This is a genomic window from Mucilaginibacter sp. OK098, from assembly GCF_900142915.1.
Lineage (GTDB): Bacteria > Bacteroidota > Bacteroidia > Sphingobacteriales > Sphingobacteriaceae > Mucilaginibacter.
The window spans coordinates 173,015-288,357 of record NZ_FRCM01000009.1 but is presented as its reverse complement, the minus strand read 5'-3'; the positions used below and the strand labels follow the sequence as shown (position 1 = coordinate 288,357).

The window sequence follows — 115,343 nt, the reverse complement described above, 5'->3', positions numbered from 1 at the left end:
TAAGTAAAATCTGATTTGAAGTTTGATTGGTTGATGTTGAACCCAAGGTCATACGCATTTACAGGGTTTGCACTGCTTGATACGTCATACTGATACCTGTCAATCCCGGCGGATATTAAGCTGTATAATTTGTTGTTAAAATTGTGTTTCCATTTAATGTTGATATTTTTGTTGCTGTATGAATAGGCGGTATCGCTATTCAATTTAAATTTATCCTTACTAAGATATCCGCTTAAATAAAGATTATTTTTCTCGTTCACCTGGTGGCTTATACCCAAATTAAAATCATAAAACGATGCCTGGCTGTGTTTGTATGATTCGGGCAGCAGCTTTAGCAGCCAGTCAGAATAAGTGGTACGGCCGCCAAATATAAATGATGTTTTATCCTTAATAAGCGGGCCTTCAACATTTAGCCTGCTGGTTAACAAACCTATACCGGCCGATCCGGTAAAGATCTTTTTATTCCCTTCCCGGTTGGTAATATCCAATACAGATGATAAACGCCCGCCAAACTTTTCGGGGATGCTGCTTTTATAAAGTTCAATATCCTTAACAATATCAGGGTTAAAAGCAGCAAAAAAGCCAAAAAAGTGAGCAGGATTATAAATGGTATTACCATCAAGTAAAATCAAATTCTGGTCGGCCGCACCGCCGCGAACGTTAAAACCGGTGGTAGCTTCACCTACTGATGTAACACCGGGCAATGTTAATACAACTTTTAAAACGTCAGCCTCGCCGAATGCGGTGGGGATCTGCTTTATATTTTTAATATCCAGGCGGGTTACTCCTAAATCCGTACTCCTTACATTTGCTACCTTATCAGCAGAGATCTTAACTTCTTTTAAGCTATTTATTTGTTCCTGCATCTCAATATTCAGCTTCCCGTCAGAGTATAGGATGATCTGGCGCCGGGTATCGCGCATGCCCAGCCCTCTAACCAGTAATGTTTCCCTGCCGCGCTGCAGGGTTATTGAGAAATAGCCAAACTGGTCTGTAGCGGCCCCTGTTTTTGTATTTGCAACGTAAATGCTTGCTCCGGTAACCGCCTCTCCTGATTTAATATCACGGATATACCCACTCAATATTGCCTTTCCTGCTTTTATGTTATTGGTTTTGACACCTATTTCGTACAGTTTATTTTCTGTTGTTGCCTCAGTCACCTTTTTTTCGGCTTCGGCAGTGTAATCAGCGGTGGGGGCCGTTTGCACAACCGGGGCATTTGAATGCACCTGCGAATAGCCTGTGGCCAATTCAGTTTTTATTTGCCGCCCCTTTGTTAAAAACACTTGCCGCTGCTGGTTAATTGCATAAACAAAAGCTGTTTTTTTAAAAGCGAGGTCTAATATTGTTTCAAGCGGCTTATCTGTTACCTGCAGGGTAACCCTTAAACTATCAAACTGCATGGGATCATAGTAAAAATGATAGTTGCTTTTTGATTCAATCTCGTTTACAAATTGTGAGATAGTTGCCTGCTGAAAATTTGCGGTAAATAACTTTGTGCTATTTTGCTGCGCCGAAACCGCTTGTAAGAAAACCAGAAAGCAAAAACATGCAAGGTATAATGTTCTCATATTAGTTTGATAAATGGTCATACCATGCTGTGATTTTGACCATGGCTTCTTCGGGATTGTCTTTGTATACTATGTTGTTAGTTTTAATGTATTTCTTTAATTCCTTCTTTTTATCTTTTAAAATATCAAGAAGCGATCCCTTGCTGCTAAAGCTTTGGTAAACGTTATTTTTCTTTAAATAATAAATTTTTGAATAATCGAAATAATTTTCCAAACCGCTTAGTGTGCTTGTAGTTGTTTGGATACTTTTTGAATATTTACCCAGTATTTCACACTTACCCTTGTAAAGCTGGTTGTAATAACCTGAGCTGAGGGGGGTATTAACCATTGTATCAGCATTGATATTTATAAAATGGTTTCCCAAAAAGTCGAAAGTTTTTACACGCTCTTTAAGTAAAGAAAACTTTGAAATGTGGCTGGGCAGCAATACCACTACCTGGTCAAGGTTGAGGTCATACAACATAGCTATATTGTTATATGCTATGCCATCATAATAAACTGATCCTTTTGTAAAACCGTTCACTTCATTAAAATAAGCATTGCCTTTAATGTGCGGATCATAAAAATAATATTCAGGCCCTGTATAAATGGGCACCTGGTTACCTAATGATGTATTATATAAGCTTACCGCGTTATTTAGAGCATTTTGTTGCGAACTACTGTCGCTTAGTGCTGCTTGTGCAAAAGCATTTTGGCAAAAAAATGCGCAAAGCAAAAGCACTGTTGAAAACAGGTAAATATATTTGTTCATGAATTTAGGCTAAATCTGTTTTAAGGTTAAAAATGGAATTTACGGTAGATTATGCTAATAACCAAGTGAGTATAAGCATTTTTTAAAAAAACTGCCTTTTTAGTTTTAAATTAAGTATTGTCTTATTTAAAATACCCTCAATTGTTTTAATAATGTTACAAACTGCCATTCCTGCTTCTAAGCAACATCTGTAATATTAGCAACATTATTAACCCCAACTAGTATGAAATCATTAAAAGTATTAGCAATTGGTTTGCTGGCTATGTTTAGCTTTAGTGCTGTAAACGCACAGGTTACGCACCATAAAAAGGTTTACCATAAGCACCATCATAAAATGCACCGTCATGCTAAAAAGCATCTCTGTCCGGTTGCCGGAAGGTAACAAAGCAAAAAGGCTCCCCGGAAATACCAGGGAGCCTTTTTACTTAAATTTTGTTAAAGTTACAGCTTGCGCTTAACTTCTACGTTTTCGTATGCTTCAACAATGTCGCCTACTTCAATGTTATTAAAGTTCTGGATGTTTAAACCGCACTCGTAGTTAGCACTAACTTCCTTAACATCATCCTTAAAGCGTTTTAATGAAGCCAGCTCGCCGGTGTAAATTACCACACCTTCGCGAATGATACGGATCTTGCTGTTACGTGTAATTTTACCATCAAGCACCATACAGCCGGCAATTGTACCAACCTTGCTGATCTTGAATGTTTCACGAATTTCAACGTTTGCAACGATCTTCTCTTCAAAGGTTGGTGCAAGCATGCCTTCCATAGCTGCCTTAATTTCATTTATCGCATCGTAAATGATGGAGTAAAGCCTGATATCTATCTGCTCAGCCTCGGCCAGTTTACGTGCACCGCCTGAAGGGCGTACCTGGAAACCTATGATGATGGCATCAGAAGCAGAAGCCAGCAATACGTCAGATTCAGAGATCTGCCCTACGGCTTTCGAGATAATATTTACCTGGATCTGCTCGGTTGAAAGTTTCAGCAATGAATCAGACAATGCTTCGATTGATCCATCCACGTCACCCTTAACAATAATGTTAAGCTCCTTAAAGTTACCAACTGCCAAACGGCGGCCAATTTCATCAAGCGTAATGTGTTTTTGTGTGCGTAAGCCTTGTTCGCGTTGTAATTGTAAACGTTTGTTTGCAATTTCGCGGGCTTCAACTTCGCTTTCAAGCACGTTAAATTTATCACCTGCTGTTGGTGCACCCTGCATACCAAGCACCTGTACCGGTGTTGACGGGCCTGCAGATTCAACCCTTTGGCCACGCTCGTTTGTCAATGCCTTTACACGCCCGCTGTAACAGCCTGCAAGTATCGGGTCACCAACTTTTAAGTTACCGGCCTGTACTAATATGGTAGTAACAATACCGCGCCCTTTATCTAAAGCAGCTTCAATAACTGTACCTACGGCACGTTTATTAGGGTTAGCTTTCAATTCAAGCAACTCGGCTTCAAGCAATACTTTTTCTAACAGCAGATCAACGTTTAAGCCTGTTTTGGCTGAGATCTCCTGCGATTGATATTTACCGCCCCACTCTTCAACCAAAATATTCATGGCCGAAAGTTGTTCGCGAATCTTATCAGCATTTGCACCCGGCCTGTCAATTTTATTGAAGGCGAAGATAATTGGCGCTCCGGCAGCCTGCGCGTGGTTTATGGCCTCGCGGGTTTGCGGCATCACGCTATCATCAGCTGCAATTACTATAATTACTATATCTGTTACCTGGGCACCCCTGGCACGCATAGCGGTAAACGCTTCGTGGCCCGGTGTATCCAAAAATGTTATTTTTCCTTTGTCATCCGGTAAGGTTACTTCATATGCGCCAATGTGCTGGGTAATCCCCCCGGCTTCGCCGCCTATAACGTTTGTTTTACGGATAAAGTCAAGCAATGATGTTTTACCATGGTCAACGTGGCCCATTATGGTTACAATTGGCGCGCGTGGTACCAGGTTTTCCGGATCATCAGGCTGGTCAAGGCTTCCCTCTTCATCCTGTGGTTTCACAAATTCAATCTGGTAGCCAAACTCATCTGCAACAATGCTCAACGTTTCAGCATCAAGCCTTTGGTTGATGGATACGAACATGCCAAGGCTCATACAGGTAGAGATGATCTGCGTTACAGAAACATCCATCATGCTGGCCAGTTCATTAGCAGTTACAAACTCCGTAACCTTTAATACTTTTGATTGCAGTTCATTCTCCATTGCCAGCTCTTCGGCAGTTGCAGCTACATCATCACGCTTTTGACGGCGGAATTTAGCACGCTGTGCAAACTTACCCGATTTACCGGCCCCACTAAGGCGCGCTAATGTTGCCTTAATCTGGTCCTGGATATCTTTTTCTGAAGGTTCTTCCTTCGGACCTGTATTTGGTGTTGTATTACGGTTGTTCCTGAAATCCGGACGATTACCGCCGCCGCCACCCTGGTGAGGCGCTCCTCCGCCAGTGCCAGGGTTATTACCCCTGTTCCTGAAGTCCGGACGGTTACCGCCATGTGCCTGCTGTGACCCCGGAGGGTTAGGCACCTGGTTGGCAGGATTGATCTGCTGATTTCCGCCCTGGTTATTATTATGACCGGGGCCCTGGTTATCTTTACGTTTTCTTTTGCGTTTATGATCTGCTGCGCTATTGGTATTTGATGATGAAGCTACCGGGTTGCGTTTTGGCGCATTAACAGGTAACTGGATCTTTCCAATAACGTTAGGGCCGGTTAAGCGTTCGGCCTTGGCACGAATTACTTCCGGTTCCTGCGGTTCATCGGCAGCTATAGCAACTGGTGCAACAACTTCCGGTACAGGTACAGGTGCAGGAACAGGTTCAACTACCGCTACTACTGGTTCAGCAACAGGTGCGGGAGTTACAACCGGTGCAACTTCTATTTTAACTTCTTCGGCTTTAGGCGCTTCCGGAATTACTTCTTTTGGCTCTTCCTTTACCGGTTCAGGCTGTGGCTGCGGCACGGGTGCCGGCGCTACAGCTTCGGGTATAACAACCTCTTCCTCTTTTTTAACAACAGGTTTTTCAACTTGCTGCGGTTTGGCGTTAAGGTTGTCAAGGTCTATTTTACCTACTATTTTTACACCAGGTAAAACCTCGTTATGCTGCTCTTCAACCTTTTCGGGTTTTGGCGGCTCAACAGGCTTTGGTTTTTCAGCAGGCGGCGCATTGTAATGATTGCCGATCCCTTTTATAAGGATCTCTTCATTTTCAAAGTCACGCGAGCGGCGGTGATCTACAGGCTTTTCGGGAAACGGAGCAGGCTCTTCCTTCCGGATCTTTCCGATACTGATCTGCTTAGCTTCCTCCTTAATAATTTTATCCACAGCAAATTCTTTCAAAAGAGCGCTGTACATATCGCCATCAAGCTGGGTAGTAGGGTGTTTTTGTACCTTATACCCCTTCGTTGCCAAAAAGTCAACGATAGTACCTGTACCGATATTCAGCTCTTTTGCCGCTGTAAATAATTTTATGGATTTGTCTTCTGACATTTATTATAATTAATTCTCTGCTATTTTGTGCAAAAATACGATTTTAATTTTGGTTTATTTCGTTTATTCAAACTCAGCTTGCAGAATTGATAGTACTTCTTTTACAGTTTCTTCTTCCAGATCGGTGCGTTTTACCAATTCGCCAACTGTTAATGCCAGTACAGATTTTGCTGTATCTAAACCAATTCGTTTAAATTCATCAATAATCCAGCTGTCAATTTCGTCAGTAAATTCTTCAATATCCACATCCTCATCAGTTTCGTCCGCTTCGCGGTAAACATCAATTTCATAGCCTGTAAGTTTACCTGCAAGCTTGATATTGTGTCCACCACGACCAATTGCTAATGAAACCTGGTCGGGTTTTAAATAAACGGCGGCCGTTTTTTTCTCATCGTCTAACTTAATAGAGGTGATCTTAGCCGGCGATAATGCGCGCTGAATGTACAACTGCAAATTATTGGTGTAGTTTATAACATCAATATTTTCGTTTTTCAATTCACGTACAATACCATGGATCCGTGATCCTTTCATGCCCACACAGGCGCCAACCGGATCAATACGATCATCGTATGATTCAACCGCTACCTTAGCCCTTTCGCCCGGTTCACGTACAATTTTTTTAATGGTGATCAGCCCGTCGAAAATTTCAGGAACTTCCTGCTCAAACAAGCGCTGTAAAAACTCAGGTGCTGTGCGCGATATAATGATCTTGGGGTTGCTGTTCAGCATATCTACCTTATCAACAACAGCTTTAACGCTATCGCCCTTTTTAAAGTAGTCGGCCGGGATCTGCTCTGATTTTGGAAGCAATAGCTCATTGCCTTCATCATCAAGCACCAAAGTTTCTTTTTTCCAAACCTGGTAAACCTCGCCGGTAACAATTTCGCCCACGCGGTCTTTATATTTTTTAAAGATCTCGTCTTTCTCCAGTTCTAAAATTTTAGAAACCAGCGTTTGCCGTGCTGCTAATATAGCACGGCGGCCAAAGCTTTCCAGTGTGATCTGTTCGATATGCTCGTCACCAACCTCAAGGGTTGGATCAAGTGTTTTCGCCTCTTTCAGTTCAATTTCCAGGTCATCATCCTCGCTAAAGCCATCTTCCATAACCTTACGGGTACGCCAGATCTCCAAGTCACCGTTATCTGTATTAACAATTACGTCGCAATTTTCGTCGGTGCCATATTTTTTCCTGATCATGCTTCTGAAAACGTCTTCCAGCACGCTCATCATCGTTGGGCGATCGATGTTTTTGAAATCTTTAAATTCCTGAAAAGAATCAATTAAATTAATATTGCTCATTTTCCTACTTGAATGATATTAAAACTTTTGTTTCTGTTATTTTATCAATTGGGATCACGCTCTCAACAGTCTCGGCCTTTTTCCCTTTTTCTTTTATTATTTCTTCTACTATAATGGCATCTTCCGTAATACCCGTAAGCTTGCCTTCGCGTTTGGCGCCATCCGCCATTTTAATAGCTAATGAGCGGCCAATGTTTTTTGCATACTGCCTGGCAGATGTTAGCGGCGTATCAATCCCCGGCGATGAAACCTCCAGGTTATAAGCAGTTTCTATTACATTTTCCTCTTCCAGATGGAAGCCTACATGCCTGCTTATGGCCACACAATCATCAATGCCTATCCCGTTATCGCCATCAACCAATATCATCAGCTTCCCGTTACTGTGCATTTTTATATCCACTAAAAACAGGTTTGGCTTATCGGCTATTTTCTCTTCTACCAGTTCCTTTACTCTTTTTTCAATATTCACTATCTCTCAAATAATTTGATTGATAAAATAAAAGAGGGGACAAACGCCCCCTCTTTTTTAATTCAGATGCAAATGTAATAATTTTTATTCAAATTTTCAAGTGTATTTTTAGTTGATCGAGTTAGATTAGGTTGATTAAGTGAGTGGTTGAGGCTTTTTTAACAACTTAAGCAACTAAATCTAACCTAATCAACCCCTCATAACTTAATCAATAAATCACTATAACTTGTTTTACCTAGTCTTTTTTTTCCTTTAATATAATCCCATATGTTTTCGCCTTTAAACTGGTAGTAGCGCATAAAGTAGGTTTGCCCTTTTACAAAAGCGGTGTCGGGTGTAAATATTACCGCACTATCCTTCAGGGTATAGCGGCCATGTTGTACAGGCTGGTAGTTTTTCAGATCCGTATCGGCAGGCAGGCGGTAAACCGGCAAAAGGCTTTCCCAGATACCGGGTATTGAATCGCGACTTATTTCGCTGATGATTGCGTAATCAATTCCCTTAAATTTTACTGAACGATTGCTGTCAGCAAGGCTGATATGTACAATAGGCGCTTTTGGCTTTGATGTGCAGGCAAAGCAAAACAGCAGTAAAACCCATGCAGATTTTTTCATGGTTAAATATCGGGAAAATTGTCTGGATTTTCCATTGCCTGGCCTGTTCCTTATATGATAGCCTGCTGTGAGGACGCAATATAATAGCTGGCTGCGGGGACACAATATAATAGCTGGCTGTGGGGACACAGCCAGCGGGGTGGGATTATTTGAATTGCCAGAAACTCTGATTCAGACAATCTTACTTTGATACTACACCAAACTTTTTATTCCGGGTATCGAGCACCAGGATGGTATTCAAAAATAATTTGTTCCCGGTCATCCCCCCAATCCCCATCTTCATCATTTGCTGGATCTGCGTATCACTTGCGCCCTCTATATAAGTAGCGAATTTAATGGGCAGCTTATGCGAGGCAAGAATCAAGCTGTCAGCAGTGGCAACTGTATTGGCAGTAAGGGTTTTACCCCATGATTTTACAGGATAGGATACCGGGGATGTATTTGGCATAGCAAGCGCATTGCAAATTTCCTTACTTGTTAGCAGCTCAAAGGCGCTGGAGCCTGTATCAAAATACAGCAGCGATTGCTTACCACGGATAAGCGCCGGCAACAGGATGCTGCCTTGTATGTACATAAAGGGGGATAGCGGAACCCGGCTTTTTAGCATGCCGGGAATTTCATTGCTTATCATAAGCTGTTTTCCCGGGTAATCTATAATTGCGGTTTTATTATCAATAAGATCAACCCCTAGTGTGCCTATAACCGTTATGCCTTTGCTATCCCGGCTTATGGCGGTATCTCCAAAATCTTTTAAGCCGATCTCTTTAGCTAATACTTTTTGATTGCCTAACAGAAACACCATATCGTGTACCTTTGACGAGGTATCTATAACAGGCACGCTATTAAAATATTTTGCCCGGATGGCTCTTAGCGTGTTTTTATAAAAAAGTGAATGCGGTGCCCCCAGATCAAACTGCATATAAAGCTGTTTTGGGCAACCCGGAAGACGAACCGGGATAAGCAGGGCCGAATATGGCTCCCATTTTGCATTAACGGTATCGCCAAGCCAGGTAAATTTAACCTTATACTCCTGAGTTGGCAGTTGCAATTGACTGGTTGAATGGGCATTTTGGGCGTTGGTATTTGTGAAATAAAAAACCAAGAAGATAATAATGCCGGAAAATATTTTTCTTTTAAGGATGGTTGATTGATGCATGATGTAAATAATTTGAGTCAAAAGTAGGCTCGGTTTCCGGGAATTCTGACCGACATTTACACGACGTTTACACGCTAATTAAGGGAAAGCGTTTGAACTCTCCTTAAGTTGAAGATAATGATGATTGCATTTGCCACGTACATAATAAAAAAAGGAAGCAGGTAACTGATAAAGCGCGGGTTTGAGAGATAAACTTGAAGAAGAAAATTAATCAGCAGCACCAGCAGGAAAAACAGCATGGTGGCAATGATCCAGTAAATCTGTGTCCGGATCACTTTTCTTGCAAATTGCCGTGCGACTGCATTTTGCTCCTTCCTGTTTTTTAATAACCATGAGGGGATTAAAAAGTGGATATAAGGCAATAGCAGGTATGAAAAACAGGAAACACACAGCAGTATTAAAAAATGTTTGGTTTCCTCCCTATCATCATCAGCAGGTTCCAGGGAAAGTTCTTCAAACGACAGATCCAAAGCTTCAGCTACCGCTTTAAGGGTATATTTGCGGGGAGAGCTTTCGCCACTTTCAATTCTTTGGATGGTTCGGACACTAACTTTCATCAAACCGGCCAGTTCTTCCTGTGTAATTCCTTTTTTATTTCGCGCGGCGAAAATTTTTTGGCTAAGTGTCATCTATTTAATAAACATAACAAATGCGCCTGTATTTTACAACAGAACGCATTAAAAGATTGAACGGAAATTTACTATTACTCGCTCCGTAAACTTTTCACCGGGTTTGCCAGTGCGGATTTTACGGCTTTATAACCTACAGTGGCCCAGCCTATTAATAACGAGGTTGCAATAGCTGCCACAAAAACCCATACGTCAGGCGAAATACGATAGGCGAACGTTTGCAGCCATCCGTTCATCAGGTACCAGGCGGCGGGCGCTCCAATTACAAATGCCAGCGCAATAAGTGCTATAAATTCTTTTGAAAACAAATACACAATGCTTCCTATAGACGCACCTAAAACTTTTCGTATGCCCACCTCCCTGGTACGCTGTACCGCCATAAACGAAACCAGGCCGTACAAGCCAAGACAGGAAATAAAAATAGCAATGAGCGCAAATATTTTGTAGATCTGCTCCATCTGGTTTTCCTGCTTATAAAATTTGGCAATGCTATCATCAACAAAAAAGCCCGTGTAGGCATATTCAGGGTAGCTGTTTTTCCAAAGGTTTTGTACTGCAGCCACCGTCTTTGTCAGCTTTTGGCCTTCAATTTTTACCGCTATTTGCTGTTCCGATTGTTTGGTTGGGTATATGACGAGGGGTTTAATTTCCTCATGCATCGAATTGGTCTTAAAATCGGCTACCACGCCAACTATTGGCAGGTTTGCGTAACTATCAAAGGTGATGGTTTTGCCCAAAACATCGTCCGCGCGTTTAAAGCCGAGTTTGTGTACAAAGGTTTCATTAACTACCAACTGGCGGGCGGTGTCGCTCGGTTCGTAGCCTTTGCCCGCTATAATCCTGAGGCCGAAGGTTTTAAAGTAATCGGCATCGGCTACTTTCAAAAAAGCATCGAAGCCGGGATCTTTTACTGAATGATTGAAAAAAAAGTTGGATGAATTGTTATGGGCTGACGATGGTACATCAGATGAAAAGCTCGCAGCTTTTACACCCGGTAATGTAAGTATCTGTTGTTTAAAACTGTTCAGGCGTGATAAACCGATGCTATCGGCAGGACATGGTATTGCCAGTATTGCTTCTTTATTAAAGCCAAGGTCGGCGTTGTTTACAAAATCCATTTGTTTAACGGCTATAGCCGTTCCAATAATCAACAACTGCGAGATGGCAAACTGGGTAACTACCAGCACACGCCTAAGCGATATACCACCGGCAGCTGTGGAATTGATTTTATTCTTCAATGCCTGGATTGGTTTGAACCCTGCTACGATGAGTGCCGGGTACACCCCGGAAAGCAGCACTACTGTGCATATTACGCAAGCCAGGCAAAGCAATACGCCCGGATTGAACAAGCCTATGGTATCAGGCACGCTGGCGATGCTTTTGAGTAATGGCAAAGCCAGTTCGGCCACACCTACCGCAAGCCAGGCCGAAAACAGAACGATAATGATCGTTTCGCACATCACCAGGCCTATCAATTGCCCGCGGGTACTGCCCAGCACTTTGCGGATGCCTACCTCTTTAGACCGGCCGACAGATTGCGCTGTTGAAAGATTGATGAAATTGATGGATGCCATAATGATGATGAGTACAGCGATAAGCGATAGGGTGCGCAGGGTGGCCCTGTTGGTTATATGATCACCCAGTGTATCGTTATAACGAGTATCAAAATGGAGCTCCGATAAGGGTTGTGCTATCGCATATCTTTTTTTGGCAGTGCGTTTATTGTTATCAAATTGTTTTTCGGAAAAGCTGAGCATTTGCCTGGTGATGGTGCTTTGCGATATATTTGCAGCAAATTTTATATATACCTGGCAGTCGCTGCTGGTTTCGTCCCAAGTGTACGAATATCTATAGGTTTTCGCGTTTTGTTTCCAGGTGATATATGAAACCAACACCTTTAACGGAAGGTCAGTATTTGCAGGTACATCCTGTATCACACCTGCCACCTTTAACGTCAGCAGGTTGTCCATCCGGAGTGATTTTCCCATGGCAGATTGCCAATCGCCAAAATATTTAACAGCACTGCTTTTATCTATCACCACCATATTGGGATTCTTTAAAGCCGATGGACTACCGACGAGCCACGTTGCTGAAAAAATATCGAAAAGCTGGGGTTCGGCAAACATAATGCCGGTGTTTTCTACAAATTTTTTATCGCTGGCCGGGTTGCCGTTGGCAGCCGGCGCTACAATCTGACTGCCATAAATGGCATTGATACCTGCAACAGTAGCTTGCGGGAAATAAAGACGAAAGGCATCGACAGCCGGTGTTGATATTCCCGCACTGTACCTGATGTTGCCTTCCCGGTCTTTTTTTGTAACAATGCGGTATGTGCTTTTATAACCCGGCTGATAGGTATCAAAGCTAAGTTCATACTGAACAACTACAAATATAAGCAGGCAGGCTGCAATCCCGACAGTCAGCCCGGCCATATTAATGGCAGAATAGCTTTGATGGCGAACGATATTCCGCCAAGCGATTTTAAAATAGTTTTTAAACATATAGTTGCCGTTTAATTTGTCATGAGACCACTTAGGAGGGGTTTCACGATGCAAAATTAACGGCGCAAATTGGGAATGGCCTCCCAAGTTATAAGATGGGTACTCTTTTTTTAGGTCATTTTTATATTCCAGTGGACTTTTCCCGGTCATCTGCTTAAAAATGCGGTTAAAGGTGCTTTGAGAGTTGAATCCCGATTCAAACGCAATACCCAGCAGGGTGATATGGTCATAAGCAGGGTCCTGCATTTTTCGGATTAGGTCCGCAACGCGGTGTTCATTAATGAAATCATTGAAGCTTTTTTTGAGCGCTGTATTGATAATCCGGGATAATTCATGGGGCGTCAGCTCAAGCTTATCAGCCAGCGAGTTTAAACTAAGTTCCGGGTCCTGGTAATAAAGGCCGGCTTTCACGGCTTTTTTAAGCAATGTGCCTTTTTGCTTCAAACCCGCAGGAAGCTGCGGCTTTAAAAATGAAGGGGCGTCGGCCACCACGCCAGCCTCTTGTCGCAAAAAAGCTACAGCCGCCATCCAAATAGTTATTACTGCTAAAAGGAGATACAAAGGATAGTAAGCATGTATACTTAATTGGTAATGGTAATAAAAATAATCCAGGGCTGTAAAAGGGATCCACAATAGCCATAACAAACCGAAACCCGTCAGTAAGCGATGCAACCAGCGCAACTGGTACCGGAACCTATCACTCACATCATTAAATTTGAGCCGTTGATAAAAGCGTTCTATCAGCCTGAAAGACCAATATAAATAGGTGGCGACCGAGATAAATGCCAGTAGCTGTAATATCGGGTTCATTTGCTGAAAGGTCAGCGTATCATAAGTAGCAGCGCCTGTACTCATACTCTCTTTAATCTCCAATATCAGGATGCCTTGTTGCAATAACAATGGGCTGAAATGCAGCAGATCTTTCCAGCGGAGTTTATATTCGGGCCAGGTTATTTTAAGCACATAAAAACAGATCAGCGGGCCAAGTGTCAGCGAAAATTGCAGCGGCAGCCAGCTCCAACGGGGAAAGTAGGTCCCCAGCCGGATGTCAATACCCAGTACCCAGGCCATCCACAAAACGATGGTTGCCAGTGCCAGGCCAAGAAACCTGTTTGCGGCCCGGTTGATCTTTTTGGTGAACCATAACTGCAGCGAAAAAGTCAGCCCAATAAATATCGTCCCCAGGAAGGCGAGGTCATAGGGGGTGATATGGAAAGTATATGAATTCAAGTAAATTAACTACCTCAATCTTTGTTTCAAATTGCTAACATATTGATAAATTTACATGATATTTGATATATATTGTTATAAAACCAAACATTAGGCTGTTCGGTTTTGAATTGAAAGAAGGAAAAATTCACGTGAGCCGATTGTTACCAACTCGCAACTGCCAATTCACCTCATTCGCTCCTCAAACTCTTTACGGGGTTTGCTATAGCTGCTTTAATGGCCTGAAAACTTACTGTTAGCAAAGTTATAACCATAGCGCCAACGCCTGCTCCGGCAAAGATCCACCAGGAAAGGCCTGTACGGTACTGGTATTTTTGCAGCCAGTTATACATAAAGTAAAACGCTATGGGCGTTGCAATTACAAATGAGGCGATTACCAGCATCACAAAATCTTTTGACAGCATGCCCCATAGGTTTAATACCGATGCGCCCAAAATTTTTCGTACGCCAATTTCTTTTGTGCGTTGCTCAGCCACAAAGGATGCCAATCCGAATAAACCCAGGCAACTGATCAGGATAGCCAGCCCGGCAAAAAAGCCCGACAGTTTCCCTACCCTTTCCTCAGCAGCAAATTTGGCCGCATATACCTCATCCACAAAATTATATTCAAAAGGGACCGAAGGGATAAGATTTTTAAATACCGATGCTATTTTTGGAAGCGCATTGGTCGTGCTTACATTTGGATTGATCTTTACAAACATCCAGTTTTTTGAATCGTCAGGCGATAAAAAGAAGATGGTAGGGTAGGCCGGTTCGAAGGGAGAATCCATGACCATATCTTTTATCACCCCTAAAATTTTAAAGTTTTTTATCTTGTACCTATCCCATTTAATGGTTTGCCCAACCGGGTTTTTGAGGTTCATGTATTTTACGGCCGCCTCGTTTATCACAAATCCGGTTGAATCAATAAGTTCTTTTGAAAAATCCCGGCCATCTAAAAATTTCCAGCCGATGGTTTTTCCATAATCATAGCTAACAGACAGGGTACCGAACTGGTCCCTGAATGCAGGATCTTTACCTGCCCATGTGAAACCGCCATTCCCCGAATCTATCCCTGTAACAGCACTTGCCGATTCGGCAACATTGACAACTGCGCCAGAACCCTTTAACTCGTTTTCAAGCAGCCCCTGTAATTTATTATCGGGAGATGATACAGGGATAGCAAGCAAGCCATCGCGGGTATAGCCCACCGGCCTGTCTTTAGCAAACTGGATCTGTCTATATACTATTATGGTGCCAATTATTAACGTTATTGAAACGGTAAATTGCAGGGTAACCAATACCTTGCGCGGAACCGCAGCAAACCTGCCGGCCTTGAAAGTGCCTTTTAACACTTTAACCGGATTGAATGATGATAAATAAAGTGCCGGGTAGCTGCCTGCTATCAATCCGGTAAAAAATGTAAATACTATGCCACTTATCCAAAATAGCGGGTTAGCCCAAAGGATTCCCAACATTTTACCGGTAACGCTGTTAAACCATGGCAAAATAAGCAACACCAGTAAAATAGCCAGTATAAAAGAAAATGTGGTTACCAGTAACGATTCAGAAAAGAACTGGAAGATCAATTGCCCGCGTACAGAGCCAACAGCTTTGCGGATCCCTACTTCTTTAGCGCGCTTTTCGGAGCGGGCCGTGCTCAGGTTCATGAAATTAATACAAGCCAGCAGTAATACAAAAATACCTATTATGCCATAAAACCAAACGGATCGTAACTCTTCGCTTTCCCGGCTCTCGCCGCCGGGGCCAAACTGCGAATATAAGTGCCATTTGCTCATAGGGTGCAAAAAAACAGATGGCTTGGCAGCTGCTTCCTCCGGCCCCACATGCGGCGTTTTAAGATCTTTTATTTTGGCCGAAACCTTATCAAAATCAGCATTGGGCGCCAGCTGAATAAAAATATTAACCCAAACGTTGTTCCAATCGTAACGCTTATTAGCAACCCAACTGTTTGATGCGGTAAAAAGATCCCAGGTCGAAAAAAAAGTAAGGTCATATAAACTGGTATTGCGCGGAAAATCTTCGAATACACCGGTAACCTTTACGCCTGCATTATTATCCATCTTTACCACTTTATCCATTGCATCGGCATCGCCGAAAAGCTTTTTTGCCAATGATTCGCTGATCAAAACAGAGTTGATATCCTTTAACCCCGTGCGATTGCCTCTCAGCATTTTCAGACTGAATATTTCTGTAGCTTCGGGCTGTATAAACTTGCCATTTTGCTTAAGTTTTTTATCGCCCCATCCAATAATATGGCCTTCTGTCTGGCTTGATAATACTACGAATTTAAAATCCTGCTGATATGATGCGCGTAAAGCAGTACCCAGGGGCATTGACTGCGAGGTACGTGCACCGTCTGCCAATTTCCACTTGGTCATCACCTGGGCAACGCGGTTGTAATTTTGAAAATACTTATTAAATGACAGCTCATCATGGATCCATAAGCCAATCAATATGGCTACAGCCATGCCAACGGCCAGGCCGCCAATATTTATAAAAGACGAAACGCCATTTTTAACGAGGTTACGCCAGGCAATTTTAAGATTATTTTTAAGCATGATAAGCAATATTGAAGTTTATGGTCCGGTTAATTATGCTATGTGACGCAATCACCAGGCACCAGGTTGCACCTTATTTAATTTTAATGGCAAATATTTTGAATAAAAAATGCGCTCCGGATCTCATCCTGAAACGCACCATATAATGATTCAAACTAAATCCCGGGCCTCATGTACTGACCTAAGATCTTTAAAACAGGAGAATCAATTACTGCTAACTGCCTACTGTCAACCGCCTACTCCGACCGCAGGCTCTTCACCGGGTTGGCTATTGCTGCTTTTATTGCCTGGAAACTTATTGTTGCAAGTGCAATAACTATTGAAGCAAGTCCGCCTGCAACAAATAACCACCAACTGATATTGATGCGATAAACATATGCCTGCAACCATTGGTGCATGTAATACCAGGCTATGGGTGTAGCAATGGCAAAGGCAATTGCAATGAGTATGATAAATTCTTTTGAAAACAAATAAACGATATTGCCTGCCGTAGCGCCAAGTACTTTACGAATGCCAACTTCTTTTATCCGCTGCACTGCCATGAATGAGGCTAAACCATACAACCCAAGGCAGCTAAGGAATATGGCGATTGCTGCAAAAATTTTATACAAAGCCGCTAACTGATTTTCCTGTTTGTAAAAACTTGCAATTTTATCATCAAGAAACTTGTATTCATAAACAAAATCGGGGAATGTTTTGTCAAATACTTTTTTGACCGATTGCATTGTCGAAGAAATGTTTTTAGTTGCAAGTTTTATCCCTACCTGGTTGTACATGGCGACGTCAGTGGTGATGAGTAATGGTGCAAGATCATTGCGGAAAGACCGGTCATTAAAATCCTTCATTACACCAACAACGGTTCCTTTTATCTGATCATGCCAGGTGGTCATGGGCTTGTTCAATATATCTTTAGGGTTTTTTAATCCCAAGCTTTTCACAAGGGATTCGTTCACTAAAAATTCTTTTGTGGTATCAGATGGCAGTAAATTTCTTCCCGCTATCAGTGGTAATTTATAAGTGGACACATACTCATTATCGGCGAATTTGGTAATAACCTGGAAGTCTGTTTGTTTTACTGCGTGATTATATTTGATGATGCTCCACAAATCAGTGCCATTTTCAACCGGTGTGTTGGAACTGTATGTTACCGCCTGCACACCGTTTACTGACAATAGCTGGTTCTTTAAATAACCCAGCCTGCTGATGCGGAGACTATCCACGCGGAAAGGAACATTGATGATGGCGTCTTTATCGAAGCCCAGCGGTTGGTTCATAAAATAATCCATTTGCTTTACAATGATGAGTGTCCCGATGATGAGCGCCTGTGCGATGATGAATTGAAATACGACCAATCCCCGCCTTAATGAAATTCCCTGGGTATTTGATGTGAGTTTGCTTTTTAGCGCATTAACAGGATTGAAACGTGATAGAACAATAGAAGGATAAAAACCGGCAAGCGCGGTTACAACAATAGTAACCGCCAGAAGAAATAAAATGATTGCAGAATTGTTGAAGATGTTGAATGCAAGCGAAAGCTCTAAAAGCCGACCCACAGAAGGCAATGCAAGCATTGTAAAAACGGACGCAAGCGTTACAGCGCTTATAACTATCAAAAATGTTTCGACAATAAACTGGGTTTGCAATTGGGATTTACTACTCCCCAAAACTTTTCTTACACCAACCTCTTTTGCACGATTGACAGCTTGCGCGGTGGAGAGGTTGACAAAATTTACACAGGCTATTAACAGGATGAATGCCGCGATGAGCCACAATACGTTGAGCAGTTGATGACTGATGGTTTTGTTGCTATAATCGCCAACCTGGGTGTCATAATGCACGGCGCCTAATGGCTGTATAATATGCCTGTCGGTATTGCCCGGCGATTCCACCTTGTGTGAGTAAGCTGTTAATTGCTGGTTGAAGTTGGCGGCAGAAGTGTTCGGCGGCAGTAAAATATAGCAACCAAAACCGCCTACATTTCCGTCCCAATCGGTGGATTTTGAAAGGTAATCCCCGGTAAAGCCCGTTCCATAGGACACAACAACTTTTAGCTGAAAATCTGAATTTGCCGGTATGCTTGCCAAAATGCCTGAAACTTTCAATACATCGACACCATGTTCGAACATATAGCCCCCCATTTGCAGTTTAATGGTTTTGCCTATAGCCGTTTTCCAGTCGCCGAAATATTTTTCTGCAATCTCTTTGGTAAGCAATACGTTGTTGGGATCTTTTAATGATTCATACGAACCTGCAAGTAAGGGGAAATCGAATATTTTAAAGAATGAGGGGTCCATGTAAAATACACCGTGCTGTTCTTTAAAATCTTTTTCTGTATTGCCTTTATTATCAACTATCAGCAACTGATCATCATGGCTGGCAAAGATGGGGGCTACCTGTTCTATTTGCGGAAAAGACGTTTTCAACCCTACAGGCATTGGAAAAGGAATAGCTGTCTTGTAAGAAATATTTCCTCCGTCTGCGTACTGAAATTCGGTCAGCATACGATAGGTACGATCCTTCTTTGAGTGGAAATTATCGAAGCTTGTTTGATATTGTATAATGATAAAGATCACCATACAAACGGCAATGCCAACAGCCAGGCCGGTAATATTAATAGCGGCATAACTTTTATTGCGTGTAAGATTACGCCATGCTATTTTGAAATAGTTTTTAAACATATAGTTGCGGGTTAATTTCTCGTGAGACCACCCGGGAGCGGTTTCACGATGCAATATTACCGGCGCAAATTGGGGATGGCTGCCCAACTTATAAGATGGGTGCTCTTTTTCCAGTTTATTTTTATATTGCAGCGGGCTTTTCCCTGTCATTTGCTTAAAAATGCGGTTAAAGGTGCTTTGGGAGTTAAAACCCGATTCATATGCAATGCCCAGCAGGGTGATATGGTCATAAGCAGGGTCCTGCATTTTCTGAACCACGTCCGCAACGCGGTATTCATTAATAAAATCGTTGAAAGTTTTCTTGAGCACAGTATTGAGTATCCGCGACAATTCATGGGTATGAAGGTCAACCTTTTCAGCAAGCGAACCCAGGCTTAATTCCGGATCCTGGTAATAGCGGTTTTCTTTGACGGATTTCTTCAACCAAATACCTTTTTGTCTCAACTCCGCCGGCGGTGATGGCTTTAAAAACGAATGCATATCTTCTGGCAGCCTGATTTCCGGTCTTGAAAATGCCCTGGCCGCCATCCATATAGTTATTACTCCTAAAAGAAAATACAAAGGGTAATAAAAATGTAGGCCTAATTCATAATAGTAGCCTGCTGCTATAAAGGGGATCCATAATAACCACACCACACCGAAACCCATAAGCAGGTTATGCAGCCAACGCAACTCGCGCCGGTACCGGTCGCCCCCGTTAAATTTTAACCGTTGGTAAAAGCACGTTATCAGCCTGTGAGACAGGCAAAGATAAATTACGACCGAAATAAACGCCAGCAGTTGCAATGCCGGGTTCAGTTGCCGAAAAGCGTGCGTTTCATAAGTAGCTGCACCGGTTTTTATACTATCCATAACCTCCAATACCTGCGCACCCAGCTCCAGCAACAACGGACTAAAATGCAGCAAATCCTTCAATCGGAATTTATATTCCGGCCGGGTAATTTTAAGCACATAAAAATAGATCAGTGGGCCAAGTGCCAGCGAAAATTGCAGCGGCAGCCGGCTCCAATTATTAATGTAGGTTGATAGTCCGGTGTCTATGCCCAAGATCCTGGCTATCCACAAAACAATGGTAACCATTGCCAGGGCCAAAAACCGGTTTGCTGCCCGGTTCGTCTTTTTGGTGAACCATAAAAGGAGGATAAAAGTGAGCGCGACAAATATTGTCGCGAAGAAAGCGAGATCGTAATTATTAATATGGAGGGTATACGTATTCAATTGAAATATTTAAACGCAATAGCTGTTCCAAACTTATAACTTATTGATAGTTAAAAAAGTATACAGAATAAAATAGGTGCGCTGTAACGGAAGCGGGCATTGGGGTGTGCGGTTTTGGGTTAAAAGTATTCGATTCTGAAGGACTACAAAGTGTTCCAGCGTTCCACTTTTGCACATGGAACGGGTGGAACGCTATGAAACGCGCTGATTATCAACTACTTTACCTTTAACCCATGGTCAACATGCTGACAATCAGGTAGAATAAATTACCGCTGTCCGTAGCTTCAGTGAAGAAACTGTAGTACTAATTGCTCCCATTCCTCATCCAAAGACAGGTCCGGGCGGGTTTGCCGTGCTTTGTTATACCAGTAATCAGCATTCCAACTGTCACCTTCCTTACGGTGCAGGTAGGCGTGTACCCACGCAGATGCTTTATCTTCAAGATGATCGACCTGTGCATGAGCTTTATGCCAATCGCCTTTGCCATCATACCAAAGGCTTTTTAACTGAGCTGAGAGCCCACTGTCGGGCTGTTCTGAACCTAATGATGCTTTAAATTCGGTTAGCGTTTTCATATGGGATGATTTTTTTCGAAAATAAGGATTAAAAAATATTTGTGCATGCCTTCTGCTATCTCATGTGGGTTCAATGGTTAAGAGGAAAGCTTAATAAATTTTAGGTCTAAGTTACGCGTTGCTAAACTTAGATCAGAGGGGGAAATGCTACCATAAATTTCGCACATTGGAGACTCAGTCTCCAGGCCTATTTTATTCGAAATCATAAACTACGAACAGCAGCGTTATTTGATTAATTTTTTGAGTGTCGGCAATAATTCGTCACCATTTATATTTTTTGCGATGATTATACCGTTTGGGTCTATGAGATAATTAGCCGGAATATCATAAACATAATATTTTACAGAAACATTATTACGCCAAAGTCCTAAATCTGATAGCTGGAACCAATTCAGACCATCTTGTTTGATAGCCCGAAGCCAGGGGGCTTTTTCACTATCGAGCGAGATCCCTAAAATCGAAAAATTACGGCTGCCGATCTGCTGCGAGGCTTTAACAATATTGGGGGTTTCGGCCCGGCATGGCACACACCACGACGCCCAAAAATCAATTAGCACGTATTTACCCTTAAAATCAGATAATTTTACCTGTTTACCACTGGTATCTGCCTGTGCAAAATCCGGCGCCTTACCACCAACAAACAGGCTATCGATTTTATACTTTAGCTCTTGCCCCCAAACGTTATGCGTGATATTTGCAGGCATGGCAGAAAATATGCGTTTAACTTGCGCCTCTGTAGTAGTTTGTTCCGGTTGATTGTAGGCGCTGTACAGTAAATAAGGGTTTAAATACGAGCCTGGATGTGTTTGGATCCAGGTTAAAGCTAACCGTTCGTATAGTTTGTCATCAAGTTCGGTAAGTTCGTCCCTTTTTTTGCTTTTTGCTGCTAAGGTATCTGCATTTGCTTTTTTATTCTTTGCATAGCTACTATAATCCCGGCTAACCTTTATGTATTCTAAATGAACAGGATCGTTTTTTACCTGGTTCTTAAACTGATCATATTCATCGGCCATTAAATTACCGGATATGGTTACGTTGGCCAACAGGGAATCTGAGAGCGTAACGTTAGCTATACCCGGCTGCAAATAAAGCTGCGTACGGTGTTTGCCAATAGTTAAAGAGTAAAATTCCCCGTTATTGTCTTTAAGTTTAAACTCAAACCGATTACTCTTAATATAGGCGCTATCCGTTTCTGATTTCCTGGCAGAAAATCGTCTCGGCATTACCCGCCTGATTATAATTTTAGTGCCATCCTTTATCAAAGGCGCATTACCATTTATAATCAAATTGTTTTGCGAACTCGCTATCCGGGGGATTGATAATAATAAAAGCAGTGTTATTAATTTCATCATTTGATCGCATCGTTAAAAAAAACCATAAACCATTAAAGCACAAATGCTTTAATGGTTTATAAGTAAAATACTAATACTGGCAACTTAATCGACTGGGGCAAAGGGAGGATGATGCACCCTGCCGGTTCAAGCGTCCCGCTTGAACCCAAACAAATGTAAGCGTCCCGCTTACAATAACTCTTTTGCAATGTCACAAAATATTCCGCACATTTATTACCATGCAACGCCTCAACCGGCGAGGTTTACTTCTTATGTATGTGGCGCTGGTTGGGATTAACATTACGTAAGAGACTCACTGAATTAATTATGTCCAGTGAGTCTCAAATTATTCCTTGAAAACGATGAAATATTTGATCTTTCTTTTATTGTTTGTTCCGCGGGTTGCATTTCCCCAACAAATTGAAACCGGAAGTTTTTGGCACGTTACGGTATCAGACGCCCTTACAGGGAAAAAAATACCCCGAGCCACAATGTCTATTAGTAATAAAAGGTATTTTATTGCCAATAGCAATGGACAAATTGCTATCGATAAAAAGTATCTAAACCTAAATGATACCTTAAAGGTATCATGTGTCGGGTATCAATTAAAAGCAGTTATCGTCGAAAAAAAATTTGCTTATCCGGACAGTATAAAATTGTCCGCCGTTAATATAGCGCTTAACGAGGTAGTTGTAAATTCTTCTAAGCGCCAATTGAAAATTGGCGACGTCAAAAAGGTTTATAGCAGCCACTTGCGTACAAATCCAAATTCAATATTCGCTCAATATATTCCTAATGACAAAGGAATTTCCGGAATTATTACGACAATTGAATACTTTGTTAACGACGAAAGCCGGGGAATTGAAAGGCCGTTTAAGGTTGGCCTTTACACAAAAAGCAAGGATAATGTGTTTCCGGATCAAAAATTACTAAATGATAGTGTTGTGATTTTTAATCCGAAGAAAAAAAAGAGAATAGTTGTTGATGTTTCTAAATACAATATCTCATTCCCAAAAGATGGCATAATGGCAGTTTTTGAAACGCTTTGTCCCGAAAGTTATGGAAGCGACCAATATTGGGAAAACGGACAGTTATATTCCAGGGTCCCGGGAATTGATATGGATCTAAAAAAAAAGGGGGATTTCTCAGCAGATCTTGAAAAGTTAAATAGAACTACGCCTTACGCTCTTGTAATGGATACAACTGCTGATGAAAGGTTCACTATAGAGGATGTGCATCAACATGCATTTATATATACTGATGGTAATAACTTTGCTATAGTAATAACTGTTGAACAATAACTATATACCGATAATCCCCGCCTGAACCGGCGGCGTGTTCTGCAATCACTATTCATTCCTCAACCCCTTCACCGGATTTGCCCTCGCTGACCTCATCGTCCTAAAACTAATAGTTGCCAATGCTATTAACAAAGCCCCTGCACCTGCCAGTATAAATATCCAAAAGCTCAAATTGGTATGATAGGCAAAATTCTGCAGCCACTTGTGTATAAAGAACCAGGCGATGGGCGAGGATATCAGCAATGAAATTGCTATCAACACAACCACTTCCCTATTCAGCATGGTTAATATATTGGTTATGCTGGCGCCAAGCACTTTCCTGATACTGATCTCTTTGGTCCTTCTTTCGGTAGTAAACATTGCCAACCCAAACAAACCCATGCACGAAATAAAGATAGTGATGAGCGTTGCTGTCCGCATAAGCCATGCTGTTTGTTGCTCACTTTCATAAAGCTTTGCAAGCGAATCGCCCAGAAAGGCATAATCAAAGGCTTCCTGGGGGTAAAGTTTTTTCCATTCCTTTGCGATGTGGCTTACCAGTAACGGCATATCGCCTTTCTGGAATTCAGCAGGAGTTAGCTTTAAAGCAATAGTCTTTTGTACGTCAGGGTTATTGGATATTGTGCACGGCAAAATTTGATGGTAAAATGATTCTTCGTAAAAATCAGCTACCACGCCCACTATAGGATAGGCTTTATCCCGCGCGGTATTCGCTAAAAGCCTGCCAATGGCCTGTTGCGGATCGCTAAACCCCATCGCCTTTGCCGCGGTTACGTTTATAAGGTATTCGGTTACGCTGTCGGTATGAAGCAAATTACGACCGGCAACTATTTTTATGTGGTAAAATGGCACAAAATCGGCATTGCCAGAATAGGCGTAAGACTCGATAGATTGCTTATTACTCCCCTTTAATTGTATTGCGTCTATCAGGTGGCTAATGCTTATCGGCGGGGTAACCTCTGTTATCACCTGTTCAATGCCGGGCAATCGTTTTATGTTTTCGGCAAGCACTTTCACTTTCCCAGGTTGTTCGCGAAACAGGGTTCTTAACGTGATGATATTGCTTGTTTTAACGCCCAGGTCAATGTTTTGCATATAGTTAACCTGCTTCTCAACTACTATAGTGCCGATAATGAAAATGAGCGATATGGTAAACTGGAAAACAATGAGGCTTTTACGCAGGTAGCCTTTATTGCCCGTTTTGTCACTCGTCCCGCCCTTCAGGCTGGCTACAGCCTTAAATGCCGATAACACCCTTGCAGGATAAAAACCAGCAAGCAGCGTAGTAAAAATTGCAATGCAGCCCAAAAACATCCAAGTGGTATAATCTGTAAAACTGAACTTTACGCCCGCCGGGATGTATGCGGTAAACAAATTGAGCAAAGGCTGCACGGCAATAACGGCTATGCCAATTGCCAGCAATGCCAGCGTGAAGGTTTCAATTAAAAATTGGATGAGTATGCCGCCCCGCCCGCTGCCCAGCACCTTGAGTATGCCTATATCCTTAGTGCGTTGTATGGATTGCGCAGTAGATAGATTAATGAAATTAATGGCTGCGATAAATAATATAAATAAGGCCACTGCCGAAAGAATATACAGCACCCTTAAATCGGCTTTATTGCCCCTGCCACCATATTCTTTGTGAAAATGAATACCGGTTAATGGTTGTAACCGGGCGTGCGTTCTCGGATTAGGGAGGGTATTGATATATTTTTTTATAAATGCCGGAAATTGGGCATCTATTTGTGAGGGATTCACGCCTGCCGGTAACTTTACCAGCACCTGGCTATCGCCATCAATTACATGCGGGTTATCCAATGAGATCCGGTGTCTTAAAAAACTGGTTTTAATGGTGCTGTAGGAAATAAAATCGGAAAAATTAAAATCGGAATTTTTATTCCAGTCTTGCAGGATCCCGGTCACTGTTACCGTAAGCGAATCGTCGTAGATGATTGTTCTGCCTATCATTTGGTCGGGCGGAAGGTTGCCGAAATAGGTTTGGGCACGGCTTTGTGTAAGCACTACCGTCATGGGGTTAGCGAGCGAGTTATTTTTATTGCCGCTTAGCCAGGTATATGGCAATATGTCGAAATAATCGGGCTGAGCAATTACTGCTGTTGTCTTATCGAATGTATTAACCGCTTTGTCGCCCGCTTTTATCGTCACTTTTGGCGTATATGGGTGAAAAGCTGCCACCGTTTCCAGCCCGGAAATATCATTGCGCATCGCATCGGGCATAGTGCCCGGGACCGAGTTCCAATGCGCAAGGGTGGCGTCAGGACCCCAGTTAGAACTTAGATCGACACAATAAATGCGTTCCTTATCGGGATGAAAAGCATCAAAGCTGAACTCAAAACTGGCTACCAGGTAAATAACCAGGCATCCGCAGATCCCCAGCGCAAGCCCTAATACATTAATGGCAGAATAGGTTTTGTGGCGTGCAATGTGGCGCCAGGCGTTTCTTAAATAATTTTTGAACATATAACTGCGGTTTAATTTCTCAGCATACCACTTCGGGATGGTTTGTTGGTTCGAAATTACCGTTGCCAATTGGGGATGTTGTCCTAAGTTATAAAATGGGAGTTCTTTTTTCAGATCAGCCTTATATTCCGCCGGGCTTTTACCTGCCTTTTCCTTAAAAATTCGGTGAAAGGCACTTTTAGAGTTGAAGCCGGAATCATAGGCGATGCCCATCAGCGTGATATGGTCGTAGGCGGGGTCCTGCATTTTCCTGATCACGTCGGCAACGCGATATTCATTAATAAAATCGTTAAAGCTTTTTTTGAGCGCTGTATTGATGATCCGGGATAATTCATGGGAGGTGAGGTCAAGCTTTTCAGCCAGTGAAACTAAACTCAGTTCCGGGTCTTCATAATAGCAGTTGGTTTTAACGATTTTTTTCAGCCAGATACCTTTTTGCTTCATCTCAGCAGGAAGCGGTGGCTTTAAAAACGGAGCAGCTTCTACAGGCACGCCAGTCCCCTGTCTTAAAAAAGCTGCGACCGCCATCCCTATAGTCACTACCGCTAAAAAAAGATATAAAGGATAATAAGCATATGTGTCTAACTGGTTATGGTAATAAAAGTAATCTACAGCCTTGAAGGGTATCCACAATAGCCATAATAGGTCGAAACCAATAAGTGAATTATGCAGCCACTGCAATTCGTGCAGGTACCGGTCGCCCTGGTTAAATTTCAGACCCCGGTAAAAGCGTTTTATCAGCCTGTGAGATGCGTACAGGTAGGTACCGACCGAAATAAAAGCCAGCAAGTGTAATATAGGGTTCAGTTGATGAAAGGCCTGCGTTTCATAAGTAGCTGCACCGGTTTTTATACTATCCCCAATTGCCAATGCCTGCGCCCCAAATTCCAGCAGCAACGGACTAAAATGCAACAGATCTTTCCAGCGGAGTTTATATTCGGGCCTGGTTATTTGAAGCACATAAAAATAGATCAGCGGGCCAAGTATCAGCGAAAATTGCAGCGGCAGCCAACTCCAATTAGTAATGTAAGTTGACAGCCCTATGTCGATGCCCAGTATCCTGGCTATCCATAAAACGATGGTTATCAGCGCCAGGGCTAATAAACGGTTTGCTGCCTGGTTGGTTTTTTGGGTGAACCATAAAAAAAAGGCAGTAGTGAGTCCGGTAAAGATTATCCCCAAAAAGGTCAGGTCGTAAAGGGTAATATGGAATGTATATGTATTCAATTCAAATATTTAAACGCAATAGCCATTCCAAACTTACAACTTATTGATATATAAAAAATTACATAGAATAAAAAAGGCTCGCCGTATCAAAACCGAACATTGAGCCGTTCGGTTTTGGACTATTAGGAGGCGGGCATCTACACTAAAGCAAAAAAGCCGCCCTACCTTCGTAAAGCGGCTTCATATCCTGTAGGGGAAGCTTTTCGAACCCCCTTTTTACACTAACCATTTCATAATCAATCATTCATCCCTCAACCCCGTTACCGGATTCGCCATTGCTGATCTCATCGTCCGGAAACTAATAGTCAAAAGTGCTATCAACATGGCCCCTGCGCCTGCCAGTATAAATATCCAAAAGCTCAGGTTGGTATGATAAGCAAAATTCTGCAGCCATTTATGAATAAAAAACCACGCTATAGGCGATGAAATCAGCAGCGAAATAGCTATCAGCACAACCACTTCCTTATTAAGCATGGTTAATATATTGGTTACACTCGCACCCAGCACTTTCCGGATGCTGATCTCTTTTGTCCGCCTTTCGGTAGTAAACATCGCCAAACCGAACAAACCCATGCACGAAATAAAGATGGTTATAAGCGTTGCCGTTCTCATAAGCCACTGTGTTTGCTGATCACTCTCATATAACCGGGCAATGGAATCGCCAAGGAAAGAATAGTCAAAGGGCTCTTCAGGATAAATTTTTTTCCATTCCTTCGCTATTCCGTTTACCAGTTTTGGTATATCACCTTTTTGAAATTCGGCAGGAGTTAACTTTAGCGCTATGCCTTTTTGAATTTGGGGGTCATTGGCAATAACTACCGGCATAATTTGCTGATGGAACGAATTCTCGTAAAAATCGGCTACCACACCGGCTATGGGATAAGCTTTATTCTGACCACCAAATAACAAAAGTTTACCAATGGCCTTTTCAGGATTATTAAATCCCAGCGCCCTTACCGCGGTTTCATTTAGCAGGTACTCCCTTGCACTGTCGCTGTGAAGCAAATTGCGGCCTGCAACTATTTTCATATTGTAAAATGGCACAAAGTCTTCATTGCCCGAATGTATAGAAGCATTGATAAAGTCGTTGTTCCTTCCCTGTAATTTGATCCCATTCCCATTATGCGCAAAGCCCATCGGCGGGAAAGCCTCCGTTATAACCTGGTCGACCCCGGGTAATTGTTTCACCTTTTGGGCAAGCACCTTCATTTTTCCCGTTTGATCATTCCACAAGCTTCGCAGGGTGATAATGTTACTGGTTTTAAAACCCAGTTCCTGGTTTTGCATGTAGCTGATCTGCCTGCCGATCCCAATGGTGCCGATAATGAAAATAAGGGATATGGTAAACTGGAAAACGATAAGGCTTTTACGCAGGTAACCTTTATTACCCATTTTTTCATTTATTTCGCCTTTAAGGCTGGCCACAGGCTTAAATACCGATAACTGTCTTGCGGGATAGAGCCCTGCCAGTAATGTGGTAAAAACTGCAACGCAGATAAGGAATATCCATGTGGTGTATTTCGTAAAATCGAATTTTACGCCGCGCGGGATATATGCAGCAAATAAATTCAACACAGGCTTTACAGCAATAACGGCTATTGCCACCGCAAGCAAGGCCAAAGTAAACGTTTCCGTCAAAAACTGGAAAAGGATAGCGCTTTTTCCGCTGCCCAGCACCTTTCGTATACCTATTTCTTTAGTCCTTTGTATGGATTGTGCAGTTGATAAATTAATAAAATTAACAGCCGCAATAAATAATATGAATATGGCTACTGCCGACAATATATACAATATTCTCAGGTCGGCCTTCCTTCCTTCACCACCATATTCCCGGTGAAAATGAATGCCGGTAAATGGCTGAAGCTGTATGTGTAGTTTGGTGTGCGGATCGGGGTCGATGTATTTTTTGATGAATGACGGGAATTGCTTGTCTATTTGTGCTGGATTAATGCTCACCGGTAATTTCACCAGTTCCTGGCTGCCATGACTCACTATTTGCCAGTTATCCAATGCGATCTGGTGTTTTAGAAAACTACTGTTAATGGTGCTGAATGAAATAAAATCGGAAAAGTTGAAATCGGAGTTTTTATTCCAGTCTTTCAAGATCCCTGTTACGGTTACTGTGAGCGAATCATCGTAAGTGATAGTTTTCCCTATCATTTCATCAGGCTGCAGGTCACCGAAATAGGTTTTCGCGCGGCTTTGGGTGAGCACTACGGTCATGGGGTTATTGAGCGATGTTTTTTTACTGCCGCTTAACCAGGTGTAGGGTAATATGTCAAAATAACTCGCGTCAGCAATTATCCCTTCTGTCCAGTCGAATGCCTTAATGACTTTGCCGCCCTCCTTAATCTTCACTTTTGGATTATAAAGCTGAAAAGCCGCTACTTTCTCAAGGCCCGACATTTCGTTCCGCATAGCATCAGGCATTGGTGCTGGCACCGAATTCCAATGAGCTTGGTCCGGGTCCGGATTGCCTGCTACGCTTGCATCTATGCAATAAATGCGTTCCTTATCGGGATGAAAGGTGTCGAAGCTGAACTCGAAACTTGTTATCAGGTAAATAACCAGGCACCCGCAAATACCCAGCGCAAGCCCCATAACATTAATAGCGGTATACATTTTATGGCGTGTGATATGGCGCCAGGCAGTTTTTAAATAATTGCTAAACATATAATTGAGGTTTAATTTCGTGCCCGTCCAATTCGGAGCGATTTGCTGGTACGAAATTACCGGTGCCATTCGTGAATAGAGTTCCAAGTTATAAGATGGGATTCCTTTTTTTCCTTCGGTCTTATATTCTGCCGGGCTTTTCCCGGTCACTTGTTTAAAAATGCGGTGAAAAGTGGTTTTGGAATTAAATCCCGATTCAAATGCAATACCCAGCAGGGTGAGATGATCATATGAGGGGTCTTGCATTTTCTGAACGACGTCCGCAACACGATATTCATTTATGAAATCATTGAAGCTTTTTTTAAGTACTGTATTGATGATCCGGGATAATTCGTGGGTTGTTAGCTCAAGCTTTTCAGCAAGTGAAACTAAACTCAGTTCCGGATCCTGGTAATACAAGTTGGTTTTGACGACTTTCTTTAGCCAAATACCTTTTTGCTTTAATTCAGCTGGCAGCGTTGGTTTAAAAACAGGAGGTGCCTGGGTCGCCATTCCGGCTTCCGGCCTGAAAAGAGCCTGGACTGCAATCCGGATCATCATTATCGTTAAAAGCAGATACAAGGGATAATAAGCATGGATGCCTAACCGGGAATGGTAATAAAAATAATCTACAGCGGTAAAAGGGATCCACAATAACCACAACAGTCCGAAACCTGTTAGCAAGCTACTCAGCCATCGCAATTCGTACCGGTACCGGTCACTCACATCATTAAATTTTTCCCGTTGATAAAAGCGTTCTATCAGCCTGAAAGACCAATACAAATAAGTGACGACCGAAATAAACGATAACAACTGCAATACCGGGTTCAACTGCTGAAAGGTTAGTGTATCATAAGTAGCCGCGCCGGAGCTTATGCTCTCCCTAATTTCAAACACCAAAACGCCCTGTTGCAGCCACAGTGGGCTGAAATGCAGCAGATCCTTAAGGCGGAGTTTATATTCAGGCCGGGTTAGTTTAAGCACATAAAAATAAATCAGGGGGCCAAGTGCCAGCGAAAACTGTAGCGGCAGCCAACTCCAGCGGGGAAAGTAGGAACTCAACCGGACGTCAACACCCAACATCCAGGCAATCCATAAAACGACGATTGCCAGCGCCAAACCAAAAAACCGGTTAGCAGTTTGGTTGATCCTTTTGACAAACCACAACTGTAGGGCCAAACCCAGCCCGATAAATATCGTTCCCAGGAAAGCCACGTCATAGGGGGTGATATGGAAAGTATATGTATTCAAGTAAATTAACTATCTCAACCGTTGTTCCAAACTACTAACTTTCTGGCATATAACGCATTGTATTTTATTTAAACAACTCATTGTAACGATATTAAACATCAGGCTGTTCGGTTTTGAATTGCGGGAAAGATTACTGCTCACCGCCAGCTCACCTCATTCGCTTCTCAAACTCTTCACCGGGTTTGCCATCGCAGCTTTTATGGCCTGGAAGCTTACCGTTAGTATCGTTATTAAAATTGCCCCTGCACCGGCTGCTGCGAAGATCCACCAGGAGATCTCTGCCCTGTATTCATAATTCTGCAGCCATTTATGCATCAAATAAAAGGCAAGCGGCGAGGCAATAAGCAATGAAATAACAACAAGCAGTACGAAATCTTTCGATAACAATTGCCAAAGCCTGAATACCGAAGCGCCAAGTACTTTTCTTACGCCAATTTCTTTTACACGCTGCTCTGCTATAAATGAGGCCATCCCAAAGATCCCGAGGCACGAAATGAAGATTGCAAGAACTGCAAAGAAACCTGCAAGTTTCCCAACGCGTTCCTCCATGTTAAACTTCCGGGCGTATTCGTCATCGGCAAACTTGTATTCAAAAGGTTGTCCCGGATTATATTGCGCGTAAACCTGTGCTACTTTTTTAAGTGCCCCGTTAACAGCTGCTCCTGGTTTCATTTTGATATTCAAAACATTCATCTGCCCAGGGTTCATAAAGAAAACAGCGGGTTGAACCGGGGTAAACGGCGAATTCATCACCATATCTTTTATCACGCCTATAATGTGAAAATTATAGCCATACCAGTGCACTATCTGGCCAATGGGATTTTTAAAGCCCATCATTTTAGCAGCCGATTCATTTATCACGAAACAAAACCCATCGGCCCCTCCAGTTTCCGATCTGTAATCTCTGCCGGCTGTAAACTGCCAGCCAATGGTTTTCCCATATTCTTTAGAAATGCCTACCGTTGCAAAATTTTGTGTGCCGTTTTTATCCCTCCCCTCCCAGTCAAAGTTCGATTGGGAATTCCACGACTCTGTTACGGGGGTAGTGGACAATGCAACACCTGATACCGCACCGGTTTTGATCAAATCATCCTGAAAAGCACCGAATTGCGTATGAATATTTGAGGTAAGGGTTTCAACAGTGATCAATCCATCCCTATGATAACCTACAGGCCGGTCTTTAGCAAATTGTACCTGGCGGAAAACAACAATAGTGCTGATGATGATTGCTATGGATACTGTAAACTGCAAAACCACCAGCACCTTACGCGGCACAGTAGCCAGCCGGCCTGCTTTGTAAGTGCCTTTTAATACCTTAACCGGTTGAAAAGACGAAAGATAAAACGCTGGATAACTGCCGGCTATTAAACCCGCAACAAGGGTAAAGCCAAGGCCGGCAGCCCAAAACAAAGGACTCTTCAGCGGCAGATTCATATTTGCAGCTGCTATTTCATTAAAGCCCGGAAGCAACAAAACCACCAGCAGCAGGGAAAGTGCAAACGCCATGAAAGCCATCAGCAACGATTCACTAAAAAACTGGTAGATCAGCTGGCCCCGTCGTGATCCGATAGCCTTTCGGATCCCGACCTCTTTCGCCCGTTTCTCGCTCTTTGCCGTGGCCAGGTTCATGAAATTGATGCAGGCCAGCAGCAGCACAAACAGCCCGATTGCACCAAACAACCATACATATTGGATCCGGCCGCCAACATTTACACCACTCTTAAATTCGGCATATAAATGCCATTTACGCATAGGGTGAAGGAAAATAACCGGTTTAAAGTTCTTCTCAGCGTTATCCGATTTTAGATATTTTGAATCCTTAATTTTTGCAGATGCTTTATCCACATCAACTCCATCAGCCATCTGCACATAAATTTTCCAGTTGTTATTATTCCAGTTTTGAATGTTGTCTGCTACTGCCTTCCCCTGTAACTCCCAGGGCACTATAAATTGAAGATCGTGTAAGGTTGTGTTCGCTGGCAGGTCTTCATAAACACCTGTAACTTTAAGGCTCTCTGTATTATCAAATTTTATGAGCCTGTTTATAGGATCTTTGTCGCCAAAAATAGCCGTTGCAACCGTATGTGATAACAGGATGGTGTGTGGGTCCTTTAAGCCATTGCCCGACCCGCTTATCATCTTCAATGAAAATAATGAAGGCGCATCCGCCTGCATGTAATTTCCGTTTTTTACAAAATGATTATTCTCTGATGCCAATATATGCTTCCCGGTGCCTGATGACATCACTACCTTTTTGAATTCACGCCCATAAGTGGTTCGCAGTTCCTCTCCAAGCGGCATTGGAATGGTAGGTTGTGTAGAGGTCTCTCCACTAAAGGTTTGGTTCTGCAACACCTGGGCTATGCTATTATAATTTCGGTGATATTTGTCAAAAGACAGTTCATCGTTAATCCAAAGCCCTATTAACAGCGTCACCGCCATCCCGGCTGATAAGCCGGTAATATTAAGCAGGGAATGCATTTTGTTTTTTGTAAGGCTGCGAAAGGCGGTTTTGAAATAGTTTTTTAACATGGCGGTAATGATCAAAGTTAACAACTGTACGAATCAATTCGTATAAAATCCATTCCACTACGTTAACTATTTATTTATCAATACATTAATAACAAATCAACATACAAATGCTGTATCAAAACCGTACACATGATGTTCAATAACGCAACAAGTTTCCACAAAAAAAGCTCCCCGGTTACACGGGAAGCTTTTAAAACAAGTATCGGAATAATGCTTTATTTCTTCAGCGTAGTTTCAAACAATTTAAAAATACGTTTATATTCATCAGTCCAGCTGCTGGGTTGTACAAAACCGTGGTCTTCCACCGGATATGATGCCAGCTCCCAGTTTTCTTTGTGCAGCTCGATTAATCGCTGACTTAAACGAATAATATCCTGGTAGTTTACATTCTGGTCAACCATGCCATGCAACATCAGCAGGTTTCCTTTAAGGCCATTGGCAAAATAGATAGGCGAGCTTAGGCGATAGGATTTTTCATCGTTATACGGCTCGTTCAAAATTTCATCGGTATAGCCGTGGTTGTAATGCGCCCAATCGGTAACAGAGCGGATAGCGCCACCCGCAGCCCATGTATCGGGTTCGGTGAACAAGGCCATCAGGGTAATAAACCCACCGTACGAGCCACCGTACAAACCAACGTGCTTAGGGTTAACGCCATATTTATCAACCAGCATCTTTACACCATCTTCCTGGTCGGTAAGGTCTTTACCGCCCATGTGGCGATAAATGGCGGTACGCCAGTCGCGACCATAACCGGCACTGCCTGAGTAATCAACATCCAGTACGGTATAGCCATTATCGGCCAGCATATTGTTAAACATATACTCGCGAAAATAGGAGCTCCACCAGTAATGTACGTTTTGCAGGTACCCAGCCCCGTGTACAAATACCACAGCCGGTTTCGCCGGGTCCTGTTTTTCAGGAACATAAAGGCGTGCATAAACATCGCTGCCATAACGGTTTTTAAAGGTGATTACCTGTGGTTCGCGCCATTGGTATGATTTAAATTCTTCTGTTGTTGAATTGGTAACCTGCTCAGCTTTTGCACCCGGTTTATTTGGCTGTATATACAGTTCCCACGGTTTGTTTGAGTAGGAGTAACGGATCGCCAGCCATTTTTCATCAGGCGAAAGGGTTACTTCATTACCACCTTTCATGGTGGTGATTTTAACAGGCTCGCCGCCGCTTACCGGGATGCGGTAAAAATGCGTAATGCCCGGATGCTCCGCATTGGCGGTAAAATAAAATGTTTTTTTATCGTTTGATAGCAGTAGGGTTTGCACTTCCCACTTACCACTGGTGAGTTGCTTTTTTGTTCCGTTTGTTACATCCAGCAGGTAAATGTGCGCATATCCGCTGGCTTCACTTTCAAAATAAAAGTGGGTATTATCGCTCCAGCCAGCATTGCCCTGTCCGGGGCCGCCAACCCATGCGTCATTATGCTCGCGGTCCATTAAACTCAGGCTTCCTGTTGCTGGGTCAAGCTTCATTACCCACTTATCCTTATTATCCTGGGCGCTTACTTCAACAATAGCATTTTTGCCATCTTCGCTCCAGTAAGTTCCGCGGATCACCACCTGCCTGTCCTCGTTGCTTTTGGTGCGCTTTTCCAGTTCTTTGGGGTAATCTTTTACATAGTCGGGCAGGTCCTTTATCCCCGGGATATTTGAGATTACAATTTTGTAAACGGTATCTCTTTGCGTATCAAAAACAAAGGATTCAAAAGTAGTTTGCGGCCCGCCCACCTTAGTGCGGTTAGGAATATCCTCGGTAAAGCCTGATGCCGTTACATAATCAGGCACAATGGCATTTTTTACGCCATCGGGGTTTTTGGCAAGGCGATAAGTAATATAGCGACCATCCGGACTAAGCTGAATCCCGCCAACAGAGCGGTCGTCAGTAGTTATCTCCTTTAATTTTTTTGTTTCAAACTCCTTGCGCTCAATCGAGTCAAGCTTCCTGTCTTTATCCCTTACTTTTATAATATCAAACAATTCAAGCTGCTCACTTTTAAGCCAGCGTTCCTGCTGGTTGCCTGCGGCCTTATCATCAACTGCTTTGCGGGTGCCGGCGCCCCTTCGGCTTGCAGGCTGTGCTGCCGGGGTTGCTGCTGCTGAACGTGTAAAATTGGTTAGCTGCGCCAACTCCCCGCCATTGATCCGGAGCGAATACAGGTTATCGCCTTTTGTAAATATTATTTTACTTTCATCACCACTAAAAGAAGGGCTGTTCTCCCGGTCAACGGTGTTGGTTAACTGTTGGATCTTACCCGTTTTAAGGTCTGAGAGCCAGATATCGCCGTCTTTTTCAAAAACTTTCAAGGTGCGTTTCTTATTCCATTCGCCATATTCTGGCATCAGGGCTTTTTGCTCATCAATACTAACTTTTCCGGGTTTAATATTTGTTGGTGTTATTGCAAATAGTTGCTCGCGGTCTGCATTATCCGGGTTCCATTTAAAAAAAATCTTTTTGCTGTCATCGCTCCAGCGGATGTTTGAAGGCGATATGCCGATCCATTTTGGGTCGCGCATTATTTTTTCAATAGATAAGGTGCCAAGCTTCTGGGCAAATACACCTGTACAGATAGGTAATAAAAAAAGGGTAATTATTTTTTTCATATTGGGTCAGTTTATTATTAACAGATCAGCTTATCGTGATAAAATAGTGTTACCCTTAATAAACCTAATCAACCCCACAATATAAACAGTTTCCCTAATCATTCGTATTTTTAGCATTGTTTTGTTACAAAAATGGAAATTAAAGGACAAGGTTTTTCGCTTCGTGGATGGAGGATTGACGATGCTGCGTCATTGCAGAAGCATGCCGATAACATTAATGTTTCCTCGTACCTCTTTAACAGATTTCCGCACCCCTACACTATGGGTAATGCCGTTGAATGGATAAGCCGTATGATGAAACAGGATCCGCTGCTCAATTTTGTTATTGATGTTGATGGCGAGTTAGCGGGTGTTATCGGGATTGATATGCGGAATGATATTTACCAAAAAGCGCCATTAATAGGCTACTGGCTTGGCGAAACCTACTGGGGTAGTGGTATAATGCCGCAAGCAGTAAAACTAATGGTTAATTATGCATTTACCCATATGGATATTGTACGCCTGCAGGCAGGGGTATTTAGTAATAATCCACGATCAATGCGGGTATTGGAAAAAGCCGATTTTGTAAAAGAAGGCATTTTGAAAAGCGCCATCATTAAATACGGGGTGATTTTGGATGAGCATGTTTATGGGTTGGTGAAGTGGGTGATTCCTTCTTAATTCATATGCCATATTATCCGCAGGCCTTCGACCTGCGCTGACATATTAGACCCCTTCGGGGCCAGGAAATCAGGAAAAACCAAAGCCCTGAAGGGGCGAAACCTATCAGCACAGGTCGCAGGCCTGTGATAACATATGCGACAACGTAAAAACATCCCTTATCAAACGTATTTATACTCAACACAATAGCGTAATAACCCTTTCATAATCAGGTGGTAGTACGCTTGATTACGGTTTCATCCTGCACTACTTTTACCAATGATAAATAAGCATAAATTATTGTACTGAACAGCAGGGCGTTCATGTAATTCTATAATTAGCTGAAGGCATTTACATCTACCTATGTAAAAACACATCAGCAACCCGAAAGCCGAAAAGGGTAAACAGAGTAGGCAGGCAATTACAAATACTAATATTATGGCAACTGAAAGAAAATTTTCAAAGGCTACACCTATTTATGTATCGGTGCCGTCAAAAATGTCGCTTGAGCAAACTCACGAGGTGACAAAAAAAATTTTAGGCCTTGTTGGCTGTCCCGGATGTTATTCAGGGTTTCATTTCCAGTTTATTGATGAAATTGAAATGATAACCGCCCGCATTGATGCTAAAGGGATAAATGTTGGCCCCAGCTTTTAATTGCTTTGAACAACCTGGATGAACTCGGCGTTGGATTGATCTACTTCCAGGGGTTTGAAGATTTTCTTGCATTGCACTCGTCATTAATAGATGTTGTTGAGATTGAGCCACAAACATTCTGGTATGATAAAAATGATGAGTGCAATGCATTTAAGTACAACCCCGAAGTAACAGATTTCTTAAGGTCATATGATCGGCCTAAGCTGTTTCATGGGGTAGGGTATCCTATTGGCGGAACATTTTTGCCTCCGCCGGAACATTTTAATACCCTGCGCCAACAAGCAGCCGAACTGAACCCAAAATGGGTTAGTGAACACCTGAGCTTTAATTTTTTTAAAGAGGACTGCCGCGATGTAAATGCAGGATTTCTGCTTCCGCCCATACAATCAGCAGAAGGCATTAAAACCGCTGTTGCCAATATTCAGAATTACCGGGCGCAAATGAACCGGCCCTTTGCTTTTGAAACCGGTGTTAATTACCTGCAACCCCGCAGAAACGAAATCCCTGATGGTTTATTTGTAAACCGGATTGCCGAAGCGGCCGATTGTCATATCCTGCTCGATCTTCACAATATTCTTACCAACCAGAGAAATGGCAGGCAAAGCGTAAAAGAGTTTTTAGAATACCTGGATTACGAACGCGTTATTGAACTGCATGTAGCCAGCGGCATCTATTATAAAGACTATTACCTTGATGCACACAGCGGCGCATCAGACGATGAACTGATGGGAATACTTGAATACGTGGTTGGCAAGCTGCCAAACCTGAAGGCGCTGATGTTTGAAATTACCCCCGATTACTTTATGAAGGTTCCCGAAGCAGAGATAAGAGGTCAACTGGTGAAAATGCGGAGGATCTGGGATAAAAAGGGAAGTCATTATAAAAGCTGGAGGGTTCCGCTTAGAAGCAGGGACCATGTTTTTGACGACAGTATCCCAGTAAAAGAATGGGAGCATACGGTTGGCAATCTTATTTTGGGCAAAAACCCTGAAACCCCATTGGCTGATGAACTGCTTAAGGATAAAGGGATAGCTATAGTTAAAGACCTTGTTTTCAATTTCCGCGGATCGCTACTGATCTCTATGTTAAAGCTTACCACCCGCTTATTAAGACTTTCTGTTGGCGAGGAGATCTTTAATATTTATATAAACGATTTTTTCAATAATGCCTTTCCCGAATTGCTGCCGGTTGTTTTGGCTGAGCAGTTTTCAGCCTATATCATCGCAAATGATTTTAATGTTCCTTACCTGGAAAAGATAATGGAATATGAGCTGGCATCAATCCATACAGCAATTGATCAGCAAAACCGGAATGTAGTATTTGATTTTGACCCCGCACCAGTAATTGCTGCTTTAGAAAAAGCCCAGCTTCCTGCGGAGCAATTAACTGATAAAAAAATAGCGCTACAGGTTGTATTTGAGCAGCAAGGGCTGCAAAGCGAGTTGCCGGAGTTTGTGCCGGTAGTGCATAATTAAACCACTTGTCATTGCGATCCGCTGGCTAGCGGAGGGCAATCGCGTACTTTACAGAGCGAATAGAAAAGTGTAGAACTTGTATGGCCGCTTAGCATGCGTGCGGTTGCCACGCTGCGCTCGCAATACCATAATGAGATAGACTTCACAAATCTTTGATAAAATTAATTCACCAATCTCCCTGCTAAATCCACCGTCCTGGCAAAAGGATTTAAAAAACGGTTTGCCAGTACAGCAAATTCCACACGCGAAATGGGGCGGTTAATATCAAAATCTGTTTTGAATTTATATTGCGTTTTCCATGCTTTTTGCATGCTCCTAATCAATAACTGCGGTTCAGTAAGGGTATAATCGCTGATGAATGATATAGCGTTGCCTACGGTAAATTTTTCGCCCGGTTTTTCTTTATTGAACCATAAAAAGGCGCGGGTGTAGATCTCCGTTAAAACAGGCTTTACTTCGGCGGTGGTAACGGCTGAATCGGGCATAAAAACAAAAGCTGCATTTTGCTGCCTGCCCCGCAACATACCCGTCGCACAAACCTGCTGTACTGGCCGCCAAGCAGCATCATTTTGACTGACATCGGTAAAAGGTAACAGGTATCCTTTAAAGTCCAAAAGTTCGCCTTGTATTATTCTTACGTTTAAATGTTTGGTAGTGGTTTTAAAAAAGGCGCAAAAGGCGGCCACGGTGCCAACGCCCTGCCCCAACTGAAGCTGCAGGGGTAAATACTGGATGTTTTTATCGCCGGAAAGTACCTTTTCTGTAACCAATATATTATCCGCATCCTTTACCAATACCGCATTTACAGGGATGCAAAATGCGGGATATTGCGGATAATTATTTTTCGGTGCAGTGGCATCATTATACAACTGCCCGGGTAAGGCTTCACCTGTGGCAATTGATGTCCGGTATAGTTTTGTGCTGCTGTTATCTGTATGATTGTCAAAACTCTCATAAAACTTAGCCCCTGCTTTTGTGGCAACGGTCCCGGCTTCGGTGGCATCAATAACCACCCTTGCTTTAACTGTAATTATTTTCCTGTTTTGTGTTAAGCTTACTTCCCAGCGGTCGCCATCCTTTTTAATGGCACTGAACAGGGCGCTTTGGTACACGGTGAGGTTTTTTACGGTATCGGTAATTTTTTTTAGGATGGCTGTTCCTGCGCCTGGCTCAAATTTTAAGATAGCATTTTGCGAGGTATCATACCCGGCGGTCTTGCTGTAAAGCTCCTGTACATGTTTGCGGAATTCCCCCCAAATGCCTGACCGGATATTGTTCCCGGCATCCAGAACAAGCTTCTGGCCTTCAATTGTGCCGCCGCCAACCTTAAAGCCATCATCAGCCAGTACCGTTTTTACTTTACTGCGGCCGCACTGAATAGCTGCGGCAATCCCGCTGGCACTGCTGCCAACAACCAGTACATCGGTTTTAATGGTTTGTGCATAAAGAAAAGAGCTGTTGAAAAGGAGTAATAAAATGATGAGCCGTTTTATCATAGGGGTGTAAATAACTTGTACAAAACGCTAAATTAGGGCAAAACCTTGTTGAAGATTAAAAATATACCTAATTTAAATTTTTTTTAAGACCAATGACAGACGAAGAAATAAAATACCCGATCGGGAAATTCAGGGCCCCGGTATCTTACACAGCTGAAGACCTCCGTAAGTGGACCACTACCATTAAAGAATTTCCGGGAAGATTGCGCCAGGCAATCATCAACCTGAATGAAAAACAGCTTGATACCCAATACCGTACCGGCGGATGGAGTTTACGGCAGGTAGTTCACCATGTTGCCGACAGCCACATGAACTGTTTAATGCGTTTTAAATGGGCATTAACCGAAGAAAACCCTGTAATAAAACCATACGAAGAAGGCGATTGGGCCCTGCTGCCAGACTATCGCCTGCCGGTTGAACCATCCCTGAAATTACTTGAAGGCTTGCACCTGCACTGGGTTGCATTGCTTGAAAGCTTCACCGAAGATGAATGGACGCGTACTTTTTTACACCCCGCATCAGGCGAAACCATGCAATTAAAAAAGGCACTTGCTTTATATGCATGGCACAGCAAGCACCATTTGGCGCATGTAACGGAAACGATAAAGAAGCTTTAAGGAAATAGCAGCAAGCCATAGGAAACATAAGAGCCTTAATGTTATGCACTGGCGTTACTATCGAGCGCAGATTTTACTCACCCGGTCAACGCTTCGCTGGACCTGCCCTCTCTTCCGCAAGCGGTAAAGAGGGCCGAAGAAGTTCCTGGATTTAATTACATAATCACAAACTATAAAAAATATAAAACTTTCACATTAAACAAACTGCGCAAGAAACAGGTTCTCCACCCTATTCAAGACAGGTAGTTTTGTTGTATTAAATCACAACATTAATTATTCTATCATGCATATCACAAGCGAACCTTCGATTTTATATTTCGGTACCCCGGTAGTTCTTATCGGCACAAAAAATGAAAACGGCACTGATAACCTGGCACCCATGTCGTCCATCTTCTGGTTGGGATGGCGTTGTGTAATTGGCTTGGCTGCGGCCTCCAAAACAACGCAAAACCTGATGCGTAACAGGCAATGCGTTTTAAATTTACCATCGGTAAATGAGGTAAGGGCTGTAAACCTGCTAGCCAAAACAACCGGCTCAAACCCTGTTCCTGATGGGAAGCTATTAAAAGGATACCGGCACGAAGAAGATAAGTTTTTTATAGCCGGATTAACCAAACAGGATGCAGAAACAGTAAACGCACCCCGGGTAAAAGAGTGCCCGGTGCAAATGGAAGCCGTTGTTGAGGCGGTGCACGGTCTAGCCGAAGGCGACCCCGACCAGCGCGGTAAAATAGTAACTTTTGAACTGCGCATTCAAAAAGTTTATTTGGAGGAATCTATCCTGATGGATGGCCAAAGCAACCGGGTTGATCCGGATAAATGGAAGCCGTTAATTATGAGCTTTCAGCAGTTTTATAGCCTGAGCGATAAGGTTCATACATCAACTCTTGGCGAGATCCCGGAACGTTTGTATAATACACTGGATAGGGAACGGGCGATAAAAAGTTATGAATTGAGCGAGGAATTGGCAAGCTGATATTTTTGTCCTTTTGACTAAAAAATAACACCATTGTCATTGCGAGGTACGAAGCAATCGCGAACGTTACAGAGCGAACAGGAAGGTGTAGAACTTGCACTGGCGGTTGTGTACGGCGTGCGGTTGCCCTCCGCTAGCCAGCGGATCGCAATGACAATTTTATTTATGCTTTGCATTTTGCTTTCGGATTTTATGAGATTTTATTTAATTTTTATCTCCGCATATAACTTATTGCAATTTCCATTGTATATTATTGGCATGATTACAAAGGGGCAGCAAGTCATCAGGGATTGGTACCAGGAAAAAAACTGGGAACAGTTCGCTTTTCAGCGCGAAATGGAATCAGCTTATTTGGATGGCTTTTCCGGCTTACTGAATGCGCCTACCGGCAGCGGTAAAACTTTTGCACTGTTCCTGCCTTTTTTGGCTGATTTTATCAATAAACACCCCGATTCCTATACCTCCCAAACCAATAATGGCTTATTAATGCTTTGGATAACCCCGTTGCGGGCCTTAACCAACGATATTAAAAAAGCCATGCAGGAAGTCTGCGATGAGCTTGAACTGCCCTGGCGCATAATGACCCGCACCGGCGATACCTCTGCCGCTGATAAGGCTTCCCTGAAAAGAAAGCTCCCCGAAGTTTTGCTCACCACGCCCGAAAGCCTGCACCTGATGCTGGCCCAAAAGGAATACCCCAAACTGTTCAGCAGCCTGCAGGTAGTAGTAATTGACGAATGGCATGAGCTGTTGGGAACTAAGCGGGGAGTGCAGGTGGAGTTAGGCCTTTCTAAATTGAAAGTTTTGGGGGACGAAAAAATCTCAAATCTCACGTCTCAAATCTCAAATCTCAAAATATGGGGTATCAGCGCAACCATCGGCAATCTCGAGCAGGCTGCGGAGGTGCTTTTGGGCAATGATTTTCCGCCGGATAAGGTTAAAATGGTGCGCGCCAATCTTAATAAAAAGCTGCTGATAAAGTCGATCATCCCTGATAATATTGAGAACTACTCATGGGCGGGACATATTGGCTTAAAGCTGCTGCCTCAGGTGATGGAAATAGTGGCCCGAAGCAAAACCACGCTGATATTCACCAATACCCGTTCGCAATCAGAGATCTGGTATCATGCTATTTTAGATAACTACCCGGAGTATGCCGGCATAATGGCCATGCACCATGGCTCGCTGGATAATGAGCTACGCAACTGGGTTGAACAGGCCCTGCATGCCGAAGCGTTAAAGGTGGTAGTATGCACATCAAGCTTAGACTTAGGTGTTGATTTTCGCCCGGTTGATACAGTTGTGCAGGTTGGCAGCCCCAAAGGTGTTGCCCGGTTTATGCAGCGGGCCGGCCGGAGCGGGCATGCGCCGGGTGAGGTTTCGAGAGCTTATTTTGTACCAACCCACTCGTTGGAATTGCTGGAGGGAGCGGCATTAAAACAAGGCATAAAGGCGGGCATTTTTGAAAGCCGCGACCCAATGCTGCTCACCATGGATGTGCTGATCCAATACATGGTAACGCTGGCCGTATCTGACGGTTTCCGTGCTGATGAATTGTTTAAAGAGGTAAAAAGCACCTACGCCTTTGCCGACCTTACCCGAAATGAGTTTAACGAGCTTTTAGATTTTATTACCAGCGGCGGCAAAACCCTTGCCCAATACGATGAATTTTTAAAGGTTGAGGTTGAGAACGGCCTGTTTAAGGTGAACAACCGCCGGGTAGCCATGCGGCACAGGCTAAGCATTGGCACCATTACCAGCGAATTAAGTATTAGGGTTAAGTGGCTCAGCGGGGGCAGTTTGGGTACTATTGAAGAATCCTTTATTTCAAAACTAAAACCGGGGAACACTTTTTGGTTTGCCGGGCGCAGTTTGGAGTTTGTACGCATAAAGGAGATGTCGGCCTATGTAAAAAAATCAAATGCAAAAAAGGGTATGATCCCCAGCTGGAATGGCGGGCGCATGCCTTTATCGTCACAACTATCTGCGGTGTTTAGAGACAAACTTGATGAGGTTGCCCATGGCATTGAAAAGGATGAAGAAGTAATTGCGTTAAAGCCTTTGTTCGATCTGCAGGCACAGCTGTCGCACCTGCCGCAGAGCCATGAGTTTTTGATAGAATCGTTTAAATCCCGCGAGGGGCATCACCTTTTATTTTATCCTTTTGAAGGGCGGCTGGTGCATGAAGGCATGGCCTCCCTGCTAGCTTATCGCATCAGCAAAATAAAACCCGCCAGCTTTTCCATTGCCATGAATGATTATGGATTTGAGCTGTTAACCGATGAGGAGATCCCTATTGAGCAGGCTTTGGAAGATGCTTCATTTTTTTCGATAGATAATCTGCTGGATGATATTCAACACAGTTTAAATGCCAATGAAATGGCCCGGAGAAGATTCAGGGATATTGCCCATATCGGCGGACTGGTGTTTACCGGTTATCCAGGTCAGCAGGTAAAAAACAAACACTTGCAGGCTTCAACCTCATTGCTGTTTGATGTATTCAGCGAGTACGAGCCGGATAACCTGCTGGTAAGGCAGGCTTATAATGAAGCGCTGGCATTTCAGCTGGAAGAATTCAGGTTGCGGATGGCCCTGCAGCGAATCATCAAACAAAATATCATCTTAAAAACCATTGAGCGCCCTACGCCTTTCGCTTTCCCAATTATGGTTGACAGCTTGGGCCGCGAAAAATTAATCACCGAAACACTGGAAGAGCGGATAGCCAAAATGGCAAGGCAATATGGTGCAGATGAGGTGTGGGAGAAGTCAGAAGAGTCCGAAAGCCGGAAAAGTCCGAAAGTCCGGAAGTTGGGGGTTACACGGAAGAGGGGGTTTTAATAAAAGATGGAGCTGTGGCTTTTCTGATTAATATCCTTCCGAACCTAACAAAGTAAAAGAGATCTGCGAAGACAGAAAATAATCTACATAATGGGCTTGGGAATAATTAAAGCTTTTTTATGAACGATAATGCAGGTTACAATAAACATAAGCAACGAGGCCACGAATGCGATCTGGTAATAAGGCAAACCCAAAAGGCCTAAAAAATCCCTATAATGGCCCGGCAAAAATAAAAGCGCCATTGCGGTAACATTAATTGTCGCATGAATGATCATTCCGGGAATAACAGATTGAGTTTTGTAATAGATCCAACCTAAAAACAAACCATAAAAAAATGCCGGGATAGCTTGCCAAGGATTAAAGTGTACTACACTAAAAAATATTGCCGAAATCAGGATTGCTTTGTAGGGTGGATAGTTTTTTAATAGCCCCTTCAAAATAATTCCGCGGCATATTATCTCTTCCAGGATTGGAGCCGCGATAACAGCCGTGACAATAGAAAATATATCTTTTGTAAAAGTTCTCTCAAAAAACTTCCGGACAGATTCGGGCATTGGTATCCAGGCGGCGGACTGTGCTAAAGGAATAATCATGGCTAATGCGCCAATAATAATTACAGGAACAAGCCATCCTTGTATTTTATTAAAATTAATGCTTAAAGGATAACCTTGCGGCTTTTTGCTCTTCCGGACAGCATAATTTATAGTAAGTAAAAGAGGGATGATATACGACACTAATTTTATTAGTGACTTTAATATTGGTAAATTATTAGGCAGGTTAATATCAATTATAACAATGGGTATTGCAACAATAAGGGAATTTAAAAGTAAAATGAAAAACAATACTAAAGTGGCTTTTATGTTGGGATATGCAACTTCCTGGTCTGCTTTATCACTTTCTAAGGCGACGGACAGATTGTCTTCAGGTCCATTTAGGTTCATAGACCAATAATACGACAATATTAAACGAAAGTCAAAATAGGATGTAATTCAAATTGTCGCCAAAAGCCATGGCTCAATCGTTAACCATCTGATTAGATTTATTGAAAGCTCGAAGAATGAAAACTTTCGTCTTCTTCACGATTTAGGCGACTTTACGATAATAATGATCAGCCATATTATAGCAATTACCTGTACCATAATCATACTGCCCGTTATTAACAGACCGCCGGGCCAGTGCATTACTTTAAAAGCTACACCTATCATAAAGCCGGCAAGGCTCAGTATAAAAAGTATAACGGGGTACCTGAAATTGAAAAACATGAAAGGTTTTATTTAACGTCTTTTTGTCTTCTGCTTTTTATCGTCCTGTAAAATAAAAACCCAAACAATGCGCCTAACAGCAGGCCGCTCCAGGTTTCGGTCTTTGGGTCGTAGTTAAACACAATTACCGTCATCAATACTATTGCAATTATGCCTATTAACAGGTATAAATAAACTTTTCTCATTATGACTCCTTTTAATTCAATTCCGTTGCGAAAATAATTGAAAAACATGGTGATTTAGTATTCCAATTGCTTTAAGGGCATCAGATGTAACTAGATTGCGAATAAAGTACTAAAGAAAGGACATCGAAAACAAAAAAGCTAAACAGTGGGGCCTATTCAGCATTGTTCTTTTTATTTACCTCCTTGGTCATTTTTAATGTAAGCAAAGTGAGCAAAACTAAAGCAATTACTATCGCTATCCATACAACAATAGTATAATCATGTCGGGGTGCTTTTATCCCGGGCGTTTCAAATACTATGTTTTTTGTAACCTGATCATGGGTAACTTCGGGAATATAATTATGAATACTATCGGCAAAAAATTTCAAATCATATACAGGCGCAACTGCATTCTTGTCTCCTGTTAAAATTTTATAGGATTGCCCTGATTCCAGGTACGCAGTAATAAATTGATCTGCTTGTGATGCAGTTACCCCTTCAATATCAAGCGGTAAATTATCGCCATTCTCAATTTGTAGTTCAAGCCTATTTGTTTTTGCAGTTATTAAAAGAACTCCTTTTTTGCCGGAGTTTAACTCGGCATTTGTAATCAGATGTTTGCCTTGTTTGTCAATTTGATAAACTGAAACATCTCTTTTATAATATTTAGGGCCAGAAATATTTAGATCCAGTTGATTTACCAGGTAGTTATCATTTAATTGAATATTGATATAAGTAACCTTATTAGTATCCTTTTTTACAAATTTCGTGTTAGGGATAGGGAAATACCGGTTTGCGACCGATTGCTCAGTATAAATACCCGCCTGTAAAAATTTAACCGGGGCCTTATTTTTATCGTTCACTAATAATTTTAGATAATGATAATTACTTGCCGGGAACGATATGGATTGCAGATAGCTTCCATTGTTATCCAAAACAGCTTCCTGTAATGGAATGTCTTCTTCAATAGCAAACCAGCGCTGTAAATCATCGCTACCGGATAAATTTACTGTACGCTTTACAGCGGTGCTTTTAAGCTTTAACCAAAGCTTGTTTACCGGCGCTGTTTCTTTGCTTTCAATTATAAAAGTTGTACCTGTATCTGTTTGAGTTTTAATAGTTACTTCCGGAAAAACAATAAACTTTTCGTTATCTGTTCGTGGTAAATTATCAGCGGTGATATAAGGAACAAAATGACCCTTTTGATCCATCAACCTTATATCGGTTAAGCCCTCATTGCTTTTTGCAACGAAATCCGGCTGGAGGCTTATTTTATAAAATCCGCCAGAATCTACCTTATACAATGGCGCCTGGTACTTAAAAGTTTTTTGAGCTGATGCACAAAAAACCACCGCGCAGAACGCTGTCAGTAAAAATCCTGCTTTATTCTTTTGGCTTTGCCTCATCGTCAACAATTATTTTTTTAACCTTTTGATACATGAATGAAATTATAAGCAGCAAGATCCCCAAACAAAAGAAAGCTGCTATTTTGCCCGCAACGGGGATATTATTAATATCGAACATGAAGAGTTTGATAAGTGTAATTAAAAACAGGCTTAATGAAATAATACGCAGTGTGCGTTGTTTGTTACGCATACCCATCCACATTAATATAAATGATAATATGCCCCACAATACGGGCAGCCCGGTTTTTATATATACCGTTTGGATAAGATCAATCGAGTTAGCCCGCGAGTAAAACAGCAGCTCGCTAATTAAGCATATTTCCAGGCTTAAAAAAAGAACAATGGCTGATGAAATTATCCAGCTTGCCGAATTCTTCATGTCCTCGTCAAGGCGCTCCTGGCATAAACGGATAAACGGATAAAAAATCAAGCCGATAAATATGGCGCTTACCGCGTGCGCAGCAAAATGCGATACCGCGATCTTTTTGTTTTCCAGCATGTCCCGTACTACATCAAAAAAAACAGGGCTAAGTGCCAGGTAAATAACTATAGTAAATGCCATTAAATACATACCCAATTGTCCGTTAAACCGGGCATTGTTTACTTTGGCCGATATCACATTAAACACATATACAAAAACAGGAACATACACCATAAGGTATAAAATATTCGTGCCTGTATGCGGATAGTAGAATTCAAATTGGTGGTTTAGTTCCAGCAGGCCACTTGCAAACAGCAACACTATAGCCACAACCCGGTACAAATCTTTAGCTATTGCAATGCCATAAATTTGCGGCAACAGGTCTTTTTTTACTAAAACATATAGCAGGTATGTGCTTGTTGCAGCAAATAGTGTGGTAATAAATCCTTTATTTACCAGGATAGCTATATGCAGATCAGCATTGCTATAAACAGCCACCAGATCCATAAACAGGCTGATAAACATAGCCATCCAGATCAGCAGTGATGTAAGTTTCATTAGCTTGATGTCTGATTTTAAATATAACCAGTAAAGCAATACAGTTTCTGATGCCCAGAATAAGGTGATGTTATTGCCATGCAACTGAATAGGCGCTGTAAGTGAAATAAACGTAAGGGTAATACCAATAAGCAAATAGAGAATATTAGGATCAACTTTTCGGTTCCGAAACAGGATATAAGAAAGGACCAAATTTAAAGCGCCAAGGCCTGCACTGAACAAACCGCGGTATTGTTCCTGGTGCATTACAGTTAACAGGTAAAGTCCGGCGGCAAAATATAAAGCTGTATTGGTTAGCAGGATGGTAAAATCTACAGCGAGGAATTTTTTGTTCTCCCGCACATTATTAATGATATTGATTGTGAAGAACAGCAGGTAAAAAACAGTAGCAAACCTAAAGCCAATAACATAGGTTGGTGCTGTTAAAGTAAATAATACGGTTGCAAAAACCAATACTGACAATGCGAATGCCGAAATATTTAAAATACGCCAGGCTTTATAATAGGCAATTATTAACAAGCCTATATTTAAAATTAGCAGGTATATAAAAAGCCCGTTATAATTATTAGTGCCATTGCTCACCATAAACGGACTTGCAAAACCGCCTATCAGGGCAATCACTGCCAGCTCCTGTTTATCATATAGCAGGGACAGGATCACCGCGAAAATGGTTATAACAATAAGGATGATAAGCGCTGTAGTTTGGTTAAACAAATGAAACTCCTGGTAGGCAAGGGTAATGGTAAAATAAAATATGGCCAGTCCGCCGCCTACCAGTACCGAACTGAATGCTTTGTAACTATTACGCATGCGGTGGGCAAAGCCGATCAAGATTCCGCCGCAAACAACCCCTATGCCTACACGCCCAACCGGGCCAACCCAGTCATTATCAATTGCGTATTTAACAAAAAAACCAATGGCCAGTACCAGTATGGCAATACCAATTTTATTTACAAGGTTTTCGCCAATAAACTTTTCAAGATCGGGGTAGCGTTCAAAAAACGAAAGGCTGGGTTCTTCCGGTTCCGTTACAGGTTGTTCCCGGGTTCTTACCGGCCTCCTTATGGCTGCCATACTATCGGCAATTGCCTCTTTTTGCCGTTCAATAACAGGCTCGGGCTTAATTTCTAATGGCTTTGGCGGTTCAGGGAGTTTAACTTCAACAGGCGGTTTAACGGACTCTTGAACAATGCTAATCTCTTTCGGTTTTTCGGCTGCTTTAGCTTCCTGTTCTCTTCTCTTCAGCAAATTTTGTAACTCCATTATCCGGAGTTCAAGATCATTGAACTTTTGGTTAAGGCTGGTTTTATTGCTTACGATGATAATAACAATTACTAATAATAATATTACATTTAATATGTCCATGGTGTTAGGTTGCTGAAATAAAGATAGAAGATTTGGCCTGATCCAGGTAATTTATTCAAAAGATATACAGACAGTAAAGGACAGTTATCATGCAAACTCATATAACTTAGTCTTTTATAAACCAATTATAATGAGATCATTTTTTACTGCCGCCTTGGTTATTTGCAGCTCGCTGCTTATAAAACCCGGCTTTGCCCAGGTTACAGATCAAACCATTTTAACAAAACAATGGAATGCTTACTGGATAGACGCTAAAAATGAGACGGGCAGGGATTATGGCGTATTTTATTTCAGGAAGAGTATTGACCTGGCTGCCAAACCTGCATCATTTATAGTAAATGTATCGGCAGATAACCGGTATAAGTTATATGTTAACGGTACGTTGGTTTCCGTTGGCCCCGCCCGTGGCGATACCTATTACTGGAACTATGAAAAAATTGACTTGGCGCCATATTTAATTGCAGGTAAAAACACGGTTTCAGCCGTTGTATGGAACGAGGCTGAATTACGCCCCGAGGCGCAGATCTCCCTCCGCACGGCATTTATATTACAGGGTAGCACCGTCAATGAAGAAGTGCTGAATACCAATAGCACCTGGAAATGCATCCGCGATAAAGGTTATCAGCCGGTTACCGGTGGTATTGGTTATCCAACTTATTACGTTGCCGGTCCCGGTGAAATGGTTGACCAAAGCAAAACTATTAAAGGCTGCATGGCTCCCGGTTTTGACGACAGCGCCTGGCCAAATGCCGGAATGATGGACCATGGCAAACCCAAAGGCATAGCTGACGCGTTTGGCTGGATGCTTGTGCCATCATCACTGCCGCAAATGGAGCGCACCTATCAGCGCATCCCGGTTTTACGTAAAGCTGATGGTGTTAGTGTGCCTGCATCATTCCCGGCAACAAAAACCGCTGTTACCATTCCTGCCAATACAACGGCTACCATACTGCTTGATCAAACCTATTTAACCAATGCGTATTTAACGCTTAACTTCAGCAAGGGGAAAGATGCCGGCATCTCCCTTACTTATGCCGAGGCCATGTTTGATAATTTAAAAAAGTATCGCTCCCGAAAAGGCAACCGTAATGATGTTGAAGATAAGGATTTTGCAGGCAGAAAGGACAGCCTAACAGCCGACGGCAGCGATGGCCAAACATTTACTACACTTTACTGGCGCACTTACCGCTATATCCGTTTAATAGTGCAAACCAAAGATGAACCACTGGTAATTGATGATATTTACGGAACGTCAACGGGCTACCCCTTTCAGCTAAATGCGAAATTAAAAACGGATGATCCCGAAATGCAGAAAATGCTGGAGATTGGCTGGCGCACCGCACGCATGGATGCTATTGAAACTTATATGGATTGCCCATATTATGAACAGCTGCAATACATTGGCGACGGGCGCATCCAGATGATGGTATCCTACTACAACAGTGGCGACGACAGGCTGGCCCGCAATGCCATTAACCTGATGGACCACTCGCGCATTGCAGAGGGGCTAACGCTGAGCAGGCACCCATCCTATAGTCCGCAAGTAATTTCTACCTTCTCGTTATGGTATATTGGCGTGCTGCACGATTACTGGATGTACCGGCCCGACAGCAATTTTGTAAAAGAAAAACTACAGGGTGCTCGCACCGTGCTTGATTTTTTCAGCAAGTATCAGCAAGCCGACGGTTCATTAAAAAACACACCTTACTGGACGTTTGTCGACTGGGCATCAAGCTGGGGCTATGGCATGCCGCCAAAGGGAACAAAAGGCGGATCGTCAATACTCGACCTGCAATTGCTGATCGCCTACCAGCAGGCGGCGGAGATAGAAGCAAAAATGGGGACGCCCTCTTTCGCCGGTTTGTACAGGGCTAAAGCTGCGCAGCTCAAACAAACCATCCAAAACAAATATTGGGACCCGGTTAAAAAGCTGTATGCTGATACCGAAGACAAAAACATTTTTTCACAGCATGCAAACTCACTGGCCATACTAACCGGGTTGATAAAGGGCCCTGATGCTACTGCGCTCAGCAAAAAGATGTTGGCTGATACCACTTTAACCCAATGCACCATCTACTTTAAATATTATATGCACCAGGCTTTGGTAAAAGGTGGCTTAGGGAACGATTATATGAAATGGCTTGATGTATGGCGCAATAATATAAAAATGGGCCTTACCACCTGGGCCGAGATCAGTGATTTGCCCAACAGCCGCTCTGATTGCCATGCCTGGGGCGCCAGCCCTAACATTGAATTTTTTAGAACGATTTTAGGTATTGACAGCTATGCCCCCGGATTTGCCAAAATAAAAATCGAACCCCATTTAGGCGAGCTGAAAACAGCAAGCGGCGAGATCCCGCATCCTAACGGAGCGGTCGCGGTTGAGTATGCCCTGGATAAATCTATATGGAAAATTAAGATCATGCTGCCGCAAAAGACCACAGGAGTGCTTGTTTGGAAAGGGAAGACCTATCCAATAAAAGCCGGAGAGAATTTGTTTAAGATCTGATGAGATTATTAAGTCAATAGACTCAAGTCGAAAGTCTTGAGTCAAATTGACTTAGAACTCAAGACTTTTGACGCAAGACTAAGCATCAATTCATGACTGACATGATCTAACTATTAAAATGATACAGAAAAACAACTTCGCCTGTATAGGCCGGTTTTTTCTTTAAGGGGAACAGACTTACTTCTACTTTACAGTATAATCAATAAGTGTTTCCTTTTCATACGGCTGGAAGCTAAGCTGGGTGATCTTTTCTATCAAACCTATGCCTTTTGCAAGATAAAAATCATAAGTACCTTTTGATTTGAATCCGCCGCCGGCATCCTGCTCAAAACTAACCTGTGTATGAATTACATTAACAAAGGTTTTACCATTTACTGTTACCGGAATGTTTTTTTCCTTAATTGTATTTACAGTGTGTGTAGGGTAGCCAAAAAGTATACCATCATCAGTAGGTGTGGTCGTCCAGCTATAGCCAACGGGGTAGCTGTCGTTCCCTAATATCAATTCTATAGCTAATGAGGTAGGATAGTTTGATGTGCGCACTGCATAAGTGTGATTGTCGGCATAAAAATAGTTTGTAGTAATGCCGTTCACCGGAGAATCATTTTGCTGTGTGTAATAATTTTTGCTATTAATAGCTAAGGTTCCTCCAACCATTTTGGTGGTTTCGATGCTAGTTCCATACGATGGTACGGCATCGTTATATGTCCATGTATTACCTGGGGCAACCGGTAAATAGCTGTTGGCGTTTGTTGAATCAGCAGCGGGCTTAGGCTCGTTCTTTTTTGATGAACAACCGCTTGCAAATAATGCTGCTGTAACAATTGCGAGCAGGTATGTTTTCATAATTTTCTTATTCCGTAGTTCAATGCGATAAGATAGTAATTAATAACTACAATATTCAATTATTGTCTGGAATTGCCTTTTAATCAGGCATTAAAATGATACAGAAAAACAACCGCGCCAGTATAGGCCGGTTTTTTCTCACCGTCAATTTCCATGGTAACACCAATGGTAGCTTTGGTAATGCCCCTTAAGTTAACTATGGCAACAAGCGTTGCTATCAGCCTTACATGGCTGTCCACCTTTACCGGCTGGGCAAACTTTATATTTTCAATGCTGTAGTTGATCTGCATTTTAAGGTTTTGCACATCGGCAATCTGGTGCCAGAAGTATGGCAGCAGCGATACAGTTAAATAGCCATGCGCTATGGTCGCTCCAAACGGACCTTCATTTTTTGCGCGTTCCGGGTCAGTGTGAATCCACTGGTGATCAATAGTGGCCTCGGCAAATTTATTGATTTGGTCCTGGGTTATGGTATGCCAGCCAGAAGTACCAATCTCGTTTCCAAGATGCGTTTCAAATTCGGCGTGGTTTCTTATAATTATCATGTAAGTAATGTTTGTTGGTGATTGATGCAATTGGTTTGTAAAAATAGCAAACTGGCTGAAATTGCGAAATTTCAGTTTACAGTTTTTTGCAGACTTACGAAGTTTTGAAAACCTCGTAAGTCTTAACGCTTTCATTTTTTGAACCCTGACTAAAGGATTAAAGAATGTCCATGATGGACATGGTGTAAGTCGCCAAGCATCCCCCCTAATCCATTTAATCCATTAATCCCGGCTCAGATTACCCGATAAGCCATTTACTCTTCGGAAGAAAAGATAAGATTTTAACAATGATGAATGTAATGATTAAAGCGCATACCCCCATCACCGGAATTTTAACGGCAGCACTGGCAATGCGGTTATCCAGTAAGGAATGGACTCCATTTAAAACAAGAATATGGGCCAGGTAAATGCCATAACTTTTTGCGGAAATATCACTCACCAGCCTCATAATGGCCGAATCAGGGTTTTTTATTTTAATATTTTTGGCCATCAGGAACGCCCCGGTGGTCATCATTGCGATGTTAATGGTTTCAAAACTCCAGGTAAGCACAAGCTTGCTTACCACCTTTTCGGTAGGCAGGCGATATAAAAACCCATAGGTTGTTATTGCGTAGCCAACCACTATAAGGGCAATGCCGGCAACGTAATTCCATCGCCGGGGCTCCATATGGAAACGTTTAATATAAACGGCCAGTACCACATAGCCTAAAAAGCCCGAAAAGTAATACAGCATTGGCGTATGGTTCCAAAAGGTTTCGCCCCAAATTTCGGGAATTACTAAATGGATATAGGGAATAGTAAGCGAAACGGCCCACAATGCCAGGTAAAACTCCATGCTTTTACGGCTGGCCGTTTGGATCCATGGCGAAAGGATGGGCGCAAACAGGTAAATACCCAGCAGCATATAAACAAACCAAAGGTGACCTACCTGCGCTCCGAAATTTATCGGAATATTAATAATATGGAGAAGGGTGGTATTTAAACTGTCGTAACCCCTTAAATAAAGATAGAGGGCATAAAATATACACCAAAAAACAAAGGGAATCAAGACACGGCTGAATCGCTTTTTAAAAAAGGCCGGCACATCATTTATCGGGAAAAGAAAGATCCCCGAGATCATTACAAACAACGGAACCGAGATGATACAGATTGGATTATACCAGCCAACCCAATAAGCATCAACTATATTTGAAACAGTACCGTCGGTACGGATATAATAAAACTCGCCGGCATGTGCCTGGATCACCATATAACAGGCAATTACTCTTAATATATCAAGGCCGTAATTACGCTTTGTTACAATTGTGGTCATGCTGATTTATATCGTGGTTAGGCAAGTTACGTTTTTTTTGAAAAGATCAGAAAAAAGAGAAACAAGGTTTAGGGCTTCGTAATCTGCAGTTGGCAACCTGCGTTCAACAGGCCTAATCAAGTGTGGCTAGTGCCAGTTTAATGATATCGTCAAACACCGATTTATCTGTAATTGACTTTGCAGTTACGCGGATGCCTTTCACCGTATTAAACGTAAACCGGGCCAGGGCCCTTGCATCCTGCTTGTTGGCTATCTCACCACTCTCCTGCCCTTTTTTGATCACCAGGTAAAGGGCATCTTCCATGTGTTGGTCACTTTCGCATACCATCTTGCTAACTTCCGGGTCGTGCGGGCCAATTTCAACTTCGGCATTTACCATAAAACAGCCTTTATGCTTTTGGTCGTCCAGTAATTCACCAGCAATCAATTCCAATAGCTTTTTTATAGTTTCCCTGGCCGATCCGGCAGTGTCGGTAATAGCACAAACTTTAGCAGAACCCGCGGCCTGGTAGCTTTCCAATGCTTTGATAAACAGGGCGTGCTTGTCGCCATAGGTATCATACAGGCTTGAACGACTGATGCCGAGGCCATCCACCAGGTCCTGCATGGAGGTGCCGTTATATCCTTTGTGCCAAAAAATAGCTATCGCTTTGTTCAGCACCTCATTTTCATCAAAATCTTTCGTTCTTGCCATAACAGGAATAGCCTTGCTTGTAATTTAAGCAAAGCTATTCAATTTTAATAAGAAGCAAGAGGTCAAGAGTCAAGAATCAAGAGATCAGGAATTAAGAAAAATGAGTATCCGCCTGCTTAACGCTACAAATGGGCATTTTTCTATTTTTTATCTTGACTCCTGACCTCTTGATTCCTGACTCTTTCTATCTTGATTCTTGTCTCTTACAATCTTGCCTCTCTCTTCTTACCTCACTCCGCCACCGGCCAGCAAAGTTTCGCCTGTTAACCAGCGCGAATCTTCAGATGCCAGGAATACGGCAACCAGTGCAATATCTTCCGGCTGACCTATCCGGCCAAGCGGTGCTGTGCGTTCTGTTTCAGTTTGGAAATCACTGCCGATAAACCCTGCAGTGTGCGTGCCTTCGGTTTCAACCATGCCGGGGTTGATAGAATTCACCCTGATCTTCTTAGGCCCAAGCTCTTTTGATAATACATGGGTAATGGCATCAACCGCCCCCTTTGTTGCTGTGTAAATGGAACTGCCAATCGGGGCTATGCTGCTCACAACAGAACCTATGTTGATAACGCTGCCGCCATTTTCATTAAAGCTTTTCAATGCGCCCTGTGTTGTAAGCAGCAGGCCAAGTACGTTGGTATCAAACTGGCTGTGAAAATCTTCTTCGGTAATTTGGTCTATTGCGCCAAATTTGTAAACGCCGGCATTATTCACAAGGATGTCTACCGCGCCATAGGCTTTAGTGGTTTCCTCAAATAAACGGGTCACATCGGCTGTTTTTGAAACATTGGCCTGCACGGCAATTGCTTTACCACCATTGCTGACGATCTCTGCCACTACCTTATCTGCGCCATCTTTTGCAGAGGAATAATTTACTACTACTGATGCGCCTTCGGCTGCCAGGCTTTTGGCTATGCCAGCCCCAATCCCTTTTGATGCTCCTGTTATAACCGCTACTTTGTTTGCTAACTTTTTCATGTTTTGATGATTAATTTTCTATATTTGGAATAATCGTTCCGCAAATGTAATTCATTATTGGAACGAACGTTCCTGTTTGTTGAAATATTAGGCGGGGATGACAAAAGGGGGGAAGGATAAGAGAAAGATTGCTGAACAAGGTGCCATGCTTTTGATTGTGCAGGTTGCTCCAGGACTATTAGAAGGAGGGTTGTTAAGATAAAATGGTTGTTGTTAAGAATGCCCGCGCTGAAATCTATCTTTATTTTTATTATTTTTGAGTATTAATTTCAATAAAATGGAGCAGGAAATTCCTTTAGAGTTAATGTTAAAGAAGGGTAAAATGATCCAAAAACCCTGGCTGATGTCACCGGCTGAACGCACTAAATGGCTAAGCGGCATGAAACAAGAGGCGAAGGCGTACCTTTTTTCAATCGGTCAGCCACTGGTTTATAAGAAAGATGGGCATTACATTGCCGAATATGCAGATGGAAGCACCAAGATGTTAAAATAAATGTCGACGCTTTATATTATTGCCGGTCCACCGGGGATAGGCAAAAGTACCAGTGGCGACGAATTTATTAATCCAGACCTCGACATCCTGAATGAAGATGAAATGCGCTTTAGGTATAAGGCGAAAGGATATGCAGATTATAACGAGTATTCTATCCATCGCGTAAGAGATACAATACGCCGGATGCTGATCAGGAATGAGGATTTTGCGCTTGAATTAAATCTTGGATATTCTCATCAATACGAGTATATCCTTTCAACGAAAAAATTCCGGGCTGAAAATAAACTTCATATAGTACTTTTTTTTACAGACGATATAGACCTTTGTTTAACCCGGGCCAAAGAGCGGCACGAAAGTGGCCGGCATCTTGTTAAACCTCAAATTATCCGGGAGATGTATGCCAACACGCTCCCGTTATTAAAAAACAATTTCGATGCTGTAGACGAATTGGTTTTGTTAGATGCAAATAATGAATTGGGACTGACCTTAATAGCCAATTACGAAAAAGAAACCCAACAACTTATGGTTCATAATGAGGAAGCAAACTGGTTCAATAATGACCTGAAACCATTTATCGAAAGCCTGATCTCAATGTAAATTCCCTTTAGCCTCTTTCTCCCACAACTTAATGGCTTTTTTTTCTGCAGCCAGCGCCTTCAATTTATCCCCCCCCAGCCTGTACCAATCTGCCATGTTGTGGTATTGCTCTGCCATTGTACCGGCCGGATAATAAGGCGGCGACTGGTCGATCTTAACCTGGTAACACGCTGCACCTAATAGGTAGATCTCTTTCGGCATAGTTAGCTTGCGCAATCAGGTCCCAAAAACGCCTGCCTTTACCTTCCCTCCATCGCCTTCTTCACATATGCTGTTAATTCATTAACCGTATTTAAGGAAGCTAATCCGTCAACAGCCAGTTTATGTTCATCGCTGCCTGGCTCAGCGCCGCTGATGTGGCGGCCAAGCATGGCCAGCAGGCATTTTTGCAGATCGTTAAGCGGCATGTCGGCATCGGTATTTGTGCAGCTGAGTGGGTTAAGTGGTACCTGGGCCTGGTTTATGGGGCTGTTTGCAAGCACGCCCGAAAAATCAGGGGCTTGTACAGCGCGGGCGCCCATTACGCCGCCGCCTACATCAATGCCCTGCCAGCCAAGGATAGTGCGTACAAAAGAAGTATGGTCGAACGGAATGCCCGCATCCGGCGAACGGAATACGGTGCCTGCAGCTACCCGCGGCGAGATTAGCAGTGTTGGGATGCGTACCCCCAGCCGGTTAAATGTAAAACCCGACCAATCGGTCATTTCATCAGGCGCAAGGGTGGGGCCAGGCGGCACATGGTCTAAAGTGCCGCCATGTTCATCAAATGTTACAATAAACAGGGTGGTATCCCAGTTTTTGTAGGTGCTCAGCTTGTTGTAAACTTCGGCAAGCAGCTGCTCGGCCGGGCAAACGTTATAAGGCGGGTGATAATCGCTGGCAGAAACAAGCGTTTTGCCCAGCACCACCTCCGGGTAAAATACAGGCTCCAGGTAACAAAATGCGGGCAAAGTATCCTGGTTATCTATGGTGTCGAAAAATGTTTTCAGCCGGTGAAAATTGCCAGGCTGTTCGATCATCAGGTCCCTCACCTGCGGAAAGATCTCTGCCGTAATGGGGATAGGTTCCAGCGCATGCTGGTGCCAGTAAATTCCCCAATCATCATTGCCGCAATTGCTTAACACATGGAAGATAGACCGCATGCTGGGCTGGATGGTATCCAACGGGTTGGTTCCGTATTTTTTATAGTTATCTACAAACCCGTTTGAAGTGCCGGCAATGGAAAAAGCCCTGTTTGCAAACGTTTGGGAAGGCACGGAACAAAACCAGGCGTCGCTCACTGAATAGCTGGTGGCCAGGGTGCTTAATACCGGTAGATGGGCCGGCGTGTAAAACTGCATGATCTGCGCCGGACCGCCATTATGGGGTTGCGCGGCGTAGTTTGCCAGGAAACCACCCATATTGGGGATTGCGCCTTCCGGCGGGGTGGAGTACGGGTTATCCCCGGTAGGCGCAATGTTAAAAACCTGCTGGTTCACATCGTACCACGGCTCCCCGGGATCGGGATTTGGAACTTCCCACTCACCGGCCGGAACGGGGTTTACCACCAGCGTGGTATCCCCGTCAGTATTGCTGAACGAGGGCGGCAGACCGTCATACGCCGGAGCGCTGCATGCGGGATAAACATGGGCCGGGTTTGATGTGGCGTAGATTCCCCCTAATAAATTATCCAGCGAACGGTTCTCCATCATCAGCATCACTACGTTGGTTATTCCCGGCAAAAACGGGGTTGGAGGGGCTTCGGCAACAAAATTATTGGCTACCACGGCGTAATTTACATTAACCGGCGAATGAGCCCCCGCATTATTGATATGATCGCGGCCCATGGGGCTGCTATTACCCTCCGAAGCGTAAAAATAGGAAACACCATAAGCAGGCAAAGCCAACGACGAGCTCGCACTTGCCGGGGCCACACTTAAATCAACTTTATTGCCTAAGAACAGGATGCTTTTGTTTGCAAACTTCATGGTAATTTCGGCCTGCGTATTGTTTTCTGCAGCACCGGTTAACCACACCATGGTAGCCTCCGCCGATTCGATAATGCCGCCGGTTAATACAAAACTCAGTGTTTCGCCGGCAGGGATCTGTACCCCGTTTTGGATGCTTGTACCGGCCGGGACCACGTCACTGAAACTGCCTTCAGCCGTTAGGCTTTGTAAAGTAAGCGCATATTGATTATTGGTATTGCTGATAGAAATTTTGCATTGATGCGCCATGTGATAAAAGGTTACAGGTTATTTATTTGTTGCCGGGAAACGGTACATTCGGTATTTGTTTGCCCGCCGGGTTTGGTGTTTATAAAAATAATGTTTTATTTTTTATAATGCAATTTTGAAAGTGTGAGGCGGGATGAAGGGGGTAGAGAGAGATTGGATTATATTCCGGCAAAGCGTTCCATTTTTACAAACGGAACACCTGGCACAAAGTATAACATGCTAACTATCAGCGTGTTTAACTTTTCACCAATGGTTAAACAAATGTAAGCTACTGATAATCAAGCGCTATAAAATTGATGTTTTCGGGTTTGTGCGCTAGCTGTTGCCCGGCAGCGTTGCGCCGGAAGGGAAGTGTCGGATTATCAGGCTTTATCTATTTAAACCTATAGCCGTACAAGACCGACAAGGCCATCCTTCAATTCTTGTATATACAAAACCTATCTTATTTGATATGCCTATTTATTTAATTATAAACGAAAATGGCACTGTTTCGGGAGGTAAACATTTTACATCATTGCAGGTCATATACGCTATGCTGCCCTTAACGGTTACCGGGCCGTTAACATTGAGTTTCACTTTTTGCTGAAATATTACACTGTTCTCAAAATAAGGCACCTCTACGCCAAATACTTTCTCAAATCTTGATAATGGCTTAGGTTCCTGCGGTGTGCCAATAAGCGTATATGTTTTTGAGGACGAAAAGGCAAAAGAGGTCCTGGTAGGTCCGCGTTCCGGCACTGTTTGCGAATAGAGGTGCCAGTCCTCATCAATAGCAGCCTTTATAAAAAGCACTGCTTCTGTTTTACTCAGTCTTTTTGCTGCATAGCTCCACCTTACAGGCTTCAATACCTGGGCATGTGTTGCTGATAAAATAGACAATGACATAAAAACGGCCAATATTATTCTTTTCATAATAATCACATTTAAAAGGATCAATTACTTTTCCCGCCTTTTTGCAATAATGAAGCTATCATCAGTTCCAGTGTGTGGTGATTGGTGCTATCGATTCGGAAACCGCTAAAAACAATCTTTCCGTCTTTGTCTATCAGAAAGTTTTCAGGCTCACCCTGTACGCCATAGTTTTTAGCAGCAAAATCTGAATTGCCGCGTAGCGGGATAAATGAATATTTGCCATTTTTCAGCAAGGGGATCACGTACCCATCCTGAAGAGGCGATACATCAATGCCGACATATACTACATTATCCCCTTTAAATTTATTGAGCACAGCCTCAAAGTGCGGAAATTCCGCTCTGCAGGGGCTACAAGCTGGGAACCAGAACGTAAGCAATACTACTTTACCCTTAAGATCTTTCAAATTCAGTTTGCCATTACTGGTATAAAGGCCCAAATCAAATGGATAAGCGGCAACTGCCGTGCTATTCCTCATGGTCTCAATATCTTTCATAATGTGCTCTTTATCCTTACCAATTTTATTTCCATACAATGCAAGCAGGTTATGAATCTCGTCGGTGGGTGATTTTGCAAATCTTATAGCCAGGCTGTCATAGGCGGTTTTAACGTTACCGGATTTTTCCAGCAAAGCTGCTTTTTTCAATATGATAAAGTCGTTCATGTAATTAAACCGCGGGAGTTTTACCTGGTCAAGTTCAATCAGGGCTTCTTTATAGTTTTGGTTTTGCTCTAATTTATTGATCTGTATTAGTGATTCAGCCGCTTGTTTCCTCATCTTCCAATTTTTCTCATCGCCCATTTCGTTAATTAACGCTAACGCCTTTTCCGGGGCTGTTTGCAGATAAATATCAGCTAATCCTACCATCCCGGACGCCGACCAGTTAAATTTTTGCGGAGGATATAATTTACGGAGCTCTTCGAAATAATTAATCTTGTCGGTACGGTTTACGGCGCGTTCGCCAAGCTCCCATAGTGCCATGGCGCCGGCTTCATTTTCGGGGAAACGCTTTAAAAAATCAAAAACTTTTTGCTTATACGCATCCGGATCGCCGTCCTCAAAAGACCTCAGGTAAGATACCGCATAATTGGCATTTGAAGGGTCTGCCAGTGTTGCCTTTCTCAGATATTCAGTCGACAGATCTTTTTCCCCCCTTGTAAATGCATCTCCCGCAAGCATCGACCATATTTTAGCGTTTCCGGGTTCCATTGCGGCTACTCTTAACAAAAACTCTCCCGACTGCGGCATTTCAGCATTATAATAAACCGTACCGATAGACAATGGGACAGTCACATTTTCCGGGTATTTTTTCATCCATTCTCTATACTGATCAACAACCTGCTGCGTATTTATGCCCATGGCGTAGATATAAGTTTTATGTGCTGCCATGTTGTTCATGTTGGTATCAAGGGCAAGCCGGGCTTTTTTTATTTCGTCGGCAGGTGCGGGACCGGTACGAACAGGAATTTGGGCTAAAACCTGCCCTGCGGAACAGGTAATCAGTAATAAGACGAGGTAAACCGTACGTGTTAGATTGCTTTTTATCATGGTGTTATTTCAGGAGATATGATTGTATTAAATCAATGCCAACTATAAATATAGTGATATAACTATAAAGATAGGTAATAATTATTGGGGAGAGAATTTTTTGGGGAGAAAAGTTTTTGAGGATAGGGGGAATAGTTCAACCTATTAGCGGAGTCACGAGTGCCCTACCTCTTTTGGCCGGCGCTACACACTCGTGCCAGAGGTGCATTGTCGCTCACCTGCTTTAGTGAGTTTTAATAATAGATATGATTAATAGCGGATAAATTTTAACAATTTGAACCTTTTATTGTTAAACCGGTGTTGCGTTAAGGCAAATGCCTCTAATTGAGCAATATAATATACATCATACTAACATTATTATGAAAATAAGCAAGTGTACAAGGTTAATCAATGCCTTATTTGTGCTACAAGTATTGATAGCTGTACCCTTTGCGGGGAATGTTTTTGGGCAGGTAAAAACAGAAGAGCAACCCAAAACGCCGGAGCAAACAAAAACCACAACACAAGTAAAGGTCCAGGCAGCGCAGGTGAATAACTTTGTTCAGCGATTTGATGACAGATTTTTAATCGACCTGGCTTTGGAGCGTAATGATGGCGAAACAAAAAAAATGCTGTTTTTATCAAATTCACTGGGGTATGTTGCCTATGGCATACCCGTCGCACTAATGGCAGGCGGCATTGTACGGCACGATAGCCAGATGCGCCAGAACGCCTTATATGTTGGCAGCAGCGCAGCCATAACTTTGGGTGTTACCTTGTTAATGAAAACTGTATTTAAGCGCCGCCGGCCATTTGTGCAAAATTTAAAAATCGTAGCGGTTTATAATGCCGGCAGCACCTCGTTCCCTTCGGGGCATGCATCAACAAGCTTTGCGGTAGCAACGGCGTTATCAAGGGCATATCCAAAATGGTATGTGATAGTTCCTTCGTATTTATGGGCGGGTTCGGTAAGCTACTCGCGGATGTACCTGGGCGTACACTACCCCAGCGATGTTTTCGGCGGGGCCTTATTAGGCACTACCACCTCGTTGTTATTAAGGCCGGCTATTAAGTAAGTGTGCATAAAAGCCCCTTGCTGCGCAAGGGGGGTATGGTATAATGCTATCGCAAAACATGGATGGTAGTGTTGCTGGGTGGGTGAGGGTAATTCAATCCTTATTATCGGTGTTATGAGTGCTCCATCTCTTTGGGCGGAGCTACACACGCGCCGGGAAAAGGAAATTGCAGTCGATAAAAAATTTAATCTATCATTATACTATCAATCGTCCTTTCCAGTGCGTGTTCTTTTACGCCCGGCACTTTTAATCCTTCGGCACGGAATACCGTAAGATCTGTCATGCCTAAAAAGCCAAGGAAAGCTTTTAAATAAGGAGCTACAAAGTCGTTTGCTTTACCCGGGCCTTCAGAATAAACACCACCGGAAGACATGGCTACATAAACTTTTTTTCCTGTCACCAACCCGATGGGGCCATTTGCACCATACCCAAAAGTTATTCCGGCCCTGGTAATATGATCTATCCAGGCCTTTAGCGCAGAATGGATGGTAAAGTTGATCAGCGGTGCGCCAATCACGATGATGTCTGCAGCGAATAAGGTTTTAACCAGCTCGTCAGAAAGCCGGATTGATTCTTTTTCCTCGCTGGTCAGCTGATCCGCGGGAATAAAGAATGTACGAAGAACGTCAGCGTTAAGATGCGGAATTTCGATGTCGGCCAGGTTTAATTCTTCTACCGTACTGCCCGGATACTTGTCCCGGATCTTTTCGACGATATGGTTACCCAGCTTAATGCTGTACGATGCTGCGCCCTGGATGCTCGATTTTAAATGAAGTATGCGTTTCATAGAATTTGCTTGATTAATTTTCAAAGGCAAAACTATGGTTAGCAAGTGGTAAAAAGTTAGTACTTACCTAAAGGAAAGCGGTTACATTGAGGTAAGTGAGTACCTTTGCAACTATGAAAGTGATTAAAAATGAACCCCTTCCGGACAGGAAAGAATGTGCAGGCTCGCTCAAAAACATCCTCGATGCGTTATATGTTTTGAACGGAAAATGGAAGCTGGCGTTGATCCTTTCCCTGATACAATCGTCAAAGCGTTTTAACGAGATCCAGCATGAGGTCACCGGCATATCCGCCAAGGTATTAGCTAAGGAACTAAAAGATTTGGAACTGAATGACCTTATCACACGTAACGTATACCCAACCACCCCGGTCAGCATTGTTTATGAAGCCACCGGTTATAGCCACACTTTAAAAAACATAATAGCTGAACTAAGTGCCTGGGGCGAGCAGCACCGGGAAAAAATTAAGGAGGGTATGCGGAAGTAATTTTGGGTGGGAAGGCAATATATTCCGGGTACCACAGGTAATTCCTCGCTCCCGCAAGGTCCAGCCTTGTGGTCCGCGTATAGGTAGCCCGCTTCACTAATAAAGCGCCATTTTAATACAAAAAAATACTTTTAAGATTATTGTTGATTAGTAGATTGGTTACCTGTCGCTTTGTTACCTGTCAGCGGGCCACAAGGCTAGAGCCTTGCGGTAGCTAGAGATTAAGTAATGAGATCTTGGTCTTATGTCAAATAGATATATAATCTTATCTTTCGATAATTCTTTTCACCCCTTCAACAATAAAATTATAATATTCGTCGCGCTTGGCTGCATGCTGTTCTGAGGCTATCCAGATAATATCTCGCTCCCTAGTTTCACAATTGCCTTGACCTTTATAAAACTGTTTCTCGGTCAGGAAACCCTGTTTGTCCTCCTCAAAATATTCTGCGAAAAACTTCTTGTAGTCGCATGCGCGGATGGTGATTGGGACAACCGTTTTGTGCTGTTCCTTAGCAATTTTCATTTCAATGTTTACAATATAATCATTAGCAATAAAGTGCGGACTCAATAAAAAAAGAACGATGTCAGCGTTTTCAAGTTCTGTTTTGATTTTTGCGTTAGCATCCATCCCAGCCTCGATTTCGCCATCATACCATGTTGCTATAAGGCCCTGTCGTTTCAATGTGGCAAAATGCACATCAAGCTCTTCGCGATATCCTTTGTCGTACCTCGAATAGGAAAAAAAAATCTTTTTTGGCATAACTGTAGTTTTGTTTAGTAATACGTAAAACATACTATCGATCGACATGTAACCACCAGTAGTATCTCGTACTTTAAGAGCGCTTTGATCGATCGCGTTGTTAATTTCTTCAATATCCGCATAGTTTTGACCATCAATAGATAACTCCAAATCACCGCCCAGTCTCTTATCATCGAATTTTCGCTCTTTAAGTTCCTGTGAATTTTTATCCGTGCTTCGCTGAGTTTCTCGTTTGGATTCATCAAAGTCTTTTTGCATCGCAAACCAATCATAAACTTCGATTAAGGCATTATATCTTCCAGGTTTGTCATCTGCGTAAACGCGAATAAAACGGTTATTTTCATCGGCTTCAACTAAAACTTTTATATCGTTTCCTGCGAAGCCAGAATAATGGTACATCACTCCATATTTCCAAAAGACACCATCAACTGAACGTTTCCCTTTTTTCGAAATAAAACGGGTCACCATGCCCCTCGGCATAAAATCAGGAAAACGAAGGGAAAATGCAATTTTTAGAAGTTTTCGTAAATGGCTAAGCAATTTCGAAATCTCGGCATTTTCATTCATAAACTGCGGCGCGATAAATTCGCCAGGTTTTTGCGGATTTTCAAAAACCAAGTCCATTTCTATCATAACGTTTAATAAAACTTCATTTTTTACATCTTTTTTTAAGAATACACCTCCCTTTTGTTTTACATTCTGATTCAAAATACCATAAATACTATTAAGCAAACCTTCTGGGTTTAAAAATACTGCATCGCTTAGGATCGGATTGTCTTTAAACGTCAAGATATCGCCACTATTTTCCAGATATGGGATGATAAAGTCATCTCCTTTGGCATAAAACGCGTGGCATAAATTTAAAAAAGCCTGTTTATTTAAAGCTAAAGGATATTGAGTGCGCCACTTAAGCAAACCGTCTTCACCCAATATTTTAAACATATCTTCATTGAACTGATACTCGCTTTTATATTTTTTTATTAATTGTTCGAAACGAATTTTAAATACGTTCCAACGAGCTTCATAATATCTTCGAGTATGTGTTTCACCAATTGATGAAGCTCCTTTTATACTAACCCCTACGCTGTTTTCTGGTTGTAACCCAAATTTCTGTTTATTTAAGAAAGAAGGCCATGACTCAGTATGTGTTTTTTGTGCATCCTTTTTAACTTTTTGCACATCCATTCTCGACTGTAATACCATGATTCTTTCCCCTACATCTTTATTTTGTTCAAAATGGTGAATGGTGCCTAACCAATAAGCCGCAGGGTAACATTCATCGTTATTTTCGTTTCTGAGTGGTTTTTCATCCAGTTCACCAGTCTGCATTGTTTCGTATTCCGCTTCCCATAAAACAAGGTATAAGCAATTTCGACCACCGATAAATAGCCGATGTGTTCCATGAAAATATTCCTGTCCGCCGAAATCCCAGAATGAAAGCCTTAAATTATTTAGCAAAGGACTCTCAATTGTATTATGGGTAATACCCCAAGTACGATCCTCTTTTTTTATTTCTTCAAACACTTTTCCACCATTTAAATAGAATTGCTGTAGGGAACTTTTTCCCGAGAAAGTATTTCCCAACAATAATATATTTAGAGCTCGCAGCGTCACGTTCTTTTCCTTAATGCTTATACTGTCAAAATATTGTCGTAACCCATCCCAACTTGTTGTGGCAGATGTTAGAACAGGACTAGTTTTATTATTACTTAGAAGAATAGAGGTATGAGTAATATCTTTATAAGCTATATAAATGGTATTTATACCGTTATCTCCAATATTATTGCTACTAATGTTTAAATAAGACAAAGTTTTTAAAGAATTACTGATTTTCGCAGCCCCATCGTCCCCAATCTTGTTAAAGCTAATGTCCAAATAGGACAAACTTTTCAGATATTCACCAATTTCGCCTGCACCATGATCTTCAATGTTGTTGTTACTGATGTCTAAATAGAATAAATTATTACGGGACTTACTGATTCCCGAAACTCCCATATCAGCGATGTTATTAGATGCAATATTTAAGGAAAATAAATTATTAAACATCGTGCTGATTTTCACCGCGCCATCATCTCCAATATCGTTGGAGCTTATATTTAAGTAAGATAAGTTTTTTACAATTTCAGCGATTTTTGCTGCGCCATCATCCCCAATGTTGTTCGCACCGATGTTTAAATACGATAAATTTTTGAGGTGTCGGTTGATTTCATAAACTCCCGCACTGCCTATGTTATTAGAATTGATATTTAGGTATATCAAATTTTCGAGGGATTTGCTAATTTCTGCTGTTCCATCTACACCAACACTGTTGTCACTGATATCTAGGTAGGATAAATTTTTGAGAGTATTGCCTATTTCTGATGCTCCAGAATATCCAACATTGTTAGAACTAATTTTCAGATATGATAAGTTTTTAAGATACCTGCTAATTTCCGTGACTCCATCATCTCCAATGTTGTTTGCGCTGATGTCTAAGTACGACAATTTTTTGAGGAATTTACTGATTTCTTCCGATCCTTTGTATCCAATATTATTATCACTAATATTTAAATATAATAAGTTTTTCAGGTTCCTGCTAATTTCTGCCGTCCCGCCAAAACCGATATTGTTAAAACTAATATTTAAAACGGACAAATTTTTTAGATACTTACCGATTTCCAACGCTCCTTCATACCCAAATCGATTATTGGAAATATTTAGTTCTGTTAAGTAATCACTAACTTCTAGAAGTTCTTTACTGAAGGAAAAATGTGTCAATCCAAGACCACTTAAATCCAATTTATCTGTACGTTTTTTTTTGATTTCAGTTATTCTAAATAAGGCTTCGTCTAGACTCATGATAAGATTGAAAAATTAAAAACAACCATTTTATTAGTTACTGCAACAGGATTCACTCATCCTCTGGCACTAGTGTGCACGCCGGCCCAAAGAGGAGACGTACCGGTGCCCTGTATGCCCAATAGTAAAACATCATTGTAAGTACGCCCACTGATCACGGCCCGGTTACCGGATTATTACTTACAGAAACAGTAGTGGTGCTGACAACATCAACCGGACTGCCGGCAGGGGCAACAACATTTACGGCGGCAGCATCTTCCGTCGCATTTTCAACAACCGGCTTATTTTCGGAAGCCCGCATGGTTAAAAAGGTAACGCCGCTTATCCCGGTTAAGGCCAGTAAAGTATCGCTCAGTTCGGGCATTACGCAGCCGCTCTGCACGTGGGCCACCTTCATTATATACACAATCATGGCGATGGAGGTCCACACAAAATTCTGGAACCGGTGGATGCTCACCCCGTTGTGGTCTGATAAAATATCGGAGAAAAAACCCTTCGAGGGACGATTTTGATGCCGCGGCCTGTTATCAAGCGCTTCGCGTTTATCAATAATTGCAGCTGCCGTCAGGATGCCGGTACCGATGCCCATTAATACCAGGGCGGTTTTATTGATGGCGCCATCCGCGCAGTCGCCCTTGGTTAACGACAAATAAATGTACGACGAAGCTATGATCACCGTCCACGCGGCAAACTGTGTTTTTGCCAAACTGAAAGGACTTTTTTTATTCAGTAGTTTAGTTTTTGTGCGGCGCTGCACTTTTGAAACTTCTTCATCAAACTGGTCACAGTCGCTTATCTCGTCGCGAAGCATATTGGTATACATACCAAGTCCGATAGATAACAACAGGATAACGCCTATAACGAAATACGCTTGTATGTCGTGACCATCATAGGTCTTAGCGTGATCGCAACCAGATAATGCCACAGCTACAGCCGCTGCCGCGAAAACAAGTAAAAATCGTTTCATATTTTAGATCTTAAATATTGGTTTGCCGGTTTGCCCGGAATTTTATTGGTTCAGTGGTATTTATTGCGGAGTTATCGTGACAGGTATAATTCATGAAAATCGGGCAAAATAACTAGTGAATCAGGTTAACGTGAACAAGCAATCAATTTAAATGATGCTGAATTACGGTTTAGGTAATTTTCACTAAATATAAAAAAAGGTTTTTGAAAAGCAAATGCTTAAAGCGTTCGAATTAAGTCGGTTCTGGGTGTGCCTTAAGGGTTTAAATCAGTGGGCAGTTATGAGTGGGTAGTAGGCAGTAACTCCCAACATTCTCTTAAACCGACATCCTGTAATCCGCAAATCCTACGAATCATGGTTCAGACAACCTTGCGTTAGGGACAGAAGTGGATACCTGCCTTCGCGCCTAAGGCCTGCGGGCGTATGAACGTATGGCCCGCCCGCTACTATCAGCGGGAACGCCCATGTATCTGAACCGGGATTAAACAGATTAAGCGGATTTTTCAGATGCTGGGAGATTTGGCAATTTATTAAAGATTATCGAGCCACAATCCGGTAAATCCTGAAATCCGCTTAATCCCGGTTCAGATAATTCGCCGTCAGACGCGAAGCATTGCATTCCTACAAAAAACATTACAAACACGAATCGCGAACATATCGTTAACCTTTCCGCCGTCAGACGCGAAGCATCGCGTCTCTACCAAATTCATCCACAACATCCTCACACAGTCCAACCTTAAAACCTTCCAACTTTCCCCTCAAAAACCCACTCACTTAATCAACCCAATCTAACTCAATCAACTAATCGCAAAAACCCCTTGCAAATAAAACAATTAAGCGTATCTTTGCAGTCCCGAAAATGCGGGGTATAATAAACGTTTAATAAATTTAATTTAAAGCAAGTGAATACGTTAAGTTACAAAACTGTCTCAGCCAACAAAAAAACCGTTAACAAACAATGGGTTGTTGTTGACGCACAAGGCGAGATTTTGGGGCGCTTGTCTACGAAGATCGCAATGATCATCCGTGGAAAAACCAAGCCTGATTTCACCCCGAACGTAGACTGCGGCGATAATGTTATAGTTATCAATGCAGACAAGGTAAAACTGACCGGAAACAAATTCAGCGACAAGCGCTATGTTTCTTACACTGGTTACCCAGGTGGTCAGCGTTTCATTTCTCCTAAGGAGTTAATGGCAAAGCATCCGACACGCGTAATTGAAAAAGCGGTGCGTGGTATGTTACCTAAAAATCGTTTGGGCAAAGCATTGTTTGGCAATTTGCATGTATATGCAGGCGCTGAGCATCCTCATGAAGCACAAAACCCAACAACCATTTAACTTTTAATTTAGGAGAAAAGAAAAAATGCCAACAACAACAAACACTTCTGGCAGAAGAAAAACAGCTGTTGCACGCATCTACCTAACAGATGGTAGCGGTGCAATTATCGTAAACGGTAAAGATTACAAAGAATACTTCCCAACATTGCCATTGCAATACATCGTTACTCAGAGCACTGAGGTTTCTGGTTCAACCGGAAAATTTGATGTTAAGGTAAATGTTGCTGGTGGTGGTGTTAAAGGACAGGCTGAGGCCGTTCGTTTAGCTATTGCGAAAGCTATTGTTGAACTCGATCCTGAAAAGAAACCTTCACTTCGTGCTAAAGGTATAATGACACGTGATGACCGTATGGTTGAGCGTAAAAAACCAGGACGCAAGAAAGCACGTAAGAGATTCCAATTCAGTAAACGATAATTTAAGGAGGACAACAAAATGGCAAGAACAACATATCAGGACTTACTGGATGCAGGTGTACACTTTGGTCACCTTACCCGCAAATGGGATCCGAAAATGTCACAGTACATTTTCATGGAGCGTAACGGTATCCATATTATAGATTTAAATAAAACCTTAACTAAGGTTGAAGAAGCTGCTGCAGCTATAAAACAAATTGTAAAATCAGGACGTAAGGTATTATTCGTAGCTACAAAGAAACAAGCGAAAGATATTGTTGCTGAATATGCAAAAACAGTAAACATGCCTTTCATAACCGAACGTTGGTTAGGTGGTATGTTAACTAACTTTGCTACTGTACGCAAGTCGATCAAAAAGATGTCAAACATCGATAAATTGACTAAAGACGGTACTTACAGCAACCTTTCTAAAAAAGAAAGACTGATGATACAGCGTGAGCGTATTAAATTAGAAACTTTGTTAGGCGGTATTGCGGACTTAAACCGTTTACCTGCTGCATTGTTCCTGATTGACGTTAAGAAAGAGCACATCGCAGTTTCAGAAGCATTAAAGTTGAACATCCCTACATTTGCTATGGTTGATACCAACTCTGATCCTTCAAACATCGATTTCCCTATCCCTGCGAATGATGATGCAACCAAATCAATCTCATTAATTACCGGTATTATTATACAGGCAATTGTTGAAGGTTTGGATGAGCGCAAACGCGAGAAAGAAGACGAAGCTGAAAAAGAAGCAGCCGTTGCTAAAGCGAAAGCTGATGCTCCGGAAGTTGCGGTTGTTGACCGTGCACCTGCTGCCGAAGGCAAAAGAAACCGCAAAGTAGCTGTTGAAGCTGATGCTGCGGTTGAAGATGCTACTCCAACTGCTGAATCAACAGAGGAATAATAAAATTTAGTCGTAAGTCTTAAGTCGAAAGTACCGAGTGACTTTGGACTTAGGGCTTACGATTTTTAACATATAAAAAACAAAGAAATGTCTACAGTAACTATATCTGCAGCCGACGTAAACAAACTGCGCCAGCAAACTGGTGCCGGTATGATGGATTGCAAAAAAGCTTTAACTGAAACCAATGGCGATTTTGAATCTGCTATTGATTTTTTAAGAAAAAAAGGCGCTAAAGTTGCCGCAAGCCGCCAGGACAGGGAATCAAACGAAGGTGTGGTTATTGCACGTTCATCTGCTGATGGCAAATTTGGTGTGATCATTGAGCTTAACTGCGAAACTGATTTCGTAGCTAAAAACGCTGAGTTTATTGCATTTGCTAACCTGATAGCTAACAAAGCTGTTGAGGAAAAACCTGCAACTATTGAAGCACTTTATGACCTTACTATTGATGTTGACGCTACCACTGCTAAAATTGGTGAAGTTATCATTGACAAAACAGGTAAGATCGGCGAAAAGATCGGTGTATCTAAATATGCTGTTGTTGAAGGCGAAAAAGTTGTTGCTTACATCCACGGTAACTACCGTTTAGGTGTATTGGTTGGCTTAAGCGCTAACGCTGCCGGTGCTGACGAAGCAGGTAAAGACGTTGCCATGCAAATTGCAGCTATGAACCCTGTTGCTATTGATAAAGACGGTGTTGATGCTACAACAATTGAGCGCGAGCTTGAAATTGCAAAAGAGCAGATCCGTGCAGAAGGCAAACCTGAAGAAATGGTTGAAAAGATCTCTTTAGGCAAGTTGAACAAATTTTATAAAGATTCAACCTTATTAAACCAGGAGTTTGTTAAGGATCCTTCAAAAAGCGTTGCTCAATTCCTGAGCACTGTTGAAAAAGGTTTAACAGTTACCGCCTTTAAGCGGGTTGCTTTAGGAGCTTAAATATTTAATCCCCTTCGCTAAAACGAAGGGGATTTTTTTTGTTATAATAAAATTAACTTCTTCGCTCTGTCATTGCGAGCGTAGCGCGGCAACCTCGTAGCTATGCAGGGCGAATAGAACGGTGTACAACCTGCATGGTTGCCAAGCGTTCGACGAGGTTGCCGCGCTACGCTCGCAATGACAAATAGGGAAAATTGTAAATATCATGATAACAGCCCTCCACAACCTCCAGCTCATCTCTGATGGCCACATTACCGGTGGCAAAGTGGTTTTAATTACCGGCACCCAGATAATTGCCATTACAGATGAAAGCGCCATGCCTGATGGCGTTCAAAAGATCGACCTTAAAGGTGCATACCTTGCTCCCGGTTTAATTGACCTCCAGATTTATGGCAGCGGTGGCAAGCTATTTGCAGGAACTCCCGAAGTGGAAGCACTGGAACGCATGGAAACCGACCTGCTGAGCCAGGGAACCATTGGCTTTTTTGCTACCATCGGCACCAATACCAATGATATTGTTGAAAAAGGGATTGAATCGGCTAAGATCTACCGCGAACGTTGTAAAGGAAACTTTTGGGGATTGCACCTGGAAGGGCCTTATCTGAACCCAATAAAAAAAGGCGCACATCCGGCCAGCCTGATCAAAAAGGCTGCCCTTGCCGAAGTAAAGCGCTGGGTTGAAAAAGCCGATGGCGTTATTAAAATGATGACCATTGCCCCAGAACTCCAGGACCATGAGGTGATTGATTACCTGCATGCGCATGGTGTGATATTGTCCAGCGGACATAGCAACGCTACTTATGCGGAAGGGAAAGCATTTTTAAATAAACCAATCCCGGCGGTAACGCACCTGTTTAATGCCATGCCGCAAATGCATCACCGCGAGCCGGGTTATATCCCCGCTATATTTGAAGAGCGCCCATATGCCAGCATTGTTGCCGATGGCATCCATGTTGATTTCGCAATGGTACGCCTTGCTAAACGCGAACTGGGTGATAAGCTATTTTTAATTACCGATGCCGTTACAGCCGCTACCGAAGGCACCTATCAGCACCAATTTACCGGCGACCGTTATGTAATGCCCGACGGTACATTATCAGGTTCGTGCCTTACCATGCTTAAAGCAGTACAGAACTGCGTAGAGAAGGTGGGTATTGAGCTTGCCGAAGCTATTAACATGGCATCGTTATACCCAGCCCAGCTGGCAGGGCTCCCTAAAAAGGGAAAGGTTGCCGCAGGCTTTGATGCCGACCTGATTGTTTTTAATGCTGATTTTGAAGTGCAGGGGACTGTGTTTAAGGGTGAATTAATAAACACGAATGGCACGAATTAAGGCGAATTACACGAATTGATTTTTGACAAGCACGAATTCACATTAATTAAAGCGAATTACTTTTTTCCTAATTCGTGAAATTCGAAAAAATTCGTGGAATTAGTGTCTATTTCTTCATAAAATTTTAACACTGATTATATTTCTATATTTTTGACCAATTTAACTACCTCATGGCATATAAAAGAATCCTACTAAAACTTAGCGGCGAGTCGCTGATGGGCGATAAGCAATACGGCATTGACAATAACCAGGTTTTACAATATGCACAAGACATTAAAAATGTTTATGACAAAGGCATTGAGATAGCCATTGTTGTTGGCGGCGGTAATATTTTCCGTGGCTTAAGTGCCGAAAAATCGGGCATGGAACGTGCACAGGCCGATTATATGGGGATGCTTGCCACCGTAATTAACTGTATGGCCCTGCAAAATGCCCTTGAAAGCATAGGCGTTGAAACCCGCTTGCAATCAGCCATAAAAATGGAACAGATCTGCGAGCCTTACATCCGCCGCCGTGCTATGCACCACTTGGAAGTTGGCAAAATTGTGATCTTTGGCGCCGGTACCGGTAACCCATATTTTACTACCGATACAGCCGCTTCCCTGCGTGCTATCGAGATAAAAGCCGATGTGGTACTAAAAGGTACCCGCGTTGATGGCATTTACACCGCCGACCCGGAGAAAGACCCTTCTGCAACCCGCTACGACGAAATAAGCTTCCAGGAAGTCTATGACAAAGGCCTCAACGTGATGGATATGACCGCCATTACCCTTTGCCAGGAAAACAACCTCCCAATCATCGTTTTTGATATGAATAAACCCGGCAACTTTATGAAGATTGCTGAAGGAGAAGCAATCGGAACTTTGGTGAGGTAGAGGGGAGTCCGGAAGTCCGAAAGAAAGAGTTTTGTGTGATAGTGTTATGACTATCAGGGCGTATATTTCACTTACCATGTCAAAAAAAATAGCGATGAGTATTATACCCATCGCTATTTTATGATCTATAAAAGCGGTTACAAATCGGCCTTTACGCCATACTTATCTGCAAACTTCCTGTATAGCTGTTTATGCAGGTTATCCAAATTAATATTCCTGCCTTGTATAAATGCGTTGTCAACATCAATGCTGATCATATCCAGCGCATCACCCTTAGAGATAAACAGGTTTGCATCTTTACCAACTTCAAGCGTTCCGGTGGTTTTATCAATACCCAGGATCTTTGCATTGTTAATGGTGATCATAGAGATAGCCTGCTCTTTTGTTAAGCCATAGCCAACCGCTTCACCAGCTTCAAATGGCAGGTTGCGCTGACGCCAGAAACCTATGCCGGTTAAGCCGTATAATACGCCGGCATCCTGCAGCATTTTAGGCAGCTTATACGGCAGGTAAACATCGTCCTCATCTTTATCAGGAAGCCTTTGCGTTTCCTTTAATATCACAGGTATATTGTTGTCTTTCAATACCTCAGTAACAAGGTATGATTCGTTGCCGCCAACAATTACCACCTGGATGCCCATTTTTTTACCAAAGTTTACCGCCTGTACTATTTCTTTGGCGCCATCGGCATTGACAAATAGTTTTTTGGCGCCGTTAAACAATCCCTTCATTGCCTCCAGGCGAATGTTAGTCACCTCTGGTTTTGCAATATCAGCATAGGCTTTAGCTTCATTAAACAGGTTTTCTATTTCGTCAATGGCTTTTTGAGCTTTTTCTGCCGGAGATTCCTGCGGAACGCCCGGAGTTGGAACGCCTCTTCTGCGGTTCTGCACCCTTGCAACCGGCCATGTTAAATGAATGCCTATATCTGTTTTATATGCAGCATCCTGCCAGTTCCAGGCATCAAGTTGCACAACTGACGATTGTCCTGAAATGGTGCCTCCATTTGGTGTTGGCTGAGCAAGCAGGATCCCGTTTGAGCGTACCGTTGGGATCACCTTCGAGTCGGTATTATAAGCTACAATTGAGCGCACGTTAGGGTTCAGGTCGCCTGTTTCTTCATCATCTACCGTACCGCGGGCACCTTCACCTATTTCAATAAGGCCCAGAGTGGTTATGGGGCAAATAAAGCCCGGGTAGATCTGTTTGCCGGTAGCGTCAATAACATCGGCGCCTGCGGTATTGGCTGCAGCGCCTTCGCCAATGGCAGTTATTTTGCCTTTATCAAAAGCTACATAGCCATTATTGATCACCTGCCCGTTACCCACATGGATAGTACCGCCTTTTATAATAACCGGTTTTGATTGTGCCTTGGCAGGCGATATAGTTGCCTGGCCGTTTGCAAGGATAGTGCTTAGCAATAATCCTCCAAAAATTAAAAATATCTTGTTCATTTTTTATGCCTCTTTAATTAGTTAACCAGATATAGCATCCGCACATTTTCATATCTGCACATCCGCACATCTGTTAATTATTTTCCGTTTGAATTACTTTGTCCTACGCCATCCCCTGATACAAACTCATCATCTTCGTCAGCCTCATTATTACGCGGACGCCTGCCTGCCGGGCGTTGTGTTACCGCTCCTTTGTTTTTAGCGGCAATCATTTTTTGGATGATCCTTGCTTCGTCGGTCTTCATTGTTTTTTGATTGGCCGCATCCTTGTCAATATCCCAGTAAGGGATGCCGTCAACATAGGTTTTCTCAGCAACTGCGTAAATAGAAAGCGGATCAGCAGACCATAGCACTAAATCGGCATCCTTGCCTACTTTTATACTGCCGATATGTTTTTCAACATGCAGCATGGTTGCCGGGTTAATGGTAACCAGTTTTAAGGCTTCTTCTTCGCTCATGTGCCCATAGGCAACAGATTTAGCAGCTTCCTGGTTAAGGCGGCGGGCCATCTCTTCATCATCCGAATTAAAGGCAGTTAACACTCCAACATCATGCATCAGCTTACCATTATACGGGATAGCCTCGGCAACCTCATTTTTGTAAGCCCACCAGTCGGAGAAAGTTGAACCTGCAATATTATGCGCTTTCATTTTATCGGCCATTTTGTAGCCTTCCAAAATGTGAGTAAAGGTGTTTATTTTAAAGCCCATTGAATCGGCAACATGCATCAGCATATTTATTTCCGATTGTACATAAGAGTGACAGGTGATAAAACGTTTGCCATCCAATATCTCAACAATGGCATCCAGTTCAATATCGCGGCGCACATTGCTGCCTTTTACAGCACGTGCAGCCTTGTATTCTTTAGCGCGGGTAAATTCATCAATATAAACCTCCTCAACACCCATGCGGGTTTGCGGGAAACGGGCAGCTCCGATTACAGCACCGTTATTGCTGCCTTTAACGTTTTCGCCAAGAGCGAATTTTATAAAACCGTCTGCGCCTTCAACCTTCATTTCATCGGGCAATACACCCCAGCGGTGTTTTATCAGCTGGGTTTGGCCGCCAATTGGGTTAGCCGAGCCATGCAGAATGTGCGATGTGGTAACCCCACCCGCCAGCTGGCGATAAATATTTATGTCTTCCGAATTTAAAATGTCAGCTATCCTCACCTCGGCGCTAACAGCCTGCGTGCCTTCGTTTATGCTGCCGCTGCCTGCAATGTGCGAGTGCTCATCAACAATACCCGGCGACAGGTGTTTACCAGTAGCGTCAATAACTTTGGCGCTGCCCGGAGCTATGCCCTTGCCTATAGCCTTTATCTTGCCATTTTCAATCAACACATCAGTATTTTGCAGGATGCCGTCTTTGTCGCTTGTCCAAACGGTAGCGTTTTTAAACAATACGCTTTCAGCTTTTGGCAACTCGGTATTGCCGTAGGCTACAAACGGATAAATTACAGGGCCATCATTAATTGGTTGTTTAGCCGACTCAGGTTTTGCTTTTTCTGCAGATGCGGGGCCGGTATAAGTGGCAGACCATTTCATTTCTGATCCATCAGGCAAGATCCCACTGCCGTTAAAGGTTAAGGGAGAGGTTTTGGTGATATAACCGTTCAGCCTTACGTTGCCGCTTGGTTTGTTTTTAAGATCGAAATAGATGCTTACCATATCGCCGGTGCGGGTAATGGTTCCTTTTGCATGGGTGCTGTCGGCGGTATTACGTTCCAGGTTAACATCATAAGCGCCTGGTGTGCCGCTTATTTTGAGGATCACACCCGGTAAAGCATCGCTGGCGAAGTTATAGTTACCACGCAGGTCGGTTACATTCATGCGGCTAACCACATACTGGTGGCCTTCTATCCAGTTCTCATAAATTACATTGTCTTTTTTAAACAGATCATCTGATGTGATAATAAAGTTGGCCATTTTACCTTTGGCAAGTGTACCAACCTTATCAGCCACGCCAAGCATTTCGGCAGGTGCGGTTGTAAGGGAAATTAAAGCCTGTTTTTCGCTCAAGCCGTTATCAATGGCGGTGCGCAGATTTGTCCAAAAATCACGTGCATTGGTTAACCCGTACGAGGTGATGGCAAACTTTATCCCTGCCTTTTCCAAAACAGCGGGATTGGTTGGGGCCAGCTCCCAATCTTTCATTTGGGTATAGCTTACATTGCGGGCATCAAGCGGGTCTTCCACATCAAATGCCTCGGGGAAGGTAAGCGGAATAATAAAGCTACCGCCTGTAGCCTTCATGGCGTCAATGCGGCGGTACTCCTGTCCGTCGGTTTTAAAAATATATTGTTTGCCAAACTCCTTACCTATTTTATTGGCGCGCAAAACGCTCAGCGGGTCTGACACTTCAAAAATTTGCGGGATAGCCTGCGTGCGGTTAAACTCATCAAGCGAGATATTATATTCCTCTTTCTGATTTTTATACCATTGGGCATCGTAATAGGTTTGACGCAGCAGCGCAATGCTTCCCATTAATGATGATGGATAATTAGTTGCCGCAGTACCCTTACTGAATGAGTAATTGGCAGCAGCTTCGCCATTAAGCATTACAAAGTTATCGCGTTCATCGCCTAAAGAAACTACTGCCGATGTACCGCGTGCAATACCATCGTGGATCAATGTGTGTACCGCTCCGAAGCCGTTCTTTTTATAATCCTCGGCTTTTGAGGCATCGCCATGAAATACCGCCTTAACGTTCATCTCGGGCTTGATAGATTCATTCCAGCCGTAAGCGCCCGGTTTGGTTGATACCGGTACGGCTACCCTGCCAAAGCCACCCTGTGCAAATGCCTGTCTTGACGCTTCGGGAATGCCATAGGTGGTATACGCATCAATAAGACCGGGATAAATATATTTCCCTTTCAAATCAACTGTAACATAACCTTTGGGGATCTTAACGTCAGCGCCAACGGCTTCTATCTGCCGGTCTTTAACCAGCAAAACACCGTTGGTAATGGTTTGATCGGCACTTACAACAATGCTGGCATTGGTGAAGGCGTACTGGCCGGGGCGGATATCCCAGGCGCCGTTTACCGGGAATGTTTGCTGCGCCCTTGTTAGCAGGGCAAACAGCATAACGCAGCCAAAAAGTAAAAGTTTTTTCATTTGAATTAATTTTGTCAGTTAGTTGTCCCTAATATATTAAAAATAGCCCATACACTAAGTAGCGGTGGTTTTTATCATGGATTTGTTACAATTCATCAAAAAGTTAAAAAGACAGCATTACAAAATGTAGCTTAGTGGAACTTAATCTTTTAAGATGATACAAATTCCTAAAGACCTGCTTGATCACCATGCGCATATCAGGTTACGATTGTCAGATATGTATGGCTTTGTCATTGATAAAAAGCGACCCTTCAGATGCGATGATACCCTGCAAACTGCGCATTGCCTCGAGGTAATTTTGACAGGCTCAATTGATGTTAGGTATGGCAGCTATGTGCAACACCTTATGGCCGGAGATATCCAATTCAGGAGACGGGGTAATTACCAGTTGTTTCCGTCGGACGATTATACCAGCCTGCTTATTTTTATGGAAAACGAGTTTGTAGATTACTTTTTGGAGAGCCATGTTCCGGAGTTTAAGCAGGAAAAACTGAATGCCGACCTGCCGCCATTCACCTTTAAAACCTCTGAGTTTATAAAAGCTAACATAACTCAGGCTATACAGCATATTTTACACCAGCAGGAGTATTCCAGGTGCATTGTGAAATTTGTGGCCCACCAGGTATTATTGCAGATCCTGGCTGGCGATGGATCAAAAACTTTTGTTTCATTTTTGAAAGACCTGGTTAGCGATAAAAAGGTTGACCTTGCTTACTTTATGGAAACTAATTTTAACAGGCAGCTTTCAATCCCTGATATGGCTAAGCTTACGGGGCGAAGTGTAAGCGCTTTTAAAAAGGAGTTTACCGAACGTTTTAATACCACGCCGGTAAAATGGCAGATAAACCGCAGGCTGGAATATGCCGAGTATCAGTTAAAGACTTCGAATGATCCGGTATCGTTAGTGGCTTATAGCAGCGGGTTCGAAAATATCTCGCATTTTTCAAAAGTTTATAAGCAAAGGTTTGGCGCATCGCCAAAGAGTGCAAGGAGCGAGCTGGTGTTATGAAAAGTAGATAAATGCATTTAACAATATATTATTTGAAAGATTTTTAAATGTAGAGACGCAATACTTTGCGTCTCAAGTATACAAATAATCAATAAATGCACTCCTGGTTATTTGATTCAGAGACGCAAAGTATTGCGTCTCTACGTTAATATCATTTTTAATCCGTTAACATCTGCTATTAAACAAACAAATAAAGCCTCACAGCAAAATTCCAGCCCTTCTAAAGCTGCAATTTTGAGGTATGAAAACATTAGAAAACACCAACCCGGCGCTGATATTAGTTGATATACAGCAGGGTTTTGATAACATCCCGTACTGGGGCGGCGAACGCAATAATCCCGATGCAGAAGCAAACGCACGCAAACTGCTCAACCACTGGCGGGCAAACAACCTGCCGCTGTTTCACATTCAGCATTGCTCAACCAATCCCAACTCCTTACTGGCAGAAAGCAACCCCGGCAATGCCCACAAAGAAATTGTAAAACCTTTACCCGGAGAGCCGGTGATAAAAAAATCGGTAAACAGCTCTTTTATCGGCACCGATCTGCAACAGCAACTGGATGCCGCAAACATTGATACCGTAGTTATAGTGGGCCTTACAACTGAACATTGCGTATCAACCACAGCCAGGATGGCCGGCAATTTTGGATACAACACGTTTGTAGTAGCCGATGCTACCGCTGCCTTTGCAAAAACAGGGATCAAGGGCGAACATTACGATGCGGAAACCATCCATTTAACCGCTTTGGCAATGCTAAATGATGAATTTGCAACCGTTTTGAACACCGACGAGGTTATTAACGCTTTAAAAAAAAACGATGATTTTCTTTAGCAATTTAATGAAGAAACTTTTTGCACCCTATTTGCCGGCATCGCAAGTGCTTTCCGTAATGAAGTGAAATAATGAAACTATACTACCAGTTTAAGGAAACTTATACACCACTCCTAAAGCCAATCCCTCCGTTCCTTGTACGCTTGAAGAGGTGTTTTTGTCGTACAGGAAGGTTCCGTTAAGGGTAAAGGCAATCAGGCGGCTCACTTTTGAAGTTAGCACCATGTCTACACGGTGGCTGGTATAGGCCAGGGCCTGCTGGTAGGGCACAAACAGGGCATAGCGGGCGTTTATGTGCACAGTTTTTGAAAGGTCCTTATCAAGGGTGGCAACTACCTGGAAGGCCAGTTCGTTGTAAACTCTATGACCTACTGGCACACCGTAATTGCTGGGCTGGTTGTTATGAATGGTGGTATCTAAAACAAAGGTTTGGCGGGCAGTACCGGTACCAAGCCTAAGGTCGAAATATTTTACGGGCTTATATTCAAAACCTACCGATTCTGTTAAATACCCCGGCGACATAAAATTGGAGATCAAGTAAGGATTCTGTGCCACGCTGCCATCAGGATTGGCATAATTAAAACCCTTGTCAAACTGAGACTCGAAGGTTAGCGATCCGAAAAAGAACCAGTGCTTTGACATTTGCGAGGCTATTTTATTATCCCAAAAGATCCGGTCGTTAGTTTTACGCTTTCCCTGGCCTTTATTTTTTGAGATGCCGTAAATCAGGTTCAGGTCTGATGTAAAATCGAAGGGAGATTTGTTATATTCAACCTTATAATCAAAGTTTCCACCCAGGGCAATAGCGCTGATACCACCTGCGCTGTAATTATTGCTGAATGCCGACTGGCTAAAGTTAAGGCCGAACAGTATGGCCTTATGCCAGTAGCTTACACGGTAATCAAGCATAGTTACCGGGATCTGTTCCTGGTGGATCTGGATGGGTATAAAGCGAAATGGCAGCGCATTTTTGCCCGGTTCAATGCGGTATTTATTTAACTGGTTGGTGTCAACTTTTAAAGAATCGTTTTTTTGTGCTTTAGCCGAAATGGCAATACCAAATAAAAATAAGAAAAACAGCGGGGTACCGGTTTTAAACATAATAAAAGCGTATTTGGGCTAAAAGCTTAAAGAGAAAGGTATAAAGTGCTTTCACTTACAGGCATTAACAGTTAAGTGGCAAATTTATTATAATATCGGTAATAATGTTATAATGACAGATGATAAAAAATTGAATGTCTCCGCAGGAGGCATTTCAATGCTATTAAATTAAGGGGAAACACAAACGCGATTCACTCCCAAAGCCTGGTTGCCCCCTCTAAATCTCCCCCGGTAGGGGAGACTTTAGCTTCGCACTTTTTTAAGTCCTCCCTACCGGGGAGGATTTAGGTGGGGCTATTAGACGAAGTTATGTGGCTAGTTATAGACCACATTCTCTTAACTTAATAGCATTGTGGATCATCTGCTGAGACAAAAAAAGGCACAGCATATAAGGAATTATTAACTTGCAACAAGTTGGAAAAACGGGATGGAAATTATTTTAAATCCCTCAAAAAGGTATGCGGCAGAACCAGGGTCAGCTCTAATGTTAGAGTTTGTAAATTAATAAAACGTACAGTACTGATTATATGAAAGCTAAATTTATACCCTATAACCGCCCGCTTTTGAAGGGCGAAGAGTTGTTGAAGGAAAGCATAAAGCATTATCACTTTATGGAGAGCAGAAGAACGGTTCGTGAGTTTTCGACCGAGCCGGTTTCGGTTGAGGTTATAGAAAACCTGGTAATGGCTGCTTCAACTGCTCCATCGGGTGCAAATAAACAACCCTGGACGTTTTGCATAGTCATCAACCCCGAATTGAAATCAAAGATAAGGGTTGAGGCTGAAAAGGAGGAGTATACCAATTATCATGGCCGCATGCCGCAGGAATGGCTGGATGATCTGAGCTATTTAGGAACCGACTGGCACAAACCTTTTTTAGAAGATGCCCCTGCTTTGATCATCGTATTTAAAAAATCGTATGATTTGGTTAACGGTAAAAAGAAAAACAACTATTACACAACTGAGTCGGTAGGGTTGGCTTGCGGTTACTTGCTCCAGGCTATCCATCAATGCGGTCTGGTTGCTTTAACGCATACCCCAAGCCCCATGAATTTTCTAATAAAAGTATTAAACCGGCCTGAAAATGAAAAGCCGTTTTTATTGATCCCGGTTGGTTACCCCGCTACTGACGTTATGGTGCCTGATATAAAAAGAAAAAGCAAAGAGGAAGTACTAGTTTATTATTAACGGGAATTCAAACACAAAGCTCAGGAATCAGGATAATAAAAGTGCTTATCGGTAAGTTTCTGCCACTTTTTTCCGGATCTTGTTTCTTACCATTTGATTCTGATTTTTCATTCATCCAATTTGTTTCAAAATCCTACCTTTGTATCCTCAAAATTAGATAAGTATAATGTTTGAAAATCTTTCGGATAAACTCGACAGAGCCTTTAAAGTATTAAAAGGACAGGGAACTATAACTGAAATAAACGTTGCCGAAACCATGAAGGAGATCCGCAAGGCCCTTCTGGATGCTGACGTTAACTATAAAACGGCTAAAACCTTTACTGATGAAGTAAGACAAAAAGCCATCGGTCAAAATGTATTGACCTCAATTTCTCCCGGCCAGTTGCTCACCAAGATCATGAACGATGAGCTTACCGAGCTGATGGGTGGCAGCACGGCAGAACTTAATCTTACAGCTAACCCTACCATTATATTAATTGCCGGTTTAAACGGCGCTGGTAAAACCACGTTTACAGGCAAGCTGGCCCATTACTTAAAAACCAGCAAAAACAAAAAAGTATTACTGGTTGCCGATGACGTTTACCGTCCGGCGGCTATTGAGCAGCTGCAGGTTTTAGGCCAGCAGATTGATGTACCGGTTTATGCTAACCTGGAGTCAAAAGATCCGATTGCTATTGCCCGTGAAGGTATCGCGTTAGCAAAACAAAACGGCAGTAATGTGGTGATAATTGATACCGCTGGTCGCTTGTCAATTGACGAGGCCATGATGGTGGAGATTGAAAATGTAAAAGCTGCCGTTAAGCCACAGGAAATTTTGTTTGTGGTTGATTCCATGACTGGCCAGGATGCTGTAAATACTGCTAAGGTATTTAATGATCGCCTGGATTTTACAGGCGTTGTATTAACCAAACTTGATGGCGATACCCGCGGTGGTGCGGCCCTTTCCATAAAATCGGTGGTTAATAAGCCGATCAAATTTATTGGTACCGGCGAAAAGATGGAAGCGCTTGACGTTTTCCACCCTGATCGTATGGCATCCAGGATCCTGGGCATGGGTGACGTGATCTCATTGGTTGAACGCGCGCAACAGCAGTTTGATGAAAAGGAGGCTGCCGAGCTTCAGAAGAAGATCCGCAAAAACAAGTTCGACTTTAACGACTTTTTCAGCCAGATCCAGCAGATCAAGAAAATGGGTAACATGAAAGACCTGATGGGCATGATCCCCGGCGTTGGCAAAATGATGAAGGATGTTGAGGTGGATGATAATGCCTTCAAAGCCATTGAGGCCATTATCCAATCAATGACGCCATACGAGAAAGGCAATCCCGACAGTATTAACCAAAGCCGCCGTAACCGGATAGCACAAGGCTCAGGCACTAACCTTACCGAAGTAAACCGCCTGATAAAACAGTTTGAAGATATGCGTAAGGTGATGAAGCAGATGAGCAATCCCGCAGCCATGGCTAACATGATGCGGAGAATGCCGAAGTAATTTCGGATTTCGGATGTTCGATTTCGGAATTTAGAATTTATGTATCGCCGAAGTAATTTGATGATGTGCTGATTTGAAGATTTGAAAATGAAAAGCATCATTTTCAAATCTTCAAATCAAATTACATCTAACCCTTTAAAGCCCTTCCCCAGTACCTGGCTATTATTTACATCAAGCCATTTATCGAGCAGGGTGGCATACACATCTCTAAAGTCTACCGCGTACTTCAAATCCCCGTTATCTAATTGAGCCAGGTCAGGCGCATCATTATAAATCCCCGCCTTTTTTAACTTGCCGCCAAACAGCAAGATGTTGTTGGCTGTACCGTGATCGGTGCCATTGCTGGCATTTTGCTCAACACGGCGGCCAAATTCCGAGAAGGTCATCACCAGGGTATCATCCAGCTTGCCTGATTGTTTCAGGTCATACATAAAGGCCGCCACAGCATCACCATAAATTTTTAATTGCCGCCCCTGCTGATTTTGCTGGCCTACATGGGTATCAAATCCGCTTAATGAAACATAGTAAACCCGGGTTTGCAGGCCGGAGTTTATAAATTTAGATACTGTTTTAAGCTGGTTACCCAGGCCTGTTAAAGGATATTCACAGGTAACATTATATGTTTTGGAAGTTTTTTGAATATAATTTGCAGACGAATAAGTTTCTATCATGGTTTTATACAGGTAACCCAAATTATCCTCATTCAGGTTGGTATCGCCATGATCATGCACCAGGTCTTTAAAAAATGGTTCGCGGGTGGTTTGATATAATTTGTTCGGGTCCTGTACGGCAATGCCTTTCATCTTTTCGCCCTTCATAGCAAGCGATAAGGTATCATCAACCTCAACAGCTGTGTAAGGATTTTTACAGCTTTGGCAATTTGAATCAAGGTATCGCCCTATCCATCCGGTTGTTAAAAACTGGTTAGCCTCGCTCCCGGTTTGCCAGATATCCATTGAGCGAAAATGTGACCTGTCGGGATTGGGGTAGCCAACGGAGTTTATTATGCTCATCCATCCCTGGTCGTAAATATCTTTTAATGCCGACAAATTAGGGTTCAGGCCCTGCATTTCATTCAGCTTAATAATATCAGGTTTATTTATGGCGATGGTTTTGCGTTTTTGATAATAAATATCATTGCCATAAGGGATAATGGTATTTAAACCATCATTACCGCCTGAAAGCTGAATAATAACCAGGTTTTTATACCCGCTAATGCTCCCCATGGCCATTGCCTCAAGCGGCTTCAAAAAAGATGGGATCAAAAATGCACCCGATGCAAGCGCTGTATTTTTTAAAAAATTTCTTCTGTCCATATAACCTCCTATCCCCTAAAGGGGGCATTTTTTGCAGTTAATTTATTCCTATCCGCTCCGTAGCTCCCCTTTAGGGGGCGGGGGCTTAACATAATTGATATTCAGGTGTTGATACTATTTGTATAATGCTTGTTTTCAGATCCGGCGCGGTGTTAACCTCATCGGTAACCGTTTTATTTAATGAGGGCTCCAGCATAAATTCAGCTACCTGTACCTTTGTCGCATCCTGCGGAATCTCCTGCATAAACTTATCCCAGTTGGGTTGCGCCTGTACCTTTTTTATAACATTCAATTGCTGCTTACGCACTGATGCAAGGTACGCTTCATCCTCCGGATTAGCTTTGCCTGTAAAATCAATATAGCCGGCATTTAAAATGGTTGACGGGATCTTCATCCTGTACATTAACGATGAGCTGTCTATCCAGTTTCTGCCTCCGGGCCAGCCGGCAACATTTGGGGGACGAAATAGTACTTGTCCAAGGGTCCGTTGAAATTGCAGCAGCACATCAGGGTTTTGATAGCTGATGTAAAATTGCCGGTTAAGGCCGGTTAACAATTCAACGGGCGATTTTACCAGGTTGCCTATATTCTTATCATCATAAAACCAATCGGAAAGGAATACAAACTCCAGCAGCGGTTTAATCTCATAGTTTGATTTGTAAAACACATCCGCCATTTGATTGATATGGGCATTATCCGGAATATCATTCACCAAATAGCGGTATAATTTAGTGCTGATAAATATTGCCGTTTGTTTGTTGGCCACTATTATATCAATAATATCTTCGCCGCAATAGTTGGCGGTATTGCCCATAAAAGTTTTCGGGCCATCATCATGTACCTTTGGCCTGAAAGCATAAGTTCCTGTTTTGCCATCATAGCTCCAGCCCGTAAATGACCGCGCCGACTCCTTAATATCATGCTCAGTATAATGCCCGCGACCAAGCGTAAAAAGCTCCATCAGTTCACGGGCAAAGTTCTCATTCGGGTGCCCTTTTTGGTTTTGCTGGTTATTTAAAAACTGCAGCATTGCCGGCGATTGTGAAACCTGCAGCAATAGCGTTTTAAAATTACCCAATGCGTTGGCCCGTTCAATATTATTAAGCTGCTGCTCGTAATAGGCGTTGCCTATATTACAGGCAAAATGATTATGCCAAAAAAGGGTCATCTTCTCCCGCAACTGCGCATCCGTTTCACCTAATTGTTTTATCCATGCATTATTCAGTGCTTTTTCCTGCTTATTACGCTCCTCCTGCACCATCTTTTTTTCCTCGTCGGTTTGTATTGCGGGATGAGGCCTGAGATCTATATTTTCGGTGAGCACATTTATGGGTTCCTGTTTTTCAGAAGCCTTGAAAAGTTTCCGCACTGATTTCTTTATCGACCAGTTTTGATGATCATGCAGGTCTTCAAAACGAATTCCGAAGCCCGCCCTTGCATACAAATGCTTAATATGTCTTGAATTATTCATTTTGCCCCCTAACCCCCTAAAGGGGGAATTTTTTATACTTAATATTTATTAAGGCCATCCCGGTTCCCCCTTCAGGGGGTTAGGGGCTAAGCCAATTGGTACTCCGGTGTTGAAACCAGTTCAACCACCATTGCTTTTATATCTGTTGCGCTGTTTATATTATTTATAAGTGTATTACTTAGTTTTGGTTCAAGCATAAATTGTGCTATATCAGTTTTTGATGCGTTTTTGGGAATATTTTTTAAATACCGGGGCCAATCCGGCTGCGTTTGCACCTTTGCGTTTACAAATTGCTGCTGATTGCGGATAGTGGCAATATAGGCCTCCTCTTCCGGGTCGGCTTTGCCATTAAAGTCAATCAAGCCTCCGTTTAGCAGGGTCGACGGGATCTTTAGCCTGAACATTAATGATGAGCTGTCAATCCAGTTGCGTCCACAGGGCCAGCCGGCTACATTGGGCGGATAAAATAATACCTGCCCAAGCGCCTTCTGAATTTGAAGCTGCACTTCGGGGCGTTGATAAGTAATATAAAATTGCCTGTTCAAACCAACCAAAAACTCAACCGGCGCTTTTACCAGGTTACCAATATTTTGCTCATCATAAAACCAGGGTGACGTAAAAACATAATCAAGCAGGGGTTTTATCTCATAATTATTGTGGTAAAACACATTGGCCATTGCAGTAACATGCGCAAGGTTGGGCGTTTCATTAACTAAATACTTATAAAGTTTGGTGCTTATGAATCTTGCCGTTTGCTTTTGTTCCAGCAGGCGGTTAATAATATCTTCGCCGGTTAAATTGCCGGTTTTGCCCATAAAGGTTTTTTGCCAGGCATCATGCAAAAAGGGACGCATAATAAATTCGCCGGTTTTGCTAAAGCCCCAGCCGGTGAATGCCCGTGCCGATTCTTTAACATCCTGTTCGGTATAATTGCCGCGGCCTATGGTAAAAAGCTCCATCAGCTCGCGCGCAAAGTTTTCATTGGGGCGTCCTTTATGGTTTTGCTGATTATTTAAAAACTGCAGCATAGCCGGAGATTTGGATACTTCCAGCAAAAGATCACGAAAGTTACCCAAAGCATGGCTGCGCTGAATATTGTTTAGTTGCTGTGCAAAAAGGGAATCTTTAGTGCGGCAGGCGAAGTGGTTATGCCAAAACAGGGTCATCTTCTCACGCAATACAGCATCTGTAGTGCTCATTCTGTTCATCCAGGCTTCATTCAGCTCTTTTTCCTCTTGCCTTTGCTGTTGTAAAAATTGCTTTTTGGCGCCCTTATCACCCTTAACAAGCATGGCATAATCAGTATTGCCTTGTACGCTGGTAATTGGCTCGTTATTTTCAGAGGAGTTGAAAAGTGAGGCTACAGCCTGTTTCACAGATAAATTTCCGGCAGACGCTCTATCTTCAAAACGCAAACCAAAACCGGCCCGCGCATATAAATGCTTTATCTGCTTTACATTATCCATAATAAGGGTATATATGCTATGACCCTTGTTTTTGCAGATGGTTTAACCAATTTATTATTAACTTATTTTAATAGTTAAAATATGATTACATTCGGGTTACAAACCCTGTTAATTGAAAATACTATTTGTGCTCTTATTGCTGTGTTGTGCGGTAATAAGCCAGAAAGGGCAAACCCAAACTTATGACATGATCGGCACTGCCGACCTGAAGTTAACCCCCTGCGATTTTGAAAGGAAAATTAATGCCGCTATATTATTTAATAATACGGTGCCTCCAATCATTATATATCTCAACTATTCATAAAAACCTAATAAGCAACACATCAACCTAACTATTATATTACCATACCCAATTATATCACAATGAATAAATTTTTACCCGTATTTGTGCTTTGCGCACTTTGTTTTTCTGTTAAAGCACAAACGCCTGCGGCAACAGTCACAACAACCCAGCCATTCGGCAAAATTGATAATGCCGACCTTGAGCTTAAAGCCTGCGATTTTGAAAAGGATGCTAATGCGGAAGTGCTTTTTGAAAAGGGCAATGTTTATTTTGGTGCTGATCTGCTAACAATTACCGAAGAGATCCATAAACGGGTTAAGATCTTTAATGACAATGGAAAGAGTGAAGCTGATGTACACTTAAAGTTCTACAGCGGCGACCGCCTTGAATATATTACCGGGATCCAGGCTGAAACGATTAACCTTGTTGGCGGCAAACCAGAGATCATCAAACTTGATAAAAAGCTAATCTATACAAAAATTATTGATAAACGCTGGAGTGAAGTAAGCTTCACCCTGCCAAATGTAAAGCCGGGCTGTGTAATAGAGTATAAGTATAATTTAAATGCTAACTCGTTTACCGATTTTCCCGACTGGGACTTCCAGGAAAAAATACCGGTGCGGTACAGTGAGCTCAAAACTTCAATACCTGATGTTTTTTATTTCAGAGCCAATACGCACATTACTGCGCCACTGGCTACACGTAGCAACACAACTGACAGCAGGAGTTTGTTGGACGGAAGCCAGACCTACTCGTATAATGTTGAAAACGATGTGCGGGGAATTGCCAATATTCATTCATTGCCCGACGAGCCTTTTATGTCATCATACCATGACAATGTACAAGCTATCCGTTTTCAGCTGGTATCCATAAAGCCGATGGGAGGATTTGTAAAATCACTTTCCGATACCTGGGCTAAAGTTGGCGGCAGACTTATTGATGATGAAGATTTTGGTGGTCAGCTTAAAAGAAAGGTAAACGGTGAAGAAGTTATTATAACAAAAGCCAAAGCCATAAAATCAACCGATGAAAGAATAGCCTATCTTTTTAACGCGGTAAAAACTGCTATGAAATGGAACGGGGATGACAGATGGTACACGAATGACGGAACCTATCGTGCCTGGGAAAATAAAACAGGTAACTCAACCGAGATCAATCTTATACTTTACCACTTGCTAAAACAATCGGGCATTGAAGCGTATCCAATGGTGGTAAGCACGCGTCAGCATGGCAAGGTACAGCCTTTTTATACCTCATTGGTTCAGTTTAACCGGGGGGTAGTTTATATACCTGTTGATACGGTAACAAATTATATACTTGATGCTACAGGCAAATACAATATGTATAATGAAACACCCGAAGAACTGCTTAACTCATCCGGACTGTATATTGATAAGGCAAAAAACATATATGATATGGTGCTTTTGAAAAAGGCAGCGCCTGCCCGCGAATCAGTGTTTATAACTGCGGACATTAAAGCCGGTGGAAAGCTGGAAGGCACCGCCCAGATAAGCAGCAGCAGCTACAACAAAATTAATGCGGTTGAACGCTACAAAAAGGATGGCGAAAAAAAGTATATCGATTTTTTGCGAAATGATGACAACAACTTAAAAGTTGCTTCGCTTAAGATCGAAAACATGGAGGTGGATTCGCTGCCGCTAATGCAAAAGCTTGACTTTAACCTGGAGCTTGCTGGATCAGACGAAACGTACATCTACCTTAACCCAAACCTGTTCACTCCACTAAAATTAAATCCGTTTTTAAGCGAAAACCGGATGACAGATATTGACTTTGGCTATAGCCGCAACTATTCAATAAACGGCATTTACAAGATACCGGCAGGTTATAAGGCCGACGCATTACCAAAAAGCATTAGCATGACGATGCCCGATAAAAGCTTTGGCTTTAAACGAATAATAGCGGAGCAGGATGGCTCAATAATAGTGCGTTACAGCGTTAGCTATAACGTGGCCGAGTACTCCAAAGAAAGTTATGCAGACTTTTTTGCCTTTTTTAAGAAAATGCATGAAATGCTGAATGAAGTAATTGTTTTGAAGAAATCGTAAATAAAATGAGTGTTTATAAATGTTTGAAAGGCCTGATCTGCGTCGCATTTACTTCTTTTTTGACGATGGCGGCAGCTTACGGACAGGAAAAAGAGATCCCCAAAGAACTATATGTAGCATCAGGTATTCCTGATTCATTAAGAGAAGATGCCAACTCGGTGGTGCGATACAGTATGCAAGATGTGACTGTTAAAAGCCCCAGCCATTTTGTTATGAAAATACATACCATAGTTACTATCTTGAATGAAAAAGCGAACCGCGAGGCCAGGACCAACCTGCCTTATAACAAGAAGTACAGTGCTGTAAGTTCATTTGAAATGATTATTTACGATGCTACGGGTAAGCAATTAAAAAAATATCATAAAAGTGATATGTATGAGCATGCCACTGACGACGATGCAACGCTTGTTTCTGATGAACGGTCAATGTATATAAGCCATACGGTTGTCAATTACCCAACCACAGTTGAAATGGTATTTGAGTTAGATAACAATAGTTCAATTAATATTGATAATTGGCAAATTCAGCAATCCGAACAATCCGTACAAAATTCATATTACCGGCTTTCAATAAGCACTGATGCCGGCTTTCGCTTCCAGGCAAGGAATACATCTATTAAGCCTCAAAAAAACAATGCTGATAAAACAGATACCTATATATGGCATGCTTCAAATTTAAAGGCAATAAAGCCGGAAAAAGGATCAATGTGGTGGAAGGTTTTCCCCGGGATATATTTTGCTGCGAATCAGTTTGAGTTTTATGGCGTACCGGGTGATTTTAAGACCTGGCAAAACTATGGTAATTGGCAAAGGGCATTAAACGCAGATGTTTGTTCTTTGAGCCCGCAACGTGAAGCAGAGATAAGGAAAATGACTGACAGTATTAAAACGGATAAGGGGAAAGCTGCGTTTTTATATAAATATATGCAGCAAAACATGCGATACGTAAGTATACAATTAGGAATTGGCGGTTTAAAGCCTTTCCCGGCAACCTTTGTTGATCAAAAAAAATATGGCGATTGTAAGGCGCTTTCCAATTATATGAGCGCACTGCTTAAAGCGGTAAATATTCCCTCCTATTACGCAATGATCAATGCAGAGTCAGACCGGGAGCCGGCAGATCCCTCATTTCCCTACGATCCCTTTAACCATGTAATATTATGCATACCATTTAAGGGAGACACTACCTGGTTAGAATGTACCAGCAATAAGCAGCCATTTGGAAAGCTTGGTATTGCTACAGAAAACCGGACGGCTTTACTTATTACCGAAACCGGGGGCAGATTGGTTAATACACCGCGCAGCTCTATTGAAGACAACCAGTTTAACAGCGAGGTGCACATTACCCTTGATGCTGATGGCGGGGCAAAAGCAAAAGTTAAAATTTTAGGAACAGGAGAGTACCGGTCTGAGTATTTTGGTGTAGAATCTTTAAAAGCTGATGAACAAAAGGAGTTTTTTCAGCGGGTACTTAATATAAAACAACCCACCGTCTTTGAAATTAAACCATCCGTAGATAAGGATGGCGTTAAAGAATTGAATATGGAGCTGGAATATGATAAATTTTGTGATGTGGCAGCAGGGGACAAGCAGTTTTACCGCCCAAAAGTATTTGACTTGTGGGGAGTAACGGTACCTGTATTGGATAAAAGAAAATCAGATTACTACTTTGAGCACCCGATGCAAAAATCGTGTATAACCACAATAGACCTTCCTGCAGGTTTTGAAGTGGAAACCCTGCCGGCAAACCAAAGCTTAAAATTTACATATGGTACTTATGAAATAAATTACACATACGATGCTACGAAGAACCAGGTTACCAGCAAGGCAAACTTTAAGTTAACCAACCAGGTTATCCCGGCTGCAAAATATACCGAGTTACAGCAATACATGGATGCTGTTGTTAAAGCGCAAAATAAAAAGCTGGTGATAAAACATAAGGCATAAATTTGCCCTGATGATATTCAGGCTTGATGAACGTATACTGTTTCCCGATCCGGAGCTTGCCGAAGAGGATGGGCTTTTAGCTGTAGGCGGCGATCTGTGTACAGATCGTTTGCTGCTGGCCTATCAAAGCGGCATCTTCCCGTGGTATAGTGATGATGAACCTATCCTGTGGTTTTCGCCGCATGAAAGGTTTGTGCTTTATCCTGAAGAGCTGAAGATCTCCAAATCTATGCGGCGGGTTTTAAATTCAGGAATGTTTAAGGTTACTACTGATCAATGCTTTGAAAAAGTAATAGCAGCCTGCTCCCAAATGGAACGCGAAGGACAGGAGGGCACCTGGATAACAGCCGATATGCAGGCGGCTTATATTGAGCTTCACCAAAAAGGTTATGCGCATTCGGTAGAAGTATGGCTGGATGATAATTTGGCGGGCGGGTTGTATGGCGTGCAGGTTGGCCGTGTTTTTTGCGGCGAAAGCATGTTCAGCCTGGTGAGCAACGCTTCAAAAACTGCACTTATTTATTTGTGCAGCAGCGGTTTATTTAGTTTGATAGATTGCCAGGTACATACTGATCACTTAGCATCAATGGGGGCAAGGATGATTAGCAGGGCAGCGTATTTGACGATGCTGGAAAACGCCGTTTAATTGGATAAAATATATTAAAAACAAGCTTGTTGCTATTGGATTATAGCAATCCTGAGAGGCTTCAACAGCGTCTGCGTAACTTTTTACAAATCAACAACATTATTTTACATAAACTTGTAGCTATAAGTCAAAACCTTTATTTGTTAACAATAATTACAATTACCGACTTAGAGCAATAAACTTTTGACTAAAGACTTTAATTCATAAGATGGACGAGCAATTTTACAGGCAATTATTTGATAAACACCAGCATGTTGAGGCAGTGCCGTCTAACAGGGAAATTACCGCCTGGGCCTTGCAGCTTATCCGTTTATTATTTCCGGAACAATCCAAACAGGAGTTTAATGGGGTAGACCAACTAAAGGCCGAGTTTAAGAAACTTGAAAATGAGCTTTGCCTGGTAATGGATGCTACTAAAGCCTGTGAAAACTGCAATAATGAACAACTGTCGCGATCTGTTTTTGAACAGCTGCCTTTATTGTACCAGTTGCTGAATACCGATATCCGCGAGATTTTTGAAGGCGACCCTGCTGCCCGTACTGAATTTGAAGTGATAAGGACATATCCCGGCTTTTTTGCTATATCATTCTACCGCCTTGCCCATATTTTATACAAGCATAATGTGCCATTGCTGCCCCGAATATTAACGGAATATGCCCACTCAAAAACCGGGATTGATATTCACCCGGCTGCTGAGATTGGCGAATATTTTCATATAGACCATGGCACAGGCATTGTTATAGGCGAAAGCTGCATAATTGGCAAGCATGTAAAACTGTACCAGGGGGTTACTTTAGGCGCTTTAAGTGTTGCAAAAAACATGGCGAATACCAAAAGGCACCCTACGGTTGAAGACCATGTGGTGATCTATTCGGGCGCTACTATACTTGGCGGGGAAACGGTTATAGGGCATCACAGCGTAATTGGTGGTAATGTTTGGCTCACCAAAAGCGTTAGGCCCAATTCAACGGTTTATCATAAGCCGGCACTCATCGTACTAAACAAAAATAAAGATTGAAATTATGGCTGGTATAATTGATCTGATAGGCAATACGCCTATGGCCGAAATAAAAAGACTGAATCCCAACCCTAACGTTCGCATTTTTGCAAAATTGGAAGGGAATAATCCCGGGGGAAGTGTAAAAGACAGGGCCGCGCTTAATATGATAAGAAGCGCTTTGGAACGCGGCGATATAAAAAAAGGCACCAAATTGGTTGAAGCTACCAGCGGTAATACCGGGATAGCATTAGCTATGATAGCCAGTTTGTTTGGGTTGGAAATTGAACTGGTAATGCCATCAAACTCCACCCGCGAGCGCACGCTTACCATGGAGGCTTTTGGCGCTAAAGTAACCTTGCTTGAAGGCATTGAGCTTTGCCGTGATTATGCCGAAGAAAAAGGCGCCGGCGGCGAATACTTTTTACTAAACCAGTTTGCCAACCCCGATAATTATATGGCACACTACAAAACTACCGGACCCGAGATTTGGCGCGATACGGAAGGGCAGATCACCCATTTTGTAAGCGCAATGGGAACCACCGGCACCATTATGGGTAATTCAAGATATTTTAAAGATATAAACCCGGCTATCCGGATAATAGGCTGCCAACCAACGGAAGGATCATCTATCCCGGGCATCAGGCGCTGGCCGGTAGAGTACCTGCCTAAAATATTTGAACCTGAACGTGTAGACAGGGTAATAGACATATCTGAAGCAGAATCTGTAATAATGGCCCGCAAGCTGGCAAAAGAAGAAGGTATTTTTGCAGGAATGAGCAGCGGCGGCGCAATGGCTGCGGCTATAAAAGTTGCACAAGAGCTAACCGAAGGCACCATTGTATTTATTTGCTGCGATAGAGGAGACAGGTATTTAAGCAGTGCATTGTTTGGGTAGCAGACCGGCCTCCTCCAATCTTATTTCTCCTTCCCTTACACAAACTGTTGGATAACCTGCTGCAGCTGCGAGGCCTGTACCACACCGCTTTGGCGCCATTTGGTTTGGCTGTTTTTAAAGATCATAAGCGTGGGTACGCTTTGCACTTTATAAGCGTTTGCTGCCGAAGGATTTTTGTCGATATCAATTTTAATGATGGTTACTTTATCGCCTAAGGCATCCTTTACCTGTTTTAATATGGGTGGCATCATCTTGCACGGTCCGCACCACTCTGCCGAAAAATCAACCAATACCGGTTTATCTGATGCTATTATCTCCTGGAAATTTGCCATAATCTTTTGAGGTTTATAACAAGGTAACACTTTTATAAGGCATAAGGTTTATTTTTTAAGGAAAATTACGGTAAGGAAACAAAAGGATTTCGGAAGTCGGAATTTCAATTTCGGAATTAAAAATATCACGTCATTGCGAGGAACGAAGCAAACTCTGCGAAGGACAATCAACGAACCTTTATGCCGGGATAGACCCAAAAGCCGCTGTTTAGTTACCACAATACTATTGCTCTCTGATTTTCATAGCTCAAAGCGTGCTTCGTTCCTCGCAATGACGATCAGTTAAGCGAAGCTCGCCCCCTAATGCATCACTTTCGGCCTTACATTACTCACCGGCTGCAAAATATTATTATCAGACAGCCAATCAGCCAAACGTTGAGGCCATGTATTGATTGATTTTAGTTTTGATCGCTGTCCCATATTAAAACCATGCGCCCCTTGTGTAAACAAATGTGCTTCAACAGGCACTTTGGCGTCCCGATAGCGTTGCAGCAGCTGCATTACCGATATGGAGCAACAGGGATCGTCATTGGCAGCCAGCAAAAATGCGGGTGGTGCATCAGCCGGAATAACATCCGGGATATAAAGTGGCCCCGGGTAGATCTGGATCACAAATGCAGGCTTGGAACTTTGACGATCGATAGGATCAGCCGCTTTTGGATCGCCTTTTCCTTTATCAAAAGCTACCATATCAACCACCTCACCACCGGCCGAAAAGCCCATCAGACCAATGCGGTTGGTATCAATCCCAAATTTAGCAGCCCTGCTTCGAACAAGCCGCAAAGCTCTGAATCCGTCCTGTTTTGCATGTACATCAATTTTATAGGGCGAAAGCGTATCGCGGCCCAGGCGGTATTTCAGCACAAATACTGCTACACCAAGATTATTCAAAAATTTAGCCGGATCAATCCCTTCGGCTGTATAAACCAACAACCTGTGCCCACCACCCGGGCAAACAATTACGGCAGCACCCGTAGCTTTATCCTTTGGCGGCAAAAACACGGTAAGGGATGGATTATGGATATTTTTCACCCAGTAATCTTTAGCCTGCTCAGGCTCGTTGCGGCGGCTTTCAAACCCCGGTGCACCTTTGGCCCAAAGCGGGATAACCATGGGTTCGGTTTGTGCCCACAAAGCGGCTGGCAGCAATAACAATACGATGAAGGTTTTTATTTGCTTGATCATGATTGAACAGGGATTTGAAAATAAAGATAGGAAATCAGGGAGTCATTGAATCAAGAAATCTTTAAATCCTATTAATCATGCTCCAAAAAGTTACTTCAAGCTACTAATTGCCTGTTGCCTTGTGCATCCGCAGTAACTATAAATACTGCTTCCAAAAGTATTGCGACGAATGGTTTTGTCATTGCGAGCGCAGCAATCGCACGCCGTGCACAACCGCTATGCAAGTTATATACTTTTATGTTCGCCCTGTATAGTACGCGATTGCCGCGCTGCGCTCGCAATGACATATTTTATTTTTTTTTATTTCTCTATAACTTTATACACCGCCATCCCGCTATTATCAACGCCATAAACCTTCGCTATGGCTTTTATAGTTAAACCTTTGCTTACGGTAAATGGTTTTGAATATTCATTTTCTTTAACAAAAGCAGGGGTAGCGCCATTGGTAGTATAGTAAACTTTGGTACCGGCCGCCGGACTGGTAATGGTAACCGTATTTCCTTTTATGCTGATGGCCGGCCTGGCAACCCTATTTACATATTTTGCTGTCCGGGCATCATTAATTACCCCTTTCCAGTTCATCCCGAAACCAAAATCATAGGTATGCGCGTCGGCATCAATATAGCAAAGCATATCATGCGGGATATCCTCGTTCTGTAATTCAACGGTTTGCATATCGGCAGGCATCTGGAAAGGCAATAAGCCGCTTGGCTCGGCTGTGCCCGATAAAATGTCCAATATAGCCTGGTTCTGTACACCAAAGCTGCCTACAATAGCGCTGGCATCTTTTTCAAACTCAGCAGGCACCATAGGTTTTGCCAGGGCTATGCTAACTATTACCGGCTTGCCTTTCATAGCGACTTTTGTATCCTCAATAATTTTCAGATCCATAGCATTGGCGGCTGTAATGCTTTTGTTTTTGTAGGAGCGGTTGGTAATCCCCGGCTCTGTTGGGTCTCCGGCTGCAATGCTGTGTTCCCTGGCATCAGCTGCGGTATATGCACCATATTGCAGGCTGATAGGGAAATACCCGTTGCCTCCTTTCTTCGTATCCGCAATATCATATCCCGGTCCGCCAATGGGGCTGTTTACAAACACAATGGCATAATCTGCTTTTGCAGGATCATCCGTTACATTAAAATATCTTTTCAGCAATTCAGGATTAACGGCATCCTCCCATTTCTCGGGGGTTACATCGCCGAAAATGCTTTTATTGGCCGCAATGTACTTTTTAGGGATATAAACAGTTTTGCCCTTTTGAAGTGGCAGTACGTTGCTATGGTTCTTTAGCAGCACGATTGATTTTAACTGCGCATTGTATCCAACTGTCATAAAATCAGGATTGCCCACCGTTTGCTTAGAATTTTCAGTATTTAAATAAGGATTTTCAAACAGCCCAACCCTGAAAATATTGCGCAGCAACCTCACTGCCGACTGCTCAAACCGGGTCCGCATAAATGCCTCGCCATGCTCTTTAATACCCATTTTATAGGCTTCTATCACCGGGCCAGCATCGTTATTACCACCAAACTGGTCCACACCCGCCATTAAAATTTTATAATGTCGTTCCGCAACGGTTTTATCTTCCATCCCCCATGATTTACCCGCCAGGAAAACATCCGGGGTTTTTGCTTCATCGGCAGTTACCAGCCAATCGGTACAAACAACCCCGTCAAACCCATATTTTTTACGGAGCAGATCGGTTATTAAATATTTGCTATAGCTGTTGCCATCGTTTTCCTTGTTCTTTACATCGCGGCCATATGATATGGTATAGTAGGGCATTACGGCTGCCACCATTTTTGTTTTGCCATTTAGCTTTAAGCCGCCATCAACAAACGATACCAGGTGTTCATCAAAGTTATTGCCGGGATAAACCGCATATTTGCCATAAGCATAATGCGCATCCCTGCCACCCTCTTCGGGGCCGCCGCCCGGCCAGTGTTTCATCATGGCGTTTACGCTGTTAAACCCCCAGCCATCCCTTATTTCGCTGCTGCCTGTTGAAGTTTGAAAACCATCAACATAGGCGCGCGCCATATCAGCCGCCAATTGCGGGTCTTCGCCAAAAGTGCCGTTAATGCGAACCCAGCGCGGCTCGGAACCAAGGTCAATCTGTGGCGATAATGCGGTTGTAATGCCTAAAGCGCGATACTCTTTTGCCGCTATCGACCCAAATTGTTCCGTTACAGCCGGATCAAATGTAGCCGCCAAACCAAGCTGATCTGGCCATTGTGAGATCTTGCCACCTGCCCCGGCAGTGTATTCCACACCCGAAAAGGCGCTGTGCCGCGGATCGGAGCTATTATTTGCCGGGATGCCTAAACCAGCCCCTTCAACCAGAGCCTGTACATTATTGTTCCATTTAGCAGCTACTTCCGGACTTTGAACCGAGGTAACCAGCACATGCCTTAAATTATCTTTTATTAAAAAATCTTTTTGCTGATCTGTTACCCATGACGGATCAACTCCACCATCCTTAAAAAGCTTACCGTTATAGGTACCCCGCCCAAACGGACCGGCCAATGCCGGGATAGCCTGGTGAATACTGTACAGCATTAACCCGGCAATTTGTTCTACAGACATTTTGGATGCCAGGTCCTTTGCGCGTTCATCAACCGGTAAGCGCCAGTCTTCATATTTATCAAGCTTGCCATTTTTATTCAGGTCCTTAAAAGATAAGCCATCAACCGTCAATATTTTTACACCCGATGCTGGTGAATAGCCCAGCGTTGGCCCGTTTATATTTTTCACCAAAACAATTCCCGAACTATCGGCAACTGCTTGTTTTTTTACCAGGGTGATAGATGTACCGGCGGTCATGGCGCCTAATATTACTAATGACGATGCGCCCAAAAGGCAAAGCGCGACAGGGATACGCAGATTTTTCTTCATAATTAAGTACAACAATTGGTTTAAATAAATTAAGTGTATTTAACAGGTTATAGTATGATGAGGTCTTATTATACCATTGTGTTTGTTTGACACAATTAAAAGTAAATATATAAATTATTACTAAATATAGTAATAGATAAGAGGCTCAGAAATATAGATGAAAAGCCAAAAAGAGCAGACAAATACTTATTGGTATTATATTATTTAAAGCCTGTTACACTTATTTAATATGCAACGTAATGTTTATGTTACAAACCGGATATTTATATATCTTTATAACGGTATCGTACCTTTTCACATGAATAAATTTTGGCTTATAATTTTACTGGCTGTGGTGCTGGTTTCCTGCCACAAGGATCATCCGGAAGACCTTATAATTAATGATCACACAGCCAATGTAACTTTTGATGAAAGCCACCCCGGCAATTTAATCCCGGCAACGTTTGAAGGCCTTAGTTTTGAAACCGGCATTTTAGAACAGGATATAAACTTTTTAAATGCAAATAACAAAGTACTTATTCAACTGCTAAAAAATGTTGGCCCCGGTGTTTTAAGAATGGGCGGCGCCACCAGCGACTTTATAACATGGACAGGAACTGAACGTAATGGAGATACTCCACCGAATTCAATCACCACAACTGACATTGATCGTTTATCTGCTTTTGCAAAGGTTACGGGCTGGCCGGTTTTGTTTGGTTTAAATTTAGCTAATAATGATTCCGGGGTAGCCGCAAGTGAAGCAGCGTACGTTTACCAAAGCTTAGGGAGTAGCCTGTATGCCTTTCAATCGGGTAATGAACCGGATGCCTTTGGGCCCTATACACACCACCGCAACCCGGGATATTCGTTCAATGATTTTCTTTCTGAATGGAGGGGATACCAATCTGCCGTACAAAAGGCAGTGCCCGGAGCCAATTTTGCCGGCCCCGATATTGCTTTTAATACCTACTGGATAACAGCCTTTACAGACAACGAAAGCACTGATGTAAATGTAAAACTCCAGGATGGGCATTACTATGAAACAGGGCCCGCAAGTAACCCTGGCATTGATTATCATTCCATTTTAGGGCACAGTTTAAAGCTTGCCGGACTGCTTCAATCATTCAAAGCTTCTACATCTAAAAATCAGCCGCCTTTCCGCGTTACGGAATGCAATAATGTTTATGGAGGGGGCAAGCCCGGTGTAAGCGATGTATTTGCCTCAGCGCTGTGGGCGCTTGATGCAATGTGGATCTTAGCTGACAATGGCTGCCAGGGGATTAATTTTCATACAGGCATTGGTCTGTACTATTCGCCTGTTATGAAGGAAAATGGTGTGCTTAAGGCAAAGCCGGAGTACTATGCCATGCTGGCCTTTAAATATGGCAGTATAAACGGAAGATCTATTTCAACCAAAATTGATGAAGCCGACTACTGCAGTGCACACACCAGCCTTACCAACGGCACCTATTCCTTAACCCTTATAAATAAAAACCTCAATAAAAGCTTTGACTTTAATATAGTAAGGGGTAAAAATATTTCATCCATAGCAGTAAGCAGGCTTACCGCACCTTCAATTACTTCAGCTACAGATGTTACATTTGGCGGAAGCAAGGTAAACGCTGATGGCACATTTAGTCCGTCAGCAACTGAAAATTATACGCCTAATAAAACCAGTTTTATAGTTAATGTACCGGCAGGCAGCGCAGCCGTTGTTACCGTACAATAAAAATATTGGCATAGCTACTATTGATACCAAACAGCTAAAGGGAAATGATTGCCCAGGTTTTACAGGCTTTTAGTTATCATAATGGCCATTTTGGCAGCATCGTGTCATGAAAAATTTTGATGATTTTTTAAAAATCCAAGCCCTTGTCATGCTGGCTGACAAATTGTCAAAAAAATATTTTAAATAGCTAAGCGGTCACCCCACCCTTCATTTCAAGAGCCTTTTTTACAAAAATATGGCAAATTGCGGGTGGCATTAAATCAAACGGCTAAAGCTTAAATCACCCTAATTAATTTTTTATCCTGAAGTTAATATCGAATCATATTATTGATATTTTTCAGACTTATTTGTTACATCGGTATAAAAAACAGTCAAATATCTGAGATTACACGTTTTTTTTTGATGGAGAGCCTCAAAATATCAGCAAAAACTAAAAATACACCTGTTTTTTAAGTGAATTTTAAAATTTAATAAATTTAATTTTCCGGGTTTTCCGGGTAAAAAATATTTTATTAAACATGGCATGTTTTGTGTCGCTTCCCTGGTACAGAAAAGAATTTGTTTTCTGAAAGCTATTAATCGTTTAATAAATAAATATTTAAATCAAAAAGACATGTTAGTTGTATTAGAAGTTGTTGCCTTGTTAGCTGTTATCGTATTACCATTGTTCCCTGCAAAAAAAGCAGTGAGTAAATAAGGTATAACAACCGCTTAAAAAATTTGAAGGACGGCCGGTGGCTGTCCTTTTTTATTTTATGCTGGTGTTAGCGACCCTATTTTTTTATATTTGGTTAACTGCAAATACCAATGAGCCAGATTAGAGAAATAAAATGCCCGCAATGCGGCAAATGGACTTTATGGGCCGGGGATATTGACGACCGGTGCCTGTATTGCGATAGCTTCCTGGAGTCGCGTCGTTTCTCGCGCGAGGTGGAGAAAAAGATCCGGGGTGAGGTACGAAAAGAAAACGACTATTTTTTTATAAACCCAACCGATGGTCCCTTTAAGCGCTTCTGCAAAAACTTTTTAAATAGCCTGCGCTGGCTGGTAATAAGCTTGCAGGTAGCATTTTTTGTATTTGTTACTATAATAATCGTGTTAATTAGCCTGATCCCCGGCTAAATGAAAACACTGCTTAATAAATGGTTTATTGCAAGCTGCCTGATTTGGCTTATTGTGATCACCTCCCGCAAGCTGGGTCACCCGCTGCCCCTTATTAACGGTTATATTGACGATGCCATTGCTATACCTGTTATTGCCAACCTGGGCCTGTGGTTTCAAAGAGTAGTTATTATTAAAAACAATTACTATGTGCTATCAAAATGGCACGTTGTTTTTATTGTAGCCTATGTATCATTAATATTTGAAGGCCTGTTGCCCCTTTTCTCCAAAACCTATACTGCCGACTGGATTGATGTGCTGCTTTATATTATTGGCGGGGTGTTTTTTTATAGGGTGATGAATAAGGCGGTGGTGAAGATTAGGATCAGTGATTAGAAGCTAGTGATTGGAGATTAGTTTTTGAAAGATGGCAAAAAAACTCCCTGACGCCTATTCAAGTGTTTACATTTGAACAGACAGTAATCAACTTCATATCGAATTTATTTATTTTAAAAAATGTGTATTTTTGTTAAAAGCAATATCATTATGCAAAGTCAAAAATTAAGTGCTTTACAACTAGAATTGTTAAACATCTATTCTTTTCAGCCAAAAGAAGAAGATCTGTTGGCAATTAAACAACTATTAGCCAAATACTTTTCAGGCAAACTTCAAAAGAATATTCAAAAAGCTATAAAAGAAAAAAACATCACTGAAGAAGATCTTGATCGTTGGATTAATGAATAATCTACGCTTCATCTTAGACACAAATATCTTCCTGGTTTCGCTTGCACCAAACTATAAGTATCATTGGATATATCAATCACTTATCCAAAACAAATATAATCTTGTAGTATCAAATGAAATTATAACAGAGTACCAGGAGCAAATTTCTTTAAGATATGGACTTGATTTTACAGATGCATCATTAGATTACCTTCTCCTACTTCCAAATGTTTTTCTTAAAAACCCTTCCTTTTTATGGCAATTGGTAGAAAATGATAAAGATGACAATAAGTTTGTTGATTGTTATATTGCCAGCCAATCTGATTATATTGTTAGTAATGACAAGCACATACATCAGATAAAAAACAACCTCTTTCCTCAAATTTCAGTTCTTCGATATGAGGAATTTGAAGATCAGTTTAAACATTTATTTACTACTTGATTATAACAAATAGCCATTCATTTCTCCCCCATCTTTAACGCCCCTGTCGGGCACTTAGCAACTTGTTCCGCAATTTCCTTACTGGTAGCCCCATCCATGTTTATCCATGGTTTTGCCGCCGGGTTAAATACCTGCGGCAGTTGGGTAGCACACCTTGCGGCGTGTTTGCAAAGCTCGGGCCGCCATTCAACAGTAACATCACCATTAGTATAGCTGTGTGTGTTTTCGGTATCCGCACCGGTATAGGCAAACGTACGCACCTGGATCCCGCCTTCCAGAATTTTTGAAACAGGGCAAACTTTGGCTATTTGTACCAGGCGCTCGCGTTGTTCATCGGTTATGGGTGATAAAAAGTTAAGATCGCGGTCAATAACGGTGATCCGTTTTTCTCCCTCCAGTTTAAAATACATGTTAACGGCAATCGCTATTTGAGGGATGTCCCAGCCTTTACGGTCAATGTACATGCGCAGCGTTGTTATAGTGCAGGCACCCAATGATGATAAAAGCAACGTATAAGGATCAGGCCCGGTATCTTTTCCTCCAGCGAACGCTGGCTCATCCGAAATAAACTTGCCGTTGCGCCATTCAACTGTACACTTGTATTTTTCAGTGCCTATACTGGCTACTACCGGGTGTTCTAATATGTATTCCATTCTCCACTATTTACTGTTTCAACAATTCAAATATCTATTGCGCCATCTTCCGGCTATGAACCATGAACTAAAAAAGAACATCTGCAAAAGCAGGTGTAATTGCAAAGATCTTTTTGGCGAACGGGCAATAGGGCAGAATCTTCATTTTATGCTCGCGGGCATACTCCACGCCGGCTTTCACTAGCTGACGGCCCAGTCCTTTCCCTTCGTAAGCTTCATCAACTACCGTGTGGTCAATAACAAGCTTACTTTCTCCCGAGAAAATATAATGCATAAATGCTACTTCTTTACCTTCATCTTCAATAAAGAAGGCGCCGCGTTTGCCATCGTTTTTATTTTGTACCTGCATGTGTTTAGTTAATGGTTGATAGTTCATGGGCGAAAACTTCCTATTTATGTCATAAAACTACGATATTTTGAATAGAGATTGGGGGTAAGAGACCGGAGATTAGTTTTTTTATAAAGAATGAATTACATTCGGACTTTCAGAGCGAATACTGATCTTTAATCAATATTATGGAACCCGTAACAGTTGCCACCCTTAAAACTTTCGAAGCCTTAAAAAGCGTTCCTGACGAACAACTGCAATGGCTGATAGAGAGTTGTGAAGAAGTAATATTGCCGGAAGGTTCTGTTTTTATAAAACCAGATGTGCCGATAGCAGGCCCGCACTTTATAATTGACGGCGAATTTATTGCGTTTGTTATGCAGAATGGCAGTAAACGCGAACTGGGTACATTTGGCGCCGGGCATATTACAGGCTACCTGCCTTTTTCAAGGGGCAAAATGGCAAGCGTTTACATGAAAGCAAGGCATGAAGTGCGCCTTCTCACATTCCCAACCGAACGGATCAGGGAAATGATAAGGGACCAGTTTGAGCTTACGCAAGCCCTTGTACATGTAATGACTAGCCGTGTGCGCGAGTTCACCGCCTTTCAGCAGCAAAACGAAAAGATGATGGCGCTTGGAAAGCTCTCAGCAGGGCTTACCCACGAGCTTAATAACCCGGCATCAGCCATTGTGCGGGATTCTATTTCACTAAGGGAGCATTTGCGTCTTGAACCGGAGACCTTTAAAAAAATGATCGCCATAAAAATGGACAACACACAGGTGGATGCCGTTAATGACGAGCTATTCCGTGTGCTGGACGAAACAGACAGGCCAAGATTAACATTAAAGGAAAAAACCAAACGCGAAGAAGAACTTGGTGATTGGTTTGATGCGCTGGACATTGAAGATTCCTACGAAATGGCCGAAAACTTTGTGGATTTTAACTTTAAGGTTGCCGACCTTGAAAATTTCAAAAAACATATTCCGGATGCTTTTTTATCACCCGTTTTTGGTTGGATAAACACGTTACTGGTTACCGAAAAAATGGTGGAAGATATCCAGGAATCGTCACGCCGGATTGCCGAACTGGTGAAATCTGTTAAAACATTTACCCACATGGATCGCGGGGCTGATAAGCAATATGCCGATATCCATATTGGCATCCGCAATACGCTCACCATGCTTGGCTACCGGAAGAAAAAAGGCAATGTAACCCTGGTTGAAGATTTTGACCTTAACCTGCCACCTGTAAAAGCATTGATTGGTGAGCTTAACCAGGTGTGGACCAACCTTATTGATAACGCTTTTGATGCCATGGACCAGAACGGGAAAGGCATACTAACCATAAAAACCGAAAGGGACAGGGAGTTTGTACAGGTATCAATTATTGATGACGGTCCGGGGATTCCTGAAGATATCAGGTCACGGGTATTTGATCCGTTTTTTACCACAAAAGAAATGGGCAAAGGCACCGGCATGGGCCTTGAAGTGGTGCAACGCATTGTGAACCAGCATAAGGGATCCATAAAAGTAAAATCAGTACCGGGGCACACAGAGTTTATTGTGTGTTTTCCTATTAACGGGTAAGTTTTATTTCGGATGTCGGAAGTTCGATTTCGGATTTGTTTGAATGCGGAAGTCGGAATGCCGATTGCAGAATGATTTAATTTCTGAACCATGATTTTTAGGATTAAGCGATTTTTCTGATCCTATCGTTGAGAGGCATGTTTCATGAAAAATTCATGGGTGCACACATTTTACAGATCAAAAGCATCTGTCACTATCGCCCCCTTATATTGTCATTAATGACACCTGTCTTTCTTTTTTCCTGAAAGTATCTTTGTATATCAACTTACAAAACCAGGAGGGTCATTATGAACGGCGGAAATTTTTTAGCAATTATAACGGCTGCCTTTACAGCATTTGTGGTTAGTGGCTTATGGTACAGTCCGCTGTTATTTGGCAGGCAATGGCTTGCGTTGCGTGGCATAGACCCCAACACACTTAACAAGCAAAAAATGCCGGCTGGAAAGATGATCGGCGAAATAGCGCGTGTGCTTATTATTGCCGTTGTGCTTGCTTACTTTGTTACACTTTTAGGGGTTAACAGCATTTTGGGTGCAATAAATCTTGCCTTGTGGATCTGGGTTGGCTTTTACGCCATAATTCTCGCCGGTTCTGTAATACACGACCAGGTGCCGTGGAGGCTTGCCGCCATCCACGCCGGAGACGGGCTGGCACGGATCATACTGATCACAATTATTATCAGCATTTGGAGATAGAAATCAAATTTAACCGATATTGATATGACCGCATTAAACAAACAATTTACAGCAACGCTGCAAAAAAGCCCCAATAAAGGTGGTTGGACCTATGTAAAATGGCCTGAATCTGTCGCGTTTTTTAAAACAAAAGGATTGGTAAAGGTGCAGGGCACAGTTGATGGTTATCCGTTCCGGAGCTCGTTTATGGCATTGGGCGATGGCACACACAAATTACCCATAAAAGCAGAAATGCGAAAGGTAATTGATAAAAGCGAAGGGGATAATGTGGAGGTGTTTTTAAAGGAATGGATAAACGGAAAGGATTAGGTTTAACCCTTTATCACGTAATCCTAAAACCAGGAAAAAAAAGAGCGCCCCGGATCTCACCTCAGGGCGCTTTGTTACTAATAAAATCAATAACAATCAACTAAATCCAGGCCGGGTATCTCACGTCCGTACCTTTTCTCATGATCATTTAAGATCTATAAGCTCTTCTATATTTATTAATTTCTTTTTTTTATCACTATACGGATATGACGCATCAACTGCAACAGTGTTACAAACAAAAAGGCCTTACAAGCCTCTATTAGGCTTTTTTTTACTCCTGCCCAAATTCGCCGTTTGCCCTGAGCTCAATTTTGGTGCTAACCATTGTAGCGGGTGCCGTACCTACACCAAAATCTGTTCTGTCAATTATTCCAGAAACTTTAAAACCAGCCACCGGTTTATGCGACCTCATGTTTTGCCCTATACCTTTTAAGGTAAGGTCTAATACAATTGGTTTTGTTACGCCGTGCATGGTTAAATTACCAGTTAGTTTATACGTTTTATCATCAACCTTACTTATTGACGTACTTTTAAAGGTGATTTTAGGATATTTTGCTACATCAAAAAAATGATCGCTCTTCAAATCGTTATCGCGCATATCGTTATCCGTATTTACTGAAGGGACATCAATAGATAAATCAAAAACAGCATCACTAAAATCCGCTTTTGAAGAGGTTATGCTGGCCTCAAAGCTCTTAAAGCTACCGTCAACATCGGATATCATCATGTGCGTTACCGTGAAGCCAACTTTTGCATGAGCTTTGTCAACATTCCATTTTGTTTGGGCAAATAACGTGCTGCCTGTTAATAAAACAGCAAGTAATAGGTTAATCTTTTTCATTTTGGTTTGGTTTGAATTTATAACTGTTTAAAATATTCTTTGTTGCTCAATCAAAAATTAATCTGCCAACGGGCCACCGGGACCACCGCCTCCCGGAGGCGGGCCACCAAAGCCTCTGCCCGGCCCACCGGGACCACCAGGGCCGCCCATGCCCGGGGCCTTGCCCGCCATTTTAGTGAACCTGTAGGTAAATGTTAGCAGGTAATACCTGCCCAGCTTATTGGCATTTGTTTGCGTTACAAAGCTTCCGTTTTGTGTACTGGTATAGCCTGTGTTTTCATTGAATACATCATAAACTCCGGCACGTATGGTAGCCATATTACCTTTCAGAAACCTGCGTTCAATATAGGTATTAAAAATATTGGGATTATTGGCGCCGGTATAACCGTAGTATAAATATTTGGTATAATCATAGCTTACCGTCCAGTTCTTCCACAGATAATTTTTACCGTTTAGGCCCAATTGCCAGGTGCGGAAATTATCATTTATACCCGGTTGATTTATTGAATTTTTTGATGAATTAACCGTGTAAGTAGTGTTGGCCTCGGCATCAATTATATCGGTAATATCAACCCTGAAACGTACGCCCGGTGCAAGCACCAGTGTTTTTGCTAAGTTTTTTTCTGTTGTAAAGTTATAAGTGGTAGCATCAACATTAGTTATGTACGATATATTGTTTATGTATGATATATTACCCTGTAAAAACAGGTTGTATTTGCGTTTTTCCCAGGGCTTGTTGAATACAAAAAAGGCTTGTGCCTGCGAGTAACCGTCAGTATTTTTGTATTGTGTTTCAATGGTACCGGCAAGCTTGCTGTTTGGCGTATACACTTTTGGATAGGTAATGGTGTTCGATACAATTTTATCACTGGTTTTTGTGAAGGAGAAATTGCTGAAAAATATGTTACCTGTTTCAAAGCTGAAATTGTTGTACCTGAAATCTATCTTGTTGTTATACTCCGGCTTTAAATCAGGGTTACCTGTTATAGGGTATAATGCGCTTGAAAAATCAGTAACCGGTTGTAATTCAGAGTAGGTGGGCTGGCTGCTGTACCCGGTATAATTGGCGCTGAATGATTGTGACCGCGAAAAATTATAAATAAAGTGCGCATTTGGCGAAACATTAAACGCGGTTGAATTAGTTGGCAAGCCGGTAGTTTGTGAGTATCCTTTTAAAACCGATGGCTGTGCAGTTATCCCCAACACATAATTATATTTCTTTTCAACAAACCGGTAGTTTAACCCAAAACGATTGGTTATAAAAGTGAAATTATAATTATTGCTTAACAGTGCGTAGTTGTTAACATCAGTACCATTACTTGCAAGGGTATCGGTCTCCTTATCTGCTGCGGTATATGAATGGCGGAAATTGTAGTTGATTTCCAGGTATGATTTTTTTGCTAAAGGCTCAATGTATGATAATGTTGTACCAATGGTATCGGTATGGCTGTCAGTATTTATAAACTGATCAAGCGGGGCATTGGCAGCACCGGCAATATAATCATAAACCGGGTTTTGATATTGCCTGCTTGAAGTGCGGCCTGTACCAATATTTATGCTAAAGTTACGGCCATGTTTATTAAACCTATGGTTATACAATACGTTAATGCCATAATTTGGCGCCGATGAATGGCTTAACGATTTAAAGTTATAGTTTGATACCACGCTTGAGTCCCTAACCAAAAGATTGGTGCCATTTTGAACGGTATTAACACCAGCGTAAGAATATGATGGACTAATTTTAAAATAGTTAACAGTATCAGGTTTGTACTCCATATTGAAGGTAAGGCGATGGTTCCTTAGCTCGTCATTACGGGTACTGGTTTGCGAATTAGTACTTGGGTTTACCAGCGAAATGTTATTCTGAATGGTTGAGCTGATAGTATTGGTGGTAGGGCCTGAATAGCTGTAGCTTCCATAAACAGTTATTTTTTTACCCCAGCTATCGCGGTAGTTGAAGCCTAATGAACGCGCGGTAGTAATGCCGCTTGAACCCGTGTTGCTTCCCGGAGGGCCACCGCCGCCGCCCTGCCTGCCGCCGGGACCGCCAAAATTAAACAGGCTGGTATTAGTATTATTCAAATTGCCCAGCACGGCTATCTGCCTGGCACCATCAAAATTGAATAAGTTAGCCTGTGCTATGTACCGGTTACCATCTTTTGCACCGTCTATTTGTGGAATGGCATCACGGCCTTCGCCAATGCTGGCCTGCCCGAAATAGCCGTGGTTACGGCTTGGCTTTATGTTGATGTTCAAAATAGTTTCGGGGTCGCCGGTTTTTATACCGGTAAGGTTGGCCTGGTCGCCGTAGTCATTTACCATCTGCACGTTTTGTACGGCATCAGCAGGCAGGTTTTGAGTGGCTGTTTTTAAATCGCCTCCAAAAAAGTCTTTTCCATTTACCCTCACTTTAGTAACGCTTTTTCCGCGAAAGGTAATGTTCCCATCCTTATCCACGTCAGCGCCTGGAATCTTTTTTATTACGTCCTCAACAGGTGCGCCATCCCTTACCTTATAAGCTGCGGTATTAAATTCAACCGTATCTTCTTTTATTTTAACCGGGATCACATCGGTTATGGTAACGCCATTTAATACAATGGTTGACGGTTTTAGTGTGATGGGCTTTAAAAATACCGTATTGTTGGTGTTATCCAAATTAATCCGGCGACGGATAGGCTCGTAACCTATTGATTGTACAACCATACTAAACTGGGTTGCCTTTATCCCGTTAAAAATAAAAGCTCCCTTTGAGTCGGTTATGGTTGTAACGCTGTCTTTATCGGTTATCAGCTTAACGCTAGACCCGGGCAGGGTAGCTTTAGTGGAGTCGATCACGGTTCCACGTACGTCCCTTCCCGTTTGGGCAAAGCCGGTAACGCTCGTTAAAAGCAGGGCAGCAATAAAAAAGTATATTGGTTTCATAATCATGTTCTTTTTTAGATACTGCAAATAAATATCAAAGCAACAGCACTCAAAAACAGAATAGACGGGGGCAAATTAAAAGTAGACTAAACCTCGTTTTTAACCTATAAAAGCTCATTTTATCGGGCAGTACGCTAAATCATGTTTTTAAAGACTACTATTGCCTTTCCATCGGTAAACTTTGGCTGCTCATAGATTTTGATTGGGTTTATACCGGTTTGCTTTGTAATATTGTTGTTATAAATCGGCGTTATAAACGTTTGATTATAAAACTTTTAAGAGATGATGATACCAAAATCAAAAAGCACACTGATAACTATAATCATCCATATTTTAATATGGGGGATATTGGGATTAATCTATTTTTCACAGCCTTTACTATTGAGCATTACGTTGCCGTACCAGTTGTGGATAAAACAGATCATTATATGGGGGTTATTAATAACTGCATTTTATCTGAACTCATTCATCCTGGTTCCAAAATTCCTGTTAAAAAACAACACGGGTATTTACTTTCTCTTCGTTTTAGTAACTGTTACGGTAATTGTAATACTTAATGTTTATGTAGATAAATGGCTTAATCTTCATCAGTTAATGGAAGCGGCGTTTCATAAAAGCGGTCCGCCCAAACATCATAAAGGAAGAGATTATAATTGGGACCTCGCGATGATAGCAACCATTGCCCTGGTTTTAGGCATCAGTACCAGTATTACTACTATCCAAAAATGGCAAAAGGATAAACAACTGCACCAGGATTTGGAACAGGACAGGGTAAGCTCTGAGCTATCATTTCTTAAAGCGCAGATCAACCCGCATTTCTTTTTTAATACCCTCAATAATATCTACGCCTTAACTCATGTAAATGCCGAGGTCTCCCGTAAGGCAATCCACCAGCTCTCACGCATGATGCGTTACGTATTGTACGATACACAAAACAGCACCACCATGTTAAGCCAGGAAATTGCTTTTATAAAAGATTATATCAGCCTGATGGAGCTGCGTTTAACGGATGTGGTTAAAATAGACTTTACTTCGCCAACCGCATTAAAAGACCTGGCCATTGCGCCTATGATATTTTTACCGTTTATTGAGAACGCGTTTAAGCACGGGGTTAGCGCTACACAACCGAGTCACATTGGCATAACAGTTAGCCAAAATGATACTTTGATTGAATTAAGTGTGGTTAATACTATAATTAAAGAACAAAGTAATAACTTAGAGGAAGGCAGTGGCATAGGCCTCAACAATACCAAACGCCGGCTTGATCTTTTATACCCCGGCAAGCACACTTTAGTTATAAATGAAAGCACTACTGAAAGTATTTATCTGGTTCACTTAACACTCAACCTGGCATGATAATTAATTGTATAGCTGTTGATGACGAGCCCCTGGCGCTTGGCCTGGTATGCTCCTTTATTGAGCAAACGCCGTTTTTAAACCTGGTTGGCCGCTACTCAAGCGCAGTTGAAGCGTTAAGAGCCATCCATGCGCAAAAAGTGGATGTGTTATTTTTAGATATCCAGATGCCCGATTTGAACGGAATTGAGCTGGCCCGCGTGCTTGATAACAGCAAAACCAACAAGCCCCGCATAATTTTTACTACCGCCTACAACCAGTTTGCCCTTGAGGGCTACCGCGTTGATGCGCTCGATTACCTGCTTAAACCATTTAATTACGAAGAGTTTTTGCATGCCGCACACAAAGCATTGGCTTATAGTCAGCTGGTTGAAAAATCAAATGCTATTCCTGCCGCAGCTATTCAGGCACCTGTTGCTTCCGAAGAGCGAATTGAGGATGAATACCTGTTTTTAAAGGTGGAGTATCAGCTTGTGCGGCTGGCGCTTAATGACATCCTTTATATTGAAGGATTGAAAGATTATGTAAAGGTTTGGCTGCAAAGCGCCGAAAAACCTGTTTTATCGCTCACCAGCCTGAAATCACTGGAAGAAAAGTTGCCATCCAAACGTTTTATGCGGGTGCACCGTTCGTTCATTGTTTCGCTGGATAAGATCAATTCCATTACCCGCAATGCATTGCAGATCGGCAAAGTCAATATCACAGTTGGTGATCAGTATAAAGAACCTTTCAGCCAGTTTTTGAGTAAGTGGGTGTAGTTTGGTTGGAAATAGTGCGCATTTATTTAAATCTAAAATACTCTTTATTGTTATTTTAGTTTATGATCAATAAATAAAATAACGCTATATTTTATTTTAATTTTTTAAAAAAAACTAAAATAAGCGCTACAAAAAGAATAAAAGATTTGTAACAGATCTGCCTTTTATGCGTCATACCTACCCGGGTTCATTTAAATAACAGGGCAAACTGTTTAAAATAAAACCCATTGGATTGAAATAATTTTCTCTCCCCCCTAATAAAAACAATGTTTACAGCTTATTAAGTTAGATTCAGGAAACAAGAATCAAACGACAAGAAGAAAAGCTGAAAATTTTTATACGAACCCGTAACATGGAGATAAACTTTTAAGAATAAATTATACAAGTTAGTATTCGGGAATTATCCGTCTTGTTTCTTGACTCCTGGTTCCCGACTCTTAATTAATGCTATTATATTTGCGCGCTTAAAAAGCCACCCTATTTTTTCTGTCACAAAATGAACAATAACAACAATTTATACAAGTCCTTAACAGCCCGTTCTTTTAACCAATTGCTAAAAACAGTGTTATTGGCTGTCCCGCTTTCACTGTTGCTGTTTGGTTGCGGCGATAAGAGAAAAAATGATGCACAAGGCCCCGCAGGTCCGGCTGTTTATAAGGTACTTACTTTGCAACCGCGCTCAGCTACCTTAAATAACGATTATCCGGCCAGCATCCAGGGGCTTCAAAACATAGAGATCCGACCTAAAGTTGATGGGTTTGTTGAAGGTATTTATGTTGATGAGGGTACACTGGTAAAAAAAGGACAGCTGCTTTTTAAAATAAAGGCCCCGCAATATGAGCAGGATGTACGCACTGCCGAAGCCGGGATCCAAACCG

87 protein-coding genes (2 of these 87 running past the window's edge) are annotated in these 115,343 nt (G+C 42.4%); 39 read left to right on the top strand and 48 right to left on the bottom strand.

Annotation, left to right across the window (positions count from 1 at the left end):
- Together BUE31_RS27140 and BUE31_RS27135 are read right to left on the bottom strand one after the other, a co-directional pair.
- Positions 1 to 1,571: the 5' portion of a TonB-dependent receptor gene (locus tag BUE31_RS27140; protein WP_073406996.1), read on the bottom strand. Its footprint begins 1,198 nt before the window's first position; only the first 1,571 of its 2,769 coding nucleotides appear in the window; it begins with the start codon at positions 1,569 to 1,571; the stop codon falls past the left edge of the window.
- 1 nt (position 1,572) lies between these two features.
- A complete protein-coding gene (locus BUE31_RS27135; protein WP_073406995.1) occupies positions 1,573 to 2,322 on the bottom strand; it encodes a hypothetical protein in 750 nt (249 codons plus the stop codon).
- 223 nt (positions 2,323 to 2,545) lie between these two features.
- Between BUE31_RS27135 and BUE31_RS31200 the strand changes: the two genes are divergently transcribed.
- Entirely contained in the window at positions 2,546 to 2,704 is a 159-nt protein-coding gene (locus tag BUE31_RS31200; RefSeq protein ID WP_159440751.1) for a hypothetical protein, read from the top strand.
- 59 nt (positions 2,705 to 2,763) lie between these two features.
- Here BUE31_RS31200 and infB read toward each other — a convergent pair whose 3' ends face one another.
- The 11 genes from infB to BUE31_RS27070 all read right to left on the bottom strand — a co-directional run bounded on the left by infB (position 2,764) and on the right by BUE31_RS27070 (position 22,102).
- Entirely contained in the window at positions 2,764 to 5,820 is a 3,057-nt protein-coding gene (gene infB / locus BUE31_RS27130; RefSeq protein ID WP_073406994.1) for a translation initiation factor IF-2, read from the bottom strand.
- Between the two features lie 63 nt (positions 5,821 to 5,883).
- On the bottom strand, positions 5,884 to 7,119 hold the full coding sequence (gene nusA, locus BUE31_RS27125) for a transcription termination factor NusA (protein ID WP_073406993.1): 1,236 nt from the start codon (positions 7,117 to 7,119) through the stop codon (positions 5,884 to 5,886).
- A 4-nt stretch (positions 7,120 to 7,123) separates the two neighbouring features.
- Positions 7,124 to 7,588: a ribosome assembly cofactor RimP gene (gene rimP / locus BUE31_RS27120; protein WP_073406992.1), complete on the bottom strand. Its 465-nt coding sequence runs from the start codon at positions 7,586 to 7,588 to the stop codon at positions 7,124 to 7,126.
- Positions 7,589 to 7,785: 197 nt separating this feature from the next.
- Positions 7,786 to 8,202: a hypothetical protein gene (locus BUE31_RS27115; RefSeq protein ID WP_073406991.1), complete on the bottom strand. Its 417-nt coding sequence runs from the start codon at positions 8,200 to 8,202 to the stop codon at positions 7,786 to 7,788.
- 181 nt (positions 8,203 to 8,383) lie between these two features.
- Entirely contained in the window at positions 8,384 to 9,358 is a 975-nt protein-coding gene (locus tag BUE31_RS27110; protein WP_073406990.1) for a hypothetical protein, read from the bottom strand.
- A gap of 74 nt (positions 9,359 to 9,432) precedes the next feature.
- Complete coding sequence (locus tag BUE31_RS27105) at positions 9,433 to 9,987, bottom strand: helix-turn-helix domain-containing protein (protein ID WP_073406989.1); 555 nt, start codon at positions 9,985 to 9,987, stop codon at positions 9,433 to 9,435.
- A gap of 74 nt (positions 9,988 to 10,061) precedes the next feature.
- Positions 10,062 to 13,718 (bottom strand): ABC transporter permease, encoded by a 3,657-nt coding sequence (locus tag BUE31_RS27100; protein ID WP_083620396.1) that lies wholly within the window; start codon positions 13,716 to 13,718, stop codon positions 10,062 to 10,064.
- Positions 13,719 to 13,888: 170 nt separating this feature from the next.
- Complete coding sequence (locus BUE31_RS27090) at positions 13,889 to 16,279, bottom strand: ABC transporter permease (protein WP_073406988.1); 2,391 nt, start codon at positions 16,277 to 16,279, stop codon at positions 13,889 to 13,891.
- Positions 16,280 to 16,515: 236 nt separating this feature from the next.
- Positions 16,516 to 20,175 carry an ABC transporter permease gene (locus BUE31_RS27085; RefSeq protein ID WP_143167279.1) on the bottom strand — a complete coding sequence of 1,220 codons (3,660 nt, stop codon included), beginning with the start codon at positions 20,173 to 20,175 and terminating at the stop codon, positions 16,516 to 16,518.
- Between the two features lie 284 nt (positions 20,176 to 20,459).
- Positions 20,460 to 20,750, bottom strand: coding sequence for a hypothetical protein (locus BUE31_RS27075; protein WP_073406987.1), 291 nt, complete (start codon positions 20,748 to 20,750; stop codon positions 20,460 to 20,462).
- Positions 20,751 to 20,974: 224 nt separating this feature from the next.
- Positions 20,975 to 22,102, bottom strand: coding sequence for a TlpA disulfide reductase family protein (locus tag BUE31_RS27070; RefSeq protein WP_083620391.1), 1,128 nt, complete (start codon positions 22,100 to 22,102; stop codon positions 20,975 to 20,977).
- Positions 22,103 to 22,833: 731 nt separating this feature from the next.
- Here BUE31_RS27070 and BUE31_RS30850 point away from each other — a divergent pair.
- Positions 22,834 to 23,382 carry a hypothetical protein gene (locus tag BUE31_RS30850; RefSeq protein WP_234997917.1) on the top strand — a complete coding sequence of 183 codons (549 nt, stop codon included), beginning with the start codon at positions 22,834 to 22,836 and terminating at the stop codon, positions 23,380 to 23,382.
- Positions 23,383 to 23,430: 48 nt separating this feature from the next.
- Here BUE31_RS30850 and BUE31_RS27060 read toward each other — a convergent pair whose 3' ends face one another.
- From BUE31_RS27060 to BUE31_RS27035, 4 genes are all read right to left on the bottom strand, one after another.
- Positions 23,431 to 27,090, bottom strand: a complete 3,660-nt coding sequence (locus BUE31_RS27060) for an ABC transporter permease (RefSeq protein WP_083620388.1) — start codon at positions 27,088 to 27,090, stop codon at positions 23,431 to 23,433.
- Between the two features lie 240 nt (positions 27,091 to 27,330).
- Entirely contained in the window at positions 27,331 to 30,993 is a 3,663-nt protein-coding gene (locus BUE31_RS27050; RefSeq protein ID WP_083620386.1) for an ABC transporter permease, read from the bottom strand.
- A gap of 153 nt (positions 30,994 to 31,146) precedes the next feature.
- On the bottom strand, positions 31,147 to 33,525 hold the full coding sequence (locus BUE31_RS27040) for an ABC transporter permease (RefSeq protein WP_073406984.1): 2,379 nt from the start codon (positions 33,523 to 33,525) through the stop codon (positions 31,147 to 31,149).
- A 215-nt stretch (positions 33,526 to 33,740) separates the two neighbouring features.
- A complete protein-coding gene (locus BUE31_RS27035; protein ID WP_073406983.1) occupies positions 33,741 to 36,143 on the bottom strand; it encodes a prolyl oligopeptidase family serine peptidase in 2,403 nt (800 codons plus the stop codon).
- Positions 36,144 to 36,275: 132 nt separating this feature from the next.
- Here BUE31_RS27035 and BUE31_RS27030 point away from each other — a divergent pair, with 132 nt between their 5' ends.
- From BUE31_RS27030 to BUE31_RS27020, 3 genes are all read left to right on the top strand, one after another.
- A complete protein-coding gene (locus BUE31_RS27030; protein ID WP_073406982.1) occupies positions 36,276 to 36,803 on the top strand; it encodes a GNAT family N-acetyltransferase in 528 nt (175 codons plus the stop codon).
- Between the two features lie 417 nt (positions 36,804 to 37,220).
- Positions 37,221 to 37,439: a hypothetical protein gene (locus tag BUE31_RS27025; protein WP_073406981.1), complete on the top strand. Its 219-nt coding sequence runs from the start codon at positions 37,221 to 37,223 to the stop codon at positions 37,437 to 37,439.
- Positions 37,440 to 37,444: 5 nt separating this feature from the next.
- Complete coding sequence (locus tag BUE31_RS27020; protein ID WP_073406980.1) at positions 37,445 to 38,914, top strand: MbnB/TglH/ChrH family RiPP precursor modification enzyme; 1,470 nt, start codon at positions 37,445 to 37,447, stop codon at positions 38,912 to 38,914.
- 161 nt (positions 38,915 to 39,075) lie between these two features.
- Here BUE31_RS27020 and BUE31_RS27015 read toward each other — a convergent pair whose 3' ends face one another.
- The gene (locus tag BUE31_RS27015) at positions 39,076 to 40,410 is read right to left on the bottom strand and encodes an FAD-dependent oxidoreductase (RefSeq protein WP_073406979.1); all 1,335 of its coding nucleotides are present in this window, start codon (positions 40,408 to 40,410) and stop codon (positions 39,076 to 39,078) included.
- Between the two features lie 92 nt (positions 40,411 to 40,502).
- Between BUE31_RS27015 and BUE31_RS27010 the strand changes: the two genes are divergently transcribed.
- From BUE31_RS27010 to BUE31_RS27000, 3 genes are all read left to right on the top strand, one after another.
- Entirely contained in the window at positions 40,503 to 41,027 is a 525-nt protein-coding gene (locus BUE31_RS27010; protein WP_073406978.1) for a YfiT family bacillithiol transferase, read from the top strand.
- A gap of 283 nt (positions 41,028 to 41,310) precedes the next feature.
- A complete protein-coding gene (locus BUE31_RS27005; protein WP_073406977.1) occupies positions 41,311 to 42,003 on the top strand; it encodes a flavin reductase family protein in 693 nt (230 codons plus the stop codon).
- A gap of 258 nt (positions 42,004 to 42,261) precedes the next feature.
- A complete protein-coding gene (locus tag BUE31_RS27000; protein ID WP_073407064.1) occupies positions 42,262 to 44,841 on the top strand; it encodes a ligase-associated DNA damage response DEXH box helicase in 2,580 nt (859 codons plus the stop codon).
- A gap of 83 nt (positions 44,842 to 44,924) precedes the next feature.
- Here BUE31_RS27000 and BUE31_RS26995 read toward each other — a convergent pair whose 3' ends face one another.
- From BUE31_RS26995 to BUE31_RS26985, 5 genes are all read right to left on the bottom strand, one after another.
- A complete protein-coding gene (locus BUE31_RS26995; RefSeq protein ID WP_073406976.1) occupies positions 44,925 to 45,782 on the bottom strand; it encodes a CPBP family intramembrane glutamic endopeptidase in 858 nt (285 codons plus the stop codon).
- A 135-nt stretch (positions 45,783 to 45,917) separates the two neighbouring features.
- Positions 45,918 to 46,103: a hypothetical protein gene (locus tag BUE31_RS30845; RefSeq protein WP_143167277.1), complete on the bottom strand. Its 186-nt coding sequence runs from the start codon at positions 46,101 to 46,103 to the stop codon at positions 45,918 to 45,920.
- A gap of 8 nt (positions 46,104 to 46,111) precedes the next feature.
- Complete coding sequence (locus tag BUE31_RS31195) at positions 46,112 to 46,288, bottom strand: hypothetical protein (RefSeq protein ID WP_159440750.1); 177 nt, start codon at positions 46,286 to 46,288, stop codon at positions 46,112 to 46,114.
- Between the two features lie 152 nt (positions 46,289 to 46,440).
- Positions 46,441 to 47,673 carry a DUF3999 family protein gene (locus tag BUE31_RS26990; RefSeq protein WP_073406975.1) on the bottom strand — a complete coding sequence of 411 codons (1,233 nt, stop codon included), beginning with the start codon at positions 47,671 to 47,673 and terminating at the stop codon, positions 46,441 to 46,443.
- Complete coding sequence (locus BUE31_RS26985; protein WP_073406974.1) at positions 47,651 to 50,017, bottom strand: DUF2339 domain-containing protein; 2,367 nt, start codon at positions 50,015 to 50,017, stop codon at positions 47,651 to 47,653. Before BUE31_RS26985 ends, BUE31_RS26990 begins: the two co-directional genes overlap by 23 nt.
- Before the next feature lie 130 nt (positions 50,018 to 50,147).
- Between BUE31_RS26985 and BUE31_RS26980 the strand changes: the two genes are divergently transcribed.
- On the top strand, positions 50,148 to 52,526 hold the full coding sequence (locus tag BUE31_RS26980; protein WP_073406973.1) for an alpha-L-rhamnosidase-related protein: 2,379 nt from the start codon (positions 50,148 to 50,150) through the stop codon (positions 52,524 to 52,526).
- 183 nt (positions 52,527 to 52,709) lie between these two features.
- Here the strand turns inward: BUE31_RS26980 and BUE31_RS26975 are convergent, their stop codons facing one another.
- The 5 genes from BUE31_RS26975 to BUE31_RS26955 form a co-directional block, all read right to left on the bottom strand.
- A complete protein-coding gene (locus BUE31_RS26975) occupies positions 52,710 to 53,372 on the bottom strand; it encodes a hypothetical protein (RefSeq protein ID WP_073406972.1) in 663 nt (220 codons plus the stop codon).
- Between the two features lie 83 nt (positions 53,373 to 53,455).
- On the bottom strand, positions 53,456 to 53,917 hold the full coding sequence (locus tag BUE31_RS26970; protein WP_073407063.1) for a MaoC family dehydratase: 462 nt from the start codon (positions 53,915 to 53,917) through the stop codon (positions 53,456 to 53,458).
- 238 nt (positions 53,918 to 54,155) lie between these two features.
- Positions 54,156 to 55,229: an acyltransferase gene (locus BUE31_RS26965; protein ID WP_073406971.1), complete on the bottom strand. Its 1,074-nt coding sequence runs from the start codon at positions 55,227 to 55,229 to the stop codon at positions 54,156 to 54,158.
- 112 nt (positions 55,230 to 55,341) lie between these two features.
- The gene (locus BUE31_RS26960) at positions 55,342 to 55,923 is read right to left on the bottom strand and encodes a TetR/AcrR family transcriptional regulator (RefSeq protein WP_073406970.1); all 582 of its coding nucleotides are present in this window, start codon (positions 55,921 to 55,923) and stop codon (positions 55,342 to 55,344) included.
- A 225-nt stretch (positions 55,924 to 56,148) separates the two neighbouring features.
- Entirely contained in the window at positions 56,149 to 56,898 is a 750-nt protein-coding gene (locus tag BUE31_RS26955; protein WP_073406969.1) for an SDR family NAD(P)-dependent oxidoreductase, read from the bottom strand.
- A 277-nt stretch (positions 56,899 to 57,175) separates the two neighbouring features.
- Between BUE31_RS26955 and BUE31_RS26950 the strand changes: the two genes are divergently transcribed.
- On the top strand, positions 57,176 to 57,391 hold the full coding sequence (locus BUE31_RS26950) for a hypothetical protein (RefSeq protein WP_073406968.1): 216 nt from the start codon (positions 57,176 to 57,178) through the stop codon (positions 57,389 to 57,391).
- Complete coding sequence (locus tag BUE31_RS26945; RefSeq protein WP_073406967.1) at positions 57,392 to 57,988, top strand: hypothetical protein; 597 nt, start codon at positions 57,392 to 57,394, stop codon at positions 57,986 to 57,988.
- Here BUE31_RS26945 and BUE31_RS26940 read toward each other — a convergent pair.
- The 4 genes from BUE31_RS26940 to BUE31_RS26925 form a co-directional block, all read right to left on the bottom strand.
- Positions 57,980 to 58,189 (bottom strand): hypothetical protein, encoded by a 210-nt coding sequence (locus BUE31_RS26940; protein WP_073406966.1) that lies wholly within the window; start codon positions 58,187 to 58,189, stop codon positions 57,980 to 57,982. The genes BUE31_RS26945 and BUE31_RS26940 overlap by 9 nt on opposite strands.
- 38 nt (positions 58,190 to 58,227) lie before the next feature.
- The gene (locus tag BUE31_RS26935; protein WP_073406965.1) at positions 58,228 to 60,204 is read right to left on the bottom strand and encodes an alkaline phosphatase family protein; all 1,977 of its coding nucleotides are present in this window, start codon (positions 60,202 to 60,204) and stop codon (positions 58,228 to 58,230) included.
- A 459-nt stretch (positions 60,205 to 60,663) separates the two neighbouring features.
- Positions 60,664 to 61,116 (bottom strand): protein-disulfide reductase DsbD domain-containing protein, encoded by a 453-nt coding sequence (locus BUE31_RS26930; RefSeq protein WP_073407062.1) that lies wholly within the window; start codon positions 61,114 to 61,116, stop codon positions 60,664 to 60,666.
- A 20-nt stretch (positions 61,117 to 61,136) separates the two neighbouring features.
- Positions 61,137 to 62,663, bottom strand: coding sequence for a TlpA disulfide reductase family protein (locus tag BUE31_RS26925; RefSeq protein WP_073406964.1), 1,527 nt, complete (start codon positions 62,661 to 62,663; stop codon positions 61,137 to 61,139).
- 359 nt (positions 62,664 to 63,022) lie between these two features.
- On the opposite strand from BUE31_RS26925, the gene BUE31_RS31500 reads away from it, so the two are divergent.
- The gene (locus BUE31_RS31500) at positions 63,023 to 63,718 is read left to right on the top strand and encodes a phosphatase PAP2 family protein (protein WP_083620382.1); all 696 of its coding nucleotides are present in this window, start codon (positions 63,023 to 63,025) and stop codon (positions 63,716 to 63,718) included.
- Between the two features lie 184 nt (positions 63,719 to 63,902).
- On the opposite strand, the gene BUE31_RS26915 is transcribed toward BUE31_RS31500, so the two are convergent.
- A complete protein-coding gene (locus BUE31_RS26915; protein ID WP_073406963.1) occupies positions 63,903 to 64,505 on the bottom strand; it encodes an FMN-dependent NADH-azoreductase in 603 nt (200 codons plus the stop codon).
- A 113-nt stretch (positions 64,506 to 64,618) separates the two neighbouring features.
- On the opposite strand from BUE31_RS26915, the gene BUE31_RS26910 reads away from it, so the two are divergent.
- Positions 64,619 to 64,990 (top strand): winged helix-turn-helix transcriptional regulator, encoded by a 372-nt coding sequence (locus BUE31_RS26910; RefSeq protein ID WP_073406962.1) that lies wholly within the window; start codon positions 64,619 to 64,621, stop codon positions 64,988 to 64,990.
- Positions 64,991 to 65,255: 265 nt separating this feature from the next.
- Here the strand turns inward: BUE31_RS26910 and BUE31_RS26905 are convergent, their stop codons facing one another.
- The gene (locus tag BUE31_RS26905) at positions 65,256 to 68,588 is read right to left on the bottom strand and encodes a TIR domain-containing protein (protein WP_073406961.1); all 3,333 of its coding nucleotides are present in this window, start codon (positions 68,586 to 68,588) and stop codon (positions 65,256 to 65,258) included.
- A gap of 154 nt (positions 68,589 to 68,742) precedes the next feature.
- Entirely contained in the window at positions 68,743 to 69,555 is an 813-nt protein-coding gene (locus tag BUE31_RS26900; RefSeq protein ID WP_073406960.1) for a hypothetical protein, read from the bottom strand.
- 902 nt (positions 69,556 to 70,457) lie between these two features.
- Between BUE31_RS26900 and rplM the strand changes: the two genes are divergently transcribed.
- From rplM to pyrH, 6 genes are all read left to right on the top strand, one after another.
- Positions 70,458 to 70,895 (top strand): 50S ribosomal protein L13, encoded by a 438-nt coding sequence (gene rplM / locus BUE31_RS26895; RefSeq protein ID WP_073406959.1) that lies wholly within the window; start codon positions 70,458 to 70,460, stop codon positions 70,893 to 70,895.
- A gap of 25 nt (positions 70,896 to 70,920) precedes the next feature.
- Positions 70,921 to 71,310 (top strand): 30S ribosomal protein S9, encoded by a 390-nt coding sequence (rpsI, locus tag BUE31_RS26890; RefSeq protein WP_073406958.1) that lies wholly within the window; start codon positions 70,921 to 70,923, stop codon positions 71,308 to 71,310.
- A gap of 18 nt (positions 71,311 to 71,328) precedes the next feature.
- Entirely contained in the window at positions 71,329 to 72,198 is an 870-nt protein-coding gene (gene rpsB, locus BUE31_RS26885; protein ID WP_073406957.1) for a 30S ribosomal protein S2, read from the top strand.
- Between the two features lie 87 nt (positions 72,199 to 72,285).
- Complete coding sequence (gene tsf / locus BUE31_RS26880) at positions 72,286 to 73,137, top strand: translation elongation factor Ts (RefSeq protein WP_073406956.1); 852 nt, start codon at positions 72,286 to 72,288, stop codon at positions 73,135 to 73,137.
- Positions 73,138 to 73,342: 205 nt separating this feature from the next.
- On the top strand, positions 73,343 to 74,470 hold the full coding sequence (gene nagA / locus BUE31_RS26875; RefSeq protein WP_083620380.1) for an N-acetylglucosamine-6-phosphate deacetylase: 1,128 nt from the start codon (positions 73,343 to 73,345) through the stop codon (positions 74,468 to 74,470).
- Between the two features lie 170 nt (positions 74,471 to 74,640).
- Positions 74,641 to 75,345: a UMP kinase gene (gene pyrH / locus BUE31_RS26870; protein WP_073406955.1), complete on the top strand. Its 705-nt coding sequence runs from the start codon at positions 74,641 to 74,643 to the stop codon at positions 75,343 to 75,345.
- Between the two features lie 137 nt (positions 75,346 to 75,482).
- Here pyrH and BUE31_RS26865 read toward each other — a convergent pair whose 3' ends face one another.
- Together BUE31_RS26865 and BUE31_RS26860 are read right to left on the bottom strand one after the other, a co-directional pair.
- A complete protein-coding gene (locus BUE31_RS26865; RefSeq protein WP_073406954.1) occupies positions 75,483 to 76,799 on the bottom strand; it encodes an amidohydrolase family protein in 1,317 nt (438 codons plus the stop codon).
- A 77-nt stretch (positions 76,800 to 76,876) separates the two neighbouring features.
- Positions 76,877 to 79,918: an amidohydrolase family protein gene (locus BUE31_RS26860; RefSeq protein ID WP_073406953.1), complete on the bottom strand. Its 3,042-nt coding sequence runs from the start codon at positions 79,916 to 79,918 to the stop codon at positions 76,877 to 76,879.
- A 154-nt stretch (positions 79,919 to 80,072) separates the two neighbouring features.
- On the opposite strand from BUE31_RS26860, the gene BUE31_RS26855 reads away from it, so the two are divergent.
- Together BUE31_RS26855 and BUE31_RS26850 are read left to right on the top strand one after the other, a co-directional pair.
- Positions 80,073 to 80,927: a helix-turn-helix transcriptional regulator gene (locus BUE31_RS26855; protein WP_073406952.1), complete on the top strand. Its 855-nt coding sequence runs from the start codon at positions 80,073 to 80,075 to the stop codon at positions 80,925 to 80,927.
- A 241-nt stretch (positions 80,928 to 81,168) separates the two neighbouring features.
- Entirely contained in the window at positions 81,169 to 81,759 is a 591-nt protein-coding gene (locus tag BUE31_RS26850; RefSeq protein WP_073406951.1) for a cysteine hydrolase family protein, read from the top strand.
- Positions 81,760 to 81,849: 90 nt separating this feature from the next.
- On the opposite strand, the gene BUE31_RS26845 is transcribed toward BUE31_RS26850, so the two are convergent.
- Positions 81,850 to 82,860 carry a DUF3078 domain-containing protein gene (locus BUE31_RS26845; RefSeq protein ID WP_073406950.1) on the bottom strand — a complete coding sequence of 337 codons (1,011 nt, stop codon included), beginning with the start codon at positions 82,858 to 82,860 and terminating at the stop codon, positions 81,850 to 81,852.
- Between the two features lie 527 nt (positions 82,861 to 83,387).
- Here BUE31_RS26845 and BUE31_RS26840 point away from each other — a divergent pair.
- A complete protein-coding gene (locus BUE31_RS26840; RefSeq protein ID WP_073406949.1) occupies positions 83,388 to 84,047 on the top strand; it encodes a nitroreductase family protein in 660 nt (219 codons plus the stop codon).
- Positions 84,048 to 84,213: 166 nt separating this feature from the next.
- Positions 84,214 to 85,539 (top strand): signal recognition particle protein, encoded by a 1,326-nt coding sequence (ffh, locus tag BUE31_RS26835; RefSeq protein WP_073406948.1) that lies wholly within the window; start codon positions 84,214 to 84,216, stop codon positions 85,537 to 85,539.
- Positions 85,540 to 85,655: 116 nt separating this feature from the next.
- Here ffh and BUE31_RS26830 read toward each other — a convergent pair whose 3' ends face one another.
- From BUE31_RS26830 to BUE31_RS26820, 3 genes are all read right to left on the bottom strand, one after another.
- Positions 85,656 to 86,855: a DUF1501 domain-containing protein gene (locus tag BUE31_RS26830; RefSeq protein ID WP_073406947.1), complete on the bottom strand. Its 1,200-nt coding sequence runs from the start codon at positions 86,853 to 86,855 to the stop codon at positions 85,656 to 85,658.
- Positions 86,856 to 86,940: 85 nt separating this feature from the next.
- Positions 86,941 to 88,326 (bottom strand): DUF1800 domain-containing protein, encoded by a 1,386-nt coding sequence (locus BUE31_RS26825; RefSeq protein ID WP_073406946.1) that lies wholly within the window; start codon positions 88,324 to 88,326, stop codon positions 86,941 to 86,943.
- Between the two features lie 86 nt (positions 88,327 to 88,412).
- The gene (locus BUE31_RS26820; RefSeq protein WP_073406945.1) at positions 88,413 to 89,792 is read right to left on the bottom strand and encodes a DUF1800 domain-containing protein; all 1,380 of its coding nucleotides are present in this window, start codon (positions 89,790 to 89,792) and stop codon (positions 88,413 to 88,415) included.
- 363 nt (positions 89,793 to 90,155) lie between these two features.
- Here BUE31_RS26820 and BUE31_RS26815 point away from each other — a divergent pair, with 363 nt between their 5' ends.
- From BUE31_RS26815 to cysM, 5 genes are all read left to right on the top strand, one after another.
- On the top strand, positions 90,156 to 92,141 hold the full coding sequence (locus BUE31_RS26815) for a DUF3857 domain-containing protein (RefSeq protein WP_073406944.1): 1,986 nt from the start codon (positions 90,156 to 90,158) through the stop codon (positions 92,139 to 92,141).
- Between the two features lie 5 nt (positions 92,142 to 92,146).
- Positions 92,147 to 94,087: a DUF3857 domain-containing protein gene (locus tag BUE31_RS26810; RefSeq protein WP_083620377.1), complete on the top strand. Its 1,941-nt coding sequence runs from the start codon at positions 92,147 to 92,149 to the stop codon at positions 94,085 to 94,087.
- Between the two features lie 10 nt (positions 94,088 to 94,097).
- Positions 94,098 to 94,733, top strand: coding sequence for a leucyl/phenylalanyl-tRNA--protein transferase (gene aat / locus BUE31_RS26805; RefSeq protein ID WP_073406942.1), 636 nt, complete (start codon positions 94,098 to 94,100; stop codon positions 94,731 to 94,733).
- 208 nt (positions 94,734 to 94,941) lie between these two features.
- Positions 94,942 to 95,751 carry a serine O-acetyltransferase EpsC gene (gene epsC, locus BUE31_RS26800; RefSeq protein ID WP_073406941.1) on the top strand — a complete coding sequence of 270 codons (810 nt, stop codon included), beginning with the start codon at positions 94,942 to 94,944 and terminating at the stop codon, positions 95,749 to 95,751.
- Between the two features lie 4 nt (positions 95,752 to 95,755).
- A complete protein-coding gene (cysM, locus tag BUE31_RS26795; protein ID WP_073406940.1) occupies positions 95,756 to 96,628 on the top strand; it encodes a cysteine synthase CysM in 873 nt (290 codons plus the stop codon).
- Between the two features lie 35 nt (positions 96,629 to 96,663).
- Here cysM and trxA read toward each other — a convergent pair whose 3' ends face one another.
- The 3 genes from trxA to BUE31_RS26780 form a co-directional block, all read right to left on the bottom strand.
- Positions 96,664 to 96,960, bottom strand: coding sequence for a thioredoxin (gene trxA / locus BUE31_RS26790; RefSeq protein WP_073406939.1), 297 nt, complete (start codon positions 96,958 to 96,960; stop codon positions 96,664 to 96,666).
- 300 nt (positions 96,961 to 97,260) lie between these two features.
- The gene (locus tag BUE31_RS26785; RefSeq protein ID WP_073406938.1) at positions 97,261 to 98,145 is read right to left on the bottom strand and encodes an alpha/beta hydrolase; all 885 of its coding nucleotides are present in this window, start codon (positions 98,143 to 98,145) and stop codon (positions 97,261 to 97,263) included.
- Positions 98,146 to 98,445: 300 nt separating this feature from the next.
- Positions 98,446 to 101,040 carry a glycoside hydrolase family 3 N-terminal domain-containing protein gene (locus BUE31_RS26780; protein ID WP_073406937.1) on the bottom strand — a complete coding sequence of 865 codons (2,595 nt, stop codon included), beginning with the start codon at positions 101,038 to 101,040 and terminating at the stop codon, positions 98,446 to 98,448.
- A 298-nt stretch (positions 101,041 to 101,338) separates the two neighbouring features.
- Between BUE31_RS26780 and BUE31_RS26775 the strand changes: the two genes are divergently transcribed.
- The 5 genes from BUE31_RS26775 to BUE31_RS26755 all read left to right on the top strand — a co-directional run bounded on the left by BUE31_RS26775 (position 101,339) and on the right by BUE31_RS26755 (position 105,014).
- Complete coding sequence (locus BUE31_RS26775) at positions 101,339 to 102,748, top strand: glycosyl hydrolase family 79 C-terminal domain-containing protein (RefSeq protein WP_143167275.1); 1,410 nt, start codon at positions 101,339 to 101,341, stop codon at positions 102,746 to 102,748.
- A gap of 807 nt (positions 102,749 to 103,555) precedes the next feature.
- Positions 103,556 to 103,870: a hypothetical protein gene (locus BUE31_RS26770; RefSeq protein ID WP_073406935.1), complete on the top strand. Its 315-nt coding sequence runs from the start codon at positions 103,556 to 103,558 to the stop codon at positions 103,868 to 103,870.
- The gene (locus tag BUE31_RS26765) at positions 103,871 to 104,245 is read left to right on the top strand and encodes a hypothetical protein (RefSeq protein WP_073406934.1); all 375 of its coding nucleotides are present in this window, start codon (positions 103,871 to 103,873) and stop codon (positions 104,243 to 104,245) included. It begins immediately after the preceding gene.
- 150 nt (positions 104,246 to 104,395) lie between these two features.
- A complete protein-coding gene (locus BUE31_RS26760) occupies positions 104,396 to 104,593 on the top strand; it encodes a hypothetical protein (protein ID WP_073407059.1) in 198 nt (65 codons plus the stop codon).
- Complete coding sequence (locus BUE31_RS26755; RefSeq protein ID WP_073406933.1) at positions 104,586 to 105,014, top strand: putative toxin-antitoxin system toxin component, PIN family; 429 nt, start codon at positions 104,586 to 104,588, stop codon at positions 105,012 to 105,014. The genes BUE31_RS26760 and BUE31_RS26755 overlap by 8 nt, the downstream gene beginning before the upstream one ends.
- Positions 105,015 to 105,031: 17 nt before the next feature.
- Here BUE31_RS26755 and BUE31_RS26750 read toward each other — a convergent pair whose 3' ends face one another.
- On the bottom strand, positions 105,032 to 105,667 hold the full coding sequence (locus tag BUE31_RS26750; protein ID WP_073406932.1) for a (4Fe-4S)-binding protein: 636 nt from the start codon (positions 105,665 to 105,667) through the stop codon (positions 105,032 to 105,034).
- Positions 105,668 to 105,734: 67 nt separating this feature from the next.
- Positions 105,735 to 106,064, bottom strand: coding sequence for a GNAT family N-acetyltransferase (locus tag BUE31_RS26745; protein WP_410504030.1), 330 nt, complete (start codon positions 106,062 to 106,064; stop codon positions 105,735 to 105,737).
- Positions 106,065 to 106,183: 119 nt separating this feature from the next.
- On the opposite strand from BUE31_RS26745, the gene BUE31_RS26740 reads away from it, so the two are divergent.
- The 3 genes from BUE31_RS26740 to BUE31_RS26730 all read left to right on the top strand — a co-directional run bounded on the left by BUE31_RS26740 (position 106,184) and on the right by BUE31_RS26730 (position 108,588).
- Positions 106,184 to 107,584, top strand: a complete 1,401-nt coding sequence (locus BUE31_RS26740; protein ID WP_073406931.1) for a sensor histidine kinase — start codon at positions 106,184 to 106,186, stop codon at positions 107,582 to 107,584.
- Positions 107,585 to 107,871: 287 nt separating this feature from the next.
- Complete coding sequence (locus tag BUE31_RS26735) at positions 107,872 to 108,279, top strand: DUF1761 domain-containing protein (protein ID WP_073406930.1); 408 nt, start codon at positions 107,872 to 107,874, stop codon at positions 108,277 to 108,279.
- A gap of 24 nt (positions 108,280 to 108,303) precedes the next feature.
- Positions 108,304 to 108,588 carry a DUF1905 domain-containing protein gene (locus tag BUE31_RS26730; protein ID WP_073406929.1) on the top strand — a complete coding sequence of 95 codons (285 nt, stop codon included), beginning with the start codon at positions 108,304 to 108,306 and terminating at the stop codon, positions 108,586 to 108,588.
- A gap of 271 nt (positions 108,589 to 108,859) precedes the next feature.
- Here BUE31_RS26730 and BUE31_RS26725 read toward each other — a convergent pair whose 3' ends face one another.
- Both BUE31_RS26725 and BUE31_RS26720 read right to left on the bottom strand, forming a co-directional pair.
- Entirely contained in the window at positions 108,860 to 109,429 is a 570-nt protein-coding gene (locus BUE31_RS26725; RefSeq protein ID WP_073406928.1) for a YceI family protein, read from the bottom strand.
- 57 nt (positions 109,430 to 109,486) lie between these two features.
- Positions 109,487 to 112,351 (bottom strand): outer membrane beta-barrel protein, encoded by a 2,865-nt coding sequence (locus BUE31_RS26720; protein ID WP_159440749.1) that lies wholly within the window; start codon positions 112,349 to 112,351, stop codon positions 109,487 to 109,489.
- A 282-nt stretch (positions 112,352 to 112,633) separates the two neighbouring features.
- On the opposite strand from BUE31_RS26720, the gene BUE31_RS26715 reads away from it, so the two are divergent.
- The 3 genes from BUE31_RS26715 to BUE31_RS26705 form a co-directional block, all read left to right on the top strand.
- On the top strand, positions 112,634 to 113,707 hold the full coding sequence (locus tag BUE31_RS26715; protein WP_143167274.1) for a sensor histidine kinase: 1,074 nt from the start codon (positions 112,634 to 112,636) through the stop codon (positions 113,705 to 113,707).
- Positions 113,704 to 114,465, top strand: coding sequence for a LytR/AlgR family response regulator transcription factor (locus BUE31_RS26710; RefSeq protein WP_073406926.1), 762 nt, complete (start codon positions 113,704 to 113,706; stop codon positions 114,463 to 114,465). Before BUE31_RS26715 ends, BUE31_RS26710 begins: the two co-directional genes overlap by 4 nt.
- Positions 114,466 to 114,961: 496 nt before the next feature.
- A protein-coding gene (locus BUE31_RS26705; RefSeq protein ID WP_083620374.1) for an efflux RND transporter periplasmic adaptor subunit crosses the window boundary here: on the top strand, positions 114,962 to 115,343 show its 5' end (the start). 824 nt of this gene lie beyond the right edge of the window; the window shows 382 of its 1,206 coding nt (coding positions 1-382); it begins with the start codon at positions 114,962 to 114,964; the stop codon falls past the right edge of the window.

Excerpts from the sequence above, each read along its gene's own strand:
- BUE31_RS27135 (WP_073406995.1), bottom strand. The coding sequence starts at position 2,322 with ATGAACAAATATATTTACCTGTTTTCAACAGTGCTTTTGCTTTGCGCA.
- BUE31_RS31200 (WP_159440751.1), top strand. The coding sequence starts at position 2,546 with ATGAAATCATTAAAAGTATTAGCAATTGGTTTGCTGGCTATGTTTAGC.
- infB (WP_073406994.1), bottom strand. The coding sequence starts at position 5,820 with ATGTCAGAAGACAAATCCATAAAATTATTTACAGCGGCAAAAGAGCTG.
- nusA (WP_073406993.1), bottom strand. The coding sequence starts at position 7,119 with ATGAGCAATATTAATTTAATTGATTCTTTTCAGGAATTTAAAGATTTC.
- BUE31_RS27115 (WP_073406991.1), bottom strand. The coding sequence starts at position 8,202 with ATGAAAAAATCTGCATGGGTTTTACTGCTGTTTTGCTTTGCCTGCACA.
- BUE31_RS27110 (WP_073406990.1), bottom strand. The coding sequence starts at position 9,358 with ATGCATCAATCAACCATCCTTAAAAGAAAAATATTTTCCGGCATTATT.
- BUE31_RS27105 (WP_073406989.1), bottom strand. The coding sequence starts at position 9,987 with ATGACACTTAGCCAAAAAATTTTCGCCGCGCGAAATAAAAAAGGAATT.
- BUE31_RS27090 (WP_073406988.1), bottom strand. The coding sequence starts at position 16,279 with ATGCTTAAAAATAATCTTAAAATTGCCTGGCGTAACCTCGTTAAAAAT.
- BUE31_RS27075 (WP_073406987.1), bottom strand. The coding sequence starts at position 20,750 with ATGAAAACGCTAACCGAATTTAAAGCATCATTAGGTTCAGAACAGCCC.
- BUE31_RS27070 (WP_083620391.1), bottom strand. The coding sequence starts at position 22,102 with ATGATGAAATTAATAACACTGCTTTTATTATTATCAATCCCCCGGATA.
- BUE31_RS27040 (WP_073406984.1), bottom strand. The coding sequence starts at position 33,525 with ATGTTAAAAAACTATTTCAAAACCGCCTTTCGCAGCCTTACAAAAAAC.
- BUE31_RS27035 (WP_073406983.1), bottom strand. The coding sequence starts at position 36,143 with ATGAAAAAAATAATTACCCTTTTTTTATTACCTATCTGTACAGGTGTA.
- BUE31_RS27030 (WP_073406982.1), top strand. The coding sequence starts at position 36,276 with ATGGAAATTAAAGGACAAGGTTTTTCGCTTCGTGGATGGAGGATTGAC.
- BUE31_RS27025 (WP_073406981.1), top strand. The coding sequence starts at position 37,221 with ATGGCAACTGAAAGAAAATTTTCAAAGGCTACACCTATTTATGTATCG.
- BUE31_RS27015 (WP_073406979.1), bottom strand. The coding sequence starts at position 40,410 with ATGATAAAACGGCTCATCATTTTATTACTCCTTTTCAACAGCTCTTTT.
- BUE31_RS27010 (WP_073406978.1), top strand. The coding sequence starts at position 40,503 with ATGACAGACGAAGAAATAAAATACCCGATCGGGAAATTCAGGGCCCCG.
- BUE31_RS27005 (WP_073406977.1), top strand. The coding sequence starts at position 41,311 with ATGCATATCACAAGCGAACCTTCGATTTTATATTTCGGTACCCCGGTA.
- BUE31_RS27000 (WP_073407064.1), top strand. The coding sequence starts at position 42,262 with ATGATTACAAAGGGGCAGCAAGTCATCAGGGATTGGTACCAGGAAAAA.
- BUE31_RS26995 (WP_073406976.1), bottom strand. The coding sequence starts at position 45,782 with ATGAACCTAAATGGACCTGAAGACAATCTGTCCGTCGCCTTAGAAAGT.
- BUE31_RS30845 (WP_143167277.1), bottom strand. The coding sequence starts at position 46,103 with ATGTTTTTCAATTTCAGGTACCCCGTTATACTTTTTATACTGAGCCTT.
- BUE31_RS31195 (WP_159440750.1), bottom strand. The coding sequence starts at position 46,288 with ATGAGAAAAGTTTATTTATACCTGTTAATAGGCATAATTGCAATAGTA.
- BUE31_RS26990 (WP_073406975.1), bottom strand. The coding sequence starts at position 47,673 with ATGAGGCAAAGCCAAAAGAATAAAGCAGGATTTTTACTGACAGCGTTC.
- BUE31_RS26985 (WP_073406974.1), bottom strand. The coding sequence starts at position 50,017 with ATGGACATATTAAATGTAATATTATTATTAGTAATTGTTATTATCATC.
- BUE31_RS26980 (WP_073406973.1), top strand. The coding sequence starts at position 50,148 with ATGAGATCATTTTTTACTGCCGCCTTGGTTATTTGCAGCTCGCTGCTT.
- BUE31_RS26975 (WP_073406972.1), bottom strand. The coding sequence starts at position 53,372 with ATGAAAACATACCTGCTCGCAATTGTTACAGCAGCATTATTTGCAAGC.
- BUE31_RS26970 (WP_073407063.1), bottom strand. The coding sequence starts at position 53,917 with ATGATAATTATAAGAAACCACGCCGAATTTGAAACGCATCTTGGAAAC.
- BUE31_RS26965 (WP_073406971.1), bottom strand. The coding sequence starts at position 55,229 with ATGACCACAATTGTAACAAAGCGTAATTACGGCCTTGATATATTAAGA.
- BUE31_RS26960 (WP_073406970.1), bottom strand. The coding sequence starts at position 55,923 with ATGGCAAGAACGAAAGATTTTGATGAAAATGAGGTGCTGAACAAAGCG.
- BUE31_RS26955 (WP_073406969.1), bottom strand. The coding sequence starts at position 56,898 with ATGAAAAAGTTAGCAAACAAAGTAGCGGTTATAACAGGAGCATCAAAA.
- BUE31_RS26950 (WP_073406968.1), top strand. The coding sequence starts at position 57,176 with ATGGAGCAGGAAATTCCTTTAGAGTTAATGTTAAAGAAGGGTAAAATG.
- BUE31_RS26945 (WP_073406967.1), top strand. The coding sequence starts at position 57,392 with ATGTCGACGCTTTATATTATTGCCGGTCCACCGGGGATAGGCAAAAGT.
- BUE31_RS26940 (WP_073406966.1), bottom strand. The coding sequence starts at position 58,189 with ATGCCGAAAGAGATCTACCTATTAGGTGCAGCGTGTTACCAGGTTAAG.
- BUE31_RS26935 (WP_073406965.1), bottom strand. The coding sequence starts at position 60,204 with ATGGCGCATCAATGCAAAATTTCTATCAGCAATACCAATAATCAATAT.
- BUE31_RS26930 (WP_073407062.1), bottom strand. The coding sequence starts at position 61,116 with ATGAAAAGAATAATATTGGCCGTTTTTATGTCATTGTCTATTTTATCA.
- BUE31_RS26925 (WP_073406964.1), bottom strand. The coding sequence starts at position 62,663 with ATGATAAAAAGCAATCTAACACGTACGGTTTACCTCGTCTTATTACTG.
- BUE31_RS31500 (WP_083620382.1), top strand. The coding sequence starts at position 63,023 with ATGAAAATAAGCAAGTGTACAAGGTTAATCAATGCCTTATTTGTGCTA.
- BUE31_RS26915 (WP_073406963.1), bottom strand. The coding sequence starts at position 64,505 with ATGAAACGCATACTTCATTTAAAATCGAGCATCCAGGGCGCAGCATCG.
- BUE31_RS26910 (WP_073406962.1), top strand. The coding sequence starts at position 64,619 with ATGAAAGTGATTAAAAATGAACCCCTTCCGGACAGGAAAGAATGTGCA.
- BUE31_RS26905 (WP_073406961.1), bottom strand. The coding sequence starts at position 68,588 with ATGAGTCTAGACGAAGCCTTATTTAGAATAACTGAAATCAAAAAAAAA.
- BUE31_RS26900 (WP_073406960.1), bottom strand. The coding sequence starts at position 69,555 with ATGAAACGATTTTTACTTGTTTTCGCGGCAGCGGCTGTAGCTGTGGCA.
- rpsI (WP_073406958.1), top strand. The coding sequence starts at position 70,921 with ATGCCAACAACAACAAACACTTCTGGCAGAAGAAAAACAGCTGTTGCA.
- rpsB (WP_073406957.1), top strand. The coding sequence starts at position 71,329 with ATGGCAAGAACAACATATCAGGACTTACTGGATGCAGGTGTACACTTT.
- tsf (WP_073406956.1), top strand. The coding sequence starts at position 72,286 with ATGTCTACAGTAACTATATCTGCAGCCGACGTAAACAAACTGCGCCAG.
- nagA (WP_083620380.1), top strand. The coding sequence starts at position 73,343 with ATGATAACAGCCCTCCACAACCTCCAGCTCATCTCTGATGGCCACATT.
- pyrH (WP_073406955.1), top strand. The coding sequence starts at position 74,641 with ATGGCATATAAAAGAATCCTACTAAAACTTAGCGGCGAGTCGCTGATG.
- BUE31_RS26865 (WP_073406954.1), bottom strand. The coding sequence starts at position 76,799 with ATGAACAAGATATTTTTAATTTTTGGAGGATTATTGCTAAGCACTATC.
- BUE31_RS26860 (WP_073406953.1), bottom strand. The coding sequence starts at position 79,918 with ATGAAAAAACTTTTACTTTTTGGCTGCGTTATGCTGTTTGCCCTGCTA.
- BUE31_RS26855 (WP_073406952.1), top strand. The coding sequence starts at position 80,073 with ATGATACAAATTCCTAAAGACCTGCTTGATCACCATGCGCATATCAGG.
- BUE31_RS26850 (WP_073406951.1), top strand. The coding sequence starts at position 81,169 with ATGAAAACATTAGAAAACACCAACCCGGCGCTGATATTAGTTGATATA.
- BUE31_RS26845 (WP_073406950.1), bottom strand. The coding sequence starts at position 82,860 with ATGTTTAAAACCGGTACCCCGCTGTTTTTCTTATTTTTATTTGGTATT.
- BUE31_RS26840 (WP_073406949.1), top strand. The coding sequence starts at position 83,388 with ATGAAAGCTAAATTTATACCCTATAACCGCCCGCTTTTGAAGGGCGAA.
- ffh (WP_073406948.1), top strand. The coding sequence starts at position 84,214 with ATGTTTGAAAATCTTTCGGATAAACTCGACAGAGCCTTTAAAGTATTA.
- BUE31_RS26830 (WP_073406947.1), bottom strand. The coding sequence starts at position 86,855 with ATGGACAGAAGAAATTTTTTAAAAAATACAGCGCTTGCATCGGGTGCA.
- BUE31_RS26825 (WP_073406946.1), bottom strand. The coding sequence starts at position 88,326 with ATGAATAATTCAAGACATATTAAGCATTTGTATGCAAGGGCGGGCTTC.
- BUE31_RS26820 (WP_073406945.1), bottom strand. The coding sequence starts at position 89,792 with ATGGATAATGTAAAGCAGATAAAGCATTTATATGCGCGGGCCGGTTTT.
- BUE31_RS26815 (WP_073406944.1), top strand. The coding sequence starts at position 90,156 with ATGAATAAATTTTTACCCGTATTTGTGCTTTGCGCACTTTGTTTTTCT.
- BUE31_RS26810 (WP_083620377.1), top strand. The coding sequence starts at position 92,147 with ATGAGTGTTTATAAATGTTTGAAAGGCCTGATCTGCGTCGCATTTACT.
- aat (WP_073406942.1), top strand. The coding sequence starts at position 94,098 with ATGATATTCAGGCTTGATGAACGTATACTGTTTCCCGATCCGGAGCTT.
- epsC (WP_073406941.1), top strand. The coding sequence starts at position 94,942 with ATGGACGAGCAATTTTACAGGCAATTATTTGATAAACACCAGCATGTT.
- cysM (WP_073406940.1), top strand. The coding sequence starts at position 95,756 with ATGGCTGGTATAATTGATCTGATAGGCAATACGCCTATGGCCGAAATA.
- trxA (WP_073406939.1), bottom strand. The coding sequence starts at position 96,960 with ATGGCAAATTTCCAGGAGATAATAGCATCAGATAAACCGGTATTGGTT.
- BUE31_RS26785 (WP_073406938.1), bottom strand. The coding sequence starts at position 98,145 with ATGATCAAGCAAATAAAAACCTTCATCGTATTGTTATTGCTGCCAGCC.
- BUE31_RS26780 (WP_073406937.1), bottom strand. The coding sequence starts at position 101,040 with ATGAAGAAAAATCTGCGTATCCCTGTCGCGCTTTGCCTTTTGGGCGCA.
- BUE31_RS26775 (WP_143167275.1), top strand. The coding sequence starts at position 101,339 with ATGAATAAATTTTGGCTTATAATTTTACTGGCTGTGGTGCTGGTTTCC.
- BUE31_RS26770 (WP_073406935.1), top strand. The coding sequence starts at position 103,556 with ATGAGCCAGATTAGAGAAATAAAATGCCCGCAATGCGGCAAATGGACT.
- BUE31_RS26765 (WP_073406934.1), top strand. The coding sequence starts at position 103,871 with ATGAAAACACTGCTTAATAAATGGTTTATTGCAAGCTGCCTGATTTGG.
- BUE31_RS26760 (WP_073407059.1), top strand. The coding sequence starts at position 104,396 with ATGCAAAGTCAAAAATTAAGTGCTTTACAACTAGAATTGTTAAACATC.
- BUE31_RS26755 (WP_073406933.1), top strand. The coding sequence starts at position 104,586 with ATGAATAATCTACGCTTCATCTTAGACACAAATATCTTCCTGGTTTCG.
- BUE31_RS26750 (WP_073406932.1), bottom strand. The coding sequence starts at position 105,667 with ATGGAATACATATTAGAACACCCGGTAGTAGCCAGTATAGGCACTGAA.
- BUE31_RS26740 (WP_073406931.1), top strand. The coding sequence starts at position 106,184 with ATGGAACCCGTAACAGTTGCCACCCTTAAAACTTTCGAAGCCTTAAAA.
- BUE31_RS26735 (WP_073406930.1), top strand. The coding sequence starts at position 107,872 with ATGAACGGCGGAAATTTTTTAGCAATTATAACGGCTGCCTTTACAGCA.
- BUE31_RS26730 (WP_073406929.1), top strand. The coding sequence starts at position 108,304 with ATGACCGCATTAAACAAACAATTTACAGCAACGCTGCAAAAAAGCCCC.
- BUE31_RS26725 (WP_073406928.1), bottom strand. The coding sequence starts at position 109,429 with ATGAAAAAGATTAACCTATTACTTGCTGTTTTATTAACAGGCAGCACG.
- BUE31_RS26720 (WP_159440749.1), bottom strand. The coding sequence starts at position 112,351 with ATGAAACCAATATACTTTTTTATTGCTGCCCTGCTTTTAACGAGCGTT.
- BUE31_RS26715 (WP_143167274.1), top strand. The coding sequence starts at position 112,634 with ATGATGATACCAAAATCAAAAAGCACACTGATAACTATAATCATCCAT.
- BUE31_RS26710 (WP_073406926.1), top strand. The coding sequence starts at position 113,704 with ATGATAATTAATTGTATAGCTGTTGATGACGAGCCCCTGGCGCTTGGC.